100 protein-coding genes, 1 other RNA gene and 1 pseudogene (2 of these 102 running past the window's edge) are annotated in these 114,142 nt (G+C 65.3%); 51 read left to right on the plus strand and 51 right to left on the minus strand.

Annotated elements, in window-relative coordinates; genetic code table 11:
- The 3 genes from Q9293_RS09365 to sucC all read right to left on the minus strand — a co-directional run.
- Window positions 1–541 carry the 5' portion of a PepSY-associated TM helix domain-containing protein gene (locus Q9293_RS09365; protein WP_306252353.1) on the minus strand. 104 nt of this gene lie to the left of the window's left edge, so the window shows 541 of its 645 coding nt (coding positions 1–541); it begins with the start codon at window positions 539–541; the stop codon falls past the left edge of the window.
- A gap of 104 nt (window positions 542–645) precedes the next feature.
- Window positions 646–1,521 (minus strand): succinate--CoA ligase subunit alpha, encoded by an 876-nt coding sequence (sucD, locus tag Q9293_RS09370; RefSeq protein WP_306252355.1) that lies wholly within the window; start codon window positions 1,519–1,521, stop codon window positions 646–648.
- Between the two features lie 117 nt (window positions 1,522–1,638).
- Window positions 1,639–2,796, minus strand: coding sequence for an ADP-forming succinate--CoA ligase subunit beta (sucC, locus tag Q9293_RS09375; protein ID WP_306252357.1), 1,158 nt, complete (start codon window positions 2,794–2,796; stop codon window positions 1,639–1,641).
- A gap of 122 nt (window positions 2,797–2,918) precedes the next feature.
- Between sucC and Q9293_RS09380 the strand changes: the two genes are divergently transcribed.
- Complete coding sequence (locus tag Q9293_RS09380; protein WP_306252359.1) at window positions 2,919–4,526, plus strand: type IV pilus twitching motility protein PilT; 1,608 nt, start codon at window positions 2,919–2,921, stop codon at window positions 4,524–4,526.
- A gap of 4 nt (window positions 4,527–4,530) precedes the next feature.
- On the opposite strand, the gene Q9293_RS09385 is transcribed toward Q9293_RS09380, so the two are convergent.
- The 6 genes from Q9293_RS09385 to udk are packed head-to-tail and all read right to left on the minus strand — an operon-like array spanning window position 4,531 to window position 8,748.
- On the minus strand, window positions 4,531–5,526 hold the full coding sequence (locus tag Q9293_RS09385) for a polyprenyl synthetase family protein (protein WP_306252361.1): 996 nt from the start codon (window positions 5,524–5,526) through the stop codon (window positions 4,531–4,533).
- Window position 5,527: 1 nt separating this feature from the next.
- Window positions 5,528–6,025, minus strand: a complete 498-nt coding sequence (locus Q9293_RS09390; protein ID WP_306252363.1) for a YajQ family cyclic di-GMP-binding protein — start codon at window positions 6,023–6,025, stop codon at window positions 5,528–5,530.
- Window positions 6,026–6,080: 55 nt separating this feature from the next.
- Entirely contained in the window at window positions 6,081–7,175 is a 1,095-nt protein-coding gene (locus Q9293_RS09395) for a hypothetical protein (protein WP_306252365.1), read from the minus strand.
- A 1-nt stretch (window position 7,176) separates the two neighbouring features.
- A complete protein-coding gene (locus tag Q9293_RS09400; protein WP_306252368.1) occupies window positions 7,177–7,782 on the minus strand; it encodes an NUDIX hydrolase in 606 nt (201 codons plus the stop codon).
- Window positions 7,782–8,102, minus strand: a complete 321-nt coding sequence (locus Q9293_RS09405) for a rhodanese-like domain-containing protein (protein WP_306252370.1) — start codon at window positions 8,100–8,102, stop codon at window positions 7,782–7,784. The genes Q9293_RS09400 and Q9293_RS09405 overlap by 1 nt, the downstream gene beginning before the upstream one ends.
- Window positions 8,095–8,748, minus strand: a complete 654-nt coding sequence (gene udk / locus Q9293_RS09410) for a uridine kinase (protein WP_306252372.1) — start codon at window positions 8,746–8,748, stop codon at window positions 8,095–8,097. The genes Q9293_RS09405 and udk overlap by 8 nt, the downstream gene beginning before the upstream one ends.
- A 61-nt stretch (window positions 8,749–8,809) precedes the next feature.
- Between udk and Q9293_RS09415 the strand changes: the two genes are divergently transcribed.
- Window positions 8,810–9,433, plus strand: a complete 624-nt coding sequence (locus Q9293_RS09415; protein WP_306252374.1) for a hypothetical protein — start codon at window positions 8,810–8,812, stop codon at window positions 9,431–9,433.
- Window positions 9,434–9,532: 99 nt separating this feature from the next.
- Here the strand turns inward: Q9293_RS09415 and tdh are convergent, their stop codons facing one another.
- Window positions 9,533–10,564 (minus strand): L-threonine 3-dehydrogenase, encoded by a 1,032-nt coding sequence (gene tdh, locus Q9293_RS09420; RefSeq protein ID WP_306252376.1) that lies wholly within the window; start codon window positions 10,562–10,564, stop codon window positions 9,533–9,535.
- Between the two features lie 264 nt (window positions 10,565–10,828).
- On the opposite strand from tdh, the gene asnB (Q9293_RS09425) reads away from it, so the two are divergent.
- The 5 genes from asnB (Q9293_RS09425) (at window position 10,829) to Q9293_RS09445 (ending at window position 14,425) form a co-directional block, all read left to right on the plus strand.
- The gene (gene asnB, locus Q9293_RS09425) at window positions 10,829–12,541 is read left to right on the plus strand and encodes an asparagine synthase B (RefSeq protein WP_306252378.1); all 1,713 of its coding nucleotides are present in this window, start codon (window positions 10,829–10,831) and stop codon (window positions 12,539–12,541) included.
- Between the two features lie 67 nt (window positions 12,542–12,608).
- Entirely contained in the window at window positions 12,609–12,977 is a 369-nt protein-coding gene (locus tag Q9293_RS09430; protein WP_306252380.1) for a PilZ domain-containing protein, read from the plus strand.
- Window positions 12,974–13,222: a hypothetical protein gene (locus Q9293_RS09435; RefSeq protein WP_306252382.1), complete on the plus strand. Its 249-nt coding sequence runs from the start codon at window positions 12,974–12,976 to the stop codon at window positions 13,220–13,222. Before Q9293_RS09430 ends, Q9293_RS09435 begins: the two co-directional genes overlap by 4 nt.
- 16 nt (window positions 13,223–13,238) lie before the next feature.
- Window positions 13,239–13,934: a rhodanese-like domain-containing protein gene (locus Q9293_RS09440; RefSeq protein ID WP_306252384.1), complete on the plus strand. Its 696-nt coding sequence runs from the start codon at window positions 13,239–13,241 to the stop codon at window positions 13,932–13,934.
- On the plus strand, window positions 13,931–14,425 hold the full coding sequence (locus tag Q9293_RS09445) for a MauE/DoxX family redox-associated membrane protein (protein ID WP_306252386.1): 495 nt from the start codon (window positions 13,931–13,933) through the stop codon (window positions 14,423–14,425). The genes Q9293_RS09440 and Q9293_RS09445 overlap by 4 nt, the downstream gene beginning before the upstream one ends.
- Here the strand turns inward: Q9293_RS09445 and Q9293_RS09450 are convergent.
- Together Q9293_RS09450 and Q9293_RS09455 are read right to left on the minus strand one after the other, a co-directional pair.
- Window positions 14,378–15,148, minus strand: a complete 771-nt coding sequence (locus Q9293_RS09450) for a hypothetical protein (RefSeq protein WP_306252388.1) — start codon at window positions 15,146–15,148, stop codon at window positions 14,378–14,380. The genes Q9293_RS09445 and Q9293_RS09450 overlap by 48 nt on opposite strands.
- Window positions 15,149–15,220: 72 nt before the next feature.
- Window positions 15,221–16,414, minus strand: coding sequence for a glycine C-acetyltransferase (locus Q9293_RS09455; RefSeq protein WP_306252389.1), 1,194 nt, complete (start codon window positions 16,412–16,414; stop codon window positions 15,221–15,223).
- A 99-nt stretch (window positions 16,415–16,513) separates the two neighbouring features.
- Between Q9293_RS09455 and Q9293_RS09460 the strand changes: the two genes are divergently transcribed.
- A complete protein-coding gene (locus tag Q9293_RS09460) occupies window positions 16,514–17,059 on the plus strand; it encodes a hypothetical protein (protein ID WP_306252391.1) in 546 nt (181 codons plus the stop codon).
- Window positions 17,060–17,148: 89 nt separating this feature from the next.
- The gene (locus Q9293_RS09465) at window positions 17,149–18,492 is read left to right on the plus strand and encodes an MFS transporter (protein WP_306252393.1); all 1,344 of its coding nucleotides are present in this window, start codon (window positions 17,149–17,151) and stop codon (window positions 18,490–18,492) included.
- Window positions 18,493–18,578: 86 nt separating this feature from the next.
- On the opposite strand, the gene Q9293_RS09470 is transcribed toward Q9293_RS09465, so the two are convergent.
- A complete protein-coding gene (locus Q9293_RS09470; RefSeq protein WP_306252395.1) occupies window positions 18,579–19,565 on the minus strand; it encodes a hypothetical protein in 987 nt (328 codons plus the stop codon).
- A gap of 75 nt (window positions 19,566–19,640) precedes the next feature.
- Here Q9293_RS09470 and dnaG point away from each other — a divergent pair, with 75 nt between their 5' ends.
- From dnaG to Q9293_RS09500, 6 genes are all read left to right on the plus strand, one after another.
- Window positions 19,641–21,368, plus strand: coding sequence for a DNA primase (gene dnaG / locus Q9293_RS09475; protein WP_306245787.1), 1,728 nt, complete (start codon window positions 19,641–19,643; stop codon window positions 21,366–21,368).
- Between the two features lie 166 nt (window positions 21,369–21,534).
- Entirely contained in the window at window positions 21,535–23,259 is a 1,725-nt protein-coding gene (gene rpoD, locus Q9293_RS09480) for an RNA polymerase sigma factor RpoD (protein ID WP_306245789.1), read from the plus strand.
- A 101-nt stretch (window positions 23,260–23,360) separates the two neighbouring features.
- The gene (locus Q9293_RS09485) at window positions 23,361–24,980 is read left to right on the plus strand and encodes an MFS transporter (protein ID WP_306245791.1); all 1,620 of its coding nucleotides are present in this window, start codon (window positions 23,361–23,363) and stop codon (window positions 24,978–24,980) included.
- Window positions 24,981–25,043: 63 nt separating this feature from the next.
- Complete coding sequence (locus Q9293_RS09490; protein ID WP_306245792.1) at window positions 25,044–26,012, plus strand: serine/threonine-protein kinase; 969 nt, start codon at window positions 25,044–25,046, stop codon at window positions 26,010–26,012.
- A complete protein-coding gene (locus Q9293_RS09495; RefSeq protein ID WP_306245794.1) occupies window positions 26,012–30,109 on the plus strand; it encodes a translocation/assembly module TamB domain-containing protein in 4,098 nt (1,365 codons plus the stop codon). The genes Q9293_RS09490 and Q9293_RS09495 overlap by 1 nt, the downstream gene beginning before the upstream one ends.
- Window positions 30,110–30,127: 18 nt before the next feature.
- Window positions 30,128–30,349, plus strand: coding sequence for a MoaD/ThiS family protein (locus Q9293_RS09500; RefSeq protein WP_306245796.1), 222 nt, complete (start codon window positions 30,128–30,130; stop codon window positions 30,347–30,349).
- An 11-nt stretch (window positions 30,350–30,360) separates the two neighbouring features.
- Here Q9293_RS09500 and dnaX read toward each other — a convergent pair whose 3' ends face one another.
- Window positions 30,361–31,992, minus strand: a complete 1,632-nt coding sequence (gene dnaX, locus Q9293_RS09505; RefSeq protein ID WP_306245798.1) for a DNA polymerase III subunit gamma/tau — start codon at window positions 31,990–31,992, stop codon at window positions 30,361–30,363.
- 131 nt (window positions 31,993–32,123) lie between these two features.
- Here dnaX and gltB point away from each other — a divergent pair, with 131 nt between their 5' ends.
- Complete coding sequence (gene gltB / locus Q9293_RS09510; protein ID WP_306245799.1) at window positions 32,124–36,536, plus strand: glutamate synthase large subunit; 4,413 nt, start codon at window positions 32,124–32,126, stop codon at window positions 36,534–36,536.
- Between the two features lie 19 nt (window positions 36,537–36,555).
- On the opposite strand, the gene Q9293_RS09515 is transcribed toward gltB, so the two are convergent.
- The 6 genes from Q9293_RS09515 to hemH all read right to left on the minus strand — a co-directional run bounded on the left by Q9293_RS09515 (window position 36,556) and on the right by hemH (window position 41,739).
- Window positions 36,556–37,446: a radical SAM protein gene (locus Q9293_RS09515; protein WP_306245801.1), complete on the minus strand. Its 891-nt coding sequence runs from the start codon at window positions 37,444–37,446 to the stop codon at window positions 36,556–36,558.
- Window positions 37,447–37,485: 39 nt separating this feature from the next.
- Window positions 37,486–38,001 carry a DUF421 domain-containing protein gene (locus tag Q9293_RS09520; RefSeq protein WP_306245803.1) on the minus strand — a complete coding sequence of 172 codons (516 nt, stop codon included), beginning with the start codon at window positions 37,999–38,001 and terminating at the stop codon, window positions 37,486–37,488.
- 115 nt (window positions 38,002–38,116) lie between these two features.
- Window positions 38,117–38,497 carry a DUF2914 domain-containing protein gene (locus Q9293_RS09525; protein WP_306245804.1) on the minus strand — a complete coding sequence of 127 codons (381 nt, stop codon included), beginning with the start codon at window positions 38,495–38,497 and terminating at the stop codon, window positions 38,117–38,119.
- Window positions 38,498–38,572: 75 nt separating this feature from the next.
- Window positions 38,573–39,430 (minus strand): YdiY family protein, encoded by an 858-nt coding sequence (locus Q9293_RS09530; RefSeq protein WP_306245806.1) that lies wholly within the window; start codon window positions 39,428–39,430, stop codon window positions 38,573–38,575.
- Between the two features lie 105 nt (window positions 39,431–39,535).
- Window positions 39,536–40,795, minus strand: coding sequence for an NAD(P)/FAD-dependent oxidoreductase (locus tag Q9293_RS09535; protein WP_306245808.1), 1,260 nt, complete (start codon window positions 40,793–40,795; stop codon window positions 39,536–39,538).
- Window positions 40,792–41,739, minus strand: a complete 948-nt coding sequence (gene hemH, locus Q9293_RS09540) for a ferrochelatase (protein ID WP_306245810.1) — start codon at window positions 41,737–41,739, stop codon at window positions 40,792–40,794. The genes Q9293_RS09535 and hemH overlap by 4 nt, the downstream gene beginning before the upstream one ends.
- Window positions 41,740–41,905: 166 nt before the next feature.
- Between hemH and Q9293_RS09545 the strand changes: the two genes are divergently transcribed.
- Window positions 41,906–42,433 carry a hypothetical protein gene (locus Q9293_RS09545; protein ID WP_306245812.1) on the plus strand — a complete coding sequence of 176 codons (528 nt, stop codon included), beginning with the start codon at window positions 41,906–41,908 and terminating at the stop codon, window positions 42,431–42,433.
- 18 nt (window positions 42,434–42,451) lie between these two features.
- Here Q9293_RS09545 and Q9293_RS09550 read toward each other — a convergent pair whose 3' ends face one another.
- The gene (locus Q9293_RS09550; RefSeq protein ID WP_306245814.1) at window positions 42,452–42,853 is read right to left on the minus strand and encodes a hypothetical protein; all 402 of its coding nucleotides are present in this window, start codon (window positions 42,851–42,853) and stop codon (window positions 42,452–42,454) included.
- 141 nt (window positions 42,854–42,994) lie between these two features.
- On the opposite strand from Q9293_RS09550, the gene Q9293_RS09555 reads away from it, so the two are divergent.
- Window positions 42,995–43,861 (plus strand): TIGR02757 family protein, encoded by an 867-nt coding sequence (locus Q9293_RS09555; protein WP_306245816.1) that lies wholly within the window; start codon window positions 42,995–42,997, stop codon window positions 43,859–43,861.
- A 262-nt stretch (window positions 43,862–44,123) separates the two neighbouring features.
- Here Q9293_RS09555 and ffs read toward each other — a convergent pair.
- An RNA gene (ffs, locus tag Q9293_RS09560) (signal recognition particle sRNA small type) lies at window positions 44,124–44,219 on the minus strand.
- 288 nt (window positions 44,220–44,507) lie between these two features.
- On the opposite strand from ffs, the gene Q9293_RS09565 reads away from it, so the two are divergent.
- The 3 genes from Q9293_RS09565 (at window position 44,508) to Q9293_RS09575 (ending at window position 49,268) form a co-directional block, all read left to right on the plus strand.
- Entirely contained in the window at window positions 44,508–47,900 is a 3,393-nt protein-coding gene (locus tag Q9293_RS09565; RefSeq protein ID WP_306245818.1) for an adenosylcobalamin-dependent ribonucleoside-diphosphate reductase, read from the plus strand.
- A gap of 113 nt (window positions 47,901–48,013) precedes the next feature.
- Window positions 48,014–48,775 carry a Crp/Fnr family transcriptional regulator gene (locus tag Q9293_RS09570; RefSeq protein ID WP_306245820.1) on the plus strand — a complete coding sequence of 254 codons (762 nt, stop codon included), beginning with the start codon at window positions 48,014–48,016 and terminating at the stop codon, window positions 48,773–48,775.
- Between the two features lie 190 nt (window positions 48,776–48,965).
- Window positions 48,966–49,268 carry a hypothetical protein gene (locus Q9293_RS09575; protein WP_306245823.1) on the plus strand — a complete coding sequence of 101 codons (303 nt, stop codon included), beginning with the start codon at window positions 48,966–48,968 and terminating at the stop codon, window positions 49,266–49,268.
- Here the strand turns inward: Q9293_RS09575 and nudC are convergent.
- Window positions 49,265–50,023 carry an NAD(+) diphosphatase gene (gene nudC, locus Q9293_RS09580; protein WP_306245825.1) on the minus strand — a complete coding sequence of 253 codons (759 nt, stop codon included), beginning with the start codon at window positions 50,021–50,023 and terminating at the stop codon, window positions 49,265–49,267. The two genes, Q9293_RS09575 and nudC, sit on opposite strands and share 4 nt — an antisense overlap.
- A gap of 114 nt (window positions 50,024–50,137) precedes the next feature.
- Here nudC and Q9293_RS09585 point away from each other — a divergent pair, with 114 nt between their 5' ends.
- Complete coding sequence (locus Q9293_RS09585) at window positions 50,138–50,836, plus strand: DUF4386 domain-containing protein (RefSeq protein ID WP_306245827.1); 699 nt, start codon at window positions 50,138–50,140, stop codon at window positions 50,834–50,836.
- Window positions 50,837–51,704: 868 nt separating this feature from the next.
- Here Q9293_RS09585 and Q9293_RS09590 read toward each other — a convergent pair.
- From Q9293_RS09590 to Q9293_RS09600, 3 genes are all read right to left on the minus strand, one after another.
- Window positions 51,705–52,595: an IS481 family transposase gene (locus Q9293_RS09590; protein ID WP_306245829.1), complete on the minus strand. Its 891-nt coding sequence runs from the start codon at window positions 52,593–52,595 to the stop codon at window positions 51,705–51,707.
- Window positions 52,596–52,721: 126 nt separating this feature from the next.
- Window positions 52,722–52,937 carry a hypothetical protein gene (locus tag Q9293_RS09595; protein WP_306245831.1) on the minus strand — a complete coding sequence of 72 codons (216 nt, stop codon included), beginning with the start codon at window positions 52,935–52,937 and terminating at the stop codon, window positions 52,722–52,724.
- A 106-nt stretch (window positions 52,938–53,043) separates the two neighbouring features.
- Window positions 53,044–54,030, minus strand: coding sequence for a malate dehydrogenase (locus tag Q9293_RS09600; RefSeq protein WP_306245832.1), 987 nt, complete (start codon window positions 54,028–54,030; stop codon window positions 53,044–53,046).
- Between the two features lie 148 nt (window positions 54,031–54,178).
- On the opposite strand from Q9293_RS09600, the gene Q9293_RS09605 reads away from it, so the two are divergent.
- Window positions 54,179–57,238, plus strand: a complete 3,060-nt coding sequence (locus tag Q9293_RS09605; protein WP_306245834.1) for a ligand-binding sensor domain-containing diguanylate cyclase — start codon at window positions 54,179–54,181, stop codon at window positions 57,236–57,238.
- 17 nt (window positions 57,239–57,255) lie between these two features.
- Here Q9293_RS09605 and mtgA read toward each other — a convergent pair whose 3' ends face one another.
- Entirely contained in the window at window positions 57,256–57,966 is a 711-nt protein-coding gene (gene mtgA, locus Q9293_RS09610) for a monofunctional biosynthetic peptidoglycan transglycosylase (protein ID WP_372342152.1), read from the minus strand.
- A 100-nt stretch (window positions 57,967–58,066) separates the two neighbouring features.
- Here mtgA and Q9293_RS09615 point away from each other — a divergent pair, with 100 nt between their 5' ends.
- The 3 genes from Q9293_RS09615 (at window position 58,067) to Q9293_RS09625 (ending at window position 61,679) form a co-directional block, all read left to right on the plus strand.
- Window positions 58,067–58,441, plus strand: a complete 375-nt coding sequence (locus tag Q9293_RS09615) for a PilZ domain-containing protein (protein ID WP_306245838.1) — start codon at window positions 58,067–58,069, stop codon at window positions 58,439–58,441.
- Window positions 58,442–58,481: 40 nt separating this feature from the next.
- A complete protein-coding gene (locus Q9293_RS09620) occupies window positions 58,482–60,422 on the plus strand; it encodes a HEAT repeat domain-containing protein (protein ID WP_306245840.1) in 1,941 nt (646 codons plus the stop codon).
- A gap of 96 nt (window positions 60,423–60,518) precedes the next feature.
- Window positions 60,519–61,679: a hypothetical protein gene (locus tag Q9293_RS09625; RefSeq protein ID WP_306245842.1), complete on the plus strand. Its 1,161-nt coding sequence runs from the start codon at window positions 60,519–60,521 to the stop codon at window positions 61,677–61,679.
- Between the two features lie 20 nt (window positions 61,680–61,699).
- Here Q9293_RS09625 and ahpF read toward each other — a convergent pair whose 3' ends face one another.
- From ahpF to Q9293_RS09640, 3 genes are all read right to left on the minus strand, one after another.
- A complete protein-coding gene (gene ahpF, locus Q9293_RS09630; protein ID WP_306245844.1) occupies window positions 61,700–63,262 on the minus strand; it encodes an alkyl hydroperoxide reductase subunit F in 1,563 nt (520 codons plus the stop codon).
- Window positions 63,263–63,330: 68 nt separating this feature from the next.
- Window positions 63,331–63,900: an alkyl hydroperoxide reductase subunit C gene (gene ahpC / locus Q9293_RS09635; RefSeq protein ID WP_306245846.1), complete on the minus strand. Its 570-nt coding sequence runs from the start codon at window positions 63,898–63,900 to the stop codon at window positions 63,331–63,333.
- 172 nt (window positions 63,901–64,072) lie between these two features.
- Complete coding sequence (locus Q9293_RS09640) at window positions 64,073–67,261, minus strand: S41 family peptidase (RefSeq protein WP_306245848.1); 3,189 nt, start codon at window positions 67,259–67,261, stop codon at window positions 64,073–64,075.
- Between the two features lie 272 nt (window positions 67,262–67,533).
- Here Q9293_RS09640 and ilvA point away from each other — a divergent pair, with 272 nt between their 5' ends.
- Complete coding sequence (gene ilvA / locus Q9293_RS09645; RefSeq protein WP_306245850.1) at window positions 67,534–69,072, plus strand: threonine ammonia-lyase, biosynthetic; 1,539 nt, start codon at window positions 67,534–67,536, stop codon at window positions 69,070–69,072.
- Here ilvA and Q9293_RS09650 read toward each other — a convergent pair.
- The 5 genes from Q9293_RS09650 to Q9293_RS09670 all read right to left on the minus strand — a co-directional run bounded on the left by Q9293_RS09650 (window position 69,069) and on the right by Q9293_RS09670 (window position 72,415).
- Window positions 69,069–70,655, minus strand: a complete 1,587-nt coding sequence (locus tag Q9293_RS09650; RefSeq protein WP_306245852.1) for a methyl-accepting chemotaxis protein — start codon at window positions 70,653–70,655, stop codon at window positions 69,069–69,071. The genes ilvA and Q9293_RS09650 overlap by 4 nt on opposite strands.
- A 144-nt stretch (window positions 70,656–70,799) precedes the next feature.
- Entirely contained in the window at window positions 70,800–71,507 is a 708-nt protein-coding gene (locus Q9293_RS09655) for a 16S rRNA (uracil(1498)-N(3))-methyltransferase (RefSeq protein ID WP_306245854.1), read from the minus strand.
- Complete coding sequence (locus Q9293_RS09660; RefSeq protein WP_306245856.1) at window positions 71,504–71,671, minus strand: N-acetyltransferase; 168 nt, start codon at window positions 71,669–71,671, stop codon at window positions 71,504–71,506. The genes Q9293_RS09655 and Q9293_RS09660 overlap by 4 nt, the downstream gene beginning before the upstream one ends.
- Window positions 71,646–72,026, minus strand: coding sequence for a GNAT family N-acetyltransferase (locus Q9293_RS09665; protein ID WP_306245858.1), 381 nt, complete (start codon window positions 72,024–72,026; stop codon window positions 71,646–71,648). The genes Q9293_RS09660 and Q9293_RS09665 overlap by 26 nt, the downstream gene beginning before the upstream one ends.
- Window positions 72,027–72,031: 5 nt before the next feature.
- On the minus strand, window positions 72,032–72,415 hold the full coding sequence (locus tag Q9293_RS09670) for a TfoX/Sxy family protein (protein WP_306245859.1): 384 nt from the start codon (window positions 72,413–72,415) through the stop codon (window positions 72,032–72,034).
- Between the two features lie 52 nt (window positions 72,416–72,467).
- Between Q9293_RS09670 and Q9293_RS09675 the strand changes: the two genes are divergently transcribed.
- On the plus strand, window positions 72,468–73,370 hold the full coding sequence (locus tag Q9293_RS09675; protein WP_306245861.1) for a bifunctional enoyl-CoA hydratase/phosphate acetyltransferase: 903 nt from the start codon (window positions 72,468–72,470) through the stop codon (window positions 73,368–73,370).
- 130 nt (window positions 73,371–73,500) lie between these two features.
- On the opposite strand, the gene Q9293_RS09680 is transcribed toward Q9293_RS09675, so the two are convergent.
- The 5 genes and pseudogenes from Q9293_RS09680 to Q9293_RS09695 all read right to left on the minus strand — a co-directional run bounded on the left by Q9293_RS09680 (window position 73,501) and on the right by Q9293_RS09695 (window position 77,347).
- A complete protein-coding gene (locus Q9293_RS09680; protein ID WP_306245863.1) occupies window positions 73,501–73,674 on the minus strand; it encodes a hypothetical protein in 174 nt (57 codons plus the stop codon).
- Window positions 73,675–73,860: 186 nt separating this feature from the next.
- The gene (locus tag Q9293_RS09685) at window positions 73,861–74,076 is read right to left on the minus strand and encodes a hypothetical protein (protein WP_306245864.1); all 216 of its coding nucleotides are present in this window, start codon (window positions 74,074–74,076) and stop codon (window positions 73,861–73,863) included.
- A gap of 371 nt (window positions 74,077–74,447) precedes the next feature.
- Window positions 74,448–75,593: a butyrate kinase gene (buk, locus tag Q9293_RS18675; protein WP_372342205.1), complete on the minus strand. Its 1,146-nt coding sequence runs from the start codon at window positions 75,591–75,593 to the stop codon at window positions 74,448–74,450.
- Between the two features lie 84 nt (window positions 75,594–75,677).
- A pseudogene (locus Q9293_RS18680) lies at window positions 75,678–76,658 on the minus strand (phosphate acyltransferase); the annotation flags it as partial.
- Between the two features lie 86 nt (window positions 76,659–76,744).
- The gene (locus tag Q9293_RS09695; RefSeq protein WP_306245868.1) at window positions 76,745–77,347 is read right to left on the minus strand and encodes a hypothetical protein; all 603 of its coding nucleotides are present in this window, start codon (window positions 77,345–77,347) and stop codon (window positions 76,745–76,747) included.
- 375 nt (window positions 77,348–77,722) lie between these two features.
- Here Q9293_RS09695 and Q9293_RS09700 point away from each other — a divergent pair, with 375 nt between their 5' ends.
- The 4 genes from Q9293_RS09700 (at window position 77,723) to mtnA (ending at window position 82,010) form a co-directional block, all read left to right on the plus strand.
- Entirely contained in the window at window positions 77,723–79,759 is a 2,037-nt protein-coding gene (locus Q9293_RS09700; protein WP_306245870.1) for an SPFH domain-containing protein, read from the plus strand.
- Window positions 79,760–79,870: 111 nt separating this feature from the next.
- Entirely contained in the window at window positions 79,871–80,269 is a 399-nt protein-coding gene (locus Q9293_RS09705) for an MmcQ/YjbR family DNA-binding protein (RefSeq protein WP_306245872.1), read from the plus strand.
- Window positions 80,270–80,276: 7 nt separating this feature from the next.
- Window positions 80,277–80,927, plus strand: coding sequence for a class II aldolase/adducin family protein (locus Q9293_RS09710; RefSeq protein ID WP_306245874.1), 651 nt, complete (start codon window positions 80,277–80,279; stop codon window positions 80,925–80,927).
- 93 nt (window positions 80,928–81,020) lie between these two features.
- On the plus strand, window positions 81,021–82,010 hold the full coding sequence (mtnA, locus tag Q9293_RS09715) for an S-methyl-5-thioribose-1-phosphate isomerase (RefSeq protein ID WP_306245876.1): 990 nt from the start codon (window positions 81,021–81,023) through the stop codon (window positions 82,008–82,010).
- Here the strand turns inward: mtnA and Q9293_RS09720 are convergent.
- A complete protein-coding gene (locus Q9293_RS09720; protein WP_306245878.1) occupies window positions 82,007–82,804 on the minus strand; it encodes an RNA methyltransferase in 798 nt (265 codons plus the stop codon). The two genes, mtnA and Q9293_RS09720, sit on opposite strands and share 4 nt — an antisense overlap.
- 332 nt (window positions 82,805–83,136) lie before the next feature.
- Between Q9293_RS09720 and Q9293_RS09725 the strand changes: the two genes are divergently transcribed.
- The 15 genes from Q9293_RS09725 (at window position 83,137) to Q9293_RS09795 (ending at window position 101,256) form a co-directional block, all read left to right on the plus strand.
- Window positions 83,137–85,197, plus strand: coding sequence for a nucleoside-diphosphate sugar epimerase/dehydratase (locus Q9293_RS09725; protein ID WP_306245881.1), 2,061 nt, complete (start codon window positions 83,137–83,139; stop codon window positions 85,195–85,197).
- 154 nt (window positions 85,198–85,351) lie between these two features.
- A complete protein-coding gene (locus Q9293_RS09730) occupies window positions 85,352–85,621 on the plus strand; it encodes an acyl carrier protein (protein ID WP_306245883.1) in 270 nt (89 codons plus the stop codon).
- Between the two features lie 12 nt (window positions 85,622–85,633).
- Window positions 85,634–87,151 carry a class I adenylate-forming enzyme family protein gene (locus Q9293_RS09735; protein ID WP_306245885.1) on the plus strand — a complete coding sequence of 506 codons (1,518 nt, stop codon included), beginning with the start codon at window positions 85,634–85,636 and terminating at the stop codon, window positions 87,149–87,151.
- Window positions 87,152–87,421: 270 nt separating this feature from the next.
- On the plus strand, window positions 87,422–89,410 hold the full coding sequence (gene asnB / locus Q9293_RS09740; RefSeq protein ID WP_306245887.1) for an asparagine synthase (glutamine-hydrolyzing): 1,989 nt from the start codon (window positions 87,422–87,424) through the stop codon (window positions 89,408–89,410).
- On the plus strand, window positions 89,407–90,405 hold the full coding sequence (gene nadE, locus Q9293_RS09745; RefSeq protein WP_306245889.1) for an NAD(+) synthase: 999 nt from the start codon (window positions 89,407–89,409) through the stop codon (window positions 90,403–90,405). The genes asnB (Q9293_RS09740) and nadE overlap by 4 nt, the downstream gene beginning before the upstream one ends.
- Before the next feature lie 28 nt (window positions 90,406–90,433).
- Window positions 90,434–91,369, plus strand: coding sequence for a hypothetical protein (locus tag Q9293_RS09750; protein WP_306245891.1), 936 nt, complete (start codon window positions 90,434–90,436; stop codon window positions 91,367–91,369).
- 38 nt (window positions 91,370–91,407) lie between these two features.
- Window positions 91,408–92,256, plus strand: coding sequence for a class I SAM-dependent methyltransferase (locus Q9293_RS09755; RefSeq protein WP_306245892.1), 849 nt, complete (start codon window positions 91,408–91,410; stop codon window positions 92,254–92,256).
- Window positions 92,257–92,356: 100 nt separating this feature from the next.
- Complete coding sequence (locus Q9293_RS09760; protein WP_306245894.1) at window positions 92,357–92,917, plus strand: acyltransferase; 561 nt, start codon at window positions 92,357–92,359, stop codon at window positions 92,915–92,917.
- 252 nt (window positions 92,918–93,169) lie between these two features.
- On the plus strand, window positions 93,170–94,381 hold the full coding sequence (locus Q9293_RS09765; protein ID WP_306245895.1) for a polysaccharide biosynthesis/export family protein: 1,212 nt from the start codon (window positions 93,170–93,172) through the stop codon (window positions 94,379–94,381).
- 82 nt (window positions 94,382–94,463) lie between these two features.
- Window positions 94,464–94,922: a low molecular weight protein-tyrosine-phosphatase gene (locus tag Q9293_RS09770; protein ID WP_306245897.1), complete on the plus strand. Its 459-nt coding sequence runs from the start codon at window positions 94,464–94,466 to the stop codon at window positions 94,920–94,922.
- A complete protein-coding gene (locus Q9293_RS09775) occupies window positions 94,919–97,105 on the plus strand; it encodes a polysaccharide biosynthesis tyrosine autokinase (protein WP_306245899.1) in 2,187 nt (728 codons plus the stop codon). The genes Q9293_RS09770 and Q9293_RS09775 overlap by 4 nt, the downstream gene beginning before the upstream one ends.
- A gap of 216 nt (window positions 97,106–97,321) precedes the next feature.
- Window positions 97,322–98,110 carry a DUF2334 domain-containing protein gene (locus Q9293_RS09780; protein ID WP_306245901.1) on the plus strand — a complete coding sequence of 263 codons (789 nt, stop codon included), beginning with the start codon at window positions 97,322–97,324 and terminating at the stop codon, window positions 98,108–98,110.
- Complete coding sequence (locus tag Q9293_RS09785) at window positions 98,107–98,880, plus strand: DUF2334 domain-containing protein (RefSeq protein ID WP_306245903.1); 774 nt, start codon at window positions 98,107–98,109, stop codon at window positions 98,878–98,880. Before Q9293_RS09780 ends, Q9293_RS09785 begins: the two co-directional genes overlap by 4 nt.
- A gap of 67 nt (window positions 98,881–98,947) precedes the next feature.
- Window positions 98,948–100,138 (plus strand): glycosyltransferase, encoded by a 1,191-nt coding sequence (locus tag Q9293_RS09790; RefSeq protein WP_306245905.1) that lies wholly within the window; start codon window positions 98,948–98,950, stop codon window positions 100,136–100,138.
- Window positions 100,138–101,256 carry a glycosyltransferase gene (locus Q9293_RS09795; protein WP_306245907.1) on the plus strand — a complete coding sequence of 373 codons (1,119 nt, stop codon included), beginning with the start codon at window positions 100,138–100,140 and terminating at the stop codon, window positions 101,254–101,256. Before Q9293_RS09790 ends, Q9293_RS09795 begins: the two co-directional genes overlap by 1 nt.
- Before the next feature lie 253 nt (window positions 101,257–101,509).
- Here Q9293_RS09795 and Q9293_RS09800 read toward each other — a convergent pair whose 3' ends face one another.
- From Q9293_RS09800 to Q9293_RS09825, 6 genes are all read right to left on the minus strand, one after another.
- Window positions 101,510–102,574 carry a zinc-binding dehydrogenase gene (locus Q9293_RS09800; protein WP_306245910.1) on the minus strand — a complete coding sequence of 355 codons (1,065 nt, stop codon included), beginning with the start codon at window positions 102,572–102,574 and terminating at the stop codon, window positions 101,510–101,512.
- Window positions 102,575–102,585: 11 nt separating this feature from the next.
- Window positions 102,586–103,587 (minus strand): NAD(P)H-dependent glycerol-3-phosphate dehydrogenase, encoded by a 1,002-nt coding sequence (locus tag Q9293_RS09805; protein WP_306245912.1) that lies wholly within the window; start codon window positions 103,585–103,587, stop codon window positions 102,586–102,588.
- On the minus strand, window positions 103,580–104,206 hold the full coding sequence (plsY, locus tag Q9293_RS09810; protein ID WP_306245913.1) for a glycerol-3-phosphate 1-O-acyltransferase PlsY: 627 nt from the start codon (window positions 104,204–104,206) through the stop codon (window positions 103,580–103,582). Before plsY ends, Q9293_RS09805 begins: the two co-directional genes overlap by 8 nt.
- A gap of 12 nt (window positions 104,207–104,218) precedes the next feature.
- Entirely contained in the window at window positions 104,219–105,448 is a 1,230-nt protein-coding gene (locus tag Q9293_RS09815) for a CinA family nicotinamide mononucleotide deamidase-related protein (RefSeq protein WP_306245916.1), read from the minus strand.
- 58 nt (window positions 105,449–105,506) lie between these two features.
- Window positions 105,507–106,115: an HAD family phosphatase gene (locus Q9293_RS09820; protein WP_306245918.1), complete on the minus strand. Its 609-nt coding sequence runs from the start codon at window positions 106,113–106,115 to the stop codon at window positions 105,507–105,509.
- Between the two features lie 326 nt (window positions 106,116–106,441).
- Window positions 106,442–106,606: a glycine zipper domain-containing protein gene (locus tag Q9293_RS09825; RefSeq protein WP_306245920.1), complete on the minus strand. Its 165-nt coding sequence runs from the start codon at window positions 106,604–106,606 to the stop codon at window positions 106,442–106,444.
- 49 nt (window positions 106,607–106,655) lie between these two features.
- Here Q9293_RS09825 and Q9293_RS09830 point away from each other — a divergent pair, with 49 nt between their 5' ends.
- Window positions 106,656–106,952, plus strand: coding sequence for a hypothetical protein (locus Q9293_RS09830; protein ID WP_306245922.1), 297 nt, complete (start codon window positions 106,656–106,658; stop codon window positions 106,950–106,952).
- Here the strand turns inward: Q9293_RS09830 and Q9293_RS09835 are convergent.
- Together Q9293_RS09835 and pyk are read right to left on the minus strand one after the other, a co-directional pair.
- The gene (locus Q9293_RS09835) at window positions 106,931–107,458 is read right to left on the minus strand and encodes a DinB family protein (RefSeq protein WP_306245925.1); all 528 of its coding nucleotides are present in this window, start codon (window positions 107,456–107,458) and stop codon (window positions 106,931–106,933) included. The two genes, Q9293_RS09830 and Q9293_RS09835, sit on opposite strands and share 22 nt — an antisense overlap.
- 26 nt (window positions 107,459–107,484) lie before the next feature.
- Window positions 107,485–108,906, minus strand: coding sequence for a pyruvate kinase (pyk, locus tag Q9293_RS09840; protein WP_306245927.1), 1,422 nt, complete (start codon window positions 108,904–108,906; stop codon window positions 107,485–107,487).
- Between the two features lie 141 nt (window positions 108,907–109,047).
- On the opposite strand from pyk, the gene Q9293_RS09845 reads away from it, so the two are divergent.
- The 3 genes from Q9293_RS09845 (at window position 109,048) to Q9293_RS09855 (ending at window position 111,400) form a co-directional block, all read left to right on the plus strand.
- Window positions 109,048–109,272 (plus strand): helix-turn-helix domain-containing protein, encoded by a 225-nt coding sequence (locus tag Q9293_RS09845; RefSeq protein ID WP_306245929.1) that lies wholly within the window; start codon window positions 109,048–109,050, stop codon window positions 109,270–109,272.
- Between the two features lie 95 nt (window positions 109,273–109,367).
- The gene (locus Q9293_RS09850; RefSeq protein ID WP_306245931.1) at window positions 109,368–110,378 is read left to right on the plus strand and encodes a type I glyceraldehyde-3-phosphate dehydrogenase; all 1,011 of its coding nucleotides are present in this window, start codon (window positions 109,368–109,370) and stop codon (window positions 110,376–110,378) included.
- A complete protein-coding gene (locus tag Q9293_RS09855; RefSeq protein WP_306245933.1) occupies window positions 110,375–111,400 on the plus strand; it encodes a type I glyceraldehyde-3-phosphate dehydrogenase in 1,026 nt (341 codons plus the stop codon). Before Q9293_RS09850 ends, Q9293_RS09855 begins: the two co-directional genes overlap by 4 nt.
- Here the strand turns inward: Q9293_RS09855 and Q9293_RS09860 are convergent.
- Window positions 111,397–112,626, minus strand: a complete 1,230-nt coding sequence (locus tag Q9293_RS09860; RefSeq protein ID WP_306245935.1) for an aminoacetone oxidase family FAD-binding enzyme — start codon at window positions 112,624–112,626, stop codon at window positions 111,397–111,399. The genes Q9293_RS09855 and Q9293_RS09860 overlap by 4 nt on opposite strands.
- Window positions 112,627–112,700: 74 nt before the next feature.
- On the minus strand, window positions 112,701–114,142 hold the 3' portion of the coding sequence (locus tag Q9293_RS09865) for a serine/threonine-protein kinase (protein WP_306245936.1). 19 nt of this gene lie beyond the right edge of the window; only the last 1,442 of its 1,461 coding nucleotides appear in the window; its start codon lies off the right edge, out of view; it ends in the stop codon at window positions 112,701–112,703.

Genomic DNA, 114,142 nt, shown 5'->3' on the forward strand with positions numbered 1-114,142 from the left:
CGCTCAGGGTCATGAAGACCAGCGCCCCGGCAAAACAATCGGTCAGAAGAATCAGGCCCGCCTGCCCCGCTTCGGCCTTGTGCATGCGTTCCAGGGCCTCGATGAGGTTGGCGTCGCTGCGTTCCAGATCCACTGTGCGGTTGCCCGGAAGGTAGGTGGCCCGCGCAAAGTGGGCATGGCCGCTCACCATCACCATCCATTGAGGCGCAGCGGTCACTTGTTGGCCTCCGAAGCGCGCGGCCTTGGGTGCCTGCACCCGCCAGCGCATACGCGACAGGGGAACGCCAAACTTGGCGGAAAGGGCATGGGCCAGGGCTTCGATGGTGGGCGGGGGCTGGTCCAGTTCGATCTGAACCTTGTGCTCCTCCACCTGCCCCGCTTCGATCTTCATGACCGCGCGATGGCTCATGAGGAATCCGGTCACGCCGAACAGCAGGCCGAAGGTAGCTCCCGTCAGGCCCACCCAGGCGTGAAAGCGGCGGAGGATCCGCAGAAACGCCACCCGGCGGGCGTCGGATCGAAGATCTGTACTGGGCGTCATGACAGCATGATGAAGGGAATGCCTGCGCGGGGAAAGGCCCGATCTGTGGCCAGCGCCATGAAAAAACGGCCTCCGGAGAGGCCGTTCAAAGAGGTGGAGCTGATTCAGCCTTTGAGGCGCTCGGCCAGGGCCTTGCCCATGTCGGCGGGGCTCTGCACCACGGTGATGCCCGCGGCGGTGAGAGCCTTCATCTTCTCGGCGGCGGTGCCCTTGCCCCCGGAGATGATGGCGCCGGCGTGGCCCATGCGGCGCCCCGGAGGGGCCGTCTGACCGGCAATGAAGGCCACCACTGGCTTGGTGACGTAGGCCTTCACGAACTCGGCGGCTTCCTCCTCGGCGCTGCCGCCGATCTCGCCAATCATGATGATGGCGTGCGTGTCAGGATCGTCCTGGAACAGGCGCAGGGCATCGATGTGGCTGGTGCCGTTGACGGGATCGCCGCCGATGCCGATGCAGGTGCTCTGGCCGATGCCCAGCGCGGTGAGCTGGCCCACGGCTTCATAGGTGAGGGTGCCGGAGCGGCTGACGACGCCCACGTGGCCCTGCTTGTGGATGCGGCCGGGCATGATGCCGATCTTGGCCAGACCAGGGCTGATGATGCCGGGACAGTTGGGGCCGATGAGGCGGCTTTTGGGATAGTCGGGCAGGACGCGCTTGACCTTCACCATGTCGAGGACGGGAATGCCCTCGGTGATGCACACGATGAGCTCGATGCCCGCTTCCAGGGCCTCGAGGATGGCATCCGCCGCGCCCACGGGAGGCACGAAGATCATGGTGGCGTTGGCACCGGTCTTGGCGACGGCTTCCTTCACCGTGTTGAACACGGGGAAGCCTTCGATCTCGGTACCGCCCTTGCCGGGAGTCACTCCACCGACCACGTTCGTGCCGTAGTCGCGCGAGCCCTTGGCATGAAAGAGGCCTTCGCGGCCAGTGATGCCCTGAACGATCAATTTGGTGTGGTTGCCCACGAGAACAGCCATGTCATACCTCTCTGGATTCGAATTCCGGTTTCGCGGGTGGGATGAGGGTGCGGGTCTCCCGCGCACTCATCCTGGGGGCCCGGGGGTGTGCGCGCAGCGCGGAACCCCCGGACAGCATTAACTGATGGAGGCAACCACCTTCTCGGCGGCGTGCTTCAGATCCTTGGCGACGATGAGGTTCAGGCCGCTGTCCGCGAGGATCTGCTTGCCCTCTTCGACGTTGGTGCCTTCCAGGCGCACCACCACGGGTACCTTGATGCCGATCTCCTTCGCGGCCTTCACGATGCCCGCCGCCACGATGTCGCAGCGCATGATGCCGCCGAAGATGTTCACCAGCACCGCCTTCACGGCCGGATCCTGCAGGATGATGCGGAAGGCGTTCTTCACCGCATCCTCGGTGGCTCCGCCGCCGACATCCAGGAAGTTGGCCGGAGACCCGCCGTGGTACTTGATGATGTCCATGGTGCCCATGGCCAGGCCCGCGCCGTTGACCATGCAGCCGATCTGGCCATCCAGCTTGATGAAGTTCAGGTTGAACTTGCTGGCTTCCACTTCCTCCTCGGCCTCTTCGTTGAGGTCGCGGTAGGCCAGGACATCGGGATGGCGGAAGAGGGCGTTGTCGTCGAAGCCGATCTTGGCGTCGAGGGCCGTCACGTCACCATCTTTGGTGATCACCAGGGGGTTGATCTCCACCATGGAGCAGTCCTTCTCCACGAAGAGCTTGTAGAGGTTCTGGAGGAAGACCACGCCTTTCTTGAAGGCATCGCCCTCGAGGCCCAGGGCGAAGGCCACCTGGCGGGCCTGGAAGCCGGCGAGGCCCAGGGCCGGGTCGATGGCGATCTTCACGATCTTCTCAGGGGTCTTCTCGGCCACTTCCTCGATCTCCACGCCGCCTTCTGTGGAGGCCAGCACCGTCACGCGGCTGGAACCGCGGTCCACCAGGAAACTCAGGTAGAGCTCACGCGCGATGTCCACAGGCTTCGAGATGAAGACCGTGCGCACCTTCCGGCCCTCGGCGCCGGTCTGCTTGGTGACGAGCTGCATGCCGAAGATGGACTTGAAGAGCTCCGCCGCCTTGTCGGGGTCGGTCGCGAATTTCACGCCGCCGCCCTTGCCGCGGCCACCGGCGTGGATCTGGGCCTTCACCACGCTGGCGCCACCGTACTCCTTGGTGATCATGCGGGCCTCTTCGGCATCCTGGGCCACCTTCCCATCCGGGGTGGCCACTTTGTAGATCCGAAGCAGTTCCTTGGCTTGGTACTCGTGGATATTCATGCTCACTCCAGGAAAGGTGGTTTCCTCCAGTCTAGCGGCCAGAAGGCCAAGCCCGAACCCCCAATCACCTGGCCTCCTGCGCCGGGCCTCGTGGCATCCTTGGTCAGACCGGAGACGCTGCCATGGCCCAGTTAGACCGTCTGCTCACCCACGTCATCGCCCGAGCCGGCAGCCGTCTGGAACTGAAAGCCGACCGGAAGCCCCGGCTGGAGCTGAAATCCGGGGAGACTGTGGACCTGCTGCCCAATCCCCTGCCCGCGGTGATGGTGGACGTTCTTGCCGGGGACGTGGTGCCTGCGGAGCTCAAGGCCACCTGGCAAAAGGATGGCGCGGCGGAATTCGACTACGACCTCTCCGGCCAGAGCTTTCGCATCAAGCTGAGCCGCTACATGGACACGCCGCAGATCCTGGCGGAGCACCAAGGTCTCTCGACCGCGCCTGCGCCCAAGGCTCCAACCCCAGTGGAAGCGGCCCCCGGCCCGAAGGTTCAGCTCTCCCCGACACCCGCCCCTGCGGCGGCTGCCGAGCCCATTCCCACGGAAACGCCCCGCCCTGTTGCCCCGGAGCCAAGGCATCCCGCACCGGAGCCAACGCGTCCGCTGCCACGGCCGCCCCGTTCCCACAGCCATCCCCTCGCCGAGAAGCTGTTTGCGGCCCTGTTGGAGCGCAAGGGTTCAGACCTGCACTGCACCACCCACGAACCACCCCTGGCGCGCATCCACGGCGACATGAAAGAGCTGGATGGGTTCGGCCCCATGGACGCCTCGACCCTGCTGGAGATGATGGAATCCCTGGCCACGCCAGCGGTCTGGCAGCGCTTCGAGGAACACAACGATGCGGATTTCGCCTATGCCTACGAGGCCGGCGGCTGCCGCCTCCGCGTGAACTTCTTCCACGACCGCGTAGGCCCTGGCCTGGTCTGCCGGGTCATCCCCAACCAGCTGCCCGATCCCGACCGCCTGGGCCTGCCTGATCCCGTGCGCCGGTTGGCCACCCTGGCCAAAGGCCTGGTGCTGGTGACCGGCCCCACCGGCAGCGGCAAGTCCACCACCCTGGCGGCCATCGTCGATATCGCCAACCAGAAACGGAAGGATCACATCCTCACCATCGAGGATCCCATCGAGTTCGTGCATCCACGCAAAGGCTGCCTGGTGAACCAGCGGGAGGTGGGCACCCACACGGACAGCTTCAAGACGGGCCTGCGGGCGGCCCTGCGCGAGGATCCCGACGTGGTGCTGGTGGGCGAGATGCGCGATCTGGAAACCATCGCCATCGCCCTGGAAACGGCGGTGACGGGCCACCTGGTCTTCGGCACCCTGCACACCAGCAGCGCCATCGGCACCATCGACCGCATCGTCGACCAGTTCCCCGCGGACCGGCAGCAGCAGATCCGGGTGATGCTGGCGGATTCCCTCAAGTGCGTGATCAGCCAAGTGCTCTTCAAGCGCATCGGCGGCGGACGCGTGGCCGCCCTGGAAACGCTCTTCATCACCCCCGCCATCGCCAACCTCATCCGCGAAGGCAAGAATTTCCAGATCGCCAGCGCCATGCAGACGGGCCGCAGCTATGGCCAGCGCCTCATGAACGACGCCATCATCGACCTGATCCAGGCCAAGAAGGTGGAGCCCATGGAGGCCTACCTGAAGTGCCCCGACAAGGAATCCTTTATCGCCTCCTGCAAGCGGGCGGGCATCCCCTTCGACTTGCGCCTGGGCGAAGCGGAACTCTGAACCATCACATGCTGCGTGACAGCAGTGCCTCGGGGATATCGCGGAGCAACTCGCCTGTGGCCCCATCGCCGGTCATGCCGTTGATGTGAGCCACGGCATTGCGGGAGGCCGTGAGGGCCAGCTCGCGGGTCTCCGCCAGGGCCTGGTGCTTCTCGATGAGGGCCCGGAGTTTGACCTCTTCCGCTTCGGGAATGGGCACTTCCTCGCCGCGATCCCAGATGGTGCGGATCATGGGCCTAACTTCGTCGGGCGCCTTCTCCAGCAAGGTGAGCATGGGCAGGGTCAGCTTGCCTTCGCGCAGATCGCTGAAGGCGGGCTTACCCAGCTGGTCGCTGGTGGCGGTGTAATCCAGCAGGTCATCGATGAGCTGGAAGGCGCGGCCAACTTCCAGTCCATAGCCCCGCATGGCCACGCAATCCGCCACGCTGCGGCCGGTCAGCACTGCGCCGGTCTCGGTGCAGCCGCTGAACAGCAGGGCTGTCTTGCGCTCCTGGATGTCGAAGTAGTCCTTGCGGCTGGTGTCGAGCTTGAAGAGCACATCGTTCTGAATGAGCTCGCCCTCGATCATCCTCGTGGTGACTTCAGCGAAAATCTCCATCATTCGCCAGCTGCGGCAGGCGATGGCCTCGCCCATCGCAACCAGGTAAAGAACGTCGCCAAAAAGCACCGTGAGCGTATTGCCCCAGAGCCGGTTGAGGGTGGGCATGCCCCGGCGGAGCTGGGCGTGGTCAATGACATCGTCGTGCACCAGGGTGGCGGTGTGAATTAACTCGAACACAGCCCCGAAGCGGACATCATCGTCGTTCTGCACACCGCAAAAACGCGAAGAGAGCATCACCAGGGCCGGCCGCAGACGCTTGCCCTGCCCGCCCCGCACATGATCGGCCAGCTTCTCGACCACCTCCACATCGCTTTGCAGGATGCGCTGCAGCTCCGCCTCCACGCCCGCCAATTTGGGGGCGATGGGCAAGAAGTAACGGGCGAGGTCCAGTCGGCTCAAATCATCCTCGGTAATTCGTGAACTGCAGGTCCAAACCCTGATCGTCCTTCTTGAAGAGGGCGATGACTTCCTGCAGGTCGTCGCGGCTCTTGCCGCTCACACGCAGTTGATCGCCCTGGATGCTGGCCTGAACCTTGATCTTGGCATCCTTCACGGCCTTGATGAGGCCCTTGGCCTTCTCGACAGGGATGCCCTGCTGGATGGTCACCTCCTGGCGCACGGTGCCTTTGGCGGCGGGCTCGATCTTGCCGTATTCCATGCTGCGGATGCTGACGCCGCGCTTGTGCAGCTTGGTCTGCAGCACGTCGATGACGGCCTTGAGCTTCACCTCGTCATCACTGGTGAGCACCAGCACCTTGTCGTCCTTCAGTTCGATCTTGGAGACCGAGCCCTTGAAGTCGTAACGCTGGCCGATTTCCTTCATGGCCTGGGCCAAGGCGTTCTTGACCTCATCCAGGTCCACTTTGCAGACGACATCAAACGAGCATTCACTGGCCATGGGGCACTCCTCAGCGGGATCAGGCTTTCAGACTAACCCCTGCATCTCCCCGGGCTCAAGGCTTGGCACCGCCGCCCAGGCTCCGGAAGAAGGCCACCGTGCTCAGACGGAAGCCCATGAGCACCACGGCCTCATCCTTCCCGTGGCCGCCCTTGTTCACGGAACCTTCCATGTAGAAGTCGCCGCTGGCGCCCTGGGAGCCGAACTGCGTGAGCACCACACGCCCCCGCATGTAGATGCGGTCCTGGTAGCGGAACAGGGGGTCCCGCAGGTAGGACCACTCCGCAAAAGAGCCCTTGAAGGCCCCCTCTTCCTGGCGGGTGGTGACGCCGATCTTGAAGCGGTTGCGGAATTCATCCCGGGAGGTGCCGGTGAGGTCGGACTGGGTGACGGGCTGGCTGAACCCCACCACGCCCGCGGTGCCCACCACGCCCCAGCTCACCCGCTCGGTGAGGGTCTGCATCCACCAGAGACCCACCTCCCCGTGGAAATGACCACTGGAGGTGATCACGTTCAAGGTCTCTGATGTTTCAAAACTGGAGGACTGGAAGGCCAGGGTGCTGAACAATTCCCACCAGGTGTCCTGGGCGGGGCGCCGGAAGGTCTGGCGGATGTCCAGGGCCACGAAGGGCCGGGATTTTGAGAAGAATGATCCCTTCTGCTGATCTGGCTCGCTGAAGAGGCTGGAGAACTGAAACCCGCCATAGAGATCCACCTTCAGTTCATCGGCGTCCAGTTTCAGGGAATCCTCAGCCCACCGCGTGCGGGCGATGACCTTGTCCATCTCCCGAAAGGCCTCCAGCAGGTTGGCCTGGCCATCCACCAGGGCCTGGCCCTGCGGCAGATTGGGCGAGTGCTCCCGCTCCAGGGTGTTGCGCAGGGATTGGGCTTCATGAAGGCCCCGTTCCACTTCCAGGATGCGGTGGTTCAGCTCCCTCTGCTTGGCGCGCAGGGCCTTGAAGAAGGGCTTGCGCTCGGCGGGCGCCAGGGCCGCCACGGCGCTGGCCAGATCCGCTTCAAAACGCGCATTAGGAATCCCGGCGATCTGGCAGGGCGGTACCTCGGGCACGGTGGCCGTCGCGACTCCGGACACCGCTGCCTGGGCGAGCAGGGCCGTGCCCACAGATAGGAGGACCGCCGCACGGATCATCTCAGGCCTCCAGACGTCGCTGCAGCTCCGGCCAGCCTTCCCACAGACTGAGGAACTGGAAGGCGGTGAGCACCAGGGCGTGCTGGATTTCGCCGCGGCGCATGCGCTCCATCCACTCGGGCCAGGACGTGGCCCAGACCCGGAGTTCCTCGGCCGGATCCAGCTCGAGGGCCCCCTCCGGTTCGCAGTCCAGGGCCAGGAAGCTGTGGCAGCGGTTGTTCTGGGTGGCGGGATTGGGGGTGCAGCTGCCCAGGGTCACCCAGCGCTGCGACACGAACCCCGTTTCCTCGCGGAGTTCCCGGCGGGCGGCCTCGGCGGGATCCTCCCCCGCATCGCAGCCGCCCCCGGGGATTTCCAGCGTGGCCTGGTCGATGCCGTGGCGGAACTGCTCCACCAGCAGCAACTCGCCAGCGCGGTTGAAGGCCACCACGTTCACCCAGTCCGGCCCCAGCAACCGGTAGAAGGCATGCTCCCGCCCCGTATGCGGGCTGCGCCGCTGGGCCACCACCTGCCGAAAGAGCCGGGAATCCTGGCGGATGCTTTCGGATTCCTGGGGCCAGGGCGTGGCAGGGTCAAAACCCTCTGGCTGGGCGTGCAGCAGGCGCATCAATACCTCGGCACGGAGGGATCCAGCCGGCTATAGGCGTCGATGCCGCCGGAGAGGTGGGCCAGATCCTTGAAGCCCATGCCCCGGAGGAAATGCAGGGCTTGCAGGCTGCGCATGCCGTGGTGGCAGTAGGCGGCCACAGGCTTGGTGGAGTCCAGTTCCTTGACCCGTTCCACCAATTCGCCCAGGGGGATCAATACGGCACCGGGAATGCGGGCCTTGTCGAACTCCCACTGCTCACGCACGTCGAGGATTTGCACCTGGGTGGGATCGAGGGCCTGGAAGGTGGAAGCGTCGAGATGGGGTCCGCTTTCAAACACGGGGGAGTCCCTCCTGGCCGAGCACGCGGCTGCAGATGTGGTGGATGATCACGTCCAGGGCGGTGCGGTTCTCCACACCCGTGGGGACGATGAGGTCGGCCCAGCGCTTGCTGGGCTCGACGAATTCGAGATGCATGGGCCGCACGCTGTTCTCGTACTGATCCATGACGCTTTCCAGGCTGCGGCCCCGCTCGTGGGTGTCGCGGCGGATGCGGCGCAGGATGCGGATGTCGGCGTCCGTATCCACGAAGATCTTCACGTCCAACTGGTCGCGAAGCTCCTTGAGGGCGAAGAGCAGCAGGCCCTCCAGGATCACCACCTGGCCGGGCGGCACAGGCTCTTCCCAGCCTGTGCGGTCGGACTGGGTGAAGTCGTAGCGCGGCTTGCGGATGGATTCACCCTCGTGCAGGGCCCCCAGATGGGCGGCCATGAGCTCCAGATCGAAGGCGTGGGGATGGTCCCAGTTCACGGGACGGCTGCCGAAGCGGCCCTTCACCACTTCCAAAGGGGCATAGTAGGCGTCCATGTCCAGCAGCATGGTGGCGACGCTCTTCTTCTTGAGGCGTTTCACCAGTTCAGCGGCCACGGAGGTCTTGCCGCTGCCGGAGCCCCCCACGATGCCCACCAGCATCGGTCTATCCGCCATGACATCCCCCTTCCCTCCATGCTACTTCAACGCGGCCCTCCGCTCTGGTATGGTTCGGGCCATGAGCTGCGTTCGATCTGCCACTGTCCTGGCCTTCCTGGCCCTGCTGGCGGGGTGCAGCTCCGAAGATCCCAGGCTCCCGGCCAACCTCTACGAGGAGTCCCGCAAGCTCAACCTCGAAGGCCGAAGCCTGGAAGCACGGGCCATGATGAAGCAGCTGACGGAGCGCTACCCGGATTCCGAAGCGGCCGCCCAGGCCAAGCGGGATCTCTACCTCATCGAGGCCTTCGTCAACCGCGACATGGCCGACCGCCAGAAGCAGGTGCGGGCCGCCATGAAGCGCCTCACGGATGCGCTCACCCGCTACAAGACGAAAAAAGGCGAGTATCCCTTCTCCACGCAAGATCTGGTGCCCGAGTATCTCGACCAGGTGCCCGAGGCGCCCTGGGGTCACCCTTTCCTCTACCGGGCCTATGTCACGCGCCCCATCGAGGATGTTCCTGTAAAGCGCGGGCCCGCCCGGCAGCGCTTCAACACCAAATTCGACGGCTACTACCTGGCCTGCCTCGGGACCGACCTGCAGCCTGGCGGCGAGGGCCTGGCCGCAGACACCCTCATCAAAGACGGCCTGCCCCTGGCCGAAGCCGCCTTCCCGCCGGTGCCCCAGCCCCAGCCTCTGCGTTGAGGTTCCGATCAAACATGTTGCGTTCTGCGCACCTCGTGCGCAGTTAACAAAATGCGGCCCTTCGGCCGCATTTTGCTGACGTTCTCTCGGCGAAATGGGCTACTTCACGCCCCAATCCAGAATCACCTTGCCCGATTGCCCGCTGCGCATGGCATCGAAGCCCTTCTGGAATTCATCGATGCTGTAGTGGTGGGTGATGACGGGGGTGATGTCCAGGCCGCTCTGAACCATGGCAGCCATCTTGTACCAGGTCTCAAACATCTCGCGGCCGTAGATGCCCTTGAGGATCAGCCCCTTGAAGATCACCTGGCTCCAGTCGATGGCGCAGTCACCGGGGAGGATGCCCAGCAGGGCGATGCGGCCGCCGTGGTGCATGGCCTCCAGCATGGATTCAAACGCATTGCGGTTGCCGCTCATCTCCAGGCCCACGTCGAAGCCCTCGGTCATGCCCAGGTCCTTCATGACCTCAGGCAGGGCCTTCTTCATGGGGTTCACTGCGACCGTGGCACCCATCTTCCGGGCCAGATCCAGGCGGTATTCGTTCACATCGGTGATGACCACATGCCGGGCGCCCACGTGCTTGGCGATGGCCACGGCCATGATGCCGATGGGGCCGGCGCCGGTGATGAGCACGTCCTCACCCACCATGTCAAAGCTGAGGGCCGTATGGGCGGCGTTGCCGTAGGGATCGAAGATGGCCGCGACGTCATCGGGCACGTTGTCAGGCACCTTGAACACGTTGAAGGCCGGAATGGATAGGTACTCCGCGAAGGAGCCCGTGCGGTTCACGCCCACGCCCACAGTGTTGCGGCAGAGGTGGCGCTTGCCCGCCCGGCAGTTGCGGCAGTGGCCGCAGGTGATGTGGCCCTCGCCGCTGACGCGGTCGCCCACGCTGTAACCTTCCACCTCGGCGCCCACCTTCTCGATGACGCCCACGTACTCGTGGCCCACCACCATGGGCACGGGGATGGTCTTCTGGGCCCACTCGTCCCAGTTGTAGATGTGGACGTCCGTGCCGCAGATGGCGCTCTTGTGGACGCGGATCAGCACGTCATTGGGTCCCACTTCCGGCATGGGGACATCCCCCATCCAGATGCCTTCCTCTCGCTTGGTCTTCAACAGGGCTTTCATGCGTGCCTCCAACCCGACCATTTCATCATCAAGTGCAACAGGAACCAACTTTCCCCATCGGCCCTTGACGATCCGTGAATGAGACCGATAAGGTTCAGATAGGCAACCCATGACCCTTTCCCTTCAGCGGTTCAACCGCAATACCAATCGGCTCCCTCGCGCGGATCGCGCGTGGGCCGGTGAGGGTCTCTCCTAAGAATCCTGACACCCCGGACCACCCCGATTCGCGCAAGCGGATCGGGGTTTTTTCTTTTGGAGCCAGCCATGTGCGGCATTCTCAGCATCCTCAACCTCGACCCCAAGAAGTCCCATGCGGCGGAACTGCGGCGCCAGGCCCTGGCCATGGCCCGGAAGATCCGTCACCGGGGGCCCGACTGGAGCGGCATCTACAGCGATGACCACGCCATCCTGGTGCATGAGCGCCTCTCCATCGTGGATGTGGAGCACGGCGCTCAGCCGCTCATCGACACCCTCCAGGGCACGGTGCTGGCTGTCAACGGTGAGATCTACAACCACCAGGACCTGCGCCATGGCCTGCGGGAAACCCATGACTTCCAGACCCTTTCGGACTGCGAGGTGATCCTCTACCTCTACGACGAGCTGCCGCCCCGGGATTTCCTCAACCGCATGAACGGCATCTTCGCCTTCGTGCTCTACGACCCCAAGCGGGAAACGTACCTCATCGCCCGGGATCCCATCGGCGTCATCCCCCTCTACGTGGGCTGGGACCGCCACGACCACCTCTACGTGGCCTCGGAGATGAAGGCCCTGGTGGGCCACTGCGAACGCATCCGCGAGGTGCCACCCGGCCATTTCTTCCTGGGCCACGAGGCCGACAAGGGGTTCCAGCGCTACTACCAGCCCGACTGGGCTGAGCCTGGCTTCGTGCCGGCCGAGCCTTTTGATCCGGTCAAGCTGCGTGCGGCCCTCGAGGCCGCCGTGAAGCGCCAGCTCATGTGCGATGTGCCCTATGGCGTGCTCATTTCCGGCGGGGTGGATTCGTCCATCGTGTCGTCCATTGCGGCGAAGTACCGGGAAGGCCGCGTGGAAGAAGGCGGGGCCTCGCCCGCCTGGTGGCCCCGCATCCATTCCTTCGCCATCGGCCTGGAAGGCGCGCCCGACCTCGCCCCGGCCCGCAAGGTGGCCGAGCACATCGGTGCCATCCACCACGAAATCCATTTCACGGTGCAGGAGGGCCTGGATGCGCTTTCCGACGTGGTCTACCACCTGGAGACCTTCGACATCACCACCATCCGGGCCTCCACGCCCATGTACCTCCTCATGCGGAAGATCCGGGCCATGGGCATCAAGATGGTGCTGTCGGGTGAGGGTGCAGACGAGATCTTCGGCGGGTATCTCTACTTCCACAAGGCGCCAGACGGCGCGGAACTGCATGCGGAGCTGGTGCGCAAGCTCCAGAAGCTGCACCTCTACGACTGCGCCCGCGCCAACAAGGCCAGCTGCGCCTGGGGCGTGGAGGCCCGAGTGCCCTTCCTGGACCGGGAGTTTCTGGACGTGGCCATGCGCATGGATCCCTCCATCAAGCTGCCCCGCAACGCCCCGAGACCCCGCCCCATCGAGAAGTTCCCCCTACGGCAGGCCTTTGACGGTGCCCTCCCCGATGAGGTGCTCTGGCGGCAGAAAGAGCAGTTCTCCGACGGTGTGGGCTACGCCTGGATCAATGCCCTCAAGGCCACAGCTGAGCGCGACATCAGCGACAGCATGATGAAGGGCGCTGCGGAGCGCTTCCCCGTGAAGACGCCCGAAACCAAGGAGGCCTACCTCTACCGGCAGCTCTTCGAGCACCACTTCCCCAGCGCCACCGCCGTGAACTGCGTGCCCTTTGAGCGCAGCGTGGCCTGCAGCACGGAAACGGCCCTGCGCTGGGATGCCGCCTTCGCCGGGATGGCGGATCCCTCCGGGCGGGCCGTCATGGACATCCATGACCAGGGCTACCAGGGATCCGGAGGGCAATGACTCAGGCCCAGGCGGATGACGCCAGGCCAGCACCCTGGGGTATCATCCCCGGAGCCGGATGCCACCCATGACGCCTTCCCTCGAACATCGGCAACATCGCCGTGTTCCCATCGCCTACCAAGTGAAGCTCGTCGCCGACGACCGGATCATCGCGTACCCCCAGGCCATCAACCTGAGCCTGGGGGGCATCCTGGTGAAGGGCCGCGACCACCTGCCCGTGGGCTGCCAGTGCGGTGTGGCGATCCTGGTGGGCCAGGGAGAGCCGGGGCGCCGGGTGGTGGCTCGGGGCACGGTGGTGCGCAACGACGAACAGGGCATGGCCATCGCCTTTTCCAAGGCTTTGGATGCCAACAGCGAAGCAGCCTTGCGCCAACTCCTCGAGGCCCTTGGGGTCGATGGTGACCCTTTTCTCCTGCCGGACACCGGGAGCGAATGATGCCGGATCCAGAACAGTCCCTGATCCACCTTCTGGATCGCATCAAGCCTGGTTCTTCCCGGCGGCTGAAGGAAGCCGAGGCCTGGGAGCCACCCGCCTTTGAAACCTACGAGGACATCCGGGAGTGGCTCAAGGAATCCGTCATGAGCGCCACGCTGTACGAACGCTACCCCGATGGGCGCTGGACCATCCAGCTCATGCTGAAAGAGCAGATCCCCAGCGGTTACAAGCACCTCGTGCTCTGACCCTGTGAACCGCCCCATGCCCAAAGCTCGCCCTTCCCTTCCGCTCCAGATGCTGGCCCTGGCCGGTCTGGCGCTGACAGCGGCGTTCCTGGCGAACCTCACGGCTCCTCCGGCGCGGCGCCTGGCCTGGAAGGGCTCCGTGCCCGCTCCGCCACCAGTGGTGGTTCTGGGCCCCGCTGCGCCCGCCGCACCATCCGTCGTGGCATCCGTCGTGGCACCCGTTCCGTCGCCAACGCCCGCACCACCTGCCCCCAGATCCGATGACGAGATGGTCAGGCCCCAGCGCCCACTGCCACCTTTGCCGCCCAAGCCGCCGCTGCCGGTCCAAGGCGCCGCACCACCCACCACAACCCCTGCCCCAGCTCCCATCCAGGAGATCAGCGGTGCGGAAGCCTGGAGGGCCTATCAGGCAGGAACCCCCTTCCTGGATGCCCGGCGCAGCGCCGAGTTCGCCGAAGGCCACATCGCCAAGGCCTGGAGCGCGCCCGTGTGGGAATCGGATCTGGAGGATCACCTCTTCGCCTTCAAGGCCGCGCGGCGGCCCGGCCCGGAGGATCCCATCGTCATCTACTGCAGCGGCGGCGACTGCCGGGATTCCCACCTCCTGGCCGCGAAGCTGCTTGAGCAGGGCTACTTCCACCTGCTCATCTTCCGGGATGGCTTCCCCGCCTGGGTGGCCCAGGGCCATCCGGTAGAGAAGGGGCAGCCATGAGGAACCTGCTCCTGCACCCGAGGACCACGCTCCTCTGCCGCATCCTTCTGGGCCTCGTGTTCATCGCCGCGGCCCTGCCCAAGATTGCCGATCCACCTGCCTTTGCGAAGGCCATCTGGGCCTATGAGCTCTTTCCCGCCTGGAGCCTGAATCCCCTCGGCCTGGCGCTGCCCTGGCTGGAACTCGTCTGCGGGATGGCCCTGTGCCTGCGTTTCTGGCCCCGGGCCGCAGCTCTCTGGGTGGCCGGTTTGCTGTTGGCCTTCATGGTGGCGCTGTCCATCAACCTCGCCCGACGCCATCCGGTGGATTGCGGCTGCTTTGGGGGCACCGCCCATCACACCCAGGCGGAGCGGCTCATCGACATGCGCTGGGTCCTGCTCCGGGATGCCGGGCTGCTGCTGCTGGCGCTCCAGGTCCTCTCGACTTCCGGCAGGTCGCGGGAATCAGCTCCGGCCCACAGCCAGCAGGTCCGAGGCCCACTCCAGCCATAGTCCCGCCGCCGAGTCTCGGCCCAGATCCCGGGACAGCTGATCCCGGTTGGGTTCGGGCAGGGACAACACGGGAATGCCAGGCATGCCGTAGGCGATGGCGCACATCATGAATCGGGCTGCCTCGCCCAGGGTGACGATCTTCAACCGCTCCATGGAGCGGCTCCAGGAGGCTTCCGCCAATGTCTCCAGCCGGTGGATGTTCCAGGGGTGGACCACATGGTTGAAATCCACCTCGCCGTGCTCCGGTTTGAAGCCCACATAGGTCATGGCCAGGCCCAGGGTGCGGGGCGGCGCTGGATCCCAGAACCCGCCTCGACCCAGGGTGAAGTCCGCATCTTTCTTGTGCAGCAGACCGGCCCGGCCCAGGGCCTGCCACACCAAGTAGCCGCCTGCGCTGTCGTCCTCCCAGAAGGGCGCAGCGTGGCGCAGTGAGGCATCCGTGGCGAAGCCCCCCACCAGGAGGATGAGGATGGGTCCCTTCTCCGGGAACAGCGTGGGCAAATCGAGCGGCTTGAAGGTGCGCCGTTCCTGGGATGGGGAGGCCATGGGCCCAGGCAGGCGTCGCTCCTGCGGAGGCGCCTCGGCATGGGTCACCACGAGGCGGGAGCCGCCCTCGGTGGCCTCCACCTGGAGTCGGCCCAGTTCCAACCGGGCGACAATCTCCTCGAAGGTGTACTCCGTGGTATCCAGCGGCGAGGGCTCACGCTCGGGCGGCAACGTCACAGTGCCTCCAGGGAATACCCTGAAAACCTTGCGCCGATGGCCGCCCGGTGGCAAGCCCTACGGTCTTTCCAGCTAGGAGATGACGCCCAGCTCCTTGCCGACCTTGGTGAAGGCGGCGATGGCGTGATCCAGATCGGCCGTGGTGTGCGCGGCGCTCATCTGGGTGCGGATGCGCGCCTGGCCCTTGGGCACCACGGGGAAGAAGAAGCCGATGACATAGACCCCCTCATCCAGCAGCCGCTTGGCGAATTCCTGGGCCAGGGGGGCTTCGTAGAGCATGACGGGCACGATGGGGTGCTCACCGGGCAGCAGCTTGAAGCCAGCCCTCTCCATGCCGGCACGGAAATACCTGGCGTTCTCGTGCACCTTCTGGATGAGGCCCTGGCTGTTCTTGAGCAGCTCCAGCACCTTCAGGGTCGCGGCCACGATGGCAGGGGCCACGGAGTTGGAGAAGAGGTAGGGCCGGGCCTTCTGACGCAGCCAATCGATGGCCACCTGCTTGCCCGCGATGTAGCCGCCCGAGGCGCCGCCCAGGGCCTTGCCGAAGGTGCCGGTCATGAAGTCCACCCGACCCATGACGCCGCAGTGCTCGTGGGTACCGCGGCCATTCACGCCCATGAAGCCCACGGCGTGGCTGTCGTCCACCATCACCATGGCGCCGTATTTCTCGGCCAGGTCGCAGACCTCGCCCAGCTTGGCGATGTAACCGTCCATGCTGAAGACGCCGTCGGTGACCACCAGCTTGAAGCGGGCGCCCGCCTCATCGGCGGCCTTGAGCTGGGCTTCCAGGTCGGCCATGTCGGAGTTGGCGTAGCGGAAGCGCTTGGCCTTGCAGAGGCGGATGCCATCAATGATGGAGGCGTGGTTCAGCGCGTCGCTGATGATGGCGTCCTCCTCGCCCAGCAGACCCTCGAAGATGGCGCCGTTGGCGTCGAAGCAGCTTGAGTACAGCTGGGTGTCCTCGAAGCCCAGGAACTCGGCCAGTTTCTGTTCCAGCTCCCGGTGGATGTCCTGGGTGCCACAGATGAAGCGCACGGAGGCCATGCCGAAGCCGTGCTGGTCCATGACCTGCTTGGCGGCGGCGATCACGTCGGGGTGGTTGGCCAGGCCCAGGTAGTTGTTGGCACAGAGGCAGACCACATCCTTGCCGTTGGCCTTCATCTGAGGCTGCTGGGGCGAGGTGATCACGCGCTCGGTCTTGTAGAGGCCGGCCTCCTTCAGCAGTTCGATTTCGCGGGTGAGATGGGCCAGGTAGCCAGGGTTCACGGCAGTCTCCTATCGACGCAAGTCGTTAGGATACTGCCGGGTTGCTTGACGGGCAGCGGCATGTGTCACCATTCTTCCGAAACGACAAGGAAACCGACCATGCGCCACCTGCTGCTCCTGCCCGCCCTCCTCCTCACCCTGGCCTGCAGTTCCAAGCTGGACAAGAGCCGCGCCGAGGATCTGCTCCGCAAAGACTATCCCGTGGTGGTCACCACCACCGTGCCGGAGCATGCCTCCGCGGAGAAGGGGAGCCCCGAGCACCTTCGCCTCACCGCCCTCCGGGAGGGCGTCGCCAAGACGGGCTGGTTCGACATCGAGGTCAAGCCCGAGGGAAACCGGGAGACCTTCACCTTCCGCTTGAAGCCGGACGCGCCCAAGGCCATCAAGGCCGCGCCCAAGGGCTTCAGCATGCCCGCAGCGGAGGCAGTCTTCGTCCGGGCCGCCAAGATGGAACCCACCCGCGAAGGGGCCCGCGTGACCTATGAAGTGCGCCTGGAGAAACCCACAGCCCAGTTCCCCCTGTTCCAGGCTCAGTTCCCCAACGCCCGCTTGGGCCAGATCCACCCCCGCTTCGCCACCTTCGAGCGGCGTCGGGGCGCCTGGGAGCTCACGGGCACCAGTGAGACCTTCCGGAAGGCTGAGTAGGCCACCGCGCCGGGACTTGATCGGAGTTACAGCCTTGTGGCTATGGGGATGGGCGCGCCTCCGGTACCTTTGAAGGCATCGAGGTTCCTTTGGATCACAGTCCTGCCTTTCGTCTGCGGCGCTTCCTGAACTGGTTTCCCCTGGGCCTGACCTACGCGGCCATGTACATGGGCCGCTACAACTTCAACATCGTGAAAAACGACATCGGCGCCTGGTACCACCTGGACAAATGGCAGATGGGCGTCATCGCCTCTGCGGGTTTCTGGACCTACGGCCTGGCCGTGGCCCTCAACGGGCCCATCGCGGATCGCATCGGCGGCCGCAAAGCCATCCTGGTGGGTTCCATCGGAGCGGCCCTGCTGAACCTCCTCATCGGCTTCATGTTCCTGAACGGCCATGTGACCCAGCTCCTCCTGAGCATGAGCCTGCTCTGGAGTGTGAACATGTACTTCCAGAGTTTCGGCGCCCTCTCGGTGGTGAAGGTGAACAGCACCTGGTTTCACGTGCGGGAGCGCGGCGTCTTCGGCGGCATCTTCGGCATCATGATCAGCTCGGGCTACTTCCTGGCCACCACCATCGGCGCCTGGCTGCTGGCCAGCTTCCACAGCTGGACGGTCATCTGGTTCGTGCCTTCCGCGGCCATGGCCCTGATGTTCTGCGTGGATTGGTTCCTCGTGCGCAACCGCCCCAGCCATGCGGGCCATGCAGACTTCGACACCGGCGATGGCTCCAACGCCGCGTCAGCGGAAGACGCCCCCCTGCCCATGGCCGACCTGGCGAAGAAGGTCTTCCACAACCCCGTGATCGTGGCGCTGATTTTCGCGGAATTCTGCACGGGCTTCGTCCGCCAGGGCGTGATGCTCTACTTCACCGAGTATCTGCAGGAGGTCTACCACCTGGGCAAGAAGGAACATCTCTTCTGGTTCACGGGCATCGCCTTCATGGCCGGTGGCATCCTGGGCGGCCTGCTCTGCGGTTGGATGAGCGACAAATTATTCCAGTCCCGGCGCCCTCCCGTGGCCTTCCTCTTCTACCTCGTGCAGGTGCTCATGCTGGGCCTGCTGGGCATGACCCTGGGCCAAGGCACACTGGGCGGCCAGATCTGGGCCGTGATCCTGCTGGGCCTCACCGCCATGTTCATCTTCGGGGTGCACGGCATGCTCAGCGGCACGGCCAGCATGGACTTCGGAGGCCGCAAGGCAGCGGCCTCCGTGGCAGGCGCCCTGGACGGCATCCAGTACATCGGCTCGGGCCTGACAGGCTTCGGCCTGGGCTGGGTCCTGAAGACCTACGGCTGGGATGGCGTCGCCATGCACGGCCATCAACCAGCGAATGCCTGGGTGTGGGTCGGGGCCATCATCCCCTTCAGCCTCATCGGTGCCTTCATCATGACCCGCATCTGGAACGCCAAGGCGGGCGCCGGGGCGCACTGAAAGACAGGTCCACAGATTCCACCGATCTCACAGATTCAAGAGCACCTGAATTCTGTGTGAATCTGTGAAATCTGTGGATGAAGTCTTTACTTCGCCAGCTGATCGAAGGCCGCCTTCAGCCCGCTGTGGATGGCGTTCACATCCTCCACCTTCCACAGCTTCTGATCCTCGCGGACGAAGGTGGTCAGGTCGTTGCGGTTGTCGAAGCGGGCCACGGGCAGGTGGTAGACCTTGGTTTCAAAGCGATCACCCGCCTGGATGAGACGTTCCACGCGGATGGTACCGGGCTTGTCACTCTGCTCCATCAGGTAGGCCATGTCGTCGGTGCCGTACTGGCCCAGCATCACTTCCATCGGCACGCTGTGATGCAGGATGCTGCCCTGGCCATTGGGACGGCCCCGCTCGATGTTCTTGCGGCGGCTTTCGGTGGGATCCACCCAGACGTAGAGCACCGAGGCCTTGGCAAGGATGGCCGGATCCAGGGTCTGGAAGGCCGTGTCGTAGCCGTGGGGTGGGCACAGCGGGAAAGACGAGCCGTGGGCGCCGCCGCGGGCCGCTTCGATGACCAGGGTGCGTCCCGCCTTGTCCTGGGCGTTCTGGCGGTTGAGGGCGTCCAGTTCAGCCCGGCATTCCGCTTCCAACGCCTCAGCCATGCGGACGCGGATGCGGTGGGGGATGTCGCCGAGGTACTCGTGCAGGCCCACCTTGGCGTGGGCGGCGTCCAGGCGGTCGAAGAGGTGCTGGGCGGCGCTGGCGACTTCCACCTGGCGGCTGGCCATGAGGTGGGCGTGATCCTCGTTGAGCAGCTCGATGAGCACAGCCCAGGTCCAGTTGTCGCGGAAGGGTCGGCTGGGGCCGTGGTAGTAGGCGTAGCCCAGACCGTTGGCCCTCAACTCGTCATCAATGCGGTGCATGAGGTGGACGTAGGGGTAGTCGTCCAGCTGCAGCGTGGGGCCCATGTGGAAGTCGTTGCGGCACTGGTCGGGCGTGAGGCTGGCCAGGTAGCGGCGCACCTCCGACTTGCCCGAAGCCGGCAGGCTGAAAAGCAGAATGGTGTCGAGGAGCTGGGCCATGGGCGTTCACCGTGCGAATCCTCAAGAATGCCACGAATCCTCGATCTGGGCCCGCGCTCATGTTATGCCTGGAGGATGCGTGACCGTGAAATCGTCGAGCGCGTCCGGGAGGCGACCGACCTGCTGGCCCTGGTGGGTCAGGCGGTGAAGCTGCGCAAGCAGGGCTCGGCGCACGTGGGCCTCTGTCCTTTCCATGCGGAGCGCAGCCCCAGCTTCCAGGTGGTGGCCAACCGGGGCTTCTACCATTGCTTCGGCTGTGGCAAGCACGGCGATGCTTTCACCTGGCTCATGGAGCGGGAGGGCATGACCTTCCCTGAAGCCCTGGAGACCCTGGCCCGAGGTGCAGGTATCGACCTGCCCCAGCGCCGGGAGCGGCCCAGCGCCGAAGTGGACTTGGAAACACGCATGCGCTCGGCCCTCGACGCGGCCCAGTCCTTCTTCGAGGCCCAGCTGGCCAGGCACGCGGGCGCCCAGACCTACCTGCGGGAACGGGGCTATAAAGGCCCCTTCCTGGCTAAGGCCGGTTTCGGCATGGCCCCCGATGGCTGGGAGGGCCTGGTCTCCCATCTACGCAACTTGAACTTCTCAGGAGAATTGCTGGAACAAGCTGGCTTGGCCAGCCGCAGCGAACGGGGAACCCAAATCGATTTCCTGCGGAACCGGCTCACCATTCCCATCCACGACGTCCGAGGGAGGCTGGTGGCCTTCGGGGGCCGCATCATGGGCGAGGGTCAGCCCAAGTACCTCAACACCCGCGATACGCCCCTCTTCCACAAAGGTGAAACACTGTTCGGCTTTCATCGCGCCAAGGGCGCCATGAAGGATGGCGCCCTGGTGGTGGAAGGCTACTTCGACGTGCTTCAGCTCCACCAGCACGGCATCCACCAGGCCGTGGCGCCCCTGGGCACAGCCCTCACGGAGGAACACCTCAAGGCCCTGGGCCGCTTCACCCGCCGAGTGATCCTCTGCTTCGACGGCGACAATGCGGGCCGCCGCGCCATGGAAAAGAGCCTGCGCATGGCCCTGCCTCTGGGTTTCGAAGTGCGGCTGCTGGAACTGCCCCAGGGGGAGGATCCCGATACCTGGTGCCTGAAACTGGGGGGCGAGGCCTTCCGCGATCTTCTGCGCGCCGCCCCGGACTGGACCGCCTTCATGGTGGACCGGGCCATGGAAGGCAAGGATCTGCGGCGCATCACGGATCGCATGGGGGCCTTCAAGGACCTGCTGGATTTCCTGCCCTACCTGCCCCGCACCACCGAAAGCCGCGACCTCTTCTCCAGCCTGGCTCATCAGCTGCAAGTGCCGATTCAGGAGCTGGACCGGGCCGTGAAGAACCGTCAGGCGCCCACCCCGTCCACTGATGAACCCGGTCCAACGGCGCCACCACTGCCGGAAATGGACGATTTGATCCGCAGCCTCCTTCTGCTCTGCGCCAGTGGCCATTGGCGGCGGGTGCAGGAAACACCCCCCGCCTGGTGGGAAACCCTGGAGGGGGCCCCTCTGCTGCAGGCCCTGTTGGATGTGGAGGGCGATGTGACCCTCCTGCCAGATGGGGCCGTGGCGGTACTCCGCCACATCGAGGCCCAGGCCAGCCACAAGGACGAGGCGGGGCGCGATGCGGAATCCCTGCTGGTGAAGCTCGAAGGGCGCTACGTGGATCGGGAGATCCAGGCCAACAACCGGCTCCTCCAGGATCCCAGCACCGTGGTGGATACGGCCCTCACCCGCCGGATCATGGCCCGGCAGAATGACCTGCTGGCCCGCCAGAAAAAGCTCTCCCAGCTGCGGCGGAGCCTGCGTTGATCGCATTCTGAACCTCAGCCCTTGCCTGATTTCGCAGATTCCCTATACTGAAAAGTTCCGGATTCGGCCGGTACATTGGCCGAGATCTGTACCTCCCTCGGCCACCGGGTTCCCCGGTCCCCACCGGATCACCCGGCCGATGTTCGCAGCGCTCTTTGAGGTCCGAATGGTTCCAACGCCGCAACGCGATACCTACTACACCCTGACCAAAGCCCTGATCTCCCTCGGAAGGAAAAACGGATTCCTGCTGGTTGACCAGCTCAATGACTTCCTCCCCGATACCGCCTCCAATCCGGCGGATCTGGAGGTGGTCCTCAGTCTGTTCGCCCGTCTGGGCGTGGGCATCGGGGCCACCGAGGAAGAAGCCCAGGCCAACCGGGAGGCCATCGAACCCGAATTCGTGATGGTCGAAGGTGGTGGCAAGGCTGATAAGGATCTCGAAGTCGAGATCGACAGCCCCGACAGTGACAAGTTCAACGACCCCGTCCGCATGTACCTCAAGGAGATGGGCACGGTGCCCCTCCTCAAGCGCGAAGACGAAGTCGAGATCGCCAAGCGCATCGAGATCGGCGTGCGCAGCGTCATGCGCGCCCTCTCCCGGTCCCGCCTGGCCGCCAGCCTGCTCATCGACATCGGCCGCATGCTGAAGGAGAACCCCGGCAAGATCCGTGAAGTGGTGGGCCTTTCCGACGAGGTGGATGACGATGAGGATGCCGAGAGCACCTCTGCCACCCAGCACGTGCACCACCAGTTCGAGAAGCTGCTGGTCTACGACCAGGCCCTGCAGGAACTGCTGGACCTCAAGCTGCAGGTGGATGCCGGCACCAAGACCCTTCCCAAGAAGCGCAAGCTCGACCGCGAAGTCCTCATGGCCCGCGGCCGCCTGTCCCGCCAGATCCGCAAGCTGGGCCTCAACAGCCTGGCCGTCACGCGCCTCATCGACCGCATCACCCATCAGCACAGCCAGGTGATGGCCGGTGAGCGCAAGTGCCGCGAACTGCGGGACCGCCTCAAGAACCCCGCCTTCGCCAAGCTCAAGGACAAGTACAAGGACGAGCTTACTCACATCGAGAAAACGCTGGCGGACTTCTTCGAGAAGTACGAGACCACCAGCGAGCAGTTCCACAAGGACTTCAACGGCCTCAAGGCCGCCGAGAGCATCAGCCGCGGCGCCAAGGCCGAGCTCATCGAGGCCAACCTGCGCCTCGTGGTCAGCATCGCCAAGCGCTACACCAACCGTGGCCTGCAGTTCCTGGACCTCATCCAGGAGGGCAACATCGGCCTCATGAAGGCCGTGGACAAGTTCGAGTACAGCCGCGGCTTCAAGTTCTCGACCTACGCCACCTGGTGGATCCGGCAGGCCATCACCCGCGCCATCGCGGACCAGGCCCGCACCATCCGCATCCCGGTGCACATGATCGAGACCATCAACAAGCTCATCCGCACCCAGCGCGAGCTGGTGCAGAAGCTGGGCCGGGAACCGTCGAGCGAGGAAATCGCCCACGCCATGGACATGCCCGTGGGCAAGGTCCGCAAGGTGATGAAGATCGCCCAGGAGCCCATTTCCCTCGAAACGCCCATCGGCGAGGAGGAGGATTCCCACCTGGGGGATTTCATCGAGGACAAGACCGTGGTCTCCCCCGTGGAGCAGGTCGTGCAGCAACGCCTCAAGGAGACCGTCCGCAACGTCCTCAACACCCTCAGCGAGCGCGAAGAGCGCGTCCTCCGCATGCGCTTCGGCGTGGGCGACGACGGCTCGGAACACACGCTGGAGGAAGTGGGCAGCGAGTTCGCCGTCACCCGCGAACGCATTCGCCAGATCGAATCCAAGGCGCTGCGTAAGATCCGCCACCCCCGCTACTCCAAGACGCTCAAGGCATTCCTGGGCTAGCCCCAGGTTGGATTTCGAGGCCCGCCGACGATTCTCTGGCGGGCCTCGTGGCGTACAAGCTTGTCGATGATCCAGCCTCGGGAGTGCGTTAGCCTGAGTTTGTGTCTGAATCCAAGAGCCCCTTCGCCCCGCTGCGGAACCATCTCTTCCTGGCCATCTGGATTGCGGCCATGGCCTCGAACGTGGGCACCTGGGTGCAGAGCGTGGGCGAGAAGTGGCTCATGGCGGAGATCACGCGCTCCCCCCTGCTCATGAGCCTCATCGAGACCGGCTCCACCCTGCCCATGCTCATTCTCTCCATGCCCGGTGGGGCCATCGCCGACATTGTGGACCGCCGCCGCTTGCTGCTGCTCACCCAGGGCTGGATGCTGCTGGCCGCCACGGCCATGGCAGTCCTGTCCGCCCTGCACCTGGTGTCGCCCCTCCTCCTCATTTCCATGTCCCTGCTGCTGGGCGTGGGCGCGGCCCTCAACGCCCCGGCCTGGCAGGCCTCCGTGCCCGACCTGGTGCCCAAGGATCAAATCGCTGCGGGCGTGGCTCTCAACAGCGCCGGATTCAATGTGAGCCGGGCCGTGGGCCCTGCCCTGGGCGGCCTCATCGTGGGCTGGTTCGGCCCCACCTGGGCGTTTGCACTCAATGCTGTGTCCTTCGTGGGCGTGCTGGTGGTGCTGAAGGGCTGGAAGCGGCAGCCCACCACCACCGATCTGCCCGCCGAGCGCTTCACCGCCGCCATGAAGGTGGGCCTGCGCTACACCCGCCACCGCAAGGCCCTGCAGGTCATCCTGCTGCGCGGCGGCGGCTTTGTCTTCTTTGGCGGCCCCATCTTCTCCCTGCTGCCCACCCTGGCCATCCACCACCTGCACCTGAGCTCCTCGGCCTTCGGCCTGCTGCTGGGGTGCACGGGGGTGGGCGCCGTCTCAGCCACCCTGGCGCTGCCGAGCCTGCGGCCTCGGATCAGCCCCAACCAACTGCTGGCCCTGGCCACGGCGGTGTTCGCCTGCGGGCTGCTGCTGCTTTCCTACGTCGTGCATGTGCTGCCCGTGGCCCTCATCCTCCTGGTCTGCGGCGGGGGCTGGCTCACGGTGCTCAGCACCTGCAACACCGGCGTCCAGCTCTCGGTGCCTTCCTGGGTGAGGGCCCGCGCCCTGGGCGTCTACATCACCACCTGGGGTGGCGCCATGGCCGGCGGGGCGGCCTTCTGGGGCTGGGTGGGCGAGCACCGCGGCATTCACACCGCCTTCGCCGCGGCGGGTCTGGGCATGCTGGCGATGCTGGCCGTCACGGCCCGACTGAAGATCCAGGCTCTGCACGAGCCGATGGACCTGAGCCCCCACCGCCTGCAGCCCCACGCTCCGGAATCCATTCACCCCGATGAAGGTCCCATCCTCACCGTGCTGGAGTACCTGATTCCCGAGGACCGGAAAGCGGCCTTCCAGGAGGCCATGCGGGAGGTGCGCCGCATCCGCATTCGGGATGGCGCCGTGCGCTGGTCTTTGTTCCATGATCTGGCCCGGCCAGAGCCCGGGCTCATCCGTTTCGTCGAAAGCTTCCTGAGCTCCAGCTGGGGCGAGCACCTGCGTCAGCACCACCGCGCCACCGTGGAGGATCGGGCCGTGTTCCGCAACGCCTATGCCCTGGGCCGGGAGCCCAAGCCGCGGATCAGCCACCTGGCGGCGTCCTGGGAGGACCGGGGCTCCATTCTTGACCGCATTCTCGAGTAGACGCTTCTAGGCTCTGTAGCGGGTTTCGGTCATGCTGGAGCCATCGCTTCGGAGCTTCTTCCCGTGCTTTCCAAGGACCAGACCCTGGGCAAATACCAGATCCTGGACCGCCTCGGTTCCGGCGGTTTCGGCGCCGTGTACCTGGCCATGGACACCTGGGTGAATCGCAAGGTGGCGCTGAAGGTGCCGCACCAGCAGCAGGACGAAATCGTGGACCTGCTGAAGGAACCCCGCATCATGGCGGGCCTTAAGCACCCCAACATTGTTGAGCTCATCACCGTCGAGCGGAAGAACGGCATCTTCTTCATGGTGCTGGAATACGTCGAAGGCGAGGGACTCGACCGCTACATCCGCCGCGAGCGCTCCCTGCCGCCCACGCGGGCCCTGGAGATCGGTCTCGATGTGTGCAGCGCCATCGCCTTCGCCCACGGCCACCAGATCCTCCACCGTGATCTGCGCCCCGCCAACATCCTGGTGAACAAGGATGGCGTGGCCAAGGTCACCGACTTCGGCACCTCGCGGGTGCTGGAGATGCAGCACGTGCCCTACGCGCCCACGCGCATTGGCTCACCCCCCTACATGGCGCCTGAGCATTTCCGCGGGCGGGCCGTGTTCCAATCCGATCTCTGGTCGCTGGGCATCACGCTCTACGAAATGCTGACGGGCACCGTGCCCTTCTACGATGCCGATCCCCTCAAGATCGCCCAGGCCCTCAGCAGCCAGCAGATTGTGGCGCCGCACCTGCGCAATCCCATCGTGCCCAAGGCCTTTTCGGAAGTGGTGATGAAGGCCCTGGCTGTCAATCTGGGTGAGCGGTTCCTGTCGGCGCAGGCCCTGCTGGAAGCCCTGCGCCGCCTCAAGGACAGCGTCGCCCGCGAGACCCGCCCGCTCGGCACCGCCGTGCTCTCCACCAGCATGTCCGGACCCCACCCCACCCTGAGGGCAGCCACCCAATCGCGGCTCTGCCGCTTCTGCTACAGGCAGCTTCCGCGCATGGCCATGGTCTGCCCCAACTGCGGCGAAAAGAACTGATGGTTTGGCATCCCACGAAGGAAGCCGTGCAGCGCCTCTGGGGACGCCGGTGGGTTCGTCGCGTGTCCTACCTTCTGGTGGCGGGCACGGCCACCTTCATGGTGACGCCCTGGGTGGCCTCGCGCCCGGCTGTGCTCCGTTGGGCCACCCGCCGCCTGGATGCTCTGCTCCGCGAGGAAACCGGGCTCTCCCTTGCCATCGGCGGCATGGAGTTCCACCCGGCCCTGGGCACGGCGGCGCTGCAGAACATCCGGCTGGGCGGCGACCTCCTCACCATCCAGCGGGTGGAGGTTCACCTCGACCTCTGGTCCCTGCTCGGACCCACCCGTCGCATCTACTCCGTGCGGCTTGAAAAGCCCCACCTCCGTCTGACCGATGCGGGTCTGGCGGCCTTCAAGCTCAAATCCCATCCGCCGCGGACAGGGCCCCTGCCGCAGATCCAGCTGGATTACCTGAGCCTCACAGGTGGAGAAATCGAAGTACCCAGGCCCGTGGGAAACATCCCGGCACTGAAATACCTCTTTGAAGTGAAGGGCACCGGTCTTGGACCAAACCAGCTTCGCATCGATCTCACCGGGGCCCAGCTCAGCGTCCAGAGCCCCACAGGCTGGGAGAAGGGTCGCCTGGACATCAATGGCGAACTCTCAGAGACCACCCAGATTGTGCGCGAAGGGTACCTGCGCCTGGGCGAAAGTCAGATCCGGCTTGGCGGACGGTTGGTGACTGGGCCTGCCAAGGAGGCAGCTCGCGCCGAGGCGCGCCTTTCCGGCGTGGTGGATCTGGCCCAGGTGGCTCACTGGGGAGGCAGCAAGCGGGCCCCCATGGCGGGCGATCTCGAGATCGCAGCCACCCTTCAGGGGCCCCTGAACAACCCCACATGGACCCTGACTGCAGAAGGGCAGGATCTGCGGCCCGCCGCGGTCGCCTTTCTTCCGGGCAACCTGGATCTGAAGGGCAGCGGAAGCCTCGACCATGCGCGCTTGGAGCGGTTCCATTGGGCCTCCAGCCAAGGGGAATGGCAGGCCGAAGGCGCCTGGTCCAAGAAGGCTCCCATTGAGGCCAAGCTGCACGGGGCCGGCCTTGATCTGGAAGCGGTGGGACAGGCCCTGCATGTTCAGGAACTGAAGGGTGTCCGTGGGGCGCTCGACATCCAGATCAAGGGGCCCCAATCCCACGAAGAGCTGGAACGGCCAGACCGCTGGAAGGCCTCAGTCCAGGCAACCCTGTCCCAGCATGGCCTGGAAGCGGGTGAGTTTCAGGCGAGGCTGGCCAATGGGCAGCTTCAGCTGGATCAGGTGCGACTCGATCTCGAATCCCTGAAACTGGAAGGCTCCGGCCAAGCCAGCCTGGATGCCCGGGGCCTGCGGCAACTGGACGCCAAGGGCCGGGTTGCAGTGGGCGCGGATCAGGTGGCCCAGGCCCTGAGGGTCTGGAAGATCGTGGATCTGGACATGGAAGGAGCTGCCGATGCCACGGCCCAGGTGCGCTGGAGCCGCAGCGGCGGCCTGGAACTGGATGGTTCGGTGCAGGTGGCACACCCCCGCTGGCATGGGGCTCATGCGGATCAGGTGCTGGCCAAAACCGTCGAAATCCGCGGCTCGGATCTGCGGATCAAGGACATCGACTTGGTGAAGGACCAAGGCCGCGGGGGCGGAGATCTGTGGCTCACCTGGGCCAAGCTCCCTCCAGGACAGTCTCAGATGGACATGTGCTACACCGCCTACCGGCTTCCGGTGGTGGAGGGCCTTCGAGCGGCCGATTTGAAAGACGATGAAGGCAACGACCTGCCCCTGACGGGCACCGGAAGCGGCTGGGTGCGGCTCTGGGGACCTTTCGATGGCCTCAGCATGATGGGCAGCGCTCAAGTTGAATCAGGAGAAACGTACGGAATTAAAATTCCAGCGGCTTCTGGGGTTTTTTGGATGGATCTGGAAACCCTGCACATGAAGGTGTCGGATGTACGCCTTTCGGAGCGACCAGACCTTTTGGGACGAGGTGAGCTGCCACCCGAAGGCGCCCTGGCGCTCAGCGGCCAGGCGGACATGGATTTCCGCCGCTGGACCTGGTGGGTGGACCTGAACGGACGCGTGGATTCCCAACTCCTGGCCCTGCCGGGACCGCGATTCCAGGCCCAGGCCCAGGTTCGGCTGCTGGGACCCATCACCAGTCCCTTCGGTTCCCTGCAGCTGCCAGAAGGCCAGGCCCAGTGGAGCCAGGGCCGATTCTTCTTCGGCAACCGCAGTGTGGAAGGGCTCGAGGGCCAGGTAACCCTGGGGCGGGGCCATCTGTCGGGCCGCGTGGGCATCGCAGGCATGGCTCGCCAAGTGCTGGATTTCCAGGTGCACCCGGATGGCGAGGACCTGGTGGGCAACCTGGGCCTGACCATCTCGCCCGAGAGTGCCCAGACGGGGCTGCTGGCCCAGGGACTCACCAACGACCTGCTCGAGGATCTGAACCTTGCGGTCACCGCCCAAGGTCGCTGGAAAGGTGGTCGGGATCTGGAATGGACGGGATCCATTCATCGCCTGGCGGCGCAATTCAGCGCCTTTGAGCTGCATCAATCCACCCCCTCCCCACTTCGGGGCAATGCGCTGGGCGCCAACCTGGATCTGGCCCTGGAAGGTGTTGCACGGGGTGCCTCTGCCGAGGCCACCCCCAAGGCAGCTCATGTCCACCTGTCGGGCACCCTGCCCTTTTCTGATACCGCGCCTTTGGCTCTCAGGACTCAGGGCGACGCGGATCTGGCCCATGTCAAATCCATCCTCGACCGGGTGCTCGAGGTGGATGAGTACAGCCTTTTGTCAGACTTGAGTGTCCAGGGCACCAGCCGCTTCAATGTGCTCACCCACGGCACCTATTTCGATCCACTGCTGGATGGGAGACTGTCCCTGGACAAGGGCCGCATGAACCTGCGCGGCTACCAGGGGGCCGAGGACATCCAGGGCGAGGCGATCCTGAAGAATCGCACCCTGACCATTCCCGAAGACAAACCAGTGCAGGGCACCTTGGCGCACGGCGCCTTGAATGCCAGCGGGACCCTTCTCTGGCGCCTGGGCGGCCTGGATTCCTATGCTTTCAAGGCCTCGCTCACCAACTTCCAGTTGCGGGACGTGCCCGATGGGCTGGACTTGCAAGGGGATTTGCAAGCCACTTTCAACGGCAACGAGGAGGGCGGCCTGCTGAAGGGTAGCCTCAGCGCGGACCGGCTGAGCTACCAGACCGAAGTGAAGCTGTCCGATCTCATTCTCCGGAGTGCCCTCAGTGATAGCGGCACCCTGACCGGGCTCGAGCTGGACGACCCGCTGGAGCGAATCCGCCTGGACCTGGACCTGGAACTCCGCACCCCCTGGCGCTTCGACACGAACCTTCTGAAGCTGGATGGCCGCACCGAAGGGCCGTTCCAGGTCGTCGGCACCCTGGGCCATCCTGTGCCCAAGGGCACGATGGTGTTCCAGCCCGGAGGCCGGGTCACGAACATCTTCCCGGCGGGCGACATGGTTGTGGATCGGGGATCCCTGACGTTCTCGGAAGTCCGCCCGCTGGATCCCATGATCAGCATCCAGGGCAGCGTCACATCGATTCCCGGTTACACCGTGAACATGGATATCCACGGCACCATGAGCAAGCTGTCCGTGATTCCCACATCGACGCCCAGCCTGCGCCAGGATGAGATCATGGCGATCCTCATCAACCCAGGCAACGTGAACAACGTGGGCACCGCCGGAACCTCCAGTGGCGCTTCCCAGGGCGCCATCACCTCTGGCCTCGCCAGCGCCGGCTCTGGACTCATCTCCACCCTCGCTTTCGCGCCTCTGCAGGAGCAGGTGAGGCGATCCCTGGGACTGGACCGTGTGAACGTCTCGGTGAGAACCACCTCGCTTGGCAACAACGAAACCGAGGTGACCATTGGTCAAAGTTTCGACCTTTTTGGACAACGCACGGCCTGGGTTGGATCCCACAGGAAGAGCGGCGAACTGAGCATCAGTTCGGTGCAAGGCGAATTGCGTTTTGGCAATCTGATCCTTCAGATCGGCTTCACCAAGGGCAGCGAGGTCGGCCTCTCTGGAGAGATCCGCCACACCTGGAGCCCCAAATAGGCCGGGAGGGAGGTTTGAATGATCACCGTAAAATGCTTCGCCCGTTACCGCGCCCTGCTGGGGTTTGAAGAGGTGCAGGTGGCAGCCGTTCCCACCTTGGCGGATCTGCTGGCGGACTCCCGGTTCGCCGCCCTGCCGAAGGATGCCCTCCTGGCCGTGAACATGAGCTTCGCCGACCGGACTTCCCCCTTACGGGATGGCGATGAGGTTGCCCTGATGCCGCCCGTTTCCGGCGGCTGAAGGCTGGTGTCTCAGGCCTCTCGGCGGATATCCAGCACTTCCCCACCCGTGAGGCGGAGCAGTTCCTGGAAGGCAGGTTCCCGGCGGAGGCGGTCCTCAGGCCGCTCGGGCGTGACGGCAGCCCCTTGCTCATCGAAGCTCATCTCAATGGCCTTCAGGCCAGGCAGTACGGTGGCCAGGGCCGCCAGCAGATGGGGACTGGCCTTCTCCCGCTCGAAATCCTGGAGGGTCTGCCGGACATTCCCAGGGAACCGGAAGCGCAGCACGGGGGCTTCCCAGCGCAGGTCCGCCGCCATCTGAGGGGCCGTGGCCAGGGCCCGGAGGCCCGGAACCCCCCGCAGGGCTTCGCTGCAGGCGGCGCGGAGCTGATCAGGAGAGCCCGGAGCCGGGGAACGAATCGGTGTCGAGGTCGATGCAACGACCGCCGGGGCTGGCGCGGGGGCTGCCGGCCTGCGAGGCCCCTCAGGCGCCGGCGCGACCTGGGGGGCCCTGGAAGGGACCGGCGGCGGACCCAACGATGAACCCGACGAGGAGCCAGGAGGCCGAGGCGGAAGACTGGCTGCGGCGGCACCCGAAACCAGGGCATCCAGCGGAGCGAGGTGGGGCAGCTGGGCGGCGGTGATGAGGGCCAGCTCCACCACCACCCGCGGCAGGCTGCTGTCACGGAGATCGCGCTCACGACTCAGGAGCAGGCTCAGCATGCGCGACCAGCGCAGCAGCTCCTGGGGCCCCCGGTTGGCGCGGGCCTCCTGCTCGAGCCGATCCCGGAAGGCCAGCACCAGTTCCCGCCAGAAGGTGGCCCAGTCGGCGCCCTGTTCTGTGAGTTCCCGGCAGGCTTCCATGAGGGCTGCAGAATCGCCGATGGCCAGGGCGGACATGACGCCCTGCACCAGGTGGGCGCTGACGATGCCCAGCTGCTCGCGGACTGCCTCTTCCAGCACGGTGCCGTCGCCGGCGGAGATGACGCGGTCGAGGATGGTGAGGGCGTCGCGCATGGAGCCCTGCCCCGCCTCGGCCACCAGGCGCAGGCTGCCGCCTTCGAAGGTGACGCCCTCCTGCTCGCAGACATGTTTCAGGCGACCCTCGATGAGGCCCACGGGGATGAGGCGGAACGGGAAGATCTGCACCCGGCTCTTGATGGTGTCGGGCACATCCTGGAGCTCGGTGGTCGCCAGCACGAAGATGGCGTGGGGCGGCGGCTCCTCGATGACCTTCAGCAGCGCGTTGAAGGCCTCGGTGCTGAGCATGTGCACTTCGTCGATGATGTAGACGCGGTAGCGGCAGAAGGCGGGCCGCGTCTGCACCTGCTCGCGCAGGGCGCGGGCATCGGCCACCGAGGCGCGGCTGGCGGCGTCGATCTCGACGATGTCCAGGCTGCTGTCCGGCTGCTCGGCGGCGCGGCAGGGATCGCAGACGCCGCAGGGCGTGGCCGTGGGCCCTTCGGCGCAGTTCAGGGCCCGCGCCAGGATGCGCGCCGTGCTGGTCTTGCCCGTGCCACGCACGCCGGCGAAGAGGTAGGCCTGGTGGATCTTTCCACTCTCCTTGGCCCGCTTCAGGGCGTTGGCCAGGGCCCGGACGCTGCCTTCCTGCCCCACCAGGTCGGACAGGAGACGCGGACGGTATTTGAGGGCGAGGGTGGTCATGAGGCCTCCAGTTTCCCACAGGGCGGGCGGGCCCGTCATAAGCGAGTTTGGGGGTCCCCCATAAGCGAGTCTTGGGGTCCCGCCCGCGCCCCCTTTGGAGTACGCTGCTCCTCATTCCGAAGGGAAAAGAGATGCCGAATGCATCCAGGACCGAGCACGATGCGTGCGGGGTTGGCTTTATCGCCAGCCGGACCGGCGAGGCCTGCCACCAGATTCTGCTGGATGCCCTCCATGCCCTGAGATGCGTGGAGCATCGCGGCGGCTGCGCTGCGGACCAGATCTCCAGCGATGGCGCCGGCATCATGACCGACATCCCCTTCGCCATGCTGGGCTACAAGCCCGGCGACATCGCCGTGGCCAACCTCTTCATGCCGCAGGATCCGGGCCGCCTTCAGCGCGCCCTGGAGACCTTTGCCAGCACCTTTAGCTTCTTCGATCTCGAAATCCTTGCCGAACGCGAAGTGCCCGTGGACGTCTCGGTGCTGGGCGAGGATGCCCGCCGCAGCCTGCCCTCCCTGCGCCAGGTCATCCTCAAGCGCCCGGCCCACTGCCGCACGGACGCCTCCTTCGACAAGCTGCTCTACAACGCCAAGCAGGTGCTGCGCACCAAGCAACGGGAACAGGGCATCAAGCGCGAGTTCTTCTTCGCCTCGCTGTCGGCCCGCACCATCGTCTACAAGGCCCTCACCCGCGCCGTGGATCTGCATCGCTTCTACCTCGACCTGCAGGATCCCCGCTACACCACCCGCTTCGCCCTGATCCACCGGCGCTTCAGCACCAACACGCGCACCTCCTGGGACAAGGCGCAGCCCTTCCGCCTCATCGCCCACAACGGCGAGATCAACACCATCGCCGGCAACCGCTCCCGCGCCATCTCCCGCGAGATGTCCATCGGTCTCAAGAAAGATCAGCTGGTGACCCACGGCTCCATCAGTGATTCGGGCAGCCTGAATGAAATCGCCGAGGCCATGCTGTACCGCAGCAGCATCCCGCACATGGAGGACATCCTCGCCATCATGATGCCGCCCGCCGAGGGCCAGACGGATTTCTACACCTTCTGGAGTCGGGCCATGGAGCCCTGGGACGGGCCCGCCATCATCATGTTCTCCGATGGCAACACCGTGGGTGCCCGCCTCGACCGCAACGGCTTCCGGCCGGCCCGCTGGACCCTCACGGACGATCGCTTCATCCTGGCCTCCGAAGCCGGCGCCTTCCCCGTGGACGAGGCCCGCGTTCAGCGCAAGGGCATCGTGTATGCGGGCACCGGCGTGAAGGTGGACCTGCCCACGGGCCGCGTGCACTTCCGCGACGCCAGCCTGTCCCGCGAAAACCGCGATGCCGCCTTCGATGCCCGCGCCACGCCCATCGGCTCGCTGCCCGAAGAACCCGCGACCGAAGGCCCCGTCAGCGTCTTCAAGAAGACCCTCTTCACCTGCTCCAAGGAGGAGCTGGAAAAGCTGATCTACCCGATGATCGCCACGGGCAAGGAAGCCATCGGCTCCATGGGCGACACCGCCCGGCCCAATGTGTTCTCCTCCGAGCCCCGCCCCTTCTTCGACTACTTCTACCAGCACTTCGCCCAGGTCACGAACCCGCCTCTGGACTACATCCGCGAGGGGAACATCACCGACCTGCGGGTGTTCCTCGGGCGCGCGCCGAACATCTTCTTCCCCAAGGATCTGGTGCCGCTCAACGAGGCGCTGGAGCTGCCGCGCCCCCTGCTCGACCTGGGCCAGATGCGCTTCCTGGCGCGCATGCAGACGCTGCGGCCCTCGGAATCCCAGATCATCCCCCGCACCTTCCCCATCCTCTTCCAGCGGGCCGATGGCATCAGCGGCTTCCACGCCGCCATCGAGCAGCTGGCCCAGGAGGTGCGCAAGGCGGTGGAGCATGGCACCACGGTCATCATCCTCAGCGATCAGGATGCCAGCGTGGACCGCCCGCCCATCCCGGGCCTCATCGCCCTGCGCGCCGTGGTGCACACCCTCAACGAATGCGGGCTGCGGCTCAACGCCTCCATCGTCATGCACACGGCGGAAGCGCGCACCTCCCACCACATCGCCGCCCTCGTGAGCTTCGGCGCCTCGGCGGTCTGCCCCTACTTGGCCCTGGAGATCGCACGCCGGGACGAGCATCCCTCCTTTGCGAACCTGACGCCCGACCAGCGCGAACAGAACCTCATGGCGGCCCTGGAATCGGGCCTGCTGAAGATCATGGCCAAGTGCGGCATTTCCGTGGTGCAGAGCTACATGAGCGCCAAGCTTTTCACTGCTGTGGGCCTGGGCCCCGAACTCATGGAGATCTTCTTCCCCGGCCACGCCAGTCCTCTGGGTGGCATCGGCTACGAAGAACTCGCGGGTGACGTGCTGCTGAAGACCAGCCTGGCCGCCCAATCCGGCTTCTCGGACAAGCTGCTTCACACCCATCAGTTCCGCGAGTCCACCAAGCCCGGCGAAGGCGAACGGCACGGCATGACCTCGGCCCGGTCGAAGCTGGTGCACCGCCTGGTGGCCCTGGATCCGGATCTGCCGGAGGCCTCCGCCCTCTATCAGGACTACCTGGCCTCCCTGAAGGCCGATGAGCCCATCAACCCCCGGCACCTCCTCGCCTTCCGGGAAGCCCCGGTCCAGTTGGCCCTGCAGGAGGTGGAACCCCGCTCGGAGATCCTCAGCCGCTTCGGTGCGGGCGCCATGTCCTTCGGCGCCGTCAGCGCCGAAAGCCAGCGGGATCTCATCCTGGCCATGGAAGCCGTGGGGGGCCGCAGCAACAGCGGCGAGGGCGGCGAGAACCCCTTCTACTGGACCGATGGCCTCAGCGCCAGCACCAAGCAGGTGGCCTCGGCCCGCTTCGGGGTCACCGCCGAATACCTGGTGTCGGGCCAGGAGATCCAGATCAAGGTGGCCCAGGGCGCCAAGCCCGGCGAGGGCGGCCAGCTCATGAAGGTGAAGGTGGATGCCACCATCGCCAAGGCCCGGTTCTCCCTGCCCGGCGTCGATCTCATCTCGCCGCCGCCCTTGCATGACATCTACAGCATCGAGGATCTGAAGGAACTCATCTACGAGCTGAAGCAGGTCCATCCCGGGGCAAAGATCAGCGTGAAGCTGGTCTCGGGCACCGGCATTGGCACCATCGCCATGGGCGTGGCCAAGGCGGGTGCCGACATCATCTACATCGCCGGTGGCGACGGTGGCACCGGCGCGGCCACGCTGGGCTCCATGAAGCACGCGGGCCTGCCCTGGGAGATCGGGTTGGTGGAAGCGCACCAGACCTTGCGCGAGAACCGCATGCGCGACCAGGTGGAATTGCGCGTGGACGGCGGCCTGCTCACAGGCAAGGATCTGGTCACCGCCGCCATCCTGGGCGCCGAGGGTTTCGAGTTCGGCAAGCTGCTGCTGGTGGCCGAGGGTTGCGTCATGGCCCGCATCTGCGAGAAGAACACCTGCCCCGCTGGCATCGCCACCCACGATCCCAAGTTCAAGGCCCGCTACACCGGCACCCCCGAGGCCATTGAGCGCATGCTCATCCATCTGGCCGAAGATGTGCGGCGCCATCTGGCCCACCTGGGCCTCAGCAGTCTGGCGGAACTCCAAGACCGCACCGACCTGCTGATGATCGCACCCGAGCACGCCGTCTTTGTCCAGGACCGGAAACTGGATTTGTCAGCCTTCCTGGCGGCCCCTTCCGAACCCGAGGTGGGAGAGCCGCCCGTCCTCCGGCCCGAGGGCGTGGGCGAGTTGAACCGCCAGATCCTCGAAGCCGCCAAACCCTTCCTGGATCAAGGCGGAGAGCACCAGCTGACCTTCGCCATCGGCACCGAGGACCGCGGCGTCCTGGCCACCCTGGCCGGGGAGATTGCCCAGGGCATCCGTGAACGCCGCCGCACGGGCGCGGATCCTGGCGTGTCAGGACGACTGCAGATCACTTTCACCGGCAGCGCTGGCCAGGGTTTCGGCGCCTTCCTCACCGAAGGCCTGGAGGTGAAGCTGCTGGGCGAGGCCAACGACTCCGTGGCGAAGTCCATGTCTGGCGGCACCCTGAGCCTGCGGCCAGCACCCTCCGCCACCTTCGTTCCAGAGGAGAACGCGATCCTGGGCAACGGCGCCCTCTATGGCGCCACCGGGGGCCGCTTCTTCGCCCGGGGCCTCGCGGGGGATCGTTTCGCAGTTCGCAACAGCGGCGCCAGCGCCGTGGTGGAAGGGGCCGGTCACCATGCCTGCGAATACATGACCCGCGGCGCCGTGGCCATCCTGGGCCAGGTGCTCAGCAACGTGGGCGCGGGCATGACAGGCGGCTGCCTCTTCCTGCGGCGCGAGCATCTGCCCCGCGTCAACGGCGACTACCTGTCCCCCATTGCGTGGCGCCCGGAGGAGGAAGGCCTCTTCCGCGACCTGCTGGAAGCCCACCGCGCGGAAACGGACAGCGCTACCGCCGTTGCGCTGCTGGCGGACTGGGCCGGAACCTTGAAGGCCTTCCGGCCTTTCGTGCCCATCGCCGTGGCGGCCGGACTCCCTGCCCACTCCACTGAACCCACCGCCAAGGCTTGACGCACCGCTTCGCTCGCCATCAACCCACCCGGTCGAATAGCCCTGGCTGGGCGACCGGGATGGTGACTGAGGCTGGAGAGGGCTTGGACCTGGGTTCCCGCATCCGTTTCTTCAAAGGGAAGGCCTCCTGGAAGGCCGCGCGGATGCCATCCTTGTAGTCGGGGTTCAGGATCTTCAGCCAGCCTTGATCGGCCAGCACCTTGTAGAACGGATCCTCCTTGAGCAGGCGCAGGCCACCGACCCAGGCCGCGCTGGCACCGCTGGCCCTGGCGCGGCGCGCGAAGGCCTTGGCATCGTGCACCGCCAGGAGGGGCGCCACCGCGATGGTGACGGAAACCCCACCGGCGGCGAGGCGCTCAGCGGCAGCCCAGCGGCTGGGAATGGCCGGTGCGTGGGGCTCGACGACCTGCCGCACGGTGTCGTCATCGGTGGGGATGGATAGGCCCACCGTGAGCCGATCCCCGAAGGCCCGCAGCAGATCCAGATCCTGAAGCACCAGGGGTGAACGCGTGTGGAGGATGACTTCCGTGGTGGGACAGAGCAGCAGCACTTCCAGACAGCGGCGGGTCAGGCGGTACTGGCGCTCCAGGGGCTGGTAGGGATCCGTGGCCGAGGCCATGAACACCCGTGCGTTGTGGAGCTTGTGCCGCTGGGACCAGAGCAGCTCCGGGGCATTCACCTTGGGTGCCACCCACTGGCCCCATTCACTGGGCTTGTGGAGGGCATTGGGATACTCGCGAACGTAGCAGTAGCGGCAGCCGTGGCCGCAACCCCGATAAGGGCTCAGGGCGAACCCGAAACCGTACCGTTCATCCTTTTGCGGGCGAAGGATGGTGCGGGCCTCCTCGGGTTCCACGAGCAGGTCTTTGAAAAGGGAGGGCGGCGCCAGGGTGGACGGAAGGAATGTCATGCTCCAAGTGTTCGCTTTTTATTCGTTTCGTCAAGCCCTCTAGGAAGCCTTGGCCACCACATTGATGCGCCCGTTGGTTTCCAGGATGGCCACCCGCACCTCCGCCAGATCCGACAGCCCAGCCTGGCGAACCGCGGCCATGAGTTCGTGGCGGGTGATGCGCTCGGCGGCCAACATGGCCTCATCCACCTGGCCGTTGTGGACGAGGATCTGGGGCCTTCCCTCCAGCAGGGTTTCCGCCTTCTTGCTGCGCCAGGTGATCCAGGACAGCAGCCCGTTGGCGGCCAGCAGCGTGGCCACCAGGATGAACCCCGCGGCCACGGTGTTGTCCCCGGCGTTCATGCTGTTCTGCACGGCATTGCTCAGCACCAGCAGCAGCACCAGGTCGAAGGGGGCCAGTTGCCCCACCTGGCGCTTGCCCGTCAGCCGCAGGGTGATGAGCAGGAAGCCGTAGACCAGCAGGCCGCGCAGCACGAACTCCCACCAGGGCTGCGCGATCTTCCACATGGAGATTCCCACGGGCAGGGCACCGTCAAAGGTGGCCAGAAGGGACATGCTGACTCCAACTTAGAAAACATAAGGTTCGGCTCACCCGGCTTCCAACGGGATCAGCAGCCGACGGGCGGCTCAAGGCATGAGGATGCGGTCGCTGCCATGACTTAGAGCGATTTTACTGAACCTCAACCTTGAACGTGGCCGATCCCAGTTCGGTGTTCTGTGCGCTGAGAAGCTTCACAGTCCACTCGCCGTCATCCCCCTTCCGGAAGGTGCGGTAGGCGTTGGTGCGGTACGGAGAGCGCGGCACCTTGAGCTCCTGCTTCGTGCTCTTGTCGCCTTTGCTGAAGACGATGATGACGGTGCTGTCCGCGGCGCCTGTGACCTTCGCCCAGACGAAGATGCGGGTGCCTGCGGGCACCTTGAAATCAGAGGATTCGCCCACCAGTTCCATCTTCTCGACGGCGGAGCCGGTTTTCAGCTCGGCCTGCGGCTTGTCCGTCTGGGCCAGCAGCAGGGAAGGAAGCAGGAGGGCGGCAAACAGCGAGCGGCGCATGAGAGCTCCGGGGAAGGGGTGGCCCCATTCTGGTCCCATGCCCGGGGGTTGTCACTTGGCCTTTGGAAGAAAGCCCTAGAAGGTGACCACCAGGGAGGTGGTGAACACCGTATCCGTTTTCTTCAGCTGGTAGGGCACCTGCCCAATCACCACAGGGGGCGTGGCCACGGGCGTCTGGGTGACATCCACCGCCACCGATGCAGGCTGGTTCTTGTAGGTCACGTCGTAGGCCACTTTGAGGGCCAGCCGCGAGGAGAGGTTGGTGGTGAAAGCCGTGCGCCACACGGCCAGGTAGTTCTGGCTGTGCTTCAGGCTGTCTGACAGGGTCAATTCCGAGGCCAGCAGCGAGGTGGCGAAGACCTTCTGCTCGACCTTGGCCCCCAGCCGGAAAGTGGCATAGCCGGTATCAGCCCCCGCGGGCCGAAAGACCTGGGTTTCCTTCGTATAGCCCAGACCAGCGTCGGTGAAGCATTTGGTGCGGTCTTCCTTGATCCACCAGTGGCCAAGCCCAGCCAAGGCCGAGGTGCGGGCTTCAAGCCCTGCCGGAAGGTTGCGCTCCCAGCCGCCCGAGGCGAACCATTGGAGCCGGTCGCTCAGATTGCGGTCGTAACGAAGATTCGCGTAGTAGCTTTCACTGCTGGTCTCCGTGTCACTGGTCTGGACCACGGTGGCATTGGCGAGGCTGGTGCCGGAGGCGCTGCGCGCGAAGGTCGTGGTGGACACCCGCACCCCGCCCAGGTTGAAGGCGAAGGCGGCATCGCTCCAGGTGTATTTGTACTCGTTGGCGAAGCCCAGGCTCTGACTCGCCGCGTTCCCGCCGACTGACACGTAGCTGAGGGAGCCTTTGTCGGACCAGGCCTGCTTCGGGGCCTCGGGCGCCTGGGCCAGCAGCGGAAGGGCGCTCATCAGAACGAAGGGGAGGGACAGTCGCATGGGGGCTCCAGAACGTGACCCATCCATTCTGGCGCAGCCGGGTGCCCCGTTCCTCACGGTTCCTTACAACCACCCCACGCACGGCACCTCATTCCCTGCCCTGATTCAGAAGGTCCAGCTCTCAAGGCCTTCCAGGATGTCGCGCACGCCGGGACCGAACCGGGCATTGCTCAACCAGTCGATCCCGCCGGGCAGGCCTTCGAGCGCCGCCTTGACGCGGCCGCGGTGGCCCAGCTCGGGCCGCGGGATGGCGCGATCAGCACGTTCGTGGCGCACGGCCGTGGCGTCGCTCAGGGTGGGAATCCAATGCTTCAGGCGGGCAGCGATTCCCTCCCATTGCTCCAGGTCCGCGGGTTTCCCAAAGGCGCCACCGATGAAGCTGCGCAGCTGCATGACGCCTTCTGGCGCACTCTGGGGATCCATCCAGGAGGGCACCAGGGAGCCGAGGTAGCCCCGCCCTTCCGGCGGATGGATGAGGAAGCCGAAACTGTCCTTCAGCGCGGGCAGCGGCAGGTGACGGCTGTGCCAGAGATCCACGGAAGTATAGGGGATGGCCGCCAGGGCCTCGGCGCTCTGCGCCGCCACCGGGCCCAGCAGGGCCGCGGCCTCAAACGCGGGCAAGGCCAGCACCACCCGATCAGCCTCGCGCACCTCGCCGCCGCCACTCACGCGCCAGCGGCCCTCGGCCAGTCGTTCCAGACGTTCGGCGCGCAGGCCTGTGCGAACCGCGGAAAGTTTCGAGGCCAGGCGGATGGGCAGCTGTCCCATGCCGCCCTCGGGCACCACCATGTGGCTGACGCCACTCTTGCGGATGCCGTTCACCAGGCTGCCCGTGGCCTCCCACTGCTTGAGCTTGGGGATGGCATCCACGGAGAGGATTTCCGGCGGCGCGGCGAGGATGCCCGCCACCATGGCCGGCAGCAGCTCCGTGGCCACACCCTTGCCGAGGCGACGCGTGATGAAGGCGGAGAGGCCCTCTTCCGGCTCGGGGTCGCGCACACCGATGAATGGCTCCAGCACCATGCGCAGCTTGGCGCCCGCGGACATGAGGGGAGAGAACATCAGCGCCGGGGGCGAAGCGGGCACGGGGATGAGGCGCCCGCCCTTCCCCACCCAGCGGGCGCCGGTGCCTGGGGATTTGAACGGCAGGTCGATGGCACTGAAGAGGCGATCCACCGCCGTGCCCTTCTGCCACAACACCCCCTGGGGGCCGGTCTCAAAGTGACCGCCTTCCCAAGGCAGGGTCTTCATCCAGCCGCCCACGCTGGCGCCGGCCTCCCACACTTCCACGGCCTCCCCGCGCTGCTGCAGATGCCAGGCCGCCGCGAGTCCCGTGACGCCGCCGCCGAGGATGAGGGTGCTCATGGGAGGACCTCCAGGACGCGCCGCGTGAGGCACTGGATGTAGGCGGGATCGGTGCCCGGAGCGGCCACGCGCCGGTAGGTGCGGATGCCCGCCGCATCGGCCACATGGCGGTATTCGATGTCCAGTTCGTGCAAGGTCTCGATGTGCTCGCTGACGAAGCTCATGGGCACCACGATGACATCCTTGCCCTTCATGGTTTCGAGGACATCTTTCAGGGGCGGTTGCAGCCACTTCACGGGGCCGGTGCGGCTCTGGTAGGCCAGCAGGTAGCCTCCAGGAATCTCGCCGATGCGGGCCATGAGGGCATCGCGGGTGGCGTGGATCTCCTTCTCGTAGGGATCACCGGCTTCGATCTGGCGCAGGGGCAGGCTGTGCGCGCTGAAGATGACCGTGGCCCCGGGCAGTTCCTGCAAAGCCTTGCGCAGCGGGGCTTCCAGCGAATCGAGGTAGTCGGCATCGGTGGCGTAATGATCCACGCCCGGGAGGATCTCCAGACCCGCCTTCGCCGCTTCGACCGCCAACTCCCGCAGGCTCGATCCAGTCGTGGCCCGGCAGTCGTGGGGGTAGAGCGTGACGGGCACCAATTTCCGGATGCCATCGCGCTTGAGGGCCTTGAGCAATCCCGCCGCCCGGGGCGCGGCGTAGCGGAAACAGAGTTTCACGGGCTCGTGTCGGCCCTGGGCTCGCAGCGCAGCCCGCAGGGCCGAAGCCTGGAAGGCGCTCTCCTTCAGCAAGGGAGAGCCTCCGCCGATCTCCGAGTACCGGCCCCGGGCGCCGGGAGCCCGCAGCTTGGCGATGAGCTTCGAGAAGGGTCCCTGCAGCCAGGCGGGGCCCGGCAGCTTGATGAGATCCCGGTCGCCGAAGAGCGCGGCCAGGAAGGGTTCCACCTGATCCAGGTTCACCGGACCGCCCAGGTTCAGGAGAAGAATCGCTGTGTCTCGCATCGTCCTCCACCTTAGCGAGAAGTGGCCTGAACAATCGTCACGGAAGCCTGGACGAGCCCTGTTTGAACAGAGCGAGCTTTCCCGAGCATTAGGAGCCCTGTTTGAACAAGAGACGGATCGCTTTCAGGCGGCATCCCATAGACTGTCCCTACAGCTTGGAGCGCCCATGTCCCTGTCCGCCTTCACCGCCCTGCCCGCCTTCTCCGCGCTTCCTGATGGCGCCCGGCTTTGGCTCCTGGCCCTGGTCCATCCCACAGAAGCCGCCACGCTGGCACCGGAGATGGAGGCCCTGATGGCGCGCTGGCGGCATAAGGGCGTGCAGTACCAAGGCGCCTGGGCCCTGCTGGAGAACCGCATCCTGGCCGTGGCCGAACCCACCCTCGCCGCCGAACCTTCGGGCTGTGCCATCGATGGCATGCTGCGCGGCGTAAACCAGCTGACCTCGCGCCTCGGCCTTGCCGTGGAGGACCCTCAGGCGGTGCTCGTGCGCTTGGAGGACGGCATCCACGCCATCTCCCGCACCGATCTGGAGGAGCGCCTCGCCGATGGAACCCTGGATGGCGCCACGCCGGTTCTGGACCTGGCCCTGCTGACCCTGGGCGATCTGCGCGAGGGTCGGCTGGAGCGCCCCCTCGCCGCCACCTGGATCGGGCGGAAGTACAAGATTCAGGCCCCGGCAGTGACCGGGGCCTGAATCAGGATTTCACTCGACCTAGAAGATTGATTCGCCGGGCTTGCGACGCCAGGCTTCGGAGCGCTTCTGGCCTTCGGCCTTGGGCTTCGCATCCTTCGCAGCGGCCAGGGTCTGCAGCAGCGAGCCACCCAGCTTGGAGGCCACGTTCTTGGCCAGGGCAGGAGCAGCGGGTACCACGGGGGCGCTCACGGGGCCAGAGGCGGAGACTTCCGGGGCCGAACTCTTGGCGGTGACTTCCTTCAGGCGCTTCTCGTACCAAACCTTCCGCTTGGGATCGATGACCCGGATATTCCCGGCCTTCTCCCCCTTCTTCAGAACCTTGGGCTTGGGCTTTTCGCGGTCTTCCCGCAACACGGAATCAGGCTTTGCAGCTTCTTCAAGGATCTTCGCCAGGTTTCCTAGGCCACGCAGGTTCATCATGTGCGGTAGTTTCTCCAAAAGGGGCCACGGGCCACCACGAACCAGACTAGCGGCAAATCCTTCATACACATAGTGATTTAAAGCACGAGTGGCTTGTTTTTCGCGGTGTCTGGCCACGGACCCACCTGGGACACTGAAGACATGGGAACTCCAATCAAGACCCTGAAGGCCCGGCTGGACAGCCTCTGTGATCGCTACGACACCGGCGGCGCCCTGGACCGGGATCCACTCAGCGTCGTCCTCGCCTATGAGGCGCCCATGGATCGTGAGGTCGCGGCCTTCGTGGCCGCCCACCTGGCCTACGGACGGGTGGAGCCCATGATCCGCGCCGTTCAAAGTGCCTTGGCCCCACTGGGACCCGACCCCGCGGCCTGGCTGCGAGCCCAATCCGAGCGGGACATTCAGAAAAAGCTGGATCACGCCCTGAAGGACTGGGCCTGGCGCTTCCACACCGGACCCGATCTGGCCGCCTGGCTGCTGGCCTGGAAGCGGCTCGATGCTGAAAGTGCCCAGGGGCTGGAACCCCATCTCCTGCCCCAACCGAAAAAAGGAGCGGACGAATCCCTGTCCCAGCTGGTGCAGCGCCTCCGCCTGGAATTGCCACCGACCTACGGCGCCCGCTTTTCCCTGCCCGATCCTCTGGAAGGCGCGGCTTGCAAACGCTGGCGCATGTTCCTGCGCTGGATGGCGCGGCCCGGTTGGCCTGACCTCGGTCTCTGGGCCCACTACCCCGTGGGCAGCCTCATCATCCCCCTCGACACCCATGTGGCGCGGGTCTCCCGCTTCATCGGCCTCAGTGACCGCAGCACGCCGGATGGGAAGATGGCCCTGGAGATCACGGCCTCCCTGCGTCGCCTGGATTCGGAAGATCCCCTCCGCTACGACTTCGCCCTCAGCCACCTGGGCATCCTCGGCGACTGCCCAGGCCTGCGCCACCGCAGCACCTGCGCGGATTGCCCGCTCTATACGGTGTGTTCGGCGGGGGCCAAACCTCGGAAACGTAAATAGGCGACAGCGCCCATGGAGTGGCCCCTTCGTCTGGAGGCAGGCCAGTGCCGACCTGTGAGCGCAAGCCGAAGGCGCGGCGCGAACGGATGGTAGGGCTGGCCCCGAAAGGGGCCGGGCTTACCACGTGCGCGACCTAAGGGGGTCGCGGAGCAGAGCCCAGCGGGCTCTGAGGAGCGGGGACCCACTGGGAGCGTAGGCCAGTGCCGACCCGTGAGCGCAAGCCGAAGGCGCGGCGCGAACGGATGGTAAGGCTGGCCCCGAAAGGGGCCGGGCTTACCACGGCACTCGGGGGAACGACTTAGGGCTGCTTCTTCCGATCTGACCCGGTTCATCGCACCCCGATGCATGGGGCCCGGCTTGAATTCAGCGTATCCGCGATCCGGGTCGGCACGCCAGTGCATGAGGCCTTCGCAAGCTGGCGCTGCCACTGAAAGTGGCGGATTTACGCACTCTTTTTAAGCAGCCGAAAAATCCGCCGCTCGCCCCTTGACACCCCTACATCTTGGGGCCATCCTTTTCTCCCGGCACAACCCATAGAGGTCAACCTAAGTCCCTGCCCTTCCTGGGAGGGCTTTGCGCGCCTCGCGGGAAAGTTGTGTCTCCACTCCCCCTGCCTTCTCCACCCCAATCACGCCAGGACCACCCGATGAAGATCGCCCGCCATTTCACCAAGGCAGGTCACGACCCCTTGGAAGGCATTCCCTTCGTCCCGCGCACCAGCCGCATTTCCAAGCTCGATGGCACCGTGGTGTTCGAGGCCAAGGATGTGATGGTGCCGGAAACCTGGTCCCAGGTGGCCGTGGACATCCTGGCGCAGAAATACTTCCGCCGGAAGGGTATTGATGCCAACAACGGCGGTGAAAAGGATGCGCGGCAGGTCTTCCACCGCCTGGCAGGCTGCTGGCGCCATTGGGGCGAGACGCACAGCTACTTCGACTCCGCCGAGGATGCCCAGGCCTTCTACGACGAACTCACGTACATGCTGGCGAACCAGATGTGCGCGCCCAATTCGCCCCAGTGGTTCAACACCGGCCTGCACTACGCCTACGGCATCTCAGGCCCGGCCCAGGGCCACAGCTTCGTCAATCCCCTCACCGGGCAGATGGAGAAATCCACCTCCGCCTACGAGCGCCCCCAGCCTCACGCCTGCTTCATCCAGAGCGTGGCCGACGACCTCGTCAACGAGGGCGGCATCATGGACCTGTGGACCCGCGAGGCCCGCATCTTCAAGTACGGCTCCGGCACCGGCACCAACTTCTCCAAGGTGCGCGGCTCCGAGGAACCCCTCTCCGGCGGCGGCCGCAGCTCGGGCCTGATGAGCTTCCTGGCCGTGGGCGACCGCGCCGCGGGTGCCATCAAGAGCGGCGGCACCACGCGCCGTGCCGCCAAGATGGTCTGCCTCGACCTCGACCATCCCGACATCGAAGCCTTCATCGACTGGAAGGTCACGGAAGAGCGCAAGGTGGCCATGATCGCCGCGGGTAGCGCTGTGGTGCGCCGCCATTGGGACGCCATCTGCAAATCCGTGGAGGGCTCCACCACCAAGGATGCCGATCCACTCACCAACGAAGCGCTCCGCAAGGCCCTGGCCCGCGCCAAGCGCGAGGGCGTGCCTGCAGCGTTCCTGACCCAGTGCCTGGGCCGCCTGGCCGAGGGTGATTTCGCCCGTGACCTGCAGGGCTACGACACGTCCTGGGATGGCGAAGGCTACCTCACCGTGGGCGGCATGAACTCCAACAACTCAGTGCGCGTGCCCGACGCTTTCATGCGCGCCCTCGAGATGGACGGCGACTGGGAACTGAAGCGCCGCATCGACGGGAAGGCCTGCAAGAAGCTGCGCGCCAAAGATCTCTGGGAGAAGGTGAACCGCGCCGCCTGGGCTTGCGCCGACCCCGGCATCCAGTTCAACACCACCATCAATGACTGGCACACCTGCCCCGAAGACGGCCCCATCAACGCGAGCAATCCCTGCTCCGAGTACATGTTCCTGGATGACACGGCCTGCAACCTGGCCTCGCTGAATCTCTGCACCTTCCTCACGGAAGATGGCGGGTTCGACCTGACGGGCTACCGCCATGCCATCCGCCTCTGGACGGTGGTGCTGGAAATCAGCGTGCTCATGGCCCAGTTCCCCAGCGATTCCATCGCCAAGCTCAGCTATGAGTTCCGCACCCTGGGCCTGGGCTACGCCAACCTCGGCGCCATGCTCATGCGCATGGGCATCCCCTATGACAGCGTGGAGGGCACCCAGTGGTGCGCTTCGCTGACCGCCATCCTCACGGGCGACGCCTACGCCGCCAGCGCCGAGATGGCACGGGAGCTGGGCCCCTTCCCCGGCTACCAGAAGAACGCCCAGCACATGCTGCGGGTCATCCGCAACCACCGCCGGGCCGCCTACAACGCGCCTGCCTCCGAATACGAGCAGCTCTCCATCCGCCCCCAGGGCCTGCATGGTGCAGGCGTGCCCAAGCGCATCACCGATGCGGCCCGCGAAAGCTGGGACACGGCCCTCACCTACGGCGAGCAGTGGGGCTACCGCAACGCCCAGGTGAGTGTGCTGGCCCCCACGGGCACCATCGGCCTGCTCATGGACTGTGACACCACGGGCGTCGAGCCCGACTTCGCCCTGGTGAAGTTCAAGAAACTGGCGGGCGGCGGCTACTTCAAGCTGGTGAACCGCGCCATTCCCGAGGCCATGGCCCGCCTGGGCTACACGCCGGATCAGATCCACGACATCGAGCGCCACGTGGTGGGCTGGCTGCAGATCACCGAGGAGACCCCCGGCATCACCCGCAGCATGCTCAAGGGCGCGGGCTGGGCCGAGGAGGAGATCGCCCTGGTGGAGCAGAAACTCCCCACGGCCTTCGACCCCGCCTTCGCCATCGACACCGACCGCCTGAAGAAGGATTTCAGCGCCGAGCAGGTGGAAACCTTCCTGCTGGCCCTCAGCGGCACCATGACCGTGGAAGGTGCGCCGCACCTCAAGGATGAGCATCTGCCCATCTTTGACTGCGCCAACCGCTGCGGCCGCACGGGCAAGCGCTACATCGCCCCCATGGGCCACCTGCGCATGATGGGTGCCGCCCAGCCCTTCCTCAGCGGGGCCATCAGCAAGACCATCAACCTGCCCGCCGAGGCCACCGTGCCGGAGATCGGCGGCATTTATGAAGCCAGCTGGCAGCTCATGCTGAAGGCGGTGGCCCTCTACCGCGATGGCTCCAAGATGAGCCAGGCCATGGCCACCAACCTGGATCTGCTGGATGGCGCGGACACCCTGCTGGACGACTCCGCCACCGCCACCGAGAAGGCCCCGGCCGTGGCCCAGGCCCTCACGCAGCAGCTGGTGCGCACCTACCGCCGCCGCATGCCCAACCGCCGCGGCGGCTACACCCAGAGCGCCACCATCGGCGGCACCAAGCTCTACCTCCGCACCGGTGAATACGAGGACGGCAGCCTCGGCGAGATCTTCCTCGACATCCACCGCGAAGGCGCCGCCCTGCGCGCCATCCTCAACTGCTTCGCCATCGCCGTGAGCATGGGCCTGCAGCACGGCGTGCCCCTGGAAGAGTTCTGCGACGCCTTCCTGTTCACGCGCTTCGAGCCCGGCGGCATGGTGGCTGGCAGTGACACCATCAAGCTGAGCACCAGCCTCATCGACTTTGTGTTCCGCGAACTGGCCATCAGCTACCTGGGCCGCTACGACCTGGCCCACGTGGATCCCGAGCAGCTCATCAACGCCACCACGGGCCTGCGTCCCGGCAGCCAGGCGCCCAACCTCGTGGCCGCCATGCCCGCGCTGCCTACGGGCACGCCCCTGCCCTTCCCCGAGGGGCCAGTGGCTGGCGCCTCAGCCTCGCCCGCGCCCGAGCCCGTGCTCGTGGGCACAACGGGGGGCCGGGCCACGGTCAGCGCCGCGCAGGCCGCCCGCGAGAAGGGCTACACCGGCGACCCCTGCCCCGAATGCGGCCACCTCACCCTGGTGCGCAACGGCGCCTGCATGAAGTGCCAGACCTGCGGCGCCACCACGGGCTGCAGCTAACGGCCATCGAAACCCATTGAGTGCAAAAGGGCGGGAGTCATCCCGCCCTTTTCATCTGTGTTCATCCGCGTTTATCCGTGGCTCATCTTTCCTTCTCGTCGGAAGATGAAGCCATGCCTGACCCCCTGGATCCCACCACCCTCGACCTCGGCTCCGATCCCGAGCTGGGTCCTCTGCTGTCGGCCCATCCCGACATCGAGCCCCTGCGCTTCCGCGACGGGGAGCGGCTGGTGGTGGAGGGGGAGGATTCCCAGGATCTCTACATCCTGCTGAGGGGCGCCCTGGTGGTGGAGAAGGTCCTGCCCGATGGCACCCAGCGCCCTCTGGCCCAGTTGGAGTGTCGACCGCAGGCCCCGGTCATCATCGGTGAGATGGCCTATTTCGGAGCCCAGCGCCGCACGGCCACGGTGCGCGCCGTGGGCAGCTGCCAAGCCCTGCACCTGAAGCCGAGCCACCTGGATGCCATCATGGCGGGCTTCCCAGGGCTCACCCGCATCCTCTGCCGCCAGTTCACGGCCCGGCTCTCGGAGGCCAATCAAGAGCTGCGCGATCTGAGGGCCCGCTTCGATCTGGCCGCCCATCCGCGCATGGCCCAGCCCGGCGAAGTGCTCCTGGAAACAGGTGAGCCCGCCCACGCCCTATTCCAACTCACGATGGGCTCCGTCCGGGTGGACGAGGGGATGACGAGTCGCGTTGTCCGCGCTGAGGATCTACCCGAGGGTTTCCTCGGCCTGGAGGCCTTCCTGCGCGGCATCCCACATCCATTCACCGCCACCGTCGAAGAGCCCTGCTTCCTGGCTGTGATCGAAGCCGAACGCCGCGAGGCCTTCCTCCGCAGCTATCCGGGCCTGGTGATCAGGCTCCTCCAGTCCTAGGCATTTGGTCACAACTGGAAAACGGAAGGCAGGCTCTGTGGGACGGGCCTCCTGGACCCTCCCTTGCCATGGCCAGGAAAAATAACGGCATTGGACCGCTTGCCGATAAGACCGTGAAAACCATTAAGGCTTTTCAGAACACCGCGTTTCGCAATACTCAACCCAGGTCAATCCGACCACGGTGAAATCCATGGAGTTCGTCCACATCAAGGATCCTTCAGGCATGGGGAGCTGGCTCCTCATCCTGGGATGTCCCCTGAAGGCCTCCCACCAGCTGCGAGATGAGGCGCGGCACCTGTCCGGCCCCACCTTCGCCACCTGCGCCGAATGCATTCATCAGGCCGGTGCCTGCTTCGAGAACCGCGACCCGGACCTGGACTGGAGCCTGGGTGCCTACCCTGAGCAGCTGCAATGCGGGTATTGCCATGGCGCCGAGGAAGGCCAGGAAGCCGAAGTTGAAGCCATCATCCAAAGCAGTTGGAAGGTGGGCTAGGAGGCCGCTCCTGGCTCATGCCAGGGATGGCCCAAGGCCGCATCGATCATCCAACGTGCAATGCTGATGGGGCTGGGCAAGGGAGGCATCTCCTCCTTCCCGAACCAGCGGGCATCTTCCAGTTCGCTGGGATCGGGCCGCAGGTCGCCATCGAGGTATTCGGCCGTGAAGCCCACCATGAGGCCGTTGGGGAAAGGCCAGGGCTGGCTGCCAAAGTAGCGCAGGTGCTGGATGCGGATGCCCAGTTCTTCCGCCACCTCCCGGTGCACGCACTGCTCCAGGGATTCGCCGGGCTCTGCGAACCCCGCCACGGCGCTGTAGACGCCGGGCTTGAAATGCGGTGATCGGGCGAGGGCCCACTGGCGCCGCTCACCCTCGCCCCGGTGGATGAGCACGATGATGGCGATGGCATTGGAGGGGAACACCGTGCGGCCACAGGCCGGACAGCGCCGCCCCTGCCCCTCGCCCGGTTCCAGGGCCGTGGCACACCCCCCGCAGAACCGGTGGCCCTCCTCCCATTCCAGCCACTGGTGCGCCCGTCCGGCCTGAAGCCAGTCCTCCTGGGCCATCCGGGGATGGGCGTCGCGCAGACCCAAGGCCTCCACCCCTGGAGGGAGGGGTTGCTCGGGAGAGACCCGCTGGGCCAGCCATCCCTCTGGCAGCCGAAGGCTGGTCAACGTTGGGAGGTCCGCCGGCAGGGCCTCGAAAGGCAGCCAGAGCCGGTTTTCCTGAAACACCATGCGCCTGTCGTTCATTCCCACCTCGGCCCTTCCAGCCTAGCCAGGGTTTGGCGCTGCAGGCAGGTGGGCGACCGCCCTTCCACCCATAAACCGGAGCCTCGCCTGCCCGTAGGCTGGCAAGGAGCCCCCATGCCTTCGAACATGACCCATGCCCGGATGGCGGGCCTGCTCTATCTGGTGGTGGTGCTGACCGGCTTCTTCAGCCTCGCCTACGTCCCTTCGCAGACCCTGGTTCCTGGAGACGCCGCCGGGACGCTGAACCGCATCGCATCTTCCGAATCGCTATTCCGCCTGGGCATCGCGGCGGGCTTTCTGTGTTACCTGGCCTTCCTCTTGCTCCCTTTCCCGCTCTACAGGCTGCTTAGCCCAGTCCACAACGGCGCCGCCCTCCTCATGGTCGCCTTCGTGCTGGTGAGCACCCCCATCTCCTTCCTCACCCTCACTCACAAGCTCAACATCGTGTCGTTCCTGGGGGAAGGTGGGCGCCTCGGGACGCTCCGCGGAGAGCAGCTGCAAACCCAGGTGATGCTGTCACTGGAGGCCTACCGGAACGGTGTGCTGCTCGCCAAGATCTTCTGGGGCCTCTGGCTGCTGCCCTTCGGCTACCTCGTCTACAAGTCCCGCCTGCTCCCCAGGGTTCTGGGCCTGTTGCTCATGGCGGGGTGCTTCGGCTACCTGATCGATGTCTTCGCCCGGGTGCTGGCGCACGGATACGCTGGGAGCCGCCTGGCAGCCTTCATTCCGATGCCCGGTTCTCTCGGTGAGATCAGCATCTGCCTGTGGCTTCTGATCGTGGGCGCCCGGGAATCAGCGCGCGCCGCGGGCTGAGGCCCGATCACACGAACAGCAGGGCATGAACCGGTGGCAGATGTTCGGCGAACGTGAGCCAGTTCTGACAGGGCCTGCATGACAAAGCCTTCCCCGGCCGGGGACACCGGATCGCTGAGCCCCTGCCGTTCGCTGATGGGCACTCCGTCCACATAGATCGCCATGTGAACCCTCGGGGCGCCGTGCTCATCCAGCACGTAATCGCGGAGCTTCGGATAACCCGCAAAGGCCGCTTCCAGGCTTCCCGCACCGTGCTGCCCATCGCCCGCCGGGCGGACAGGCCACATGACGCTGGAGGTTGCGGGTGAATGAGACATGAGGCATGGGCGTTCGGAGGAATGCGCAAAAGAGCAGCGCCCCATGATGTTTGTCAAGACAGACGATGTTCAGGCCCGCCCTCCCTCCGTGTGCCCCATCTGTCGAATCAATCCGAGCGGCCACCGGTCAGCCTTTTGGCCCCTGGCCGGAAAAAGCCTATAATGAACGTTGTCACTAGACCCTTTTACCTCAGGGGGCACCGATGCAGGTCGGAAGCGTCCAGAGTTCCTTGAATGCAGGGCTTCAGCCCCTGAAGGCGTCAGCCAAGGTGGCGACTCAGGCCAAGAGCACGACCTACATTGATCCCCGTGACACCAATCAGGATGGGGTCGTATCTCCGGCAGAAATAGCAGCCTATGAATTAAGGCACCCCAGCATGAATTCAACCCATGCTGCCCATGCGACGTCACCGGGCTACACCCACCAAGGATTGCGGCAACAGGCCCCCCAGGCTGTCCATAGCCTGTTGGACCTGAAGGCCTGAGCGGAGCCCCGAGGCTGTGGCCCGAGACTGTGCAAGCGGGCCGCAGCCCTGGCGGAAGCGCGATTCCTAGTTGTCGGTGCCAACGAGGTTGACCAGCCGGGTAACCGGGGGCTGACCACCTAAGGCCTTGTGGGGCCTGTGGTGATTGTAGAAGTGGAGCCAGGCGCCGAGCGCCTGGTTTCTTTCGTCTGAGCTCTGCCAGGTGGGACCGTAGGCCCACTCTCGCAGGGCCGTCTGGATGAGGCGCTCGGCCTTGCCGTTGGTCCGTGGGCGGTAGGGGCGGGTGCGGCTGTGCGTGAGGCCGAAGGCTTCGCGCATGGCCTTGAACGCCTTGGACCGGTAGGGCGAGCCGTTGTCGGTCAGCAGCTTGCGGGCGGTGACGCCCCGGGCCTGGAAGTGCAACAGCGCCCTCTGGAGGAATGAGGCAGTGGTCTCCTTCTTCTCGTCCGGGAGCACTTCCATGTAGCAGGCCCGCGAGTGGTCGTCCGAGCAGACATGGAGCACCTGGTAGCCCGCATCGCGGTTCTTGTGGTGGCGGATGCCTGTGGCGCGGTGGCCCACTTCGTGGAAGTTGGCGAGCTTCTTGGTGTCCAGGTGGAGGAGGTCGCCGGGGGCCGCGTGTTCGTAGCGGTTGTCGGGTTCCTTGGGCTGGAGGTCCGAAGCCTTGGAGATGCGCGCCTTGCGGAGCCAGAAGCCCACGGTGGAACGGGGCACGCCCAGTTCCGAGGCAATCCGGATCGCCGCCTGGCCCCGCCGCCTTCGACCTACGGCCTCGACGACGAGGCCAAGCTCGTGGCTTCGCGCCAGGCGATGCGGCTGGCTGGAGCGATCCAGGAGTCCGGCCGGACCCTCTGTTTTGAACCGAGCGAGCCATCGGTAGGCCCTGCGCGTGCTGATTCCTATGGATTCAGCCGCATCCCGGACCGTCCAGTCCTCCTCCAGAACGCGCTTCACCATTAATGCTCGACTGGCGGGGCAAGACTTTGCTGAACTGTGGAGGTTCACCCGAGGCTCCGAGAAAGCTGTTTGTTGGCGCTTTCAGCTTCCCAGATCTCGGGTGAACAACCTGATTGGCACTTACACCTAGTCGAATCGGGTGGGATCGTTCCAATCATCCAGGTGGATCACTGCCCGTCGCTTGCCCTGGTCCAAGTGCAGGCGCGCCTCCAGGAATTCCTCATCCTCCAGCAGCGTGGGATCAGGCAGGGGACGGCCATCCAGTTCGTGAATGGGCGCCGCGCGCCGTTCCACGCCGATGATCCGGTTCCAGGTCTGCCGCCGTTCCAAGGGACTCATCATGGTCCACCTCCGGCTGTGACCCAGCATAGGTCCGTCCATGCTGGGCGCCAGCCGGAAAAAAAGAGGCGGGGATTGAACCCCGCCCCTCCAAAGCTGCAAACCCGTTTTAGACCAGGCCGAGCTGCTTCACGGCCTGACGTTCTTCATCCAGTTCCTTGGCCGTGGCGTCCATCTTGGCGCGGCTGAAGGCATTGATCTCCAGACCCTGCACGATCTCCACCTGGCCGTTCTTCACGGTGACGGGGAAGCCGTAGACCAGACCCTCGGGCACGCCGTAGCTGCCGTCGGATACGAAGGCCATGCTGGTCCACTCGCCCTCGGGCGTGCCCAGCGCCCAGCTGTGCATGTGGTCGATGGCGGCGTTCGCGGCGCTGGCGGCGCTGCTGAGGCCGCGGGCCTCGATGATGGCCGCGCCGCGCTTGGCCACGGTGGGGATGTACGTGGTTTCGTACCAGGCGTGGTCATTGACCAGCTCGTAGGCGTTCTTGCCGTCCACGGTGGCGTGGTAGAGGTCGGGGAACTGGGTGACGCTGTGGTTGCCCCAGATGGTCATGTTCTTGATGGCGGTGACGGGCTTGCCGGTCTTCTCCGCCAGCTGCGAAATGGCGCGGTTGTGGTCCAGGCGCACCATGGCGTGGAACTGGGTGGCCTTGAGTTTGGGCGCGTTGGACAGCGCGATGAAGGCGTTCGTGTTGGCGGGGTTGCCCACCACCAGCACCTTCACGTTGCGGCTGGCCACTTCGCTCAGGGCATGGCCCTGGGGCTTGAAGATGCCGCCGTTGGCGTTCAGCAGGTCGCTGCGCTCCATGCCGGCCTTGCGCGGCAGGGCGCCCACCAGCAGGGCGTAGTCCGCATCCTTGAAAGCCACCATGGGATCGTCGGAGGTAACGATGCCCGCCAGCAGCGGGAAGGCACAATCGTTGAGTTCCATCACGACGCCCTGCAGGGCCTTCAGAGCCGGGGTGATCTCCAGCAGCTGGAGGATCACGGGCTGGTCATTGCCAAGCATCGCGCCGCTGGCGATGCGGAAAAGCAGGCTGTATCCGATCTGGCCGGCTGCGCCGGTGACCGCCACGCGAACAGGGGGTTTCATGCTGGATCCTCCTAAGGGTCCGCTCATTCTATACCGGTGTCATCACTTGGTCACCAGAGGGTCCGGAATCGGGGCGCTTCCTCCGTTTTGACAGGGCCGAACCAAAGGTATTGCACAACCGCACCGATGGGATGGGATGCTTTCCCCCATGCACCGAATCGTTTTCCGACTCGCCGCGTTCCTCCTCGTCTTATTCACCACTCTGACATCCGCCTCCGCAGCTGGCATTCCCACCTCGGGGCGCATGGTGTTCCGCGCCTACGGTGCCCCCGAGGGCCTGGAGCACATGAGCCTCACCTGCCTGGCCCAGGACCGATCCGGCTTCCTGTGGGTGGGCACCGAAGGCGGCGCCTACCGCTATGACGGCACCGCGTTCCGTCTTTGGAGTCTGCCTGAGGGGCTGCCCTCGGCCTGGGTGCGCACCTTCGCCGCGGCCACCGATGGCAACCTCTGGATCGGCACCCGCGGGGGCCTTTGCCGCTTGAGGGACGGTCACATTCACCGTGTGGATTCACAGGACCCCCTGGCCCACGCCCTCATTTCCCAGATCGCAGAGGATAGCCGCGGCCGCATCTGGGTCGCTTCCCAGCTGGGTCTGTTCCGCAACGAGGGCGGCACCAGCGGCTTCAGACGGATTCCTGAATGGCCCGAAGGGCCCGCCTTCTCGCTGGCGCGGAACGGCTCCTCCATGTGGGTTGGCGGCCCCTCGCTGCTGCGCCAGATGAGGGATGATGGCGCCATCACCCCCTGGAACACCTCGCAGGGGGTGCCCGATGAACCCGTGAAAGCGCTGTTGTTTTCGGGCGTCGGCGATCTGTGGATCCGCACGCCGAGTCAGCTCCGGCTGCTGCGGTGCGGCGCAGATGCCATCACCTTACCGGCGGCCGGGCTGCCGCCGTTGGCAGTGAGTTTCTACGAGGAGAACCTGGCAGCGGATGGCAGCGGCGGCCTCTTTGTGCCCACCGCCAAGGGCCTGCTGCACTTCCCCAGCACCGGCGGCTGGCGGTTGCTCGGCGAGGAGCGCGGCATTCCCCAGGGCTGGACCAACCAGGCCCTGGTGGATGCGCAGGGCAACCTCTGGCTCGCGAGCCTGGGCCTGCACCTGCTGCAGGGCAACGGCTCCTGGCAGAACTATACGCACATGGACGGCCTGCCCGGCGACACCACCTGGGGCCTGCTCCGGGACCGTCAGGGCTGCCTCTGGATCAGCACCAGCAATGGCCTGGCCCGTATGGATGCCCAGGGCCTCAAAACCTTCCCCCTGGGCAGCGGTTTGGTGCTCTACACCTTGGCCGAGGCCGCCGATGGAAGCATCTGGGGCGCTGGGGAACATCCCTTCCTCGTGCGCATCGCGCCGGATCGCCAGAGCGTGACGCGCCTTCCCCTGCCGCCTTCCCAGGGCCTGGCCATTCCCGTCGCGCTCACGTTCGATGAGCGCGGTTCCCTGTGGATCGCCACGTCCAACGATGGCCTCTGGCAGCTGCAGGATCCCATGGGCAACCGGCGCTTCCAGCGGGCAGAGCTACCCGGCCAGGGCGAGCTCGGCCAAATCACCGCGCTGCACCTGGATGGGGCAAAGCGGCTCTGGGCCTGCACGGGCCGGGGATTGGCACGGCTCGATCAACAGGGCTGGCGGATGTTCGGCCCAGAGGTTGGGCTGCACGATGCGCCCCTCTGGGCCCTGGCGCCCCTGCCCGATGGCACAGTTTGGCTGGGCTACCTCGAACCCTTCGGGCTCACCCATTTGGATCTGAGTGGCGCCACGCCCAAGGTGCTGGAGCACCGCAGCCGCAAAAACGGTTTGGCCAGTGATTCGGTGTACAGCCTCGTGGCGGACCCCACAGGCGCCCTCTGGGTGGGTGGCCCCCGCGGCGTGCAGCGACTGAGCGGTGCGACCCAACGGCTGTTCCGACGCGAGGATGGCCTGGTGGGCACGGACTGCAATCCCTTTTCCACTTGGGCCGATGCCGATGGCAGCCTCTGGTTTGGTTCCACCACGGGCCTGCTGCGGCACCTGCCTGAATCCAATGTTGGCAACACACCAGCTCCCGGCACCGTGCTGCTGGGCCTGGGGCTCGGCCGGCGCACCTGGGACCTCCCCTTCATGGGCTCCCTGGATCTCGGCAGCGTGCCCTATGCCGATCACACCCTTTCGGCTCGCTGCACCTCCCTCGATTTCCAGCAGGAGGACCGCCTGCAGTTCCAGGCCCGGCTGCTCGGCCTGGAGGAGGAATGGGTCAGTCTGCGGAACCGCGATCTGCGCTACGCCGCCCTGCCCCCCGGGAAATACGAGCTCCAGGTCCGCACACTCATCGAAGGGGGCCAGCCGGGCCCCATGGCCACGGCCCGCTTCCAGATTCTTTCGCCCTGGTGGTCGCGATGGTGGATGTGGATCATCGCCTTGGGCCTGGGCCACGTGGTGGGCCGCGCCGGCTTCCGCTGGCGCACCCGCCGACTGCGGCGGCGGAACGAGGATCTCCAAGCCCTGGTGCAGGAGCGCACCCAGGCCCTGGAGCTCAGCAACCTGGCCGTGGAAACCATCTCCACCACGGATCCCCTTACCTCGCTGCGGAACCGGCGCTACCTGAGTCAGGAACTTCCAGCTGCATTGGCCCTGGTAACGCGCAACCAGCGGGCTGGCGCCACAGGGCCGGATGCGGCCCTGGTGTTCGCCCTGCTGGACATCGATCACTTCAAACGGATCAACGACACCTGGAACCATGAGGCTGGAGATCGCGCCCTGAAGCAGATCGCCGAGATTCTGCGCCGTGAGGCCCGTGAATCCGATTTCCTCATCCGGTGGGGCGGAGAGGAGATCCTCTTCGTGGGCCGTACTGCGGATCTGGACAGCGCGTCGGCGGTGGTGGACCGCCTCCATCAGGCCATTCGAGAGCGGGCCTTCGATCTGGGCGTCACGCACCCCGTGCCGCTCACCTGCTCCATTGGTTTCTCCGTGTATCCCTTCCAGCCGGATCACCTGGAAGCCACCACCTGGGAAGATCAGGTCCGGCTGGCGGATCGCTGCCTCTACGCCGTGAAACGGTCCGGCCGCGACAGCTGGCTTGGCGTGGCGGGACTGCCAGGAGCGGCGCCCGACCTGGCCCAGGCCTTTGAAGCCAATCCGGCCGAGGTGGCCGCCAGCGGGGCCGTGGCCCTGCGGGCCCGGGAGGAACGCCCTCTGCACTGGGAGTCCTACGGGCAACCTTGAGCCGCCTGCCGCTGGCCCTACAGCGCCTTGACCACCTGCTCGCCGCCCAGCTGACGCATCTGGTTCAGGATCCAGGCCTGGCGACCGCGGATGTATTCGCTTGGGGCGTTGGCGTGGAATTTCCGCGGATTGGGCAGCACCGCGGCCAGCAGGGCCGCCTCCGAGGGTGAGAGCCGCTTGGCGGGCTTGCCAAAGTATGTGCGCGCGGCGGCCTCGGCACCGTAAACGCCATCACCGAACTCCACGATGTTCAGGTAGACCTCGAGGATGCGCCGCTTCGACCAGCCGGTTTCGATGAGCAGCGTGAACCAGGCCTCGAAGCCTTTGCGCACCCAGGAGCGGCTGCTCCACAAGAAGAGGTTCTTGGCCGTCTGCTGGGAAACCGTGGACGCACCCCGCTTCCGGCGGCTGACCTCATTGTGCTGGATGGCCTTCTCGATGGCCTGCCAGTCAAACCCGAAATGATCGGCGAAGTTCTGGTCCTCTGCAGCGATGACCGCCACGCCCAGGCTGGGGCTGATGTCCTCCAGAGGCACCCACTGGTGACGCGCCACGTACGGCTTGTCAGCGGACCAGGATTCCACCCGACGCTGCAGCATGAGCCCCGAAGTCGGCACCGGCGCAAAGCGGAAAGTCAGCACCAGAATGATGTTCAACGCAAGAAAGAGCCCCAGAGCCCAAGCTAAGCCCAGCAGAATCCGCTTTCCCCAACCCCGTTTTTTCGCCATCGCCCGCACCCGCCGAAACATTCAGTCTGCCAGGGCCCAGGCCGATGAGTGGAGGTCGGTTTCCACCAAGGGAGGGCGGCCGGCAAGGGGGCATTTCTGGATGTCGACCCAGGAGGAAAAAAGGAAGTACCCGCGCCTGAGCATCAGCGACAGGTCCTACGGCATACGCTTGCGGGTCAACGGGTCGGCGGTTCAGGATCTGCACCTGGTCAACCTGAGCGCGGGAGGCTGCGGTCTGGAAATCCAGATGGCGGAAGCGCGGTACCTGGAAATGGGCGATCTCCTGGAATCTGTCTTCCTCGATCACCCGGATCTCCCCTTCGTTCCGTTGAGCGCTGCCGTGGTCCGGATGCTTGGCAAGGTGGCCGGCAAGACCGGTGGTTACGTGCTGGTGGGCCTGGAATTCCAGGAGATCACACCCTTCGTGCGGGATCTCATCGCCGACCACGTGATGGAAAGACTGAAACAGGAATGACCCCTCCGGCTGGAACCTCAGGAAGCCAAGTCAGCGCCCCATGAAACAAACCCCATTCGAGATCTTCCTGGACCGCCTCGACCCCACCTGGCGCGGTGATCAGCTGGCCTTTTTCCGGACCGTCGCAGGCCTTGGCACCGAGGCCGTGGAAGAACTGGCGGGCCGGGTGTCCCGGGTGTCCTGTCCCGTGGGCCTGCGGCAACTCACCCTCGAGTTCAGCTTCTACTTCCCGTGGGTGGAGTGGATTCCTGCGGTGGACCGCGTCCTCCGCCACGAAAAGGATCTTCGCCTGTTCGAGACCGGCGTCCGCGCCCTGGGCCGCATCGGCACACCTGCGGCCCTGGAGAGCCTCCGCTCCCTGTCCCTCAGCCGGGCCACACCGGGTTTCCAGGACATCGTCAATCAGGTATTGCAGGAATCAGACCCCTCCGAGGCCTTCAACCATCACTTCGCCCGCCTTCTCCAAGGCAGCGCCCAACCCTCTGATGCGAACGAAGGCGCACACCAATTGGCGAAGCTGATTGGCGCCGAGAGCTTCGAGCCCCTGAAGAGCGCCGTGGGGCATCCCGATCCCCTGGTGTTCCGGCACGCCCTGCGCCTCATGGGCACAGTGCCTTCCGCCGAAGCCGCCGAGTTTCTCCTGTCGCTCCTGAAGGAAACGCACCTGGAATCGCTGGAGGATCGCGATGTCCGCGGGCTGCTCACGGAGTTCCGGATTCTGTCCCACGCAGAGGTGAAGGCGAAGGCACTCCAGCTGCTGGCGTCCCGCCTGGAGGCGAGCCCGGCTCCGCCCGTGGCTGAGCTCGCCGATCTGACATCAGAGGAACCAGCCCGAGTCCAGGCCGCCGCAGCACGCTTGAAGGACAGGGACCTGGGCCTCCTGGACAGCTTCCTCCGGGATACCCTTCTGGATGCCCTCACGGACAAGCCCGCCCACCTGGCCAAGCGCCTGGGACAATCCGCAGAGACCGCCCAGCGCCGAACGCGCCGCATCGAATTCGCGCTGGATTCCGCCGCACAATCCCTGGCCACCATGGTGGAAGACAGTCTGATCGAGCCCGCCCAGGTGATGCCGGTCCTCGCCGAATCCCTTCGTCTCGGCACAGGCCATGGGGGCGTGGCCAGCGCCCTGGCGAGGCTGGTGCAACCGGAAGCGGAAGATCTCATCGACCTGATGCTCGGCCAAGCGGATGGCGCCATCCGCGGCGCAGCCCTGGAAGTGCTGGGCGGCCGGTTCGAGCCAGGGTTCCGCCCCGCCTTCATGAAGCTTCGGCGAGATGCCATCACGGACATTGCCGATCGCGGCCTCTGGCACCTCGGGAAGCTGCCTGAACCGGTCGAAACAGGGCGACGTTTCCTCGCTGACGGGGATCCGGAAGAAGTCCTCGTGGGCCTCCGGTTCATCGCCATGCACAAACTGGAGGAACTGGTGCCGGATCTGGTGGAGCGGGTGGCGAGCGAAACCCGTGAAACCCTGTTGATCGCGGCACTGCAAACCCTGGGTGCCATCGGTTCACCCCGGGCCGTGGACCCCCTGCTGGCGCTCCTCCACTCCGGACAGGGGCCCAGGATCCTCCTCGCCCTTGCCGAGTCCTTGCGGGATCTCGGGAATCCCGATGGTGCTCTCGCGCTTTGCGCGAAGGCCGAGGAACTCAACAGCCCAGTGCTGCGGGCCGTCGCTGTGGAGGCACTCGCCAAAGCCCACGGCACCGAAGAGCAGCCGCTTCCCGCCAACCGGTCCTATGTGCTCATCAAGGCCGTGCGGGGGGCCTGGAATGACCGCCAGCCATGGCCGCTGCGCCGTCGCATCGGCGATGCACTGCTGAGCCTCCGGCCCGAGAACTCAGGCATCTGGATCGAACTTTCGGGGCTCTTCCAATCCACCCTCGAGGAAAAACGGCCTCCGGGAGCCGTGTCCACCGAGGATCTCACCCGAATTCAAGCCTGCGCCCGCACCCTGGCGCAGCTGGCGGCACTCTAACCGGCGGCACAGGCCTGCCTCGGCACCGTCCAACACTTCCGGCCTCCACGGTCGACAGCTCCCGCCCCATCGGGCATGCTCCCAGGGGAGGACAGCATGATCGGACACCCCGTAGATCCCTTGACCGGCGCAGAACTGGTGGCGCTCGTGCAGCGGGTGTTCCAGCCCCAGCCAGGGGAAAACGCCCTGACCATCCTGGTGGACCTGCCAGATGCCAAGGTGGCCGATGACGCCCATTGGGCCGCCGGGCGGGAGATGGCCCAAGCCTGGGTGGATGAGCTGTCGGCACACAAAGCCGACTTGGGTATGGACGCCCACTTGTTTCTCTACCCCAATGTGCACACCAACAACGGGGATCTGCCCGAGAGGGCGTGGCGCCACACCAGTGGCCCCCTGCCCTCGGCAGAGGCCCTGGATCCCTCCAAGTCCATCGCCTTTGCCGAACTCTACGCCACGCATCCCATCCTCCTTGCCCTCACCAAGTTCTCGGCCACGGCCCCCTTGAAGATGGCCGCGAAGAAGCACCCCTTCCGCGCCGCCACCATGCCCGGCTTCCGGGCCGACATGATTCCCGCGCTGCGCCTGGATTACACCGAGGTGAACCGCCGGGTGAACCTGCTGAAAGATCTGCTGGACGAGGCGGACGGCGCCGCTTTCCGCTTCGGCACCCCGGCGGGGCCCTGCGAGCTCTTCGTGGACCTGCGCCACCGCCAGGGCCACGCCAGCGGCGGCCTGCTGCCAACCCCCGGCACGGCGGGCAACCTGCCCTCGGGCGAGGCCTACATCGTGCCCTACGAGGGTGAGCGCCCCGGCGATCCCAGCCGCACGGCGGGCATCATGCCCGTGGAATTGAACGGCGAGGTGGTGCGCTACCGCTTGGAGGCCAACCGGGCCGTGGCGGTGCTCAGCGAAGGCCCGCAGTCCGTGGCCGAGGCGGAACACCTGCGGCGCGAACCCGCGTACGGCAACCTGGCGGAACTGGGACTGGGCGTGCTGGCGGGTTTCGGCGTGAAGCCCAACGGCACCGTGCTGCTGGACGAAAAGCTCGGCTTGCACCTGGCCTTCGGCCGCAGCGATCACTTCGGAGGCCAGGTGGGCCCCCAGCATTTCAGCGGCCCCGAGGCCGTCATCCACATCGACCGGGTGTACGTGCCCGAGGTGCAGCCCCGCGTGCGGGTGGAGGCTGTGGACCTGATGCGGGCCGATGGAAGCCTGCATCCGCTGATGCGGAACGGCGATTACTCGGTAGCGTTCTAGCCCGCTAGGCTCCTAGCCCCCTAGCCAGAGACCGGCTGGCGCAGCAGGTGCTCGAAGGCGCCCAGGCTGGCCTTGGCCCCCTCGCCCATGGCGATGATGATCTGCTTGTAGGGCACCGTGGTGGCGTCCCCCGCGGCAAACACGCCGGGCCGCGAAGTCTGTCCCCGCGCATCCACCACCACCTCACCCCGGGGCGTCAGCTCCAGGGCGCCCTTCAGCCACTCGGTGTTGGGCTGCAGGCCGATCTGCACAAAGATGCCGTCTAAAGCAATCTGACGGATCTCCCCCGTACGCCGGTCCTCATAGGTCAGGCCGGTCACCTGGCGGCCATCCCCCAGTACCTCGGTGGTGCGGGCGCCCGTGAGGATGGCGGCGTGGGGCAGGCTCCGCAGGCGATCCTGCAGCACGCCATCGGCCCGCAGGGTGTCATCGAATTCCAGCAGCGTCACGTGGGCCGCCAGGCCCGCCAGGTCCAGGGCCGCCTCCACACCGGAGTTGCCGCCCCCCACCACCGCCACGCGCTTGCCCTTGAACAGAGGCCCATCGCAATGGGGGCAGTAGGCCACGCCCTTGGTGCGGTAGGCCGCCTCCCCGGGCACGTTCAGTTCCCGCCACCGGGCGCCTGGGGCCAGCACCAGGGTGCGGCTGCGCAGCACGGCGCCACTGGCCAGCCGCAGCCCCAGGCGGCCCTCGCCATCCTCGGGCAGCAGGGCCTCGGCCCGCTGCAGGGGCATGAGGTCCACGTCGTACTCCCGCACGTGGGCCTCCAGGGCCTGAGCCAGGCGCGGGCCTTCGGTGGCCTTCACGGAAATGAGGTTCTCGATGCCGAGGGTGTCCAGCACCTGGCCGCCCAGGCGCTCGGCCACGAGGCCCGTGCGCACGCCTTTCCGGGCCGCGTAGATGGCCGCGGCGCTGCCCGCGGGGCCCCCTCCCACCACCAGCACGTCGAAGGGGGCCTTGGCCGCCAAGGCCTCGGCTGCCGCCTGCCCCGCCGAGTCGTCGAGCTTGGCGAGGATCTCGTCGAGGCTAGCCCGGCCCTGGAGGAAAGGCTCCCCATCCAGGAACACGGCGGGCACGGCCAGGATGCCCCGGGCCTCGGCCTCAGCCTGGAAGCGGGCTCCATCCACCATGACGGTCTGGATGCCGGGATTCAGCACCGCCAGCACGTTGAGGGCCTGCACCACGTCGGGGCAGTTGTGGCAGCCCAGGGAGACGAACACCTCGAAGCGCCGCTCGCCCGGCAGCCCCTGGATGCGTTGGGCCAGCTCCGGCGCAAGGCGGGGCGGATGACCGCCGACCTGCAGCAGGGCCAGGGCCAGCGAGGTGAACTCGTGGCCCAGCGGCACGCCTGCAAACCCAATGCGGGCCGCCTCGCCGGGCCTGGCCACGGCAAAGGAGGGCCGCCGTTCCGCCGCCCCATCCCAGCGCACCGTCACCTGAGGGCTCAAGGCCGCGATTTCCGTGAGCAACGCCCGCAGCTCGGCGGAGGCGGCGCCGTCGTCCACGCTGGCCTGAAGCTCCACGGGAGACTTCAAGTGCTGGAAGGCGGACTGCAGTTGGGCACGGAGGTCGGGCGTGAGCATGGGTCACCAGGATGGAGCCGGGCGGCCACACGCCGCCCGGCGGGTTTCACAAACAGGTCAGGAACGCTTCAGATCTTCCCCACCAGATCGAGGCTGGGGGCCAGCGTGGCGGCGCCTTCCTGCCACTTGGCGGGGCACACCTCGCCCGGGTGGCTCGCCACGTACTGGGCCGCCTTCACCTTGCGCAGCAGCTCTTCCGCGTTGCGTCCCACGCCCCCGGCATTCACCTCGATGATCTGGATCTTGCCTTGGGGATCGATGACGAAGGTGCCGCGATCCGCCAGGCCCGCACCCTCGATGAGCACGCCGAAGTTGCGGGAGAGCACGTGGGCCGGATCGCCCACCAGGGGGAACTGGATCTTGCGGATTGTCTCGCTGGCATCGTGCCAGGCCTTGTGGGTGAAGTGGGTGTCCGTGGACACGCCGTAGATCTCCACGCCCAGCTGCTGGAACTCGGCGTAGTGGTCCGCGAGATCGCCCAGCTCCGTGGGGCACACGAAGGTGAAGTCGGCGGGGTAGAAGAAGACCACGGACCACTTGCCCTGCAGGTCCGCCTCCGTCAAAGGCACGAACTGGCCTCGGTGGTAGGCGGTGGCCGAGAAGGGCTTCACGTCGGTGGCGATGAGAGAGGTGGACATGGGGGCTCCGAAAGGCCGCATGCGGCGGCATTCCAGAAGAGCCAGCGTCGTGCCAATTCACCATTCACAGCAATGCCGGGCCTTACACGACAACAGCCGCGCTGAGCACGGCTGTTGTCTCGACATGTCGTGAGGCCGATTCGCGAATCGTCGAGAGCGGCCCAGGGTCTGCCTAACGCTTGGGGTAGGCCGGAATCGGCGGGAAGGTCGGCGTCGGGTTGTCCTTGAGCTGCTTCAAAAGGGTCTGGATTCCGACTTCCAGCTGCGGGTCGCGGCCCTGCATGAGGCTGGCGGGATCGTTTTCCACGGTGAGATCAGGTTCGGCGCCGTGGTTTTCCACCCACCACTGCCCTTCCTTGCCGTAGAAGGCGTTGTTGCTCTGCTCCACGCGGCCACCATCCAGGGTGAACTGCGTGTTGATGATGCCCACCAGGCCGCCCCAGCTGGGCTTGCCCACGATGGTACCCAGGTTGCGGGCCTTCACGTGGGCCAGGAAAGCCTCGCCGTCGCTGCCGTTCTGTTCGTTGGTGAGGAACACGTAGCGGCCATCGGAAGCCGTTCCGGGATAGCGGAAGGGCCCCATGCCGCGCAGCACATTGAAGCCGACCTGCTTGCGCTCCAGCTTGTCGATCATGAAGTACTCAGTCCAGCCGCCGCCGTTGCCGCGCACGTCGATGACGATGCCCTTCTTGTAGCGGAAGGCCCGCCAGTATTTGTCGAACTGGCCAATGTTCTGATCCGCCATGGCGGTGATGTGCATGTAGCCCAGCTGGCCGTTGGAGGCCTTGTCCACGGCGGCGATGTTGCCTGCGACCCAGTGTTCATAGCGCAGATCCCAATCGTTGGGCACCGGCTCCACCTCGATGGTGCGGGCGCCTTCCAACGTGGGCTTGCTGTTCACGGTGAGGGTCACCTTCTGGCCACGGATGACCTGCAGCCGGGACTGAATGGCTTCCGGGGCGCGCACAGGCTTGCCATCGATGGCCAGCAGGAATTCACCAGCCTTCACCCGAGGAGCGGGATCCGCCAGTGGGGCCTTCAGGCCCTGGGCGTAGGGTGTGGGCCCATAGACAGTGGTGAATTTGTAGACGCCATTCTCTGCGGTGAAATCAGCGCCCAGCAGGCCCGAGAAGACGGGGCTCGGCAGGGGCCGGGCGGGGCCGAGATCACCGCCGCTCACGTAGGTGTGGCTGGCGCTCAGCTCACCGACCATCTGACTCAGCAGGCCATTCAATTCCTGGCGGGAATTCAACTCCGGCACCAGGGCCCTGAACTTGGCGCCGATGGCGTTCCAGTCGCTGCCGTTCATGTTCACGTCGTAGAAGAAATCCCGGTACCAGCGCCAGGTGTCCTCGAAGATCTGCTTCCACTCTTCACGGGGCGCGGCGGTCATGACCATGCGTTCCAGATCCAGGCGCTCCGGCAGGGCCTTCGAGGCGAACACGGCAGCGGCCTCTCCCGTGTGGAAGTTCGGCCCCTTGCGAATGAGCACCCGCTTGCCCTCGGCATCGAAGGTCCAGTCGCTGATAGGCTCGGTGAGCACCGACTCCTTCTTCGAGTTGGGATCGTAGAGGTGCACCTTCCACTTGTCCGCACCCCGGGGCGAGTAGAGCTCCTCCACCACGCCGTCATCCCAGCCCTCCACCTCGTCCCAGCCCACCAGCCCCTTCCCGGCCTTGAGGTGGAACAGGTTGCCCGGCTTCACGGGCAGGGGCGCGATCCGGTCCGAGAGACCGGCCACATCGATGCGGAAGGCCCCCTTCTCGTCGCTGGCCTTCAGCTTCACCGACATCACCTGCACCGGGGCGGACTGGATGTGGTTGTCCTGACTGGGGTCGAGCTGCGTGTGGAAATGGTTGTAGCTGAGGAAATACAGGTTGTTCCCATCCTGGTCGAAGGCTGGGTTCACGCAGTCGTAGAAGCCGTCGGTCAAGGTGACCTTCTGCTTTGTGGCCAGGTTGAAGAGGTGGATGCGGCTGTTGCGGCTGGGCTCCACGAAGCTGTAGGCGACCCACTGCGAATCCGGTGACCAGACATAGTCACTCACTTCCCAGGTGAACTGGTCGTTCTTCAGTTCGTGGGATTCGTCGATCTTCGTGAGCTTCTTGGTGGCCACATCCACCACATACAGGGCGAAGCTCTTGTCGCCGAACAGGATCTTCGTGCCGTCCGGGCTCCACTCCAGGTGGTAGAACGCGGTCTTCAGGCCCGTGGGGATGCGCTCGGCGGTGCCATCCACCGCTTGCACGTAGAGGTCGTAGTCCCCGCTGGCATCGCTGAAATAGGCCACCCGCTTGCCATCGGGCGACAGGCGGGGCATGCGCTCGCGCACACCCGGCGTCTTGGTGAGGTTTTTGGCAGGCTTGGTGGCGTCGGTGGGTACCAGGAAGACTTCGCCGCGGGCCTCAAAAACAGCGTTGCCCGCCGTGAGGCTCATGGCCTGGATCCAGTCTTTGGGGTTGAGGGGACGCGGCGCCGCCTTCCAGCCATCGCTGCTGGTGGTCACCGGCACGGCATGAACCAGCTTGGTGGCGAGATCGAGGGCCTGCAGCTGCCCCGCCTGCACGAAGACCACGGTGCGGCCATCGGTGCTGGGCTGCTGGGCGTCGAAGGCCTTCAGATCAGTCAGCGGCTCCACGGCCTTGGTGGCAGGATCCACCGCGTAGAGGTTGGTGATGCCGCTGGTGCCGCGATCCGATTCAAAGATCACCTTGCCACCGGCCCAGATGGGGGCGCCATTGCGGCCCACGAAATCCGTGAGCTTCTCAAACGTCCCCGACTTCAGATCGGCCAGCCAGAGATCCTGGTGGTCACCGCCCTTGTAGCGCTTCCAGTAGTACTCGACCTTGCCCTTGGCGTTGTAAGCCAGGCGCTGCCCATCGGGCGAGAGGGTGCCCTGCACGCCACGGGGCACAGGCAGGACATTGGGCTGGTGGCCCTCCAGATCCACGGTGAAGAAGCGCTCCACGGGACGGCGGTCGAAGTCGGCAATGGTCTTGAACAGCACCTGCTTGCTGTCTGGCGTCCAGCCATGCACCGTGCCACCGCTCCAAGTGAGGCGCTTGGGCGTTCCACCCTCGGCTGGCATCACGTAGACCTGGAGGCCGCCGCCATCGTACTGGCCGCTGAAGGCGATCCACTTGCCGTCCGGACTGAAGCGGGCCGCCGTTTCCACGCCTGGATGCGTGGTGAGGCGCCGCGCAGCTCCGCCTTTCAGCGACCCGAGCCAGAGGTCATCCTCCCAGGTGAACACCACACGGTCGCCGTTCACATCTGGCGAACTGACGAAGCGAGGCGTGCGTTCCTGGGCCACCAGGGCGCAGGTCACGAGAAGCACGGCGGAAGCGCGGACGCTCTTCATCAAAGACTCCTGATTCAAGTGCCATCACTATACATCGTTTAACGAGGAATCAAGGGGAGGACTCCGTGCCGCTCCGCCTTGTGCATCCTGAGACGCAGTGCTAGTTTGACCATTCAGATCTCAAACCCATGAACCCTTTCCGCCTCCCCATCATTCCCATCGGCATCGCGATCATTACGTCGCGCGAGGGGGCATAGGCCGAATCCGATCCCGATTCAAGCCACCCCCCGCACCGCCAGGTCGGGGGGTTCTTCTTTGCATGGAGCCATGTCTTGAACTCAGAAGCCACCCAACCCTCCAAGGATCTGCTCGAGCGCATCCTCACCGCCCTGGTCTACGACGTGGCCATCGAATCCCCCCTGGAGGCCGCACCCAAGCTCTCCCGCCGCGTGGGCGCCCAGGTGTGGTTCAAGCGAGAGGATCTCCAGCCGGTCTTCTCCTTCAAACTGCGCGGCGCCTACAACCGGATCGCCCATCTGCAAGCCGCCGAGCGCAACCGCGGTGTCATCGCTGCCTCCGCTGGCAACCATGCCCAGGGCGTGGCCCTGGCCACGCAGAAACTGGGCTGCCAGGCCGTCATCGTCATGCCCATCACCACGCCGCTCATCAAGGTGGAAGCGGTGCGCACCCTGGGCGCCCAGGTGGTGCTTCACGGAGATTCCTTCGAGGAGGCCTATGCCCATTCCCAGGCCCTGGCCGCCACTGAAGGCAAGGTCTACATCCATCCCTATGATGATCTGGATGTCATTGCCGGACAGGGCACCATCGGTCTGGAACTGCTGCGCCAGATGCCCCGAAGCCTGAAGGCAGTCTTCGTCCCTGTGGGCGGGGGCGGCCTCATCGCAGGCATCGCTGCCTACCTCAAGCGCCTGCAGCCTGGGATTCGCATCATCGGCGTGGAGCCGGTGGATGCAGATGCCATGAGCCAATCCCTGGCCGCTGGCCACCGCGTGCGCCTTGAGCGCGTGGGCCTCTTCGCCGATGGTGTCGCCGTAAGCCAGGTGGGCGAGCAGACCTTCGAGCTGTGCCGGAAACATGTGGACGAGATCGTGCTGGTGAATACCGACGAGATCTGTGCGGCCATCAAGGATGTCTTTGAGGAGACCCGGTCCGTGCTGGAACCCGCCGGGGCCCTGGCGGTGGCGGGCCTCAAAGCCTGGGCCGCCCGCGAGGGTGTCACCGCCGCCTCGGGCAACCTCGTGGCCATCCTTTCGGGAGCCAACGCCAACTTCGACCGCCTGCGCTTCGTGGCCGAGCGGGCCGAGCTGGGCGAGCGGCGCGAGGCCATCCTCGCCGTCACCATCCCCGAACGGCCCGGCAGCTTCAGGGCCTTCTGCGAACTCATTGGCCAGCGTTCCATCACGGAGTTCAACTACCGCCTGGCTGATCCGGATCGGGCCCACATCTTCGTGGGCCTGCAGATGGCGAGCCGTGCCGAGGTCGAGCCCCTCCTCGCCCGCCTGCGGGAAGAAGGACTGGAGGCCCTGGATCTCAGCGACAACGAGATGGCCAAGCTCCATGTGCGCCATTTGGTGGGCGGCCGCGCTCCGCGGGTCACCAACGAGCGCATCTACCGCTTCGAGTTCCCGGAGCGCCCCGGCGCCCTGCTCCGCTTCCTGGACTGCATGAGCCGCGGCTGGAACATCTCCCTCTTCCACTACCGCAACCACGGAGCAGACTACGGCCGTGTGCTGGCGGGCATCCAGGTGCCGCCGGAGGACCAGGAAGCCTTCCAGGCTTTCCTCGATGCCCTCGGTTACCGCTTTGTGGATGAAGGCGCCAATCCGGCCTATGGCCTGTTCTTGGCCTAGATCGAAAAGGCCTGGGTGAGCTGCTGCAGTTGCGAAGCTGTGGCCGCGATGTCATCGATGGTCCGCTTGGTTTCCGCAAGGCTGGCGGACAACTGGGTCGTGGCCGAAGCATTCCGTTCAGCCAAGCCCGCCGTGGTTCCCACGGACTGACTCACCTCCTGGCTGGACTTCGCCTGCTCTCCGATGGCCAGGTTGATCGCCACGACCCCTTTGGAGCGTTCCGTGGCGTTCGCCTCGATGGCCTGCAGGCTGAGTTGAACCCTGGCCACGGTGTCGGCCCCGGCGCCCACCCGTTCGCTGCTTTCGGCGATCAGAGCGTGGATCTCGTTGGCGGCACCCGCACTGCGTTCCGCCAACTTGCGGATCTCCTCCGCCACCACGGCGAAGCCCTTGCCGGACTGACCCGCCTTGGCCGCTTCGATGGCGGCATTGAGGGAGAGCAGGTTGGTCTGCCGGGCGATTTCGGTGATGACCGACGTGATGCGGCCCACCTTTTCAGAGCTTTCCCGGATGGCCTCCATGGTGCGGGTGGTCTGCTCGGCGTTCTCCAGACCTGCCTTCGTCACCCGCTGCGATTCATCCGCCAATCCTCTTGCGATCTCCAGCCGCTGAGCGACTTCATGGGTCGAAGCCACCACCTGCTCCATGGCTGCGGCGGAGGTTTCCATGGCCTTGCGCTGCACGTCCGCGCCCTGACTCAGGTCGAGGGTGGTCGCATTGAGCTGCTCCGCCGTGGCCGTCAACTGGTGCGTGCCAGCGGCGGTCTGCTCTGAGATGTGTTTGATGGTCTGCATGCTCGCGGCCAGCCGGTCGAGCGCCACATCCAGATCAGAGGAGATCTGCCCGATCTCATCCTTGGCCGCCACCTGGGCCCGCACCCGCAGATCGCCCGCGGCCAAGGCGCGCATGGCGCGGCTGACCTTTCCGATCTCACCTTGGACATGGGTGAGGATCACCCGCAGGACCAACAGGCCCAGCCCGACGGACACCATGCCGAAAACCACAAGGGCCACCTGGATGCGGTCCCCGAAGGACGCAGTCTCAGCATTGATCCGCTCGGTGTGGGCGGCCAGATGCTTGAGCACGGTCTCCAGCGTTTCACGAGCCTTCCGGGCCTCGCCGACATTGGCCTCCATCAGCACAGGATCGCCGTCGGCCTTGCCGCTCTTGGCCTTCTCGAGGATCGCGGGGAACGCTTCCACATACTGTTTCTGGGCCAGCAGGGCCGCATCCACCAGCGGACGATCCTCGGCACTCCAGGCGAGGCCCCCCAGGCGCTGGAAATCTCTGGCCAGGAGCGCCTCGAACGCCTTCATCCGATCACCGCGCTTCTGGAGGTAGGCCTCATCGTGGGCCGCCGCGATCATGGAGACATGAATGGTGCGCAGCACGTTCGCATCGTTGATGAATTGGGTAAGCGCTTCAGACGTGCGGGTGACAGCCAGGGAATCCGCCTGGCCGGCCTGGATGCGCTCGATGCAGAAGGATCCCATGGCTGCCATGGAGATGATCAACACCGCAGGCAGCAGAATGATCAGGCCGAACTTCTTTCCCAGAGTGAGACTGTCCAACCATCGGTGCATGGCTTGCGTTCTCCTCCCGGGGACGCCGCCCGGTTGGTTGAAAATATCACTACCGCATAGTCGTCAAAGCATACAAGTTCTTACGGCTGTGTAAAACGACAGAGCAACAGTCATTCGTTTCCGCCGCCGTCACCTTCGGGAAACTCAGAACAGGCGACCCACCAAAGCGGCCAGTGCTGTTTCCGTCCGCAGAATGCGAGGGCCGAGGTCCAGGGGTTCTAGGCCCGCCTCAAGCAGACTGCGGACTTCGGGATCGATCCAGCCCCCTTCAGGACCGATGGCAAGGGTGACAGGAGTGGCCAGTGGCCTCGGCGCGGTTTCGCCGCTTCCCGGATGCGCCAGAAGACCGCAACCACTGTCCAGCAGTGCGGGCAAATCCGTTTCGACGAAAGGACGGAAGAGCCTCGCCAGATGCAGTTCTGGAAGCACCGTGTCTTTCGCCTGCTCCAGGCCCAGCAGCATCTGTTCGCGCAGGTTTTCCGGCTTCAGCTTCGGGCTGGCCCAGTAGGCCTTCTCCACCTTCCAGGCATTCAGCAGAACGAGACGGGCCGCTCCCAGACTGGTGGCCGCGGCCACCACGCGGTTCAGCACCTTGGGCCGTGGCAAAGCAATCACAAGGGTCAGGGGCAGTTTCGGCGGCGGGTCCTGGTCCAGCCGGAGATCCAGCTCCAAGGCTTCCTCATCGAGGCGCACCACCCTGCCCCGCCCCATGCGGCCACCCAACATGCCTACGGTGAGTTCGCCCCCCGCCTCGGCACGATGCACCTCTCGGACATGCCGCAACCGGCGTCCGCTCAGGCGGGCACGGTCGGTCGCGATGAAATCCTCGGGAAACAGCAGCACCAGGTTCATAGCAGCGGCTTCGCCAGGATCAGATCCCGATCCACCTGCTCGCCGATCTTGAACACATGTTCGCCCACCTCCTGGAAACCCCAGCGGCGATAGAACGCCAGGGCCCGGTGGTTGTTCTCCCAGACGCCCAGCCAGATTTCATCCGCGCCCCAGGCCGTGGCCATCTTCAAGGCCTCCCGCATCAAAAAGGGCGCCGCACCCCTGGCCGTGGCAGGCCTTCATTACGTAGATGCGCTGCAACTCCACGGGACGCTCCCCGGCCACCCCCGGTTCGCGGTAGCCCAACCGAAGCTGAAGGAAACCCGAGGGCTGGCCATCGACTTCCAGCACCCGACCCGGCCGGGAGGGATCCTCCAACTCCGCCCGCTGTTGTGGAACGCCATAGGTGCGGGTGAGAAAAGCATCCATGTCCTCGGGAGAACAAATGCGCTCGAAGGTCTCGCGGAAGGTGCGGGCGCCGAGATCGGCGAGGATCGCAGCATCTTCGGGAAGCGCGGGGCGAAGACAGATGGAGGTCATGATCCCTACTTCCGCTTGGCCGCGGGTCTGCCGGGCGCTTTCGCCTTTGATTTGGTGTTGGCCCGTGCGGCGACGGCGATGGCCTTGGCCATCCATTCCGCCAGTTGGTCCGGGTCCTCCAGCACCTCCTCGGGCAGCTGGTAGTACTGCATGGGCCTCTCGGGATCACCAAAGGGCAGGAAGGGTCCCATGCCCGCCGCCACGAAGTCGGAACGGTTGCTGTCGTCCACCTTGAAGTAGAGGGTCTCCTCCGCCACCAGGGCGAAGGCGCGGCCATCCGCGAAGAAGGTCAGACCGCCAAACATGGGTCGGGTGGTCACCGGGCGGATCTGCCCCAATTGTTCGAGGAGGTATGTGCGGAAGCTCACTGAGACGGTCATGGCGACCATGCTACCTTCCCAGAAGCCGGGCTGTCCCGGCGTCTTTTGACAGGATCCAGCCATGCGGATCAACACCCTCGATGAACTCCTCCGCGCCGTGAAAGACCGCCCCCGCAAGCGCCTGGTGGTGGCCTGGGCCAACGACGCCCACACCCTGGAAGCGGTGAATGCCGCGGTGGAAGCGGGACTGGTGGAAGCCATCTTGGTCGGCGATGAAGCCGCCATCCTGAAGGTCTTCGGAGAACTGGGCCTGGCCAAGGAGCGCTTCCGCATCGTGCACACCGCCACAGACACCGAAGCCGCCTCCAAGGCCGTGGGCATGGTGCGCTCCGGCGAGGCGGACCTGCTCATGAAGGGGCTCCTCAGCACCGACAAATACATGCGCGCCATCCTGAATAAGGAACAGGGCCTGCTGGATCCTGGCGCCATTCTCAGCCACGTGACCGTCATGGAGCACCCCGGCCATCCCAAGCTCATGATCGCCGGTGACGTGGCCGTGATCCCCGAACCGGAGTTCAAGGAGAAGCTCGCCATCCTCAACTACCTGGTGAAGACCGCCAAGGCCCTGGGCATCGAAACCCCCAAGGTGGCTGTGCTGGCGGCTTCCGAGCAGGTGCTGCCCAAGATGAGTTCCAGTTCCGATGCGGCCATGCTCTCGAAGATGGCGGACCGCGGCCAGATCAAGGGCGCCCTGGTGGACGGCCCTCTGGCCTTGGACGGCGCCATCGACCCCGAAGCCGCTCAGATCAAGGGATTGGTCGGCCCCGTGGCCGGCGATGCCGACTGCCTGCTCTTCCCCAACATCGAGGCTGGCAACGTGTTCTACAAGGCCGGCACCAAACTGGGCGGCGCCGAAATCGCCGCGGTAGTGGTCGGCGCGCGCGTGCCCTGCGTGCTCAGCAGCCGCGGCGACAGCGCGAAAACCAAGCTCAGCTCCATCGCCTTGGCGGCATTGCTGGCCTGAGCACCATGCCCCGCGTGGATCAGAAGGGCGCAGAGGAGAATGCCCTGCGCCCTTCGTGTTCTCTGCCACCACCTTGACGAGACGATATGGCTTAAAATGGCTCCTCTCGTCCGATGGTTTATTTGGCCGCCTACTTATCCCACCAGCAGATGTGTCGATTCGTGGTGAAGCATTCATTCACGTAACAAGTCTGGCAGCTGTAAGTCACTCTTCCACCGCCAGCAACCCCATCGGCTGCTTCAGACGTCAGGTCCTTCAGCGTTTCCTTCTTGAGGTTCAATTTCTTCTCGTTCTGCTTCACCATGGAAGCCTCCTCGGATGGATTTGGATTCCAGCGGAATCCAGGTTGGGGTTGATGGATGGATCCTACCCACCGACCAGACCGTGGCGACCCCACGCATTCAAACTCGACACAGCCACAGGGCGGAGCGACACATCGCCCTGGGCGAACGTCACTTCCACCCAGGCGAACCAAATGGTCGCCCTGCCCCTAGCCGACCCGCCAGCTGCATTGGGAGGGGATCGGGGTGTCTGCGGGATTGCTGGCCTCCGCGGCGGCGGCTCCCTCGTGGTATCCGTACTTCAAGTGTTCTGGATGCGCCATGAGGCTCCAATCCAGATCCGGATCCCGGTGCTCGAACCATTCGCCAACCTGATAGACACAGCTCGCGCAGGTGGCGAAGGTGGGGCCGGAAAGCTGCCGCACTTCATCCTTCAACGGGTGACACTGCACCAAGGGACAACCCAAAATCAGAAGCCAGCTGCCCAGACCTGAAGGGTCGCTCGTTTGGATGTATTCCATCACATGCCCCGTGGTCAGGTGATCCTAGCTTCATGAGCCTGGTCAGGGTCCGAAAGCAAGGATCTTACTGTTGCAGGGCCACTTCACGTTGAAGGTGGCACAGCGCATGGGCCGACCTGCACTCAGGTCCAGCTGAGTGACACGCTGTGTCGGTTGGATCAAATCAGGGCGAAGGTGGAGCCCTCTGTCCAAACCACAACCTCATGGGACGGGGAGACCATGAGGAAGGTTTTCCAGCCTCCTCGTGATCTCCCAGTCGTTGTGAGGGATCTCCCTCAAACCGTCGGCGGATAATCCTTCGCCACTTCGCGCCCTGCCAACACGCGCAGGGCACCCTTGGCCAGGGCGGCCATCTCGTTTTCGCCAGGGTAGACCTGCACGGGGCACCCCAGGGATACGGTATAACGCGTGAGGTCGGCCACCAGCTTCTTGGAGCGGGCCATGCCACCGGTCAGCAGAATGGCATCGATGGGTTCGCCCTCGAAGGCCGGCGCCAGAGCCGTGATGTTCTTGGCAATCTGGTAGACCATAGCTGAGTAGACCAGCGCCGCCTCGGCATCACCTTCATCCACGCGGCGTTCGACTTCGCGCATGTCGGCGGTGCCCAGCAGGTCGATGAGTCCGCCGCGTCCCTTGTTCAGGAGCTTCAGCTCGGCCTTGGTGTACTTGCCGGAGAAAAAGAGATCGATGAGCTGGCCCGGCGGCAGGCTGCCGGAGCGCTGGGGCGAGAAGGGCCCTTCCCCATCGAGGCCGTTGTTCACATCCAGGTAGTGGCCCTTGCGGTGGGCACCGACCGTGATGCCGCCGCCCATGTGAGCCACGATGACATTGATGCGCTCGTAGAAGGTTTCGCGCTCCTCGGCGAAGCGCCGGGCCGTGGCGATCTGGTTCAGGGCGTGACTCACCACGCGACGCGGCAGCTCCTTGATCCCCGTGATCTTCACCTTCTCTTCGACCTCGTCCACCACCACCGGATCGACGATGAACGCGGGTTTGGTGGTGCCTGCCACCAGCTCAGCGGCGATGAGGGCGCCCAGGTTGGACGCGTGCTCGCCGCGCTTGCCTTCGCGCAGATCCTTCAGCATGGCTTCACCCACATTCCATGTTCCGTGGGGGATGGGACGCAGCAGCCCGCCGCGGCCCGCCACCGCATCCAGATCCGCCAGGGACAGACCCTGGTCGGACAGGAAGCGCAGCACCGCATCCTTGCGGAAGCTGAATTGATCGGTGATGGGCTTGCCCTCAAAGCCTTTCAGGGCCTCGGAGGCATGCTGGATCTCTTCGGTGCAACGCTCCTCGTCTCCCTCGTACACGGAGGTCTTGGTGGACGTCGAGCCGGGGTTGAGCACCAGCACGCGGTGACGCCGGAAGAAGGTGTCCTTGGGTGTGCGGTTCCACTCGCCGTAGGCGTGCAGGCGCATGACGGAGGCCTTCACCGCGAGACGGATGTCCTCGGGCGTACAGTCCATGGCCAGATCCACCCCCTGGAACCGGAGGCCGAACATCACGGGGAACTTGCGGGCATCCGGGAAGCGGGTGCCATAGAGGTGGTAGAGCAGGTTGCCCATGTCGAGGTTGGGGCAGACGATGACATTGGGGCCGCCCTCCCAGGGCAGGCCGTCAGCTTCGTATAGCCCCGCGGAACGCCGCGAGAGCGCCACGCTGACCTTCACCTCGCTGCGAATGTGGATGGTCCCGTAGCGGGGAGAGTGGGCCACCCGCTCGGCCAGGATGGCCGGTACCAGATCCGCGGCCTGGCGCACCAGTTCAGGCGAGGGGCCTTCGTCGCTGCCCCGGTTGGAATAAGACACCATGGCACAGCGGATCTCGGGCAGGACGTCCTCGGGAATGAGGTCGCGGGCCACGGCGCAGGTACCCACGGCCACTTCCGCGAGGATGCGGGGCGACATGCTGGCGTTCACGCCCACATCGCCGAAAACCACGATGTTGTGAGGGTAGACATCCTGCGGGTGCTCATCGGGCAGTACGAAAATGCCCGCTTCACAAGTGACCTCGCGGTGGGCCAACAGATCCACCATGGGCCGGAAGAAGGCCTTGGGTTCGTGGATGGCGCCGCCCACCACCATGTCGGCATGGCCCAGCTTCACGGCCCAGATGCCGAAGTGGCCGGGCTCCGAAACCTGGGCGCGGGCTTCATCCAGGGTGATCGTCCTGCCCTGCGACAGGTTCCATTCCACACAGGCTGCGGTGAAGGCCTCCACCAGGTCCGGACGGGAGGACGGGTCCAGGAAGGCGCTTTCGGAAAGGGTGTAGGCGACGCGATCCTCGCCGAGGTGACTCAAGTCGCGGGCGGCCATGGCCCGCACGTTGGCTTCGGGCGCGAGGAAGACAGGCCGGATGAACCGGCCCAGAAAGCAGGCGGCTTCGAGGGTGCGGGCGTCCAGGGCCTCCGGGAACACCACTGTGGGGCGGTTCCGGGGCACGGCCAGGAGACGGCTGTCGAGGGAGGCTTCGATGTCAAACATGGGGCTCCAAGGCCATGAAGGGCCTTCGTGGGGCGAGTCTATCAGGGGTCTTGGAAGGGGTTTCCGCCCCGCGGCGAGATGTGATCTCAGCGGTCTGCGAGGGTCACGGATTCCACCCAGATGACCTCGCAGGAACCATCTCCGGTATCCGCCCGGGAGAGGCTGCTGACCCAGTGCCAGCCATCCGCCCCGTCGGCCCGAACCAGTTGGCCCCGCAGGGCGATGACCTGCCCCACCCGGATGGAGAGCAGCCGCCTTCGCACCGCGTCGGTGGCGGGGATCATGTGCATGTTCGCGCTGTGGGTGATCACATCGGATGCGCTGATGGGCAGGCGCTCGGCACTCCAGAAATACCAGCGGTCCCGCTGTTGGATGGTGAAGGCCTCGAGTACGCGCGAATCGGACATGGGCCCCCAGCCCAGGGCGAAATCCACCGGCGACAACTCCGAGGCCCGATCGAACCGGTATCGTTCCGCACTGAGCACCCGAGCACAGATCTCGAACCGGGCCAGGGGCGTGATTTGGTGACCTTTGAAGGTCCAGGGATTCCGAGTTTCAGGATCCGTCTGGATCGGCTCTTCGAGCGCCAGAACACCTGGCGCATGGGAGAGTGGTCGGCCCTGCCACCACCAGGCACCCAGGAGGAGGACCGTTCCAGCCATGAACAGCAGGCCCCATCGCTCGCGCATCCAATCCCAGAGATCATCCATCCGGGAAGCATAGCGGCCTCTTCGCAGGTGCTCATCGCCCTGCAGCCGAAAATGGGCTACCTGCGGTTCGCAGTTTTGGTATTCCATGTCCGCGGGCGGTTTGAGCTTGTATAAAACGAAGATCGATTTATCCCAAACGAACCTCCGCCCAATTTTTCCGTTTGGTGATGCCCGTCACGGCGCCCATTTCAATTCGGACTATTTTCTTCGCCTTCATATGGTTCTTTCCCCGTTGGATCCCAGTCGCCCGCTTGATTCCAAGCCGGGGCGCCAGACCACGGAAGAACCCCGAATCCAGGGCGGGACGGCGCCTTGGTTCGGTACACTTTCCGAAACCCGTCCCCTGGAGTCCTCATGGACCTCACCTGGTTCTCTGTCCACCCCGGCCTGACGCTTCTGGCCCTCCTAGGCACCGCCTTTGCGCTGGTGCTCCTGAGCAAGTGGATCCGCTACATCCCCAACAACCGCGTGGGCATTGTCGAAAAACTCATCAGCGGCAAGGGCTCGGTGAAGACCGGCCTCATCGCCCTGGGCGGCGAGGCCGGCTTCCAGCCCCAGCTTCTGCGCGGCGGCTGGCACTTCCTCACGCCCTTCCAATACCGCATCCACAAGATGCCGCTGGTGACCATCCCCCAGGGCAAGATCGGCTACATCTTCGCCCGTGACGGCAAGGACCTGCCTCCCACGCAGGCCCTGGCCAGCAACCAGCGCGGATCTGACTTTCAGGATGTGGTGGCCTTCCTGCAGAACGGCGGCCAGAAGGGCCCCCAGCGCCAGATCCTGCGCGAGGGCATCTACGCCATCAACCTGGCTCAGTTCGTGGTCCTCACCGAGGATCAGCTCTACTACCTGCCCCTCGACAAGAGCGAGCTGGAAACCTTCCAGAAGATGAGCGCCATCATCGCCGAACGCGCCGGTTGGCGGCCCGTCATCATCCGCGGTGCCGATGACGCCGTGGGCATCGTCACCGTGCACGACGGCCCCAGCCTGGCCAGCGGCGAGATCATCGCCTCCACCGTGGGCGAGGATCCGCACCAGGCAGCGACTTATCACAACAACTTCCAGGACGCGGACAAGTTCCTCGTGGCCGGTGGGCAGCGCGGGCGCCAGTACCAGGTGCTGGTGGAAGGCACCTACTACATCAACCGCCTCTTCGCGACGGTGGAACTGATTCCGAAAACCGTGGTGGAAGTGGGCACCGTGGGCGTGGTGGTGAGTTACACCGGCGCCGTGGGCGCCGACATCAGCGGCCAGGAATACCGCCACGGCGAGCTGGTCACCAAGGGCACGCGCGGCGTGTGGAGCGAGCCCCTGCTGCCGGGCAAGTACGCCTTCAACACCTACGCAGGCAAGGTGCTCATGGTGCCCACCACCAACTTCATCCTCAAGTGGACCAAGGGCGAGGTGGGCAGCCACAAGTTCGACGAGAACCTGGCAGAGGTGAGCCTTATCACCAAGGATGCCTTCGAGCCCAGCCTGCCCCTCTCGGTGGTGGTGCACATCGACTACCGGAAGGCGCCCCTGGTCATCCAGCGCTTCGGCGACATCAAGAAGCTGGTGGAACAGACGCTCGATCCCATGGTCAGCGCCTATTTCAAGAACATCGGCCAGACGCGCACCCTCATCCAGCTCATCCAGGACCGCAGCGCCATCCAGGAGCAGAGCGGCGTCCAGATGAAGGAGAAGTTCGCCCAGTACAACCTGGAGCTCCAGGAAGTGCTCATCGGCACCCCCAGCAGCGGTGCCCAGGGCGGCCAGATCGAGCAGATCCTCACCCAGCTCCGCAGCCGCCAGATCGCCGACGAGCAGGTGGAGACCTACGGCCGCCAGCAGAACGCCGCCGCCAAGGAACGGGAGCTTCGCGAAGCCGAGGCCAAGGCCAAGCAGCAGACGGCGCTGACTGAATCGGCCATCAGCATCGAAGTGCAGAGCAACCAGGGCAAGGCCGACTACGCCAAGGCCCAGCAGCAGGCCGCCCAGATCCAAACCCTGGCTGGCGCCGAAGCCGAGAAGGTGCGCCTCATGGGCGAAGGCGAGGCCAAGCGCATCAAGGTCATGGCCGAAGCCCAGGCCGAGCAGGCCGCCCGCGTGGGCATCGCCCAGGCCATGGCCATTGAGGAGCAGGTCCGCGCCTACGGCGGCCCGCAGTTCCAGCTGGTGCAGCAGGTCATGAGCCGCTTTGCCGAGGCCATCGAGAAGTCCCAGGTGGATGTGGTCCCCAAGATCCACATGGGCGGCGGCGCCCAGGGTGGCGGCAGCCTCATCGAGAGCCTGCTGGGCCTCCTGCTGAGCGAAAAGGCCGGGCAGCTGGCGGGAGTCGCCACCACCACACCAGCCAACCCCGAAGCGGAGGCCCTCAAAGCCGCGCTGCGCCAGAACATGACGAAATAACCGTTGCTTGACGCTTGCAGGGGCGGCGCAAGCCGCCCCTGTTCATGTATGGGTGTTTCCCCGCCATCTATCCAGGTTGTGGGATGGGGGGCGCCGCCCTACCCTGAGGCCATGCCTGCTGTTGCTTCCTTCGCGAAGGCCATCAAACACATCAGAAAAGCTGCCCTCAGCTTTCCCGAAACACGGGAGGATCACCCGTGGGGTGAGAGTGCCTTCAAGGTCCGGGACAAGGTCTTCCTTTTCATGTCCGAGGGAGAGGGCCAGCTTCGCATCACGGTGAAACTGCCCGAATCCAGAGGCCTGGCGCTCTTGATGCCCTTCGCTCAACCCACCGGCTATGGGCTTGGCAAGAGTGGCTGGATCACCGCGTCCCTCGTCCCCAACGACCCCCTTCCCTTGCCGATGCTACTGGACTGGATGGAAGAGAGTTTCTGCGCCGTCGCCGCGAAAAAAGTCATCACAAGCTGGAAGGCAGGAGCCACCCCGGAATCAGTCCGGAAGCGGCCATAATCCCACCATGGATACTCAGGAACCTCTTCGCAATCTTCTCGACGCCTGCCGCCGCCTCCATGCGGGAGGTCTGCTGGCAGCCTCGGATGGCAACTTGTCGGTGCGACTGCCCAACGGCCTCATCGCCATGACCCCGAGTGGCGTGCCCAAGGCCCAGGTGAATCTCGAGGATTTGGCCTACCTCCAGCTGGATGGAACCATCGTCTCGGGCCGTCCCAGCAGCGAGCGGGCCATGCACCTCGCGGTCTACCAGACCGTGCCGGAAGCCAAGGCCCTCGTCCACGCCCATCCTCCCACGGCCATCGCCTGGTCCCTTGCCAGGCCTGAGCTGGGGGAGTTGCCTTCGGATGGCCTGCCCGAAGTGATCCTCGCGGCTGGCCGCATTCCCATCGTGCCCATGGCCATTCCCGGCACCGAGGCCATGGGTGGCAATCTCCGGCCCTACCTGCCCGCCCATCGCCTGATGATTCTGGCGCGCCACGGCGGCCTTTGTTGGGGCGAACACATGAACGAAGCGGCCGGTGGCATGGAGCGGCTGGAGCAGATCGCCGACATCCTCTGGAAAGCGGAAACCCTGGGCGGTGCCAAGCCTCTGCCCGCCTCTGACCTCGCGGAACTGCGGGCGCTGCGGGCCAAGCAGGGTCCGAGGATCATCTGAAAGAAAGCAGGTCCACAGATTCCGCACCTGACACAGATTCCAAAGCTGCAGAAATCTGTGTGAATCTGTGAAATCTGTGGAGAAAAAGTTCTTATGAATCCCTTCGAATCCCTCGGCCTGAAGCACGATGGCCGCACCCTCTGGGTGCTGGACCAGACCCAGCTCCCCGATGCAGAGGTGTGGCTGGATGGCAGCGAGCCGGAAGCCATGGTCGCGCTTATCAAGCGGTTGGCCGTGCGCGGCGCCCCCCTCATCGGCGTAGCTGCTGCGGCCTGCCTGGCCACCTTCGCCCAGCGGGGCGCAGGCGCCGTCGAATATGCAGCTGCCTGTGCCGCTCTGCGCGCGGCACGACCCACGGCGGTGAACCTGATGTGGGCCATGGATCGCATGAAGAATGTCACCGATCCCGTGGCCGAAGCCCAGGCCATCTTCGAGGAGGATGTGCGTCTTTGTGAGGGCATGGCGCTTCACGGTGCCGCCCTGATCCAGGATGGTGAGGGGATCCTCACCCACTGCAACACGGGCGGCCTTGCCACGGCAGGCATCGGCACAGCCCTGGGCGTCATCCGCCGCGCCCACGAGCAGGGGAAACGCATCCATGTGTACGCCGATGAAACACGGCCCCTCCTCCAAGGTGGCCGCCTCACGGCCTGGGAGCTCAAACGCCTCGGCATTCCCGCCACCCTCATCACCGACAGCATGGCGGCTCTTCTCCTGCGCGATGGGCGGATCCAACGCGTGCTGGTGGGCTCAGACCGAGTGGCCGCCAACGGCGATTTCGCGAACAAGGTGGGCACCTACGGGGTGGCGGTGCAGGCGCGCTTCCACGGTGTGCCCTTCCATCCCGTGGCTCCCTTCTCCACCGTGGACCTGGCCTGTCCTGACGGCGCCGCAATTCCCATTGAAGAACGGAATCCGGAGGAGGTTCGCGGGTTTGGCACCATCCGCTGGGCCCCTGACGGCATGCCCGCCTGGAATCCCAGTTTTGATGTCACTCCCGTGGATCTGGTCACCAGCCTCATCCTGGATCGTGGGGTGTACACGGCACAGGCGCTCAAGGCTGGGGCCCTGCTTCGGGCTTAGAAACCGGCTGCCGCCCCCTCCATCATCCGAAACATCAAGATGGCCCCGGCGGCAGCCACGTTGAGGCTGTCCATGCCTGAGGCCATGGGGATGGCCACGGTGCGGTCGCAACCCGCGATCTGCTCGGCATCAAGCCCCAGGTCTTCGGGACCCATGACCAGCGCGCAGCGGGAGGCCGGTCGCCAGGTCCTGGCATCCTCGGCGCTGGCATCCAGGGCTGCGGCGATGATTTCAGAACCCGCTTCTGCGGCCTTCCAGCCCGCGAGCAGCGCCCAGGGATCCTCCGCCCTCCACACGGGAATGCGCCACACAGCGCCCATGGAGACCCGCACGGTGCGACGGGTCCACTGGCCCGGCCCCGGACCAGCCAGCACACCTTCCAAACCCAAGGCCGCAGCACTTCTGAGCAGAAGGCCCAGGTTTTCGCTGTCGTAAAGGCGGGGCAGAACCAGGAGTCGGCGAGCCTCTTGGAGTTTGGATTCAGCGGGTGGTGGTGGCACCTGGGCACAGGCCATAAGGCCCCGGTGAAAGGGAAACCCGGCCAACTCGGAAAGAGCCCCGGCGTCCGCCGTCAGAAGGTCCACCCCCGCCGGGAGGCGGTCTCGCAGGGCTGCCGCGGCCGACGTGGTTGCCGCCACGGAGATGAGACGCACCTCCCCTCTTCGCGCCGCTTCCAGCAGATCCTCGACCAGGATGCGCCCCTCGGCAATGAAGCACGTGCCATGTTCGGGGTGTTGCCTGGTCCCGGCAAAACGGAGGTCGCGATAAGGGTCCCAGGGATCAAAAGTGCTCATGGGTCCAGGGTAGCCCCGAGCGTTGGAGTTGGCGGAAACCAGAGGCGGAGGCGAGGCATGCCGCAGCCGATGCCCCACCCTTCGCAGGCGATCCGATTCCATGGGGCCACAAACAAAGGACTTCACCGGTGTTCTGATCATGTATTAACCGTGTTAATAAAGAAAGAAAGGTTTGTACCAGTATTTAACATATTAATTTTACTAACATTTCTTGACACCCAAATCGCTCATAGCAATCTGTTATTTCCACCCAGTGCCATCTGCTCTGAGCCATTACCTAGCGCTTCCGAACACCCCCCGCACCATTGATGACCTGCCGTCTGGAGCCATCCATGCCTCCCGAACGTGAATCCATCCCCCAGCGAGTCCAAACGCTCGCGCTTCAGATCAGCTCGCGGCCAGCGGTCCGCCAAGCGGTCAAACTCTTCCTGGATGCCGCTGCTGCCGGCATCGCCTGGGTGGCCGCCACCAGTCTGGTGCATTTTGAATTCCCCCGGCTGCTGCCGCTCCTGATCTGGGTTTCCTTCGCGATGGCCGTGAACGCCACCTTTCAGCACACGCGCCAGCACTACCGGCTGGTGGGATTCGTGGAGCTCCGGTCGCTCCTGATGAGCATGATGGTGATGGTCGCCGTAGCCCTTGCTTGTTACGTGACCACGGTTTATTTCAAGATCGGGGTGGCTCACCCTGAGGTCGCGCTGGCGGCCAGCCTGCTCACCACCTTGACCTGGGTCGTGCTGCGCGCGGCCTCTGCTGAGCTCTTCAAGCGCCGCTTTCAGAAGCAGAACCCCCACCGCCCCACCGTGGACCGGCGGAAAGCTCCCCGCGGAGGACGCTCCTTGGCCAATGACCTGGCCCTGCGCACCCTCATCGTGGGCGCCGGCCAAGCCGGTTCACGGTTGTGCCAGGAACTCCAGTCGAATCCGAAACTGAGAAGCCACGTGGTCGGCTTCCTGGATGATGCCCTCGAAAAGCAGGGCGTCCGCATTCATGGTGTGCCGGTCCTGGGGCCCTGCGGCATGCTGCCTACCTTCATCAAGGAAGCCCAGGCCAGCCAGGTGATCCTGGCCATCCCCAGCGCTCCCGGCTCCAGAATCCGCGAACTGGCCAAGGCCCTCCAGGGCGAAGGTGTTCGGGTGAAGACGCTGCCCAGCATGCAGGACCTCCTGGGCAAGGAGGCGTGGAAGCCGGAACTGCGAGACATCGCCATCGAAGACCTGCTCCGCCGGGAGCCCATCCAGCTGGACCTGGGCTCCATCCAGCAGGCCCTGACGGATTCCGTGGTGCTCATCACCGGTGCCGGGGGTTCCATCGGCAGTGAGCTGGCGCGGCAAGTGGCCCATTTCGGCCCCTCCCGCCTCATCCTCCTGGGCCGCGGCGAGAACAGTCTCTGGGGCGTGGAACGGGAGATCCGGCGACTCCATCCGGAATTGGCGCTGGAGGTCGAGCTTTGCGACATCCGGAACGCCCTCCGCCTGCAGCAGGTGTTTGAAGCCTGGAGGCCTGCCTTTGTCTTCCATGCTGCCGCGCACAAGCATGTGCCCTATCTGGAAAACCACCCGGAAGAAGGCATCGAGAACAACATCTTCGGCACCTTGAACGTGCTGAATGCCGCCAAATCCGTAGGCACCCGGAAATTCGTGAACATTTCCACCGACAAGGCCGTGAACCCCACCAGCGTTCTGGGTGTCACCAAGCGCGTGGCTGAATTCCTGGTCCTCAGGGCCGCCGAAAGCGAACTGGGGGATGGCCGCTACATGAGCGTCCGCTTCGGGAACGTGTTGGGCAGCCGGGGGAGCGTGATTCCGCTCTTCCACGAGCAAATCCGCCAGGGCGGCCCGATCACGGTCACTCACCCCGAGATGACCCGGTATTTCATGACGATCCCCGAGGCCAGCCAGCTGGTCCTGCAGGCCGGCCTCCTGGGCCGCACCGGCCAGGTTTTCGTGCTCGACATGGGTGAGCCGGTCCGCATTGTGGATTTGGCCGCTGACATGGCGCGACTCTCGGGCCTGACCCCAGGCTTTGACATCGACATTCAGTTCTCCGGCATCCGACCTGGCGAGAAGCTGTTCGAGGAACTCTTCACCGACAAGGAACATCGCCAATCGGAAGTCCATTCCAAAGTCTTTGAGGCCTCCCCGGAGCCCAGAAACCGGGCGGTGCTTGACCGGGCCCTCAGCGCCCTGAAGGAAGCCATGGATCTTCCCGAGGATCTGCGTCAAACCGCCTTCGTCCAAACCTTCATGGAACTGGTGCCCGCCTATGCACCTTCTCCCAATGGATTGGGCAAGTACCTGGCCGTGAAGGCAGTCGGGGCACCGCTGGTGGCCCCGGCGCCGAAAATCGTCGTCTTGCGCCCCACGCCTCCCTTGGCCCAGGCGCAACCCTGAGCCGAACAGTTCTATGGGTCGCCTCCACTGCGATCTGGTAGCATCAACTGTTTTATCCAGTTCAAAGCAACACCCATTCGCCGGTATATTACCAACAGCTGCATCCCCTTCCAGGGTTCCCCCCACCCACCGAAATCACACCGAGGTGATCCAAATGGCTTTGGATGTCCATTCCATTACTCCTGAGATCCATGACTACATCGCGAAGAACTTCCTCTTCAGCGATCAGGGGTTCCAATACAGCGATGACGCATCCTTCCTGGAAGAGGGCATCATCGATTCGCTGGGGATCATCGAACTTGTCTCCTTCGTCGAGAAGAAGTTCGGCATTTCCGTGGCCGACCACGAACTGCTGCCCACCAACTTCGACTCCGTGGCCAGGCTGAGCGCCTTCATCACCCGCAAGCTGGCCGAAGCTTCCTGACGAGGCCCCTGGATGCTCGTCCATGAATTCCTGATTCGCTCGGCCAGCCAGTTCCCCCAGAAGACGGCGCTGGTGTGTGGCGAGAAGCGTTTCACCTATGCGGAACTGGACGCCATGTCCAACCGCCTGGGCCATGCCCTGGTGCAGGGCGGCGTCCGGCGCGGCGACCGGGTGGCCATCCACCTCCACAACTCCGTGGAAGCCGTGGTCGGCATCTTCGCCATCCTCAAGGCTGGCGCCGCCTTCGTCTTCATCAACGCTTCGACCAAGCCGGACAAGCTGACCTACATCCTGAACAACTGCCGCGCCAAGGCGCTGCTCATGGATGGCCGTCTGGGAAATGCGGATGATCTGCTGAGCGCAGTTCCATCTCTTGCCCAGGTGGTGGTGAGTGGGCCCAAGTCGGCCCCTGCCGATCCCCGAATCCGGTCCTACGCGGACATCCAGGCTCAATCGCCAGCGACGCCCCTGCCCATCGTCAACATCGACCTGGATCTGGCCTGCCTCATCTACACGTCCGGAAGCACCGGCGAACCCAAGGGCGTGATGAGCGACCACAGCAACGTGGATTTCGCCAGCAGCTCCATCATGACCTACCTGGAAAGCAGGGCCGAAGACATCGTCCTCAGCGTCCTGCCGCTCTCCTTCGACTACGGGCTCTACCAGCTTCTGATGACCTTCAAGGCCGGCGCAACGCTGGTGCTGGAACGCACCTTCATGTACCCGGCGGCGATCCTCCAGCGCATCCAGGAGGAACGGCCCACGGGCTTCCCTGGTGTGCCCACCGTGTTCGCCATGCTGCTCCAGCTGGATCTGAGCACCTTCGACCTCTCCAGCCTGCGCTACATCACCAACACCGCCGCGGCGCTCTCGCCGAACAAAATCCTTGAAATACAGGCGGCCTTCCCCGGTGTGACCCTCTACTCGATGTATGGCCTCACGGAGACCAAGCGCACCCTCTACCTTCCACCGGACCAGCTGAGCGTCCGCCCAGGTTCCGTGGGCATTCCCATTCCCGGCACCGAGGCCTGGATCGAGGATGAATCGGGCCGCCGCCTGGGCCCCGGCGAAACCGGCGAGCTGGTGGTGCGGGGACGCCACGTCATGCGCGGCTACTGGGAAGCCCCCGAAGCCACCGCCAAGCGCTACCGCCCCGGCCCCCTTCCCGGCGAGCGGTTGTGCTATTCAGGCGACCTGTTCCGGCAGGATGAGGAAGGCTATTTCTACTTCATCAGCCGCAAGGACGACATCATCAAATGCCGCGGTGAGAAGGTGGCTCCCAAGGAAGTGGAGAACGTGCTGCACCAGCTGCCGGGCGTCACGGCCGTGGTGATTGGCGTTCCTGATGCCACCGCCGGGGAAGTGGTGAAAGCCTTCATCGTCGCCAACGGCAATCCGCTGACCGAAGCCGAGGTGATCGCCCATTGCCGGGCTCGGCTGGAGGATTTCATGGTGCCCAAATACGTCGAGTTCCGCACGGAGCTGCCCATGACCTCTTCGGGGAAGATCAGCAAACTTGGTCTGACTTAGAAGGCTCTCCAAGCAATCGATAGGGGCTGCATTGATGACAAAGGGTTTCCAGGCAAGGAAGTGGGCGCCGGGCGGTGCGGGCACACCGTTCAAGCCCGGTGACGCAGGATGGGAGCCCTTTGCCATCAACCCTCCGGGCTGGGGCGGCAGCCGTCGAAATGCTGCGTCAGGCTCCTCGTCCTTGGAACCACCAAGGCCTTCGTCGCCTTCCTTGCCTCCCTCGGCTGGCGCCCCAGTGCAGCCCCCACCCATTGCTTGGAGAGCCTTCTAATGTGCGGCATCGTTGGCATCTGCGACCTGGGTGGCGCGCGGCGGGTGGAGGAAGCCACCCTCCGCCAGATGCTCGGCATGATCCGCCACCGCGGGCCTGAGCAGTTCGGCATCTACCTGGACGACTCGGTGGGCCTGGGCAATGCCCGCCTCAGCATTGTCGATCTGAGCAGCGGTCAGCAGCCCATCTCCAACGAGGACGGCACGCTCTGGATCGTCTTCAACGGCGAGATCTTCAACCACCCGGAATTGCGCGAGGAACTGGAGCGGCTGGGGCATCGCTACACCACCAACTGCGACACGGAAACGGTCCTTCACGCCTACGAGGAGTATGGCCCGGACTGCCTCTCCCGCTTCAACGGCCAGTTCGCCATCGCCATCTGGGACACGCGCAACCGCAGCCTCTTCATGGCCCGCGATCGACTGGGCGTCCGGCCCATCTTCTACACCATCAAGGATGGCGCCCTGATCTTCGGTTCGGAGATCAAGGCGATCCTCGCCGCCCCTGGCGTCACCGCCGCTGCGGACCCCGTGGCCCTCGACCAGATTTTCACGGTCTGGAGCCCGCTCTCTCCCCGTTCCTTCTTCCGGGGCATCAAGGAAGTTCCCGCGGGGCACTGGATGCTCGTGAAGGAAGGCCGCATCACCGTCAAGCCCTACTGGGAGCTCAGCTTTCCGGAGGAGGGTGACTTCGCGCTCCGCTCCAAGCAGTCCTACGCCGAGGAATTCCGAGAGCTTCTCATTGACGCCACGCGGCTCCGCCTGCGGGCCGATGTGCCCGTGGGCGCCTACCTCAGTGGTGGCCTCGATTCCTCCACCATCACGGCCATCATCCGGAACTTCACCTCCAATCCCCTGGAGACCTTCTCCATCTCCTTCACCGATCCCGCCTTTGACGAAAGCAGCTATCAGAGCCGCATGGCCCAGGCGCTGGGCACGGATCACCATGTGGTGTACGCCACCCATGCGGATATCGGCCGCGTGTTCCCTGAAGTGATCTGGCACACCGAAACCCCCATCATGCGCACCTCCCCGGCGCCCATGTTCCTGCTGTCGGGTTTGGTGCGGGAAAAGGGCTTCAAGGTGGTTCTCACGGGTGAAGGCGCTGACGAATTCCTGGCCGGGTACGACATCTTCAAGGAGGCGAAGATCCGCCGGTTCTGGGCGGCCCGTCCCGATTCGGAGTTCCGCCCCGGCCTCTTCAACAAGATCTACCCCTGGCTGGCGGATCTGTCCCGGGGCAACTATGTGAAGTCCTTCTTCGGCATGGGGCTCGGTGATACGCAGGCACCGGATTACTCCCACCAGATCCGCTGGCGCACCACGGCCCGAGCGAAGCGCTTTTTCAGCGACGAGCTGCAACAGACCCTTCGGGAAGGCCAGCAGCACCTGTCACCCAGCCTGCCGAGCGGGTTTGATGCCTGGGATCCGCTCCACCAGGCGCAGTATCTGGAGATCAACGTCTTCCTCTCGCAGTACCTGCTCTCCTCCCAGAGTGATCGTGTGGCCATGGGCCACTCGGTGGAGGGACGGTTCCCCTTCCTGGATTACCGGGTGGTGGAGTTCTGCAACCACCTGCCTCCCTCGCTCAAGCTGAAGGGATTGACGGAGAAGCACCTGCTGAAGGAAGTCAGCCGGGAATGGCTGCCCGCCGACATCACGGACCGGCCCAAGCAGCCCTTCCGGGCTCCCATCCACCGGGCCTTCTTCAACGACACGCCTGCGGACTACCTCGAGGAGCTGCTTTCCCCTTCGGCGCTCAAGGCTTCGGGCTTCTTCAAGCCTCAGGCCGTGGGCCAGCTGGTGGCCAAGCTGAAACAAGGCCTCGCCCTCAGCGAAACCGACGACATGGCCCTGGCCGGCATCATCTCCACCCAGCTGATGGACCGGCAGTTCCTCTCCTCTTTCAAGCTTTCGCCCACCCTCAGCGGCTCCGACCACGTCAAGGTCGTCCGCGGCCATGAGACATCCCACGGAGTGCTGCCATGACCTTGACCAAGCGCGTTCTCGACATCGACGCGGCAGCGGAGACTGATCGCATCGTGAAGTGGATGCGGGAGAACATGCGGGGCCTCCACCGCACGGGAGCGGTGCTGGGCATCAGCGGCGGCATCGATTCCTCCGTGTGCCTCGCCCTCTGCGTCAAAGCCTTCGGCCCCGACCGGGTGATCCCCCTGCTGCTGCCCGAAAAGGATTCCGATCCGGCCTCGGAGGAATTGGCGCGCATGCTGGCCGCGCATTACGGAACCACGCCCATCCTGGAAGTCATCACCGGCGCCCTGGATGGCTACCGCTGCTATGAGCGCCGGGATGAAGCCATCGCCAGGATCTTCCCCGAGTACGACCCCAAGAAGGGCTACCTCGCGAAGATCGTTCTGCCTCCGGGCCTCCTGGACGAGGGCACGCTGAACGTCTACTCCCTCACCATCGTGACGCCGGAGGGCGAGGAGAAGAGCCTGCGCCTGCCGCCCGCGGAATTCGCCCAGATCGTGGCCGCTTCCAACTTCAAACAGCGCACCCGCACGGCGATGCTCTACTACCACGCAGAGCTGCGGAACTTCGCCGTCATCGGGACGCCCAACAAGAACGAGCACGACCAGGGCTTCTTCGTGAAATACGGCGATGGCGGCGTCGACCTGAAGCCCATCGTCCACCTCTACAAGACGCAGGTCTACCAGCTGGCCCGATACCTGGGCGTGCCCGAGGTCATCCAGAAGCGGCCCCCCACCTCGGACACCTACAGCGCTCCGGCCACCCAGGAGGAGTTCTTCTTCCGTCTTCCCTTCGATGTCATGGACATGCTCTGGTACGCCCAGGAAAACAAGATCTCCGCTGAAGAGACCGCCGCCGCCCTGGACATGACCCCGGCCCAAGTGCGCAATGCCTTCGAGGATTTCACCCGCAAGACAAGGACCACCCACTACCTGCGCACGCCGCCCCTGGATATGACCGCGCTCGGCCACCCCATCCAGGCGGTTCGCTGAAGCCACCTCTGAACGAAGGAGCCGCCTGATGCCAGTGGGTCGCCGATTCCCCCGCCAGCCGATGTTTGGCTCTGCGCTCGCGCTGCTGCTGGGCCTGCTGGCGATGACGGTCCCTTTTTCCACCTCCTGCTCCCGAAGCGCCTCCTCGGCCTCGGTGACCTCCAAGGAGCACGCCATGCAGCCCTCCCCCAAACCCGTGCGCATCGCCTTCCTGCACCACAGCACGGGCGGCATCGTGTGGGAGAGCGGACTGCCCCAGTTCATCCAGTCCTGGAACGCGACCCACGGAACGGACTACCGCATCACCGAACTGCCCTACCCCAGCGCCACCGGAGGGCATACCTCGCTTCGAAAGCTGCTGCCCGCCCGGGTCTTCAACGTCCTGATCAAGAACCACTATCCCTGGGACAACCAGCCCTATGACTACTGGAACCTGTGGGTAGCCCACCAGGGCGAGAACCGCGACCGGTCCGAGCTCAACCTCGACGACCTGGCCCGCTCCTACGATGTGATCGTCTTCAAGCACTGCTTCCCGGTCAGCCGTGTGCAGCCCGAGGAGGGGGCCCCCAGCGTCTCCTCGCCGAAACAGACCTTGGCCAACTACAAGCTGCAGTACGAAGCGCTCAAGACCCGGATGCGGCAATTCCCGCAAATCCGCTTCATCCTGTGGACCGGCCCGGCGCTGACGGAATCCGGAACCACCCCGGAGGAGGCGGAACGGGCGCGGCAATTCGCCTCCTGGGTGAAGGAGACCTGGGATGAAAAGGGCGACAACCTCTTCCTCTGGGATTTCCGGGAGCTGGAGACCCATGGAGGACTCTTCCTCCGCCCGGAGAACGCCCACGGGCCAAACAACCCTCATCCAGCCAAAACCTTCGCGGTCCAAGTCGCTCCTCTTCTCGGCCAGCGGATTGTGGACGTGATCGAGGGGCGAGCTGACCATTCCAGCCTCACGGGCCGATGAGGCCCGGTCATTTCAGCATCAAGCCACAGGGAGACCCCATGGAGCCAGCGGCCCACCAAGAGCTGAAGACCCACTTGGCGGCCCTCCTCGCCGACGCTGCCGGATCCGCCGCAGAGACGGAAGCCGATGCCATCCTCGAGGCCGCCCTGATCGCGCGACCAGAGGCACCACAGGATCTGGCCCTGGAGCTGGCCGGGAAGCGTGCCGCCGGCGCGCCTCTTGGATTGGTCCTCGGTCGCCAGCGCTTTCTCGGGGTTGAGCTGCTCGCCAAGGCGGACGTATTGGCCCCCCGGGAAGAAACGGAGATTCTCGGCACCGAAGTCCTCTCCATCCTCCGTGCCCTGAGCCAGGAGGAACCGGGGCGGGAGCTGCGGATGATCGACATGGGCTGCGGATCCGGGAACCTGGCCTGCGCCGCGGCCATGGCCGTGCCCCAGGTGCGGATCTGGGCCTCGGACATCACCGCCTCCTGTGCCGAACTGACCCGGGCCAATGCCGCACACCTTGGCCTCCAGCACCGGATCGAGGTTTCCCAAGGCGACCTTTTCGCACCCCTCACCGGGAAGGGCCTCGAAGGCACCATGGATCTGGTGGTGATGAACCCGCCCTACATCCCTTCAACTTCCCTGGCGAACTCCCACGCGGCTCTGCTGCAGCACGAGCCAAGGGAGGCCTTCGATGGTGGGCCCTACGGCATCTCCATCCTCTCCCGCCTCCTTCAGGATGCCCCGCTGTTCCTCAAGCCGGGTGCGCATCTGCTTTTCGAGTTTGGGCTTGGCCAGGCCCGGATGATCCAATCCCTGGTCGAGAAGAAGAACCTTTACACCGGACTGCGCTTCGCCTCGGATGTCGAAGGCCATCCTCGCGCCGCCATCGCCAGGAGATAATGAAGGCTTCCACCAGAAGCCACTCCCCTTCCCCTCCCGGCGCGTTCGCTCCCGATCAACAGAATTCCGACCTAGAATCGACACGTCAAAGGAACGACTCATGTCCATCGTTGGCACTTTGAAGTCTTTCTACCGTAAATACCGGCTGTGGAAGCTTCGCAGAGCCGGATTGACGATTCCCGACGATTGCAGCCTGATGAGACCCTTCCCGAAATTTGGCGACGAGCCCTACCTGATCACCATTGGACACAATGTCGGTTTCGCAGCGGAAGTCATCTTCATCACGCACGATGGAGGAACGAAGGTTTTCAAGCGGGAGGAGCGCTATAAAAAAGTGCTCAAATACGGCCGCATCACCGTCCACGACAATTGTGTCATCGGACAGCGGGTCATCATCCTGCCCGGTGTGACCATCGGACCCAACTCGGTGGTGGCCGCCGGCTCCGTGGTGTCTCGAAACGTGCCACCGGGAGTTCTCGCCGCCGGCAATCCCGCCAAGCCCGTCATGACCCTCCATCAGTACGCGGAGTGGTCCCTGGCCGCCACCCCAGACTACGACGAGCAGGAATACCGGAAGGACAAGCGGGCCTTCCTGACGAAATTCCACATGCGAGGGCGTGCCGCCAACCGGGCCAAGCCTCTCCCGCAAGATCCCGTCTAGGGTGATCCTGCCGTTTCTTGAGCCGAACCCGGCCTTTGGTACCGACTCAGCAGGGGCGAGGAATGGGAATCAAGGGCTTTCCCAAACGGTGGATCAACCCGAACCACACGCGCATGGAAGGGCTCCTTTAAGGCCCCAGGAACGGCTTTCAGCATGGAAATTAACTTGCGTTAACATTCAATTTAGCGATAACGTAATACCACTCCTTTCCTTCGGTCACGGTGCATCGGGAGCCCCCTCATGGAGATCGGCATGTCCCAGTCCCTGAACCTCACATCAGCTTCCGTCTCTGTCCTGCCACTGGGCGCGCCCAGTCATGCGGCAGCGAGCGCTGCGGGCCGGAGCTCCGGCGCATCCCGATGGAACATGGGGGCCGCCCTCGGAGCAGCCCTGATGGTTGTCGGCTGTGCTTCGCCCGGCATGAAGCTGGATGTGAAACCCGGCGCGCGGCCCACCACCACCCAGGTCAATGGCCTCAATGTCACGCTTCAGGCCCTGGATCCGCAGGCGGCGCCCATGCGTGCGGCCCGGACCACGGATCCCGCCACCCTCAGCGCCCTGCTGGTGGACAAGGTGCCGCCCTACCGGGTTGGCCCCCAGGATGTCCTCCTGATCACCGTCTGGGATCACCCTGAAATCACCCTGCCCCTCGGCCAGTTCCGCACGGACGCCGCCACCGGCATGGTGATCGACGAAGACGGATTCCTCTACTTCCCCTACGTGGGCAAGATCCAGATCAGCGGGCAGACCATTTCTCAGGTGCGGGATACCATCACGAGCCACCTGGCCAAAGTCCTCCAGAAGCCGCAGGTGGATGTCAAGGTGGTGGCCTATCGCTCTCAGAAGATCTACGTGGGCGGAGAAGTCAAAAACCCCGCCGTCTACAATGTGACCGACGTGCCGTTCACCCTGGCTGAGGCTGTGAATCGGGCGGGCGGGTTCCTCCCCACCGCCGACGACAGCCGCCTGGTCCTCACCCGCGGCGACAAATCCTGGCGCCTGGACTTCCAGTCCCTCCTCGGGGCCGGCAACCGCATCGGCCAGATTCTCCTGAAGGATGGGGATTCCCTGCATGTCCCCAACAGCCTGGAGGAGCCCATCTACCTGATGGGTGAACTGGTGAAGCCTGGAACCCTGCCTCTGACCCACGGCAACCTCTCCCTGGCCAAGGCCATTTCCGATGCGGGCGGCATCCTGGGCGCCAGCGCCGATGCCCGCTCCATCTATGTCATCCGCCAGGGCACTGCTGCCAATGCCGTCGATGTCTTCCACCTGGATGCCCGCAACCCCACCGCCATGGTGCTGGCCGATCACTTCGCCCTCAATCCCCGGGACATCGTCTATGTCGATGCCGGAACCCTGGTCCGTTTCAACCGGGTCATGAACCTGCTGGCCCCCTCGATTTCTGCGGTCACCTCCACCGCGCTCACAGCGGCTGAAGTCCGCTATTCCTTCAAAAAATAATGCTAGGATCCGATGAGCCAGGGGGGAAGCCGACCCCTGGAGGTTCCACATCCGCGAGCCAAGCCACTTGAAAACCATGCCGATGTTCAAGTCCATCCTGGTCCTTTGCGAGGGCAACCACTGCCGCAGCCCCATCGCCGAAGCTCTGCTCCGGGAGGCCCTTCCCCCCGGCATCAAGGTCGAATCCGCGGGCTTGCGTGCCATGGTGGGCGCTCACCCCCACTCAGAGGTGCTCCACCTGATGGCCAGCCTGGGCATCAACGTCTCGGGTCACAGGGGCCGGCAGCTCACGAAGGCGATGGGCTTGGCCGCTGATCTCATTCTGGTCATGGATCAGGAACAGAAGGAACACTGCAGCAGGATGGTCCCCGGCACCCGCGGCCGGATCTTCCTGTTGAGCCACTGGCTGGCCACGCCGCCCCCCGCCATTGCAGATCCCATCAACAAGGACAAAGAGGCTTTTCGGTTGGCCTTTGAAGTCATTCAGCAGTCCGTGGCAAGTTGGTTGCCCCACATGACTCTCAATCAAAGGTTGGCATGAGCGCTTCCTCCCCTTCTGATCCGCAACCCTCCAGGCCCCGGGTGACCGATTCCACCGAGGCCCTGGATCTTGGAGAGTGGCTGGCCAACCTCTGGGAAGGCCGCTACCTGGTTCTGGGCTGCACCCTGGTGTTCATGATCATGGGCGCCTTCGCTGCCCTGACTTCCACCCCGGCCTATCAGACCGAAGCCATGCTTCAGGTGCAGGGGAAGCGAATCGGGTCCTCTGATCCTGCTTTCAGCAAAATGGAAAACCTCTTTGCCGAGCCCCCTGAGGCATCGGCTGAAATCGAGATTCTGAAGAGCAACAAAGTCCTGGGCGGAACGGTTGAAGCCCTGGGCCTTGACCTGGTGGTGACCCCCAAACTCACCCCCGTGGTGGGCGCCTTCTTTGCCCGCGGCAAGGCTGATGCGCCCAGGCTGGACATCGAATCCTTTGAATTGCCGACCCAGTGGCGCGGCGAGCGCTTCAGTCTGGTGGCCTTGAAGGATGGGGAGTTCCAATGGAAGGGACCGGATGGCTCCCTTCTGGGAACCGGAAAGGCCGGTGAACCCCTTCGTGGCTTCCTTGCTGGCATCCCCCTCACTTTGAAGGTCCGTGATCTCACGGCCCGGCCAGGCCAGGTGTTCGTTTTCTCCAAGAAGCCCGTCGCTGCCGCGCTGGCGGAGCTCAGCCAGCGTTTCAGCGCTTTTGAAAAAGGCAAACAGACCAATGTCATCGGCCTGACCCTCACCGATGGCAGCCCCAAACGCGGCGCCGAAATCCTCAACGAGATCATCAATCGATACATCCAGCACAAAGTTGAGCGAAAGTCCGGCGAAGCCTCCAAGACGCTGGCCCTTCTGCAGGAGAAACTGCCGGGCCTCAAGGCCAAGCTGGATGCCTCGGAAAACAAGCTGAACCAGTTCCGGAGCCGTTCCGGGTCCGTGGACCTGGGTCGGGAAGCCGATGTATCCATTCAGCAGAGCGCCTCGCTCAGCGCACAGATCTCGACCTTGAAGCAGAAGAAGGAAGAGATGCTGCGGACCTACCGGGAAAACTCGGATGTGGTCACCACGCTAAACCAGCAGATCGCCAAGCTTCAGGGCGAACTGGGCCAAGTCAACTCCAAGGTGCGGGCACTTCCGGGCACACAGCAGGAAGTGGTCCGCCTGAGCCGCGAAGTGCAGGTCAACACCGAGCTGTATACGGCCGTCCTCAACAACATCCAGCAGTTGCAGGTGGCCAATGCCGGAGAAGTCGGCAGTGTGACCATCGTCGATCCCGCCACGCCGAACCTCGCTCCCCTGGGCCTCAGGCCGATGATGCAGGTGGCCCTCTACACGTTCCTGGGTTTCCTGCTGGGCATCGGGATTCTGGTGCTGAAGCGGGCCCTGCGCAGCGGCATCAAGGATCACCGCCTGATCGAATCCAAGCTGGGCCTCCCCGTCATCGTGACCATCCCCCACAGCAAGGCCCAGGAAGAGCATTACCGGGCCATCAGCCTGAGGAAGGATGGCAGCCACCTCCTGGCCTCCCTCACGCCGGATGACCTGGCGATGGAGAGCCTGCGGAGCCTCCGGACTGTCCTTCACTTCTCCATGAAGGATGCCGCCAATAACGCCATCATGATCACGGGCCCTTCACCCTCCATCGGGAAATCGTTCGTCAGCAGCAACTTCTCAGCAGTGCTGGCCCAGACGGGTGCACGGGTACTGGTGGTGGACGGCGATTTGCGCCGTGGAAACCTCCACCATTACTTCGGTTTGAAGAACCGCCTGGGCGGCCTTTCCGAGGTGCTCAATGGCCGGACCACCTGGAAGGAAGTGATCCATCAGACCGAGGTTCCGGGCTTGGATCTGATCAGCACCGGAGTCATTCCGCCCAATCCCGCGGACCTGCTGATGACAGCCCAGTTCTCGGAATTCATCAAAGAGGTTTGCGCCGCCTACGATTTCGTCCTCATCGATGGCGCCCCCCTGTTGCCCGTCACCGACTCTCTCATCATCGGCTCCAAGGTGGGGACCGTCCTGCTCGTGGCCAAGTACGACCAGCACCCCTTGGACGAGCTGCGGACCTGCCAGAGCCGTCTCCACAGTCAGAACATCCCCATTGCCGGGTGCATCTTCAATGACATCACGCCGCTTGGCCTTGGCTACAGCTACCAGGACTACCGGTACGCCTATCACTACAAGTACAAATAATTTCCCGGCCTTTCCCCTTCCGCTTGCCAGCCACGCCACCAAGCCTTCGGGCGGGAATGGCACTTCGTGATTCGAGCCCATGAAATGGTTCTGTGCTGAACAGATCCCCGGTAACCGGTTTGCACACCTTGACCTGAGCATTTGGCATAGAAGAATGGGACCCTTAATTCCAGCATTGGACTGATCGATGGTTGTAAGAAAGTGGGGACGCCGCCGATGATGAAGGAAAGTCACTACCTGGTTCGATTCGATGACATCTGCCCGACCATGAACTGGGAGGCCTGGGATGGCATCGAAGCGCACCTGGTCCGTCACGACGTGCGGCCCATCCTCGCAGTGGTGCCCGACAATCAGGATCCCAAACTGATGGTGGCACCCCCCAGGGCCGATTTCTGGGACCAGGTTCGCAAGTGGCAGGCCATGGGCTGGACCATCGCGCTTCATGGCTATCAGCACGTGTACTCCAACAAGAATCCCGGGATGCTGCGCCTCACCGCGCAAAGCGAATTCGCTGGCCTTTCCTACGAAGAACAGTCATCAAAGCTGAAAAAGGCCCTGGCCATCTTCGCTCAGCAGGGCGTTCGCGCCGATGCCTGGGTGGCCCCTTCCCACTCCTTTGACCGCACCACTGTCAAGGTTCTCAAAGAACTCGGCGTGCCAGTCATCAGCGATGGGCTATGGCCCTGGCCCTTCACGGAGGAAGGGACCATGACCTGGATTCCCCAGCAGCTGTGGACATTCCGGTCCCGGCCCGCTGGCGTTTGGACGGTCTGCAACCATCACAACGATTGGAACGACCGCAAGGTGGCCTGGTTCGGGGAGATGCTCGAAGCCTACGCCCCCAAGATGACGGACGTGGCCACCGTACTGAAGATCTTCAGCGGGCGTCGACAAACCCGCCTGGATCGGTTGCGGGCCTCAACCCGCTGGACGTGGACCATGGCCCGATCCTTCCTCGTGGATCTTCTCTACAAGGTCATCCGCGCCCGCCCGGAGGCCACATGAACGCCATCTCGGTTTCGGCCCGCCCCAGATCCCGGGCGAAGTACCTCCTCCGATTCGACGACCTCTGCCCGACCATGGACTGGACCGTCTGGGATGCTTTGGAACGGATCATGGATGAGCAGGGCGTCAGGCCAATCCTGGGCGTGGTGCCCGACAACCGCGATCCGAAACTCAGCGTGGCCCCCGGCGCTCCGGATTTCTGGGAGCGCGTGCGCAGATGGCAGGCCAAAGGCTGGGCCATCGGCTTGCACGGCTACCAGCACACCTATGTGAATGCGGAGCCCGGGCTTCTGCACCTGAACAAGCAGAGCGAGTTTGCGGGGTTGAGCTTTGAAGCGCAGCACGAGAAGCTGCGCCTGGGCTTGGCCATTTTCGAGCGGGAAGGGGTGCGCGCCGATGTCTGGATCGCCCCGGCCCATTCTTTCGATTGGGTGACGGTTTCCGCCTTGAATGCGCTTGGCCTACGGGTTATCAGCGACGGCTTCGCCTTCAAGCCCTATCGGGATCCCCAGGGGTCCATCTGGGTGCCCCAGCAGTTCGCCAGCATGCGACCCATGCCCTTCGGGCTGTGGACCTTCTGCTACCACCCCAATGGCCTCTCCCTGAAGGGCATTGAGACCTTCCGCCACAGCCTGGAACAACTCCGGCCGGGCATGATCTCCCTGGCCGAAGCTGTCGCCCTGGGGAACCGCCCCCGTTCCGCCGCAGACCGCCTCGTGGGTGCCTTGCGCATGGCGGTTTCGGGCCTCCGCCGCCTGGGGAAGCGATGAGCACCCCCGCTGGATCCGGTCCCGTCGGAGACGCACCCACCCTCCCCCGTCCCTGAAGCGAGCTGGCATGGCCTCCAAAACCCGGGTCCTCTTCCTCATTCCTTCCCTGGTGGCGCACGGGGCTGAGCGGCAGCTGTGCGAGCTGGTGCGTTACATGGACCCCAACCGGTTCGAGGTCCACGTGGTGGTGTTCTATGACCCTGGAACCTACATTGGCGGTGAGCTTGGACCCGAGATCGCAGACCTTCCCCACGTCACTTTGCACAGCCTGCACAAGCGCCGCGGACCGGCCGGATTCCTGACCGCCTTCCCCCGCCTGCTGGCGCTGGTGCTCCGCACGAAGCCCCACATCCTCCATGGCTACATGGATGGAAACCTGCCGGTGCTCGGCGCGGGTTGGCTGCTTCGCAAGCGCATTGTCTGGGGCATCCGCCGCTCCAGCAGTGACCTCACGAAACTCAATCGACGTGCACTGAGACTGGGGGCAGTGATGGCGCGCCTCTCCAAGCACGTGGACCTCATCCTTTTCAACTCGGAAGCAGGCCGCGCCAATTACAGCAAGGCTGGCATGCATGGCCGTCGCGCGCATGTCATCCCCAACGGCTTCGACATCCAGCGCTTCGCCCCCGATCCAGATGCCGGCGCGTTGCAGCGGCAGGCCTGGGGTGTTCCCCCAGACGTGCCCCTCATCGGCATCGTTGGGCGATTCGCGCCCGTCAAGGACCACCCCACTTTCCTGCGGGCCGCCGCGCGCCTGCACCAGGCATGGCCAGAGGCCAGGTTCGTCTGCGTTGGCAACGGGCCTGCGGACTACACCGAAACCCTCAAACAACAGGCAGAAAACCTGGGCCTTGGTGATCGCGTGCTCTGGCCGGGCGTCTGCGACCGCATGCCTGCCGCCTACAACGCCCTGTCGCTGCTGATCCTTTCCTCGACCGACGAGGGGTTCCCCAATGTGGTGGGCGAGGCCATGGCCTGCGGCATTCCCTGCGTCACCACCCGGGTGGGCGATGCGGCGCTGCTTGTGGGCGAGACGGGGGCGGTGACCGCCCCGGCCGACGACGTCGCCCTCGCCGCTGCGGCCTCCGCATTGCTGGGCGAGACCCCCGAGGCCCGCGCCGAGCGCAGCCGCGCCGCACGGTCTCGGATCTGCTCCACCTTCAGTGTCCAGGCCTTGGCCCGGAACACGGAAGACATGCTGCTCTCCCTGCTTCCGGGCCCTCAAACCGCGGCTCTGGATCGCGCGGGGGAAAACTGATGGATGTCGTCTTCCTCATCACCAGCCTGGATCGCGGTGGCGCCGAGACTCAGCTGGTACGCATCGCCCTCACCCTTCGGCGTCGCGGATGGAAGGTGGGCATCCTCACCATGCTGCCTTCTTCGGCCTTCCTGGATGACTTGAAAGCAGCGGACATTCCCCTCGTGGAGTGCATCTCGACCTCAAGGCAGCAACCCTGGCGCATGATCCCCAAAGTCGTCCGCCAGCTGCGGGCCTGGCACCCGCCCGTGCTGGTCACCTTCAACTTCCCCGCCGATGTCATGGGCCGGATCGCCGGAAAACTGGCAGGGGTCCCCGCCATCATCGGCTCACTGCGAACCGCATTCGTCAAGAACGGCCTGCGCCGGTTGTTCTATCGCCTCTCGGAACCCCTCATCGCGCTCACCGTTTCCAATTCCAAGGCCGCCATCGACTACATGGTGGCCCGCCGTCTCCTCACACCAAAGAAGACGTGCGTCATCCCCAACGGCATGTTGGCCTCCAACTACCCTGCTCCAGCTGATCGCGACGAGGTGCGTCGGGAACTGAGCATTTCGCCCGATAGCTTTCTGTGGCTCGCCGTGGGGAACCTGCGGGCCGCCAAGGACTACCCCACGCTGCTGGCGGCCGCCAGCCTCTGCGCCGCGGCCCACCCGTCCTTCCGACTCTGTGTGGTGGGCGGAGGCGAAGAGCTGAGCTCCCTGCTGGCGGATGTCGAGGCTCGAGGCCTGCAAGGCCGTGTGCACTTCCTCGGGCAGCGCTCCGATGTGCCCCGGGTGCTGGTGGCCGCGGACGCCTTCGTGCTGTCCTCCGCCTGGGAAGGCCTGCCGAACACCGTCATGGAAGCCATGGCCTCGGCCCTGCCCGTGGTGGCCACGAATGTGGGTGGCGTATCAGAACTGCTTGAAGAGGGCGTTTCAGGCTTCATCGTGCCCGCGCGCCAGCCCGGGGCCCTGGCCGAGCGCATGAGTGCGCTCATGACCCTGCCTGCCGAAGCACGGGAGGCCATGGGCGCCGTCGGCCGGGCGCGCATGGTCGCCGACTTCGACATCGAGCGGGTGGTGGATCAGTGGGAGGAAGCCTTGCAGCTACGGCATTCTGGGCCCGCCACGGACTGACCCATGGCACGTCGACATCTGTGATGCCGTCTCGCATTCAACCGTGAAGGAGGGGCCATGGATGGAATGAAAGCACCTGCTCCAACCCCTCCATCCCCTTCATCCCGGCTGAACATCTCATGTTTTTCTTCTGCCTGGATGGAGGAGAGGGATGGGATACGGATAAGGGACGCCCGGCGAACATGCCACAGGTCCCCCGAACAGTCGTTTCCATTGTGAATTCGTGGTTGCCATAGCCTTTGGCGAAACCGAATCAGGACACGCTGCACACCACCTTGCCGAACCCCTGTCCAGCCTCCAAGTGCCGCTGGGCCTCGGGGTATTCCGCCAGATCGAACACGCGATCAATGACGGGCCTGAAGGGCGGGTTGGTGGGGTTCCGCTGGAGGAGCGACAGCTGCGTCCAGAGGTGCTCGCGGCGGCCCATGTACGAGCCATGGATCTGGATCTGCTTGGCGAAGAGCGCTCGCAGGTCGAAGGAGGTCTCCCGGCCCGTGGTGGCCCCGCAGGTGACAATGCGTCCGCCGCGGGCACAGACGGAAAGGCTGGCCCCCCAAGTGGCGGCCCCCGTGTGCTCGAAGACCAGATCCACGCCGCGCCGGTTCGTCAGCTCCCGCACCTTGGTGGCGAGGGCCCGCATGTCGCCGCGGACAATGACGTGCTCCGCACCCAGTTCCCAGCATTTCATGGCCTTGACCTCGCTGCCCACCACGGCGATGGCGGTTCCTCCAAGGGCCCGCACGAGCTGGATGGCGGCGCTGCCCACCCCGCTGCCGCCGCCCCAGACCAGCACCGTCTCGCCGGGTCGCAGAGCCGCCTTGTGGACGAGCATCTCCCAGGCCGTGAGGAACACCAATGGGAAGGCCGCCGCCTGCTCGAAGCTCCAGTTTCCGGGGATGGGCAGCAGGTTGGCAGCGGGCACCAGCACATGGGTGGCGGCGGTGCCATCGCAGATGTGACCCAGCACACCGTAGGTGGGACACAGCATGTCATCCCCCCGGAAGCAGGCGGGACATACGCCGCAGCTTAGCCCCGGCGCGATCATGGCGCTGCCGCCCGGTTCCAGCCCCGGGGGAAGCACGGTGCCTTCGCCCACGGCTTCGATCACACCGGCCCCATCGCAGCCCGGCGTCATGGGCAACGGCAGGGGCAATCCGGGGATGCCCTCCGTCGTCCACAGATCCAGGCGGTTCAGGGCCATGGCCTTCAGCTCGAGGCGCACCCAACCCGGCCTGGGCTGGGCAGGCGCGAAGGCCTCCCGCACCGGTGATCCTGCGGGGCCGTGCTGGTGGATGCGGAAACGGAAGGCTTCGGCCACAGGGATCTCCACTACTCCGATTTCAGCGACCGCGTCATGAGCCGCCGCACGGCCTCTTCAGGGCTCTCGCCATGGAGGAGGCGCAGCACTTCGGCCGCGATGGGCAGATCCAGGCCATGCTCCTTGGCCAGGGCCAGGGCCGCCTGGGTGGTGAACATGCCCTCGATCACCTGGCCGCCGAGGGAATCCCGGGCCGCATCGATGCTGTTGCCTTTGCCGACCAGTTCACCGAAGGTGCGGTTACGGCTCTGAGGCCCTGTGGCCGTCAGCAGCAGGTCGCCCATGCCCGCCAGACCCATGACCGTGGTGGGCTGGCCGCCGAGAGCCTCCACCAGCCGCGCCATCTCCGCCAGGCCGCGGGTGATGAGGGCCGCGCGGGCGTTGTAGCCCAGTTTCAGGCCATCCACCAGGCCCGCAGCAATGGCCAGCACGTTCTTCAGGGCGCCGCATAGCTCCGTGCCGATCACGTCGCGGCTGAGGTAGATGCGCAGCTTCTCCGAGGCCAGATGGGCCTGCAGGGCCTTGGCCCGCTCCTCGGATACCTCGCTTGGGAGGGCCAGCACGATGGCCGAGGGCACGCCCCGCGACACCTCGTCGGCAAAGGTGGGGCCCGAGAGCACGCCCACGGGCACGTCCAGCACACCCGTGAGCGCCTGGGACAAGGTCTGATGCGTGCTCTGCAGGATGCCCTTGCTCACGTGGATCACCAGCTCGGGTGCCGCAGAGGCACGGGGACGCAGGCTGCGCCAGGCGTCCGGTGTCACCTGGGTGGGCATGGCCGAGATCCACAGCGGTGCCTGGAAGGCATCACTGGGATCATCCGACGTCTGCAGCCCCTCCGGAAATTCCACATCCTTCAGCCAGAGGTGCCGCCGCGTGGCGGCCATCTTGGCCATCTCTTCCGGAAAGTTGCCCCACAGCGCCACCTTGGCGCCTTTGCGGGCCCAGGTGATGGCCAGGGCTGTGCCCCAGGCGCCGGAACCGAAGACGCCAATGTCCGCGCGGCTAGACATCGGCCACCTCCTTCTTGGCGCCCCAGAGGGGTGCTTCGGTGCCCTTCAGCAGGCGCCGGATGTTCTCGTGGTGTTTGATGATGACCAGCAGCGCGATGTCGACCCACAGCAGCAGCACCACCGGCGTGGCGCCCTTCCAGACCAGGATGAGCGGCAAGGCGAAGGCCGACAGCACGCTGCCCAGGCTCACGTAGCGAAAGGCCAGCAGGATGACGATGAACACGCCGAGCGCCGGCAGCACCATGCCAGCTCGGAAGGCCAGGGCCACACCCAAAGCCGTGGCCACCCCTTTGCCGCCCTTGAAAGCCAGCCAAGGGGTGAACATGTGGCCCAGCACCGCGGCCAGGGCCAGCAGAGAGAGCGCCGATTCACCGAGCCCCAGTTTCTTTGCGATGAACACCGGCAGGAATCCCTTCAGCACATCCAGCAGCAGCGTGACGATGCCCAGGGCCTTGCCACCCACTCGGCTGACATTGGTGGCGCCGATGTTGCCGCTGCCGTGCTGCCGCACGTCCCCCTTCCCTGCCAGTTTCACCAGCACCAGACCGAAGGGGATGCTGCCGCACAGAAAGGCGCCGAGGCACCAGAGGACCAGGGAAGTCGGGGACAAGAGGTTCATGGATGCAGTGTATCAGCGGCTCACGGCCACGGCCCGCCGCAGCCGGTCCAGGGCCTGGGCCACACAACGCAGCTGCATTTCGGCGCGGTCTCCCGCGAGCTTCGGCGAACGCACCGCGGTGCCATCGGGCCCAGCCAGGGCGATGAACACCGTTCCCACGGGCGCGCCGCCCTCAGCGCCGGGCCCCGCGTTCCCGCAGATGCCCAGGGCCCAGGTGGCGCCCAGGCGGGCCCGCACGGCCTCGGCCATGGCGGTGGCACAGGCTTCGGACACCGTGCCCACCGAGGCCAGCCAATCGGCATCGAGCCCCAGGAAGGCGACCTTGGCCGGGATGGTGTACGCGGTGACGCCGCCGCGAAAGCTCTGGCTGGCACCCGCGATGGCCGTGAGTCGGGAAGCCAGCAAACCACCAGTCATGCTTTCGGCCACGGCGAGGGTTTCGCCCTGCTCGCGCAGCTGATCCAGCACAGCGTCCTCGAGGTTGCCCTCGCCCACGCAGGCGAGATCATCGCCCAGCACCGCCTCGAAATCCCGCCTCGCCGCCTCGAGGTCGGCGGGGTGGGCGCCCCGGGCCAGCAATTCCACCTGGGTGAGGTTGGCGAGGATGGTCCAGTCCAGGTGCGCATGCCGTTCGCGGGCCGCACGGGTCTGCTCATCCAGGGCGCTTTCCGGCACGCCGGAGACCACCATGCGCAGAGTGTGGACCGCCCGTCCCGCCAGGGGCCGCAGTCTGGGCTCCACCTGCTCTTCCCACATGCGTTTCATCTCGCGGGGCACGCCGGGCATCATGACCACCCGCACGCCGGGATGGTCCGGAGGGTCCTGCCACCAGATGCCGGGGGCCGTGCCCACGGGGTTCTTCAGCGGCTCGGCGCCCACGGGGATGAGGGTCTGCTTGAAGTTCACCTGCGGGGGAACTCGGTTGCGCGCCGCGTAGAAGGCCAGCAGGTCCTCGCGACTGGCGGCATCTTCCACCAGTTCGACGCCGAGGATTTCGGCGAAGAGCTCCTTGGTGAAATCATCGAAGGTCGGGCCCAGGCCGCCGGTGGTGAGGATGAGATCCGAACGCGACAGGGCCTCCCGGAAGAGTCCCGCCAGGTCCTCGCGGTTGTCGCCCACGGCGGTCTTCCGGTGGAAAGCCAGGCCCAGGCCCGCCAGACGTTCGCCCAGCCAGACGGAATTGGTGTCGATCCGCCGGGTGGTGAGCAGTTCCGTTCCGATGGCGATGCATTCGATGCGCATGACTGGAATGGAACCACGCCCGCGCCGGAAACTCCAGGCGCCAAGGTTTCGCGAGAGGCTAGAACGCGAGCCCGGTCTCCCGCAGCAGGGCCTCGGCGCTGCCATCGTTGCGGAACAGGATGCCCTTCATGCCCAGCCGCTCGGCGGCGGCGATGTTCGCCGGCACGTCGTCGATGAAGGCGCAGGCTTCGGCCGGGAGGCCGATGCGCGCCAGCAGGTGGAGGTAGATCTCCGGATGGGGCTTGCCCATCTTGAGGTGACCCGACACGGCCACATGCTGCAGCTTGGAGAGAAAGGTCAGGCGCGGGCGGCTTTCCTCGAAGGTGTCGCCGGACCAGTTCGTCAATCCATGGCAGGGCACGCCAGCCGCGTGCAGCTTCTCCAGCAGGTCGTTCCCTTCGGGTATCAGCCCCGTGAGCATGTCCAGCGCCCGGGCCCGGAAGGCCCGGATGAGGGCTTCGTGCTCGGGGAATTGCGCCACCTTTTCGGCGATGGCCGCTTCCCAGGAACGGCCGTAATCCTGCTGGATGTTCCAGGCCGAATTGCATACTTCGCTCAGGAAGAACCGCCGCTCCGCCGCATCGGGAATCAGCTCGCGGTAGACCACCTCGGGATCCCACCCAATGAGCACATTGCCGAAATCGAACACCACCGCTTGAATCGACACACCTTCTCCAGAGAAAGACCAGGATTCCAATCTAGCGGAGGGGGCGCCCTGCGCCCATGTGGTGCCAGGCACCCAACCTGAGGTGACACCCGCCGTTTCGCCCTCAATCGTAAAGGACCCACCACGGAGGCACGGAGCATGGGCACACCGCAGGCGCCAGGCTCGGATGCCCTAATGGATCCGAGGTTGGCGTCTGCGATGGCTTCCGGCCTAAGCCGGAAGCGGCCAACGGCCTGCCCATGACGGAGGAGCACGGAGGCCTCCGTGCCACCTCAGTGGCCTCAGTGTTTCCGTGGTGGACCTCTACGTTGAGGCCGATTGGCGCTTCAGGATTCCAGCCACTGCCGGGCCAGGCGGCGCCCGCCCCAGAGGCCCACCGCTGTGCCGACGATGCTCAGCAGCGCGGCGGTCATGAAGCCCACGAGATCACCGAGATACCAGCCCGCCAGGCTGCCCACGGTCGCTCCCACGAAACCCATGAGCTTTTCCATGCGGAGGCCTCCGAAGCTATAGGATGGGGGAATCCCCAGAGGTGTTCCCATGTTCGTGCCCGACCTCGATGACTTGGTGCTGGAATCCGACGAGGAATCCGGCATTCGGGAACTGGGCCGCCGCTTCCTGGCCCGGGGCCCCTGGACCACGGTGGCCTTCCTAGTGAAAACGAAGACCGATCCCGAGGGCGACTGGGAGGGACCCTTCCTCTGGCTGTACCGCTATCAGAAAGTGGCCCAGGGCTGGAAACTCGTGAGCCGCTTCCGCACCACGGAAACGGCTCAGCTCGAGATCCTGATGGCGGCCTTCGAAGAGTGGAAGGATTACTTGAGCCCCGGGAGGTAGCGTTCCCGGATCACCTTCAGGTGGTGGTCCGCATGGCCCAGCATGATGTAGGGCAGGCAACGGGCGGTGATGGACTTCCCGCTGGTCGTGCCCTGGTTCCCCCAGGCCGCCTCCGGCAGGCTCCGGAACAAGGTCAGGCTGGCCTGCCGCACCGCCAGGAAATCCGCCAGCAGGTCGGCCACGGAATGGCCTTCGGCCTGGGCGGAGGCCGCATAGTCATCCTCCTCGAAACCCGGCAGGGGCGTGACGTCGCCCCGGCCCAGGCGCAGGCACCGGTAGGCGAAGATGCGCTCCACATCCGTGAGGTGCTGCAGCAGATCCTTGAGGGTCCACTTTCCGGGCGCGTAGCGGTAGCCACCCTGGGCCTCGCTCAGGTTCCTGAACAGGGCCGCGGCGGCCTCGGTCTGAGACTGGTGCAGCGCCAGTGCATCGCCCGCGGGCGCCACTTCGAGGTAGTGGGCGTAGGCATCGCCGTACTCGCTGGGATCGGGCTTGCAGAGGCTCATGGGTGTCTCCCGGATCAGAACCTGATTTAGAAGGTCATCACCTTCATGGTGTTCGTGGTGCCGGACTTCCAGAGGGGCAGGCCCATGGTCATGACCACGCGGTCGAAAGCGCCCACTTCACGCTTGGACAGCAGCAGTTCCCGCACCAGCTCCACCATCTCGTCCGTGCTGGCGACGCGGGGAATCATGAGAGCCGTCACACCGCGGAACAAGCCCATGCGACGGGCGGTCAGCTCGTCGGGCGTGGCGCCCAGCACGGGCGTGCGGCCCGCGAGGCGGCTCACCAGGCGGGCGGTGTTGCCGCCCTCGGTGAAGGCCACGATGGAACGGGCGTTGATTTCATCCGCGGTGCGGCAGGCCGCGAAGGCCACGGAGATGTCCGTGCGGGCCAGCACCTTCTCGGCCAGTTCCTCCGGCAGCGTGGTGGTGCGCTGCTTCACATTGGCGTCGGCTTCGGCGGCGATGCGGGCCAGCCACTGCACGGCTTCCACCGGATGGGCGCCAGAGGCGCTTTCCGCGCTGAGCATGACGGCATCGGTGCCATCCCAGATGGCGTTGGCCACGTCGCTGGCCTCGGCCCGGGTGGGCTGGGCGTGCTCGATCATGCTCTCCAGCATCTGGGTGGCCGTGATGACGGGCTTCAGCGCCTTGCGGGCCGCCTTGATGATCTGCTTCTGCAGGCCGGGGACGCGCTCCACGCCCAACTCCACGCCCAGGTCGCCGCGGGCCACCATGACGCCCCAGGAGACATCGAGGATCTCGCCCAGGTGCGCGAGCGCGGTGGGGTGCTCGATCTTGGCGATGATGGGCTGGGTGCCGCCCAGGTGATGGATGATGGCCTGCAGCTGCTGCACGTCCGATGCGCGCCGAACGAAACTCTGGGCGAAGAGATCCACGTCATGCTCCACACCCCAGCGGATGTCGACGTGATCCTTTTCCGTGAGCGGGTCGGTGTTGATGTCCATGCCGATGGGATGGACTCCCTTGCGGGCCTTCAGGGGACCGCCGATGATCACCTCGGCCTTGAGCGCCTCGGTGCCCTTGGCGAGGATCTTCACGGTGATGGCGCCATCATCGAGCAGCCACTGCTGGCCCGGCTCCGCGCCTTCGAAGAGTTCGGGATGGGGCAACGGCGCGGCCCAGGCGCAGCCCGCGGGAACCGCCGTGCCCGGCAGGTAGAACACGCCTTCGCTGCCCGCCGCCAGATCCAGCGGCGTCTCGAGCAGGCCCACGCGCCACTTGGGGCCCTGGAGATCGAGGAAGACGGGAATGTGCCGACCCAGTTCGGTGGCGATGGCCCGCACCTGCTGAAGGGCCTCGGAACGAGAAACGGGGTCGCCATGGCTGGCATTCAAGCGAACCGCATCGGCCTCTTTGAGGGCTTCCCGCAGCCGGTCACCCTGCATCAGGGCAGGCCCCAAGGTCATCACGAGTTTAGTCTTGCGCACATCATCCCCCATCGCCTGCACAGCTATTCCACAACCTTTTCCACAGCCTGCGGCCTCGTTACAAACTTATCACAGGGCCTTTCCCTTGGGGCATCGCGGTGATACCTTCGATCTCCCGATACGGATGTTGGAGAAGATGGAATGCGCGATAAGCTGCGGATGCTCGTGGCCGAGATGGTGCATGGGGGAATCCCCCTGGAGCTGGCCCGGAGAGAGTTCGAGCGGGTGTACCTCGAAGAGGTGCTGGCCGCCCATGAAGGCAACCACAGTGCGGCCGCCCGGGAACTGGGCATCCACCGCAACACCCTGGCCAAGAAGCTGGAGGCCCCGCCCAGCCGTCTCCGCCGTGTGAGCCTGGCCAGCTGAGACCGGCTTTCCCTTCTGTCAAAGCCCAGCCCCGCGCTGGGCTTTTCTTTCGACAGGGCGCGCCAAGGCCGTTACAACAAGAACCGGGAGGAAGCTTGAGGAAGGTCGCCATCAACGGGCTGGGACGGATCGGCCGCTTGGCCCTGCGCCACTTGATGACGGCACCCCAGGTGCAGGTGGTGGCGGTCAACGACCTGGCCGACACGGCAACCCTGGCCTACCTCATGCGTCATGACTCCACGCACGGGCAGGCCCCCTTTCCCGTGACCTCCGACGGTGATCACCTGGTGCTGGATGGCCACCGGATCCGCGTCTACGGAGAACCCCATCCCGCCGCCATCCCCTTCGCCGATCATGGCGCCGAGGTGGTGCTGGAGTGCACGGGCCAATTCACGGAACGCGCCGCGGCCTCGGCCCACCTCCGGGGATCCGTCACCCACGTGCTCCTCAGCGCGGCCTCGGAGGAGGCGGACCAGACCCTCGTCATGGGCGTCAACGAAGGCGCGCTCGACACCGCGCAGCATCGGCTCATCTCCTGCGCCAGCGACACCACCCAGGCCCTGGCTCCCATGGTGAAGGTGCTCGATGAGGCCTTCGGTCTGGAACATGGCTTTGTGACCGCAGTGCACAGTTACACCAATGACCAGCGCATCTTGGATCTGCCCCATGCGGACCTCCGCCGCGCCCGGGCGGCCGCCCACAGCATGATTCCCACCCGCACCGAGGCCGCCGGGGCCATCGGCCTGGTGCTGCCCCACCTGGCGGGCCGCCTTGACGGCCTGGCCGTGCGGGTTCCCACACCTGATGTGAGCATCCTGGACCTCACCGCCGCCCTGAGCCGGGAGATCACCCTGGAGGCCGTCCACGCCGCCTTCCGGAACGCAGCCACTCGCGGTCCCTTGGGGCCCTATCTGGAGGTTCTCGACGAGGAACTGGTGAGCGCCGACCTGGTGGGCCGCACCGCCAGCTGCCTCTATGATCCCTTCCTCACCAAGCGCCTGGGCGCGCGCTTCGTGAAGGTGTTCGGCTGGTACGACAACGAGTTCGCCTACGCGGCCCGGCTGAAGGATCTCTGCCTGCACGTGCTAGAGGGGACACGGCCATGAAGCGCATCGCCCTCAACGGCCTGGGCCGCATCGGCCGCCTGGCGGTCCGGCAGCTGGGCGCGCAACAACTGGGCATGGGTCAGCCCGAGTTCATCTGTGCCGTGAACGATCCCGCGCCCTTGGACCAGGTCATCCAGCTGCTGCGCTTCGATTCCGTCCACGGCCAGAGCGCCCTGCCCATCGGCGGCCACACCGAGAACGGCCAGGATTTCCTCCTGCTGGGCGAACGCCGGGTACCGCTTTTCCACGCCCTGGATCCCTCGCTCATTCCCTTCCCCCCTGAAACGCGGCTGGTGGTGGAGGCCAGCGGCCGCTTCACCAAGCGGGCCGATGCGGCCCGCCACTTGAAACAGGGCGTCTCCCACGTGGTCATCAGCGCCCCCAGCCCCGATGCCGATTTCACGGCCATCGCCCCCGTGAACGGGGCGGAGCTGGATCCAGAGCGGCACCGCGTCATCTCCAACGCCAGTTGCACCGCCCACGCCACGGCCCCCATGCTGCAGATCCTCGACGAGGCCTTCGGCATCGAGGAAGCGGGCATGAGCACCGTGCACGTGGTCACCAACGATCAGAAGCTCCTGGATCAGCCCCACAAGGACCGGCGCCGCGGCCGCTCCGCCTTCCAGAGCATCATCCCCACCACCTCGTCGGCCTTTGGCGCCCTGCACCGCGCCATGCCTGCCCTGCCGCCTGGCTTCAACGGCGTGGCCCTGCGGGTGCCCACCCTCAGCGTGAACCTGGTGGACCTGGTGGCCACCCTGCGCCGGGATGCAGATTTGGCGGGCCTTCGCACCGCCTACGAACAGGCCGTCTGCAGGCGGTGGAAGGGGCTCGTCGCCCTTGCGGATCCCCACACGGTCAGCCACGACATCACCGGTCGCCGGGAAAGCGTGATCATGGATCTGGACCTGACCATGGCTCTGAGCCCGCGCTTCGTGAAAGTCTTCGGCTGGCACGACAACGAAACCGGCTACGCCGCTCGGTTGTGTGACCTGGTGGTGGATCTGGCAGGCCGGATCTAGATCGTTCCCGCCGCGAATCCCGTGCTGAAGGCCGCCTGCAGGTTGTAGCCACCCACGGGGCCATCGATGTCCAGCAGCTCGCCGCAGACGCGCAGGTTATCCCAGCTCCGCAGCGCCATGGTGCGGGGATCCACCGCGCTCAGGGTCACGCCTCCCGCGGCCACTTCTCCTCGGGCCAGCGGCACGGCCTGAGGCTCACCCAAGGGCAAGGCGGTCACGAGAGCCACCAAGCTCCTGCGCGCATCTTTGGGCAGATCCTTCAGCATCTGGGCGCGACTCAGCGCTTGCGCCTGAAGCAGCGGCTCCACCAGCCGCTCCGGCAAGTGGCGCGAGAGCCAGGTGGCCGCCAGCAGCCGGGGATTGGAGCGCTGCTCCGCCTGCAGGGCGGCATCCACCTGTTCGGGCAGCTCCGGCACCGAGGCGTAGGTGAGCCAAGCGGCGCCCGCGCGGCGAGCCCGTTCCGTGGTTTGGCTCAACTCCAACGCCGCAGGGCCGCTGATGCCGGCCTTGGTGAAGACGATGTCGCCCGCGAAGCTGGCGAGACGCCGGCCTTCCGCCCCGGCACTGAGGCGCAGCTCGCCCTCCCGCAGCGCCACCCCTTCCCAGTCCGGGCGGGGCCGCTGCAGGGGGAGGGGCGCCAGGGCCGGGAACCAGGGCTCCACTGGCACCTGCAGCCCCTTGAGCCAGCCCAACACCTCGCCCCGGGTGCCGGTTTCGGGGTAGCTGGCCCCGCCCGTGGCGAGGATGAAAACATCCGAATGGAGACGCTCCCCCTCCAGCAGCAGACCTTCGAAACGAGGCGCCCGTCCCAGCAGCCCCGTCACGCGGGCGCCCGTCCGCACCCGCACGCCGACCCGTTGCACCAGGGCCTCGAAGGCCGCGACCACGGCACCGGCGCTGCCGGGGCGATCCAGGGGAAAGACGCGGCCGTTGTCGCGCGTGTAGGTTTCAACCCCTTCGCGGCGCAGCAACTCCAGCACGGCGCCGTTGTCGAAGGCATGCAGCGAGGGCCGGAGGAAGCGGGCCTGTTCCTTGGGGAAGGCCGCCAGCAGTTCCTTGAGAGGGCCGTCGTGGGTGATGTTGCACTTGCCGCCCCCGCTGATGCGCAGCTTCACGCCCAGGCGGCCATTGGCTTCCAGCAGTTGCACGGAATGGCCCAGGGAAGCCGCCCGCCAGGCCGCCACCAGCCCTGCCGCACCGCCGCCGACCACCACCACGTTCGCCATGCTTCCATCATGGCCGAGGCCGGGCCCATTGCCGGAAGCATCGAGACGACGCTGGAAGGGGAAGGTCCTGGCCGCTACTGGAAGATGCCCTTGAAGAACTTCTTGATTTTTCCATCCCGCGGACCGGCCTTCTTGCCTCGAAGTTTCTGAAGCTGGATGGGGTCGGGCAAGGGCTTGCGGCGCTCCGGGATGACGCTCCAGGGTTCGTGGCCCTCGAGGGTGAGGCGGAGCTGGTGGGCGCCCTCACCCGGAACCTGCACGGACAGCGGCGTGCGGCCCTTCGCTTCCCCGTCGAGGGCCACCTCGGCGCCGGGGGGTTCGCTGGCCACGGCGACCTCGAAGGGAGCGGGCAGAAGGCGGAGCGACAGGGCCCGATCCTCCGCCTTGAGGCGCACCTCCAACGGCAGGTGGTCGGGCTTCTCCAGACGCAGGACATCCACCTTGCCCTTCACCACCACCTGACGCAGCGGCGTGCGCCCGAGCGGCGTGCCGTCGAGATAGACCTCGGCGCCCCCGGGACGGGAGTCGATGGACAGCACGCGGCTCGGGGCCGGACGGAAGAAGGCCACCAGGCCGATGAGAACCGCCCCCAGCGCGCCTGCGGCCCAGTACCAAGGAAACCGGCGGATCGAGGAGGCCGGGCGGGGAGGCCGTTCCAGCCGGAGGGTTCCCGTGAGCTTCACCTGCGCCGGGGACTCCAGGTGGGCCATGCAACTGCGGCGGAACCCAGCCTCCAGGGGCAGGGCCTCCATCAGTGCCTGGAGAAAGGCCTGGAGATCCGGGAACCGCCTCGAGGGGTCCTTGCCCAGGGCCCGGCTGAAGACAGCCCGCAGGCCGGACGCCATGTCCTCAGGAAAGACGGGCTCCTCGCGGGCGATGCGGTGCAGCAGCTGGCCCACGCTGTCTCCCCCGAAGGGCAGCTGCCCAGTGAGCAGCTCAAAGGCCGTGACAGTGAAGGACCAGCGGTCTGTGGCCGCATCGGCCTCTCCGCCGTTCAACGCTTCGGGCGCGGCGTAGGCGAGCGTGCCCAGGAAGGCGTCACGGTCGGTCAAGCGGCCCTGATCGCCTCTCGCCACGCCGAAATCCATGAGCTTGAGGCGGCCATCGCCCCCCACCATGAGGTTCGCGGGCTTGATGTCGCGGTGGATGATGCCCAGGGCGTGGACTGCCGCCAGGGCCTCTCCGGCCTGAAGAAGCAGACCAGCCGCCTGGGTCGGCGCGATGGGCCCCCGCTTGATCACGTCCGACAGGCATTCGCCATCCACATGTTCCATGACCAGGAAGGGGCCGCAGCCCGGCTCTTCGCCCACGTCATACACCGTGACCGCGTTGGGATGGCTCAAACGGGCGGAAATCTCCGCCTCCCGCTTGAAGCGTTCCAGCACCTCCGCGCTGCCGGTGCCCTCTCTCACGACCTTGATGGCCAGGGGACGCTTGAGCAGGGGGTCCTCCGCCAGGTACACCGTCCCCATCGTCCCTGCGCCGAGGGTGCCGAGGACCTTGTAGCGGCCGATGG

It is taken from the genome of Geothrix sp. PMB-07 (assembly GCF_030758935.1).
Classification (GTDB): Bacteria; Acidobacteriota; Holophagae; order Holophagales; family Holophagaceae; genus Geothrix.

Bases quoted from the DNA above. Each gene is read 5' to 3' on its own strand.
- Q9293_RS09545 (WP_306245812.1), top strand. From the start codon at position 41,906: ATGTCCCTGTCCGCCTTCACCGCCCTGCCCGCCTTCTCCGCGCTTCCT.
- Q9293_RS09565 (WP_306245818.1), top strand. From the start codon at position 44,508: ATGAAGATCGCCCGCCATTTCACCAAGGCAGGTCACGACCCCTTGGAA.
- Q9293_RS09845 (WP_306245929.1), top strand. From the start codon at position 109,048: ATGCGCGATAAGCTGCGGATGCTCGTGGCCGAGATGGTGCATGGGGGA.
- hemH (WP_306245810.1), bottom strand. From the start codon at position 41,739: ATGCGAGACACAGCGATTCTTCTCCTGAACCTGGGCGGTCCGGTGAAC.
- Q9293_RS09415 (WP_306252374.1), top strand. From the start codon at position 8,810: ATGAGCTGCGTTCGATCTGCCACTGTCCTGGCCTTCCTGGCCCTGCTG.
- Q9293_RS09805 (WP_306245912.1), bottom strand. From the start codon at position 103,587: ATGTCTAGCCGCGCGGACATTGGCGTCTTCGGTTCCGGCGCCTGGGGC.
- sucD (WP_306252355.1), bottom strand. From the start codon at position 1,521: ATGGCTGTTCTCGTGGGCAACCACACCAAATTGATCGTTCAGGGCATC.
- Q9293_RS09655 (WP_306245854.1), bottom strand. From the start codon at position 71,507: ATGAACCTGGTGCTGCTGTTTCCCGAGGATTTCATCGCGACCGACCGT.
- Q9293_RS09530 (WP_306245806.1), bottom strand. From the start codon at position 39,430: ATGCGACTGTCCCTCCCCTTCGTTCTGATGAGCGCCCTTCCGCTGCTG.
- Q9293_RS09605 (WP_306245834.1), top strand. From the start codon at position 54,179: ATGCACCGAATCGTTTTCCGACTCGCCGCGTTCCTCCTCGTCTTATTC.
- Q9293_RS09790 (WP_306245905.1), top strand. From the start codon at position 98,948: ATGGCCTCCAAAACCCGGGTCCTCTTCCTCATTCCTTCCCTGGTGGCG.
- Q9293_RS09555 (WP_306245816.1), top strand. From the start codon at position 42,995: ATGGGAACTCCAATCAAGACCCTGAAGGCCCGGCTGGACAGCCTCTGT.
- Q9293_RS09700 (WP_306245870.1), top strand. From the start codon at position 77,723: ATGGACCTCACCTGGTTCTCTGTCCACCCCGGCCTGACGCTTCTGGCC.
- nudC (WP_306245825.1), bottom strand. From the start codon at position 50,023: ATGAACGACAGGCGCATGGTGTTTCAGGAAAACCGGCTCTGGCTGCCT.
- Q9293_RS09830 (WP_306245922.1), top strand. From the start codon at position 106,656: ATGTTCGTGCCCGACCTCGATGACTTGGTGCTGGAATCCGACGAGGAA.
- Q9293_RS09780 (WP_306245901.1), top strand. From the start codon at position 97,322: ATGATGAAGGAAAGTCACTACCTGGTTCGATTCGATGACATCTGCCCG.
- Q9293_RS09765 (WP_306245895.1), top strand. From the start codon at position 93,170: ATGTCCCAGTCCCTGAACCTCACATCAGCTTCCGTCTCTGTCCTGCCA.
- Q9293_RS09795 (WP_306245907.1), top strand. From the start codon at position 100,138: ATGGATGTCGTCTTCCTCATCACCAGCCTGGATCGCGGTGGCGCCGAG.
- sucC (WP_306252357.1), bottom strand. From the start codon at position 2,796: ATGAATATCCACGAGTACCAAGCCAAGGAACTGCTTCGGATCTACAAA.
- Q9293_RS09575 (WP_306245823.1), top strand. From the start codon at position 48,966: ATGGAGTTCGTCCACATCAAGGATCCTTCAGGCATGGGGAGCTGGCTC.
- Q9293_RS09750 (WP_306245891.1), top strand. From the start codon at position 90,434: ATGCCAGTGGGTCGCCGATTCCCCCGCCAGCCGATGTTTGGCTCTGCG.
- Q9293_RS09695 (WP_306245868.1), bottom strand. From the start codon at position 77,347: ATGCGCGAGCGATGGGGCCTGCTGTTCATGGCTGGAACGGTCCTCCTC.
- Q9293_RS09625 (WP_306245842.1), top strand. From the start codon at position 60,519: ATGATCGGACACCCCGTAGATCCCTTGACCGGCGCAGAACTGGTGGCG.
- Q9293_RS09705 (WP_306245872.1), top strand. From the start codon at position 79,871: ATGCCTGCTGTTGCTTCCTTCGCGAAGGCCATCAAACACATCAGAAAA.
- Q9293_RS09395 (WP_306252365.1), bottom strand. From the start codon at position 7,175: ATGATCCGTGCGGCGGTCCTCCTATCTGTGGGCACGGCCCTGCTCGCC.
- Q9293_RS09815 (WP_306245916.1), bottom strand. From the start codon at position 105,448: ATGCGCATCGAATGCATCGCCATCGGAACGGAACTGCTCACCACCCGG.
- Q9293_RS09650 (WP_306245852.1), bottom strand. From the start codon at position 70,655: ATGCACCGATGGTTGGACAGTCTCACTCTGGGAAAGAAGTTCGGCCTG.
- Q9293_RS09710 (WP_306245874.1), top strand. From the start codon at position 80,277: ATGGATACTCAGGAACCTCTTCGCAATCTTCTCGACGCCTGCCGCCGC.
- udk (WP_306252372.1), bottom strand. From the start codon at position 8,748: ATGGCGGATAGACCGATGCTGGTGGGCATCGTGGGGGGCTCCGGCAGC.
- Q9293_RS09770 (WP_306245897.1), top strand. From the start codon at position 94,464: ATGTTCAAGTCCATCCTGGTCCTTTGCGAGGGCAACCACTGCCGCAGC.
- rpoD (WP_306245789.1), top strand. From the start codon at position 21,535: ATGGTTCCAACGCCGCAACGCGATACCTACTACACCCTGACCAAAGCC.
- Q9293_RS09670 (WP_306245859.1), bottom strand. From the start codon at position 72,415: ATGGTCGCCATGACCGTCTCAGTGAGCTTCCGCACATACCTCCTCGAA.
- Q9293_RS09775 (WP_306245899.1), top strand. From the start codon at position 94,919: ATGAGCGCTTCCTCCCCTTCTGATCCGCAACCCTCCAGGCCCCGGGTG.
- Q9293_RS09520 (WP_306245803.1), bottom strand. From the start codon at position 38,001: ATGTCCCTTCTGGCCACCTTTGACGGTGCCCTGCCCGTGGGAATCTCC.
- Q9293_RS09500 (WP_306245796.1), top strand. From the start codon at position 30,128: ATGATCACCGTAAAATGCTTCGCCCGTTACCGCGCCCTGCTGGGGTTT.
- Q9293_RS09470 (WP_306252395.1), bottom strand. From the start codon at position 19,565: ATGGCCCAGCTCCTCGACACCATTCTGCTTTTCAGCCTGCCGGCTTCG.
- dnaX (WP_306245798.1), bottom strand. From the start codon at position 31,992: ATGACCACCCTCGCCCTCAAATACCGTCCGCGTCTCCTGTCCGACCTG.
- Q9293_RS09430 (WP_306252380.1), top strand. From the start codon at position 12,609: ATGACGCCTTCCCTCGAACATCGGCAACATCGCCGTGTTCCCATCGCC.
- asnB (WP_306245887.1), top strand. From the start codon at position 87,422: ATGTGCGGCATCGTTGGCATCTGCGACCTGGGTGGCGCGCGGCGGGTG.
- Q9293_RS09550 (WP_306245814.1), bottom strand. From the start codon at position 42,853: ATGATGAACCTGCGTGGCCTAGGAAACCTGGCGAAGATCCTTGAAGAA.
- Q9293_RS09785 (WP_306245903.1), top strand. From the start codon at position 98,107: ATGAACGCCATCTCGGTTTCGGCCCGCCCCAGATCCCGGGCGAAGTAC.
- mtnA (WP_306245876.1), top strand. From the start codon at position 81,021: ATGAATCCCTTCGAATCCCTCGGCCTGAAGCACGATGGCCGCACCCTC.
- ahpF (WP_306245844.1), bottom strand. From the start codon at position 63,262: ATGCTCACGCCCGACCTCCGTGCCCAACTGCAGTCCGCCTTCCAGCAC.
- Q9293_RS09390 (WP_306252363.1), bottom strand. From the start codon at position 6,025: ATGGCCAGTGAATGCTCGTTTGATGTCGTCTGCAAAGTGGACCTGGAT.
- Q9293_RS09665 (WP_306245858.1), bottom strand. From the start codon at position 72,026: ATGACCTCCATCTGTCTTCGCCCCGCGCTTCCCGAAGATGCTGCGATC.
- Q9293_RS09585 (WP_306245827.1), top strand. From the start codon at position 50,138: ATGCCTTCGAACATGACCCATGCCCGGATGGCGGGCCTGCTCTATCTG.
- Q9293_RS09570 (WP_306245820.1), top strand. From the start codon at position 48,014: ATGCCTGACCCCCTGGATCCCACCACCCTCGACCTCGGCTCCGATCCC.
- Q9293_RS09675 (WP_306245861.1), top strand. From the start codon at position 72,468: ATGCGGATCAACACCCTCGATGAACTCCTCCGCGCCGTGAAAGACCGC.
- Q9293_RS09590 (WP_306245829.1), bottom strand. From the start codon at position 52,595: ATGGTGAAGCGCGTTCTGGAGGAGGACTGGACGGTCCGGGATGCGGCT.
- Q9293_RS09525 (WP_306245804.1), bottom strand. From the start codon at position 38,497: ATGCGCCGCTCGCTGTTTGCCGCCCTCCTGCTTCCTTCCCTGCTGCTG.
- gltB (WP_306245799.1), top strand. From the start codon at position 32,124: ATGCCGAATGCATCCAGGACCGAGCACGATGCGTGCGGGGTTGGCTTT.
- Q9293_RS09725 (WP_306245881.1), top strand. From the start codon at position 83,137: ATGCCTCCCGAACGTGAATCCATCCCCCAGCGAGTCCAAACGCTCGCG.
- Q9293_RS09660 (WP_306245856.1), bottom strand. From the start codon at position 71,671: ATGGCCACGGCCTGGGGCGCGGATGAAATCTGGCTGGGCGTCTGGGAG.
- Q9293_RS09825 (WP_306245920.1), bottom strand. From the start codon at position 106,606: ATGGAAAAGCTCATGGGTTTCGTGGGAGCGACCGTGGGCAGCCTGGCG.
- Q9293_RS09735 (WP_306245885.1), top strand. From the start codon at position 85,634: ATGCTCGTCCATGAATTCCTGATTCGCTCGGCCAGCCAGTTCCCCCAG.
- Q9293_RS09440 (WP_306252384.1), top strand. From the start codon at position 13,239: ATGCCCAAAGCTCGCCCTTCCCTTCCGCTCCAGATGCTGGCCCTGGCC.
- nadE (WP_306245889.1), top strand. From the start codon at position 89,407: ATGACCTTGACCAAGCGCGTTCTCGACATCGACGCGGCAGCGGAGACT.
- Q9293_RS09640 (WP_306245848.1), bottom strand. From the start codon at position 67,261: ATGAAGAGCGTCCGCGCTTCCGCCGTGCTTCTCGTGACCTGCGCCCTG.
- Q9293_RS09855 (WP_306245933.1), top strand. From the start codon at position 110,375: ATGAAGCGCATCGCCCTCAACGGCCTGGGCCGCATCGGCCGCCTGGCG.
- Q9293_RS09720 (WP_306245878.1), bottom strand. From the start codon at position 82,804: ATGAGCACTTTTGATCCCTGGGACCCTTATCGCGACCTCCGTTTTGCC.
- Q9293_RS09595 (WP_306245831.1), bottom strand. From the start codon at position 52,937: ATGATGAGTCCCTTGGAACGGCGGCAGACCTGGAACCGGATCATCGGC.
- Q9293_RS09600 (WP_306245832.1), bottom strand. From the start codon at position 54,030: ATGAAACCCCCTGTTCGCGTGGCGGTCACCGGCGCAGCCGGCCAGATC.
- Q9293_RS09435 (WP_306252382.1), top strand. From the start codon at position 12,974: ATGATGCCGGATCCAGAACAGTCCCTGATCCACCTTCTGGATCGCATC.
- Q9293_RS09400 (WP_306252368.1), bottom strand. From the start codon at position 7,782: ATGCGCCTGCTGCACGCCCAGCCAGAGGGTTTTGACCCTGCCACGCCC.
- Q9293_RS09515 (WP_306245801.1), bottom strand. From the start codon at position 37,446: ATGACATTCCTTCCGTCCACCCTGGCGCCGCCCTCCCTTTTCAAAGAC.
- Q9293_RS09445 (WP_306252386.1), top strand. From the start codon at position 13,931: ATGAGGAACCTGCTCCTGCACCCGAGGACCACGCTCCTCTGCCGCATC.
- asnB (WP_306252378.1), top strand. From the start codon at position 10,829: ATGTGCGGCATTCTCAGCATCCTCAACCTCGACCCCAAGAAGTCCCAT.
- buk (WP_372342205.1), bottom strand. From the start codon at position 75,593: ATGCGCCTGCACGCCTACGGCGAGTGGAACCGCACACCCAAGGACACC.
- plsY (WP_306245913.1), bottom strand. From the start codon at position 104,206: ATGAACCTCTTGTCCCCGACTTCCCTGGTCCTCTGGTGCCTCGGCGCC.
- Q9293_RS09680 (WP_306245863.1), bottom strand. From the start codon at position 73,674: ATGGTGAAGCAGAACGAGAAGAAATTGAACCTCAAGAAGGAAACGCTG.
- tdh (WP_306252376.1), bottom strand. From the start codon at position 10,564: ATGAAAGCCCTGTTGAAGACCAAGCGAGAGGAAGGCATCTGGATGGGG.
- mtgA (WP_372342152.1), bottom strand. From the start codon at position 57,966: ATGGCGAAAAAACGGGGTTGGGGAAAGCGGATTCTGCTGGGCTTAGCT.
- Q9293_RS09460 (WP_306252391.1), top strand. From the start codon at position 16,514: ATGCGCCACCTGCTGCTCCTGCCCGCCCTCCTCCTCACCCTGGCCTGC.
- Q9293_RS09535 (WP_306245808.1), bottom strand. From the start codon at position 40,795: ATGAGCACCCTCATCCTCGGCGGCGGCGTCACGGGACTCGCGGCGGCC.
- dnaG (WP_306245787.1), top strand. From the start codon at position 19,641: ATGCGTGACCGTGAAATCGTCGAGCGCGTCCGGGAGGCGACCGACCTG.
- Q9293_RS09760 (WP_306245894.1), top strand. From the start codon at position 92,357: ATGTCCATCGTTGGCACTTTGAAGTCTTTCTACCGTAAATACCGGCTG.
- Q9293_RS09860 (WP_306245935.1), bottom strand. From the start codon at position 112,626: ATGGCGAACGTGGTGGTGGTCGGCGGCGGTGCGGCAGGGCTGGTGGCG.
- Q9293_RS09620 (WP_306245840.1), top strand. From the start codon at position 58,482: ATGAAACAAACCCCATTCGAGATCTTCCTGGACCGCCTCGACCCCACC.
- Q9293_RS09730 (WP_306245883.1), top strand. From the start codon at position 85,352: ATGGCTTTGGATGTCCATTCCATTACTCCTGAGATCCATGACTACATC.
- Q9293_RS09495 (WP_306245794.1), top strand. From the start codon at position 26,012: ATGGTTTGGCATCCCACGAAGGAAGCCGTGCAGCGCCTCTGGGGACGC.
- Q9293_RS09615 (WP_306245838.1), top strand. From the start codon at position 58,067: ATGTCGACCCAGGAGGAAAAAAGGAAGTACCCGCGCCTGAGCATCAGC.
- Q9293_RS09835 (WP_306245925.1), bottom strand. From the start codon at position 107,458: ATGAGCCTCTGCAAGCCCGATCCCAGCGAGTACGGCGATGCCTACGCC.
- Q9293_RS09380 (WP_306252359.1), top strand. From the start codon at position 2,919: ATGGCCCAGTTAGACCGTCTGCTCACCCACGTCATCGCCCGAGCCGGC.
- Q9293_RS09755 (WP_306245892.1), top strand. From the start codon at position 91,408: ATGGAGCCAGCGGCCCACCAAGAGCTGAAGACCCACTTGGCGGCCCTC.
- ahpC (WP_306245846.1), bottom strand. From the start codon at position 63,900: ATGTCCACCTCTCTCATCGCCACCGACGTGAAGCCCTTCTCGGCCACC.